Consider the following 97,912-nt stretch of genomic DNA (forward strand, 5'->3'; position numbering starts at 1 on the left):
GGCTGCGATCGACCGCGCAGCGGGCGCAGGGATCTCGAAACCGCAGGAGGACCTTCGGTCCTATCGCAGCCTCGCTAGGGCTCGGCAGCGGCTACAGGAGGAATAGGGGCGCCCCCGGTCGGTGCGGCAAGTCTGGTTCTGTGGAAGGTAATGGCAACACTTTGACGGTTGCCGCTGATTTTTTGCGAAGCCATAGTTGCCCGGTCGCCGACGCATCGGCGGTCGATCTTAGCCGGTCGGAAAGCATCTCTATGAATGCTTAAGCGCCATCCATTAACATGCTGGCGCTTTTTGCTGCATGGCACCTTCTATGGCAGCTGTGCGCGGGACACCTTCGGGTGTGCCGGGTTTCTCATAGGCTGCACCCGGTCGGCTAACCCTCGTACAGCTGCCACCCTTTTGTTTAGCCGCTCAGGGTGGTTGTTCTTCAGCAACCTATGGAGATATACCCGTGACGGATTTCATCCCCCTACAAAGCAATCTCACCCCCACCCCGATTTTCCACCTCGATCGCAATGCGCCCGCAGCCGATCTGCATGGCGGTGCGGTGCAGCGCATCAAGGCATCGCGAGATCTGATGCACAGCCTCAACTGCCTGAGCCTCAAAGGTGTGGGCGATCAGGATCTGATTCACTTCGTCAACGCCGCCCACCTGTTGCTACAAGACGGCTGCGACGCCCTGGATGCCTTGCAGTGGCAACTGCAGGCATAAAAAGTCCACCCCAGAAACAGCACAGGCTCACTGTCCCCAGTGAGCCTGCTCGTTCTTGCCGCTTAAAGCTTGAAGCTTGCCGCTGCCCCTAACCCAGGTACCCCTTGACCCCGGTAAAGATGATCTGCGCCGCCAGGGCGCAGACGAACAGGCCCATCAGTCGGCTGACGATCTGCAAGCCTTGCTCGCCGAGGATCCGCTCGATGCGGTTGGACAGGTACAGCACCACGCCGACGGTGAAGCTGGCCAGGGCGATGCTGAGAATCGCGGTGAGTTTGTCGTCCCAGTGCGGCTGGCCGACGCCCATCACCAGCAGAGCGCCGATGGTGCCGGGGCCGACGGTCAGGGGGATGGTCAAGGGCACTATGGTCACGTCCTGCTGCACGTTGTCGGTCTGGATCGCCGACTTGCCCTGGGCCATGCCCAGCGCCGAGATGAACAGCACGCTGCCCGCGCCGATGCGGAAGGCATCCACGGTGATACCGAACACGCTGAAGATCACCCGTCCGAACAGGTACAGCAGCACGCTGGAGGCCAGGGTCGCCAGGGCGACGTTCCACGCCAGGCGCCGACGTTCCTTGTTGGAGTAGCCACGAGTCAGGCTGATGAAGCAGGACAGGACGAAGAAGGGGCTGTAGAGCACCAGCATCTTCAGGTACACGCTGAACAGCACATGGAGCATGGCGCAAACTCACAGCGAGGGAGGGCGAGCGGAGTTTAACAGGCGTTTGCCGTGCTGTCGGCTCAGGACGGTTGCGCCGTGGTGCGGTTCTGCAGGTCGCGCTGCGCCACCCAGTGCTCGATCAGTTCGCGCAGTTGCGACAGCTCCACCGGCTTGGCCATGTGCCCGTCCATGCCGGCCTGCCGCGCGCGTTCCTTGTGTTCGGTGAGGATGTGCGCGGTCAGTGCCACCACGGGCGTGCGCACGCGCTGGTTGCCGACTTCCCAGGCCCGCAGCTGCTGGGTGGCGGAGAAGCCGTCGAGGATCGGCATTTCGCAATCCATCAGCACCAGGTCGTAGCGCTGGGCCTTCATCGCTTGCAGGGCTTCCTCGCCGTTGCTCGCGGTATCGGGCTGCAGGTTGAGCTTGCCGAGCATGCCGCGAATCACCTTGGTGGAAATGCTGTTGTCCTCGGCCACCAGGATGCGGAAGTCGCTCGGTACCTTGACCGGCACCGGAACCCCGCTCAGCGCATGAGGCTGATGCGGCACGAACTGGCCCTTGTTGCGCTGGGTCAGCTCGTCGGCCAGGGTGGTCTTGAGGGTATAGCCGGCCACCGGCTTGGCGAGGATGCGCTTGACCCCGGCGTTGCGCGCGATGACCTTGCTCGGCGCGTTGCTGATGCCGGTGAGCATGATCAGCAGGATGTCGTGGTTCAGGCTCGGGTCTTCCTTGATCTTGGCCGCCAGTTGCATGCCGGTCATGCCGGGCATGTTCTGGTCGAGCAGCACCACGTCGAAGTAGTCGCGCAGGTGCGCCTTGGTGCGCAGCAGGGCCAGGGCTTCCTTGCCCGAAGGCACGGCGCTGACGTTCAGGCCCCAGGCGCTGCATTGCTGCACCAGGACCTTGCGGCAGGTGTCGTTGTCGTCCACCACCAGCACCCGCGCCCCTTGCAGCGGGCCATCCAGGTCGGAGGTCGGGTGCTCCAGGCGTTCCGGGTCCAGCGGCAGGGTCAGCCACAGGGTGCTGCCCTGGTTGGCGCTGGTCTTGATCCCGAACTCGCCATGCATCAGCAGGATCAGCTGGCGGGCGATGACCAGGCCGAGATTGCCGCCCAGGCGGGTGCTGGCGAGGAAGTTCTTGCTGTGCAGTTCCGAGTGCAGCAGGGCATCGCGCTCTTCGGCTTCCATCGGCTGGCCGCTGTCCTGCACGGCGATGCGCAGGCGCGGTTTGCTGGTGCGCTCGTCCAGCGCGACCACCACCAGGACCTCGCCTTCGTCGGTCTTCTTCAGGGCGTTTTCCAGCAGGCTGAGCATGGCCTGGCGCAAGCGGGTCGGGTCGCCGCTGATCACGCGCGGCACCTGCGGCTGGATGAAGCTGATCAGCTCGACGTTCTGCTGCTCGGCCTTGGCGCGGAAAATACTCAGGCAGTCTTCGATCAGTGCATTGAGGTCGAATTGCACATCGTCCAGCTCGATCTGCCCGGACTCGAGCTTGGAGATGTCGAGGATCTCGTTGATCAGGGTCAGCAGCTCATTGCCGGCGCTGTGGATGGTCTGCACGTAGTCGCGCTGCTTGACCGACAGGGGCGTGCCCAGCAGCAGTTCGGTCATGCCCAGCACGCCGTTCATCGGTGTACGGATCTCGTGGCTGATCTTCGCCAGGAACTCGGCCTTGGCATTGACCTCGGCGTTGCTGGCGGCGAGGTCGCGGCTGACGCTGAACTCATCCTCGGTGATGCTGCGCTGGCGCTCGCCCAGGGCGATGCTCATCGCCCAACCGCTCAGGCACATGGTCACCAGCAGGGTGACGATCAGCCCCTGGGGCGCGACCATGGTCAGCCCCAGCAGCGCCGGCAGCACGATCAGCGCGCCGATGTTGAAGATGCCCATGCCGGCCACGAAGTAGCGCGCCGGGCGGTAGCCTTTGTGCCAGTGATAACCGGCGATGAACAGCATGCTCAGGCCGACCAGGGCCACCAGGCCGTAGGTGATGAGATTCAGCGGCAGCGAGTCGACGAACAGCAGCAACAGGCTGCACAGGCCGACCATCAGGATGTCGACCAGCAGCAGTTTGTTCAGCGGATGCGGGCCCAGCGGGGCGAAAAAGCGATAGACGAACATCAGCCCGCAAGGGGTGGTCAAGAGCAGCGCCAGGTAGGCACCAGGGGTCTGTATCGCATGCCAGTCCGGCAGCCAGGGGCCGAACAGGTTGAGCATCAGCGCCAGGCTGAGCATCACCAGGGCTTCGCAGGACGCCAGCCACAGGCTGCTGCGCGAACGGGTGTAGGCGTAGCGCACCAGGTTGTGCAGCATCAGCATGCCCATGCAGCCGAACAGCAGGCCGTAGAGCACGCTCTGGCCCTGATTGGCCGCGGTCATGACCGCCGGTTGCAGGGTGATGTAAGGGCGCAGCTGATGGTCGGAGACCAGGCGCAGATAGACATCGAGGGTCTTCTGCTCCTGTGGCAGCGGCAGCATGAAGTCGCTGCTGGGCAACGGCCGTTCGGCCTGGGGTTGTTGGGTGCCGGAGGTCAGCTGCTCGACCAGGTTGTCGCCGTCCAGCACATACATGTCCAGGCGTGACAGGTCGGGCGCGAAGATCCGCAGCAGTTGTTCGTGCTTGCCCGGTTGCAGTTTGAAACGCAGCCATAACGCGCCTCCGGGTTCGGCGGCGGTGATGCGTTCCAGTTCGATCGGGCTGAATTGATTGGTGTAGCGCGGGGAGCGGATATCGCTCAGTTGCAGGTCGGCCTGTTCATCGAGCAAAACGGCCCAGTTACTGCCTTGTGCGGCCTGGGCCGGGATCAAGCAGAGCAGGGTCAGCAGAGTGACGGTGAAACCTATGGCAGTCCTGAGCCAGCGCACGGCGAAATCCCTTCGTAGGTTGATGCCAGATTATAACTATGCGCGGCGCTGGAGCCGTCCGGCAAGGGCCTGGGGCGCCTGCCGGACGGGAAGACAGGATTACTCCTGATTTTCGCCACGCTCGCGGGCAATGGCCCGGTAACCGATGTCTTTGCGGTAGAAGCAGCCTTGCCAATCGATCTTAGCTGCCAGTTGGTAAGCCTGCTGCTGCGCGGCACTTACGCTGTCGCCCAGGGCGGTGGCGCAGAGCACGCGGCCGCCGGAGGTTACCACTTGACCGTCCTTGAGCGCGGTACCGGCGTGGAAGACTTTGCCTTCCAGTTTGGCGGCCGCGTCCAGGCCTTCGATCAGCGCGCCTTTGGCGTAGTCACCAGGGTAGCCGCCGGCGGCCAGGACGATGCCCAGGCTCGGACGTGGATCCCATTGCGCTTCGACCTTGTCCAGCGCCTGGGCCAGGGCGGCTTCGACCAGCAGCACCAGGCTCGACTGCAGGCGCAGCATCACCGGTTGGGTTTCCGGGTCGCCGAAGCGGCAGTTGAACTCGATGACCTTCGGGTTGCCGGCCTTGTCGATCATCAGGCCGGCGTACAGGAAGCCGGTGTAGACGTTGCCTTCGTCGGCCATGCCGCGCACGGTCGGCCAGATCACCTGGTCCATCACGCGCTGGTGCACGTCGGCGGTGACTACCGGAGCAGGGGAGTAAGCACCCATGCCGCCGGTGTTCGGGCCGCTGTCGCCGTCGCCGACACGTTTGTGGTCCTGGCTGGTGGCCATGGGCAGCACGTTCTTGCCGTCGACCATGACGATGAAGCTGGCTTCCTCGCCGTCGAGGAACTCTTCGATCACCACACGCGAACCGGCGTCGCCGAAGGCATTGCCGGCCAGCATGTCGCGCACGGCGTCTTCGGCCTCGCTCAGGGTCATGGCGACGATCACGCCCTTACCGGCGGCCAGGCCGTCGGCCTTGATCACGATCGGCGCGCCTTTTTCCCGCAGATAAGCCAGGGCTGGCTCGATCTCGGTGAAGTTCTGGTAATCGGCGGTCGGGATTTTGTGGCGAGCCAGGAAGTCCTTGGTGAAGGCTTTCGAACCTTCCAGCTGGGCCGCGCCAGCGGTCGGACCGAAGCAGTCCAGGCCGCGGGAGCGGAACAGATCGACCACGCCGGCGACCAGCGGGACTTCCGGACCGACGATGGTCAGGGAAACGTTCTTCTCGGCGAAGTCGGCCAGTTGCTCGAGGGCCAATACGTCGATGGCCACGTTCTCGCACTTGGCTTCGATGGCGGTGCCGGCGTTGCCCGGGGCAACGAAGACTTTCTCGACCCGTGGGTCTTGAGCGACTTTCCAGGCCAGGGCGTGTTCACGACCGCCGCTACCAATGATCAAAACGTTCAAGTCAGACTCCTTCGGAGGAAGCTATAAGCCGCAAGCTGCAAGTTAAGAGCAATCTGGATCGCTCTGAAGTGCTGCGTGCAGCTTTGAATTAGGAAGGCTGCAAGGGCAAGGCAAGAGCAACTGCGGTCGGCTCTGCCTTGTCGCTTGCAGCTTGAAGCTTGTGGCTGCTCTTAGTGGCGGAAGTGGCGCATACCGGTGAAGACCATGGCAATGCCAGCTTCATCGGCGGCGGCGATCACTTCATTGTCGCGCATCGAGCCGCCTGGCTGGATCACCGCGGTGATGCCGACCTTGGCCGCGTTGTCGATACCGTCGCGGAACGGGAAGAACGCATCGGATGCCATGACCGCGCCCTGCACTTGCAGGCCGGCGTGTTCAGCCTTGATCGCGGCGATACGGGCGGAGTTCACGCGGCTCATCTGGCCAGCGCCGACGCCGATGGTCTGACGGTTCTTGGCGTAGACGATGGCGTTGGACTTGACGAACTTGGCCACTTTCCAGGCGAAGATCAGGTCGTGGATTTCCTGTTCGGTCGGGGCGCGCTTGGTCACCACTTTCAGGTCGTCGGCGCCGATCATGCCGATGTCGCGGCTCTGCACCAGCAGGCCACCGTTGACGCGCTTGTAGTCCCAGGCCGGAACACGGTCCGCCGACCATTGGCCGCAGGCCAGCAGGCGCACGTTGGCCTTGGCGGCAACGATGGCGCGGGCTTCCTCGCTGACCGAAGGGGCGATGATCACCTCGACGAACTGACGCTCGACGATGGCCTTGGCGGTCTCGGCGTCCAGTTCGCGGTTGAAGGCGATGATGCCGCCGAAGGCCGATTCGGTGTCGGTGGCGTAAGCCAGCTCGTACGCCTGGCGGATACCGCCTTCAGCGTCCGGGCTCACGGCCACGCCGCACGGGTTGGCGTGCTTGACGATGACGCAGGCCGGCTTGACGAAGCTCTTCACGCATTCCAGCGCGGCGTCGGTGTCGGCCACGTTGTTGTACGACAGTTCCTTGCCTTGCAGCTGGGTAGCGGTGGCGATGCCGACTTCGGCAGGCTTGGCTTCCACGTAGAACGCCGCACTCTGGTGCGGGTTCTCGCCGTAGCGCATTTCCTGGGCCTTGATGAACTGGCTGTTGAAGGTGCGCGGGAATTCGCTGCGGCCTTCGGTGGTCAGGGTTTCAGCCGCCTGGTTCACGGTGCCCATGTAGTTGGCGATCATGCCGTCATAGGCCGCGGTGTGTTCGAAGGCCTTGAGCATCAGGTCGAAACGCTGGGCGTAGGTCAGGCCGCCGGCCTTCAGGCTTTCCAGCACCTGGCCGTAGTCGCTGGCGTTGACCACGATGGCCACGTCTTTGTGGTTCTTGGCCGCCGAGCGGACCATGGTCGGGCCGCCGATGTCGATGTTCTCGATGGCGGTCGGCAGGTCGCAGCCCGGCTTGGAGATGGTGGCTTCGAACGGGTAGAGGTTGACCGCTACCAGGTCGATCGGCTTGATGCCGTGCTCGTTCATGATGGCGTCGTCGATACCGCGACGACCGAGGATACCGCCGTGGATTTTCGGGTGCAGGGTCTTCACCCGGCCGTCCATCATTTCCGCGAAACCGGTGTAATCCGCGACTTCTACTGCGGCCACGCCGTTGTCCTGCAGCAGTTTGAAGGTCCCGCCGGTGGAGAGGATCTCCACGCCCAGGGCTTCCAGCTCCTTGGCGAATTCGAGGATCCCGGTCTTGTCGGAAACACTGATCAAGGCGCGGCGGATCGGCAGGCGGGTAGTCTGGTCGGTCATCTCAATTTCCATCAAAAGCAAAGGAGTCAGCAAAAAAGGCGACCGGTTTTACGCGGGCGCCTTTCTGGTTTGATTGAATGCTTACAGCAAATCGTACTGCTTGAGTTTCTTGCGCAGGGTGCCGCGGTTCAGACCGAGCAGCTCGCTGGCCTTGGTCTGGTTGCCCTTGACGTAGTTCATCACGCTTTCGAGCAACGGAGCCTCGACTTCGGAGAGCACCAGGTTGTACACGTCCGTGACGGCCGCGCCCTCAAGGTGGGCGAAATAATTGTGCAGCGCCTTCTCGACACTCCCGCGAAGGGTCTGGCCTTCTTCGCTCGGTGTATTGAGGTGCTGTTTCAAATTCACGTTGTCGCTCACGGGTGCTGTTCCACTCACTAAAGTCTCGGTCATCATCGTCATGCGGCCACCCCCTCTCCGTCCCCTGTCACCAGGCTCTTGTAACGCTCGGCAAAGAACTCACGAACGTTGGCGCACTGTGCTTCCGTATCTTCCAAACGATTGAAGTGGGCGCGAAACTCCCTGGCGCCCGGCAGGGTTGCGAGATACCAGCCCACATGCTTGCGAGCAATGCGTACGCCCATGACATCGCCATAGAAGGCATGCAGCGCGGCCAGATGCTCAAGCAGAATACGTTCCACCTCGAACAGCTCAGGTGCCGGCAGGGTTTGACCGGTACGCAGAAAATGCTCGATTTCACGAAAAATCCATGGCCGCCCCTGAGCGGTCCGGCCAATCAACAGCCCGTCGGCACCGGTAGCGTCGAGGACGTAGCGGGCCTTTTCGGGCGAGTCGATATCGCCGTTGGCGAAGACCGGGATCGACACCGCCTGCTTGATCGCAGCGATGGTGTCGTACTCGGCAACACCGGTGTACAGGTCGGCCCGGGTCCGGCCATGGACCGCCAATGCCGTGATACCTGCCTGTTCGGCGATCTTCGCCACCGTCAGGCCGTTCTTGTTCGCCCGGTCCCAGCCGGTACGGATCTTCAGGGTGACCGGCACATCGACTGCGGCCACCACGGCCTGCAGGATCTCGTTCACCAGATCTTCATCTTTCAGTAACGCGGAGCCGGCGGCCTTGTTGCAGACCTTCTTTGCCGGGCAACCCATGTTGATATCAATAATCTGTGCGCCCAACTCGACGTTGGCGCGGGCGGCATCCGCCAGCATCTGTGCATCGCCACCGGCGATCTGTACCGAGCGCGGCTCGGGATCACCCTCGTGGATCATGCGCAGACGCGATTTGCGACTGTTCCACAAACTCATGTCGCTGGTGACCATTTCCGAGACTACAAGGCCTGCACCCAACCGCTTGCAAAGCTGACGAAAGGGCTGGTCGGTGACTCCCGCCATGGGGGCGAGAATCAAGCCGTTGTGCAATGTATATGGGCCGATGCGTACCGCCGACATAGGACTTCCCTGTTGTGGGGCCGGATCATGAGACTTCGAAAAAGGGTTGGCATGATACCCGCTCTCGATGACCGGATAAAGGCTGAATTGGATAAAATCTGAACAGTTATTCTGTTATCGCCAACGGTTTGGTCCGCTGGGCAGCAGTCAGAAAACCGTCGTCAATCCAGCGCGGCCTTTGCTCGGATGGCCCGTCTTACTCGGGCGAGTGAAAGCTTAGGCTGTAGTTGACGGCCTTGGGGCCCGGATCGAGGATGTCCAGCGCGATGTGGATCGGCGTCTGCGGCGGCATCTCCGACACGCCTTCGAGTTCACCCTTGACGTATTCGCCGGGCTTGAAGCGACGACTGGCGATCAGATGGCCGTTGAGGTCGGCGAAACGCAGCTCCAGCAGCGGGAAGGGCTGGGAGAACGGCGCGCGGTTGTAGATGATCGCATCCACTACCAGGGCGCCGCTGAAGTCCGGGTGGCTGCGCACCACCAGGTTGCTGCTCTTGATGCGACCGATATCGACCTTCGAGGGCACGGTGCAACCCAGTTCCGGGCACAGTTGCTGGAACCAGGGGCGGTACTGGTCCTGGCGCGCCAGTTCGTCGAAGTGATAGGCAATGTACTGGCCCGCCAGGCCGGCGGCGGCCAGCAGGATCAACAAACTCCAGAGCAGGCGGCGGCCCCAGGGCGAGCGGCGCTTTTGCCAGTCCAGCTGGATCGGGTCGTCTTCCAGGTCCAGCAGCACGGGGTCCGGCGCCTCGGGCTCGGCGCGGCCACGCTTGTTGCGTCGTGGCGTCGGGCTGGCTGGCGGCTCGATCTCATCGGGCTCGTCGGCCTTCAGGGAGCTGTGCGCTGGCATGGGCTCCAGGTCGTCGTCCGGGAGCAGGGAGGGCGCCTTGGGTTCGTCTTCCAGATCGTCCAGGTTGAAGGACAGCGACGGTTCGGTACGCCCGGACCGGCCGGCATCGACGGCGGCCGGCTCGGTTTTTTCGTCGAGGTCGTCGCTGCTGCCGGGTGGCTGGCTGAACAGGCTGTCGGGCCAGTGTTCCTCTTCGGCTTCCGGCTGGTCGCGGCGGGCACTGAGGGTGTCTTCCCTGGCGGCGCGCTCCTGGCCAAAGGCCTTGGTCGGCTGGATTTCCCGCTGTTCGAGCTTGGCCAGCTCCTCGTCCAGATCGAGGCTGTCCAGGTCGAGTTCGGTGGCGCTCCACTGCTTCTGGCTGATGGCGCGCGGTGGCGGCGGGGTCAGCGGTTCGGCAGGGGTGGCCGGTGTGGAAAGTGCAGCGACAGCGTCCTTGCCAGCGCGTTGCTCAAGCAACTGCCGTGCGGCGTTGAACACCTGCAGGCACGAGCCGCAGCGCACCACGCCCCGGGCCACGCTCAACTGAGCGTGGCTGACGCGGAAGCTGGTCTGGCAATGCGGGCACTGGGTGACGAAACTGTCGGTCATGCGGCGATCCGGTTCATGCAGGCGGCCATTCTAGCGCCGACGGCCGGTGATGCGTACCCAGCCATCGAGGTTGGCGATAGGATCCAGGTCGAAGTCCTGGGCGTAGGCGGCCGCGACTTCTTCACCTTGTTCGGCGAGGATGCCCGACAGCGCCAGGCGTCCGCCGCTCTTGACCAGGCGGGACAGTTGCGGCGCCAGGGAAACCAGCGGGCCGGCGAGGATATTGGCGACCAGCACGTCCGCCTGGACCTGTGGCAGGTCTTCCGGCAGATAGAGCGGGAATAGTTCTTCGGCGATGTTGTTGCGCCCGGCGTTGTCGCGGGAGGCTTCCAGGGCCTGCACGTCGATGTCGGTGCCCACCGCCTGCTTGGCGCCCAGCAGCAGGGCGGCGATCGCCAGGATCCCCGAGCCGCAACCGAAGTCCAGCACGTTGCAGCCTTTCAGGTCCTGGCCGTCGAGCCATTCCAGGCACAGCGCGGTGGTCGGGTGCGTGCCGGTGCCGAAGGCCAGGCCCGGATCGAGCAGCAGGTTGACCGCGTCCGGCTCGGGAGCGGCGTGCCAGCTGGGGACGATCCACAGGCGCTGGCCGAAACGCATCGGCTGGAAGTTGTCCATCCAGCTGCGTTCCCAGTCCTGGTCTTCGATCACTTCGCTGTGGTGTTCAGGCAGCGGGCTGCCGGTCAGCAGCTCAAGGTGGGCCAGCACGCTGGCAGCCTCGGTGCCGCCTTCGAACAGGGCCAGCAGGTGAGTGTGATTCCACAGCGGGGTGGTGTTGAGTTCCGGTTCGAAGATCGGCTGATCCTCGGCGTCCATGAAGGTCACCGAAACGGCGCCGACTTCGAGAAAAGCGTCTTCGTAGGTTTCGGCTTGTTCTGGGCTGATGGCGAGACGGACTTGCAGCCAAGGCATGGCGGGCACCTTTGAAATATGTAATGTGCAGCCTAGCGGGCTGCGAGAAGCGCGCAAGTTTACGCGAGCGGGGCGCAGAAGACGACACGCCAGGCGCCATTTCCACTTGCCCACACCGCCTCTCTGTAGGAGCGAGCTTGCTCGCGATGCCTGCAGCGGCGCCGCGTAACATCAGGAAAATGCGCGTTGTCGCTGATGGCCCTATCGCGAGCAAGCTCGCTCCTGCTGGAGGGGCAGAAACGACAAGGCCGCTCGAAAGCGGCCTTGTCGGTCTGGTGCGGTGTCGATCAGTGTTGACCGGCCAGCTTGTGCTCCAGGTAGTGAATGTTCACACCACCTTTGCAGAAGCCTTCGTCACGAGTCAGGTCGCGGTGCAGCGGGATGTTGGTCTTGATCCCGTCGACCACGATTTCGTCCAGCGCATTGCGCATGCGCGCCATGGCTTCTTCACGGGTTGCCCCGTAAGTGATCAGCTTGCCGATCAACGAATCGTAGTTCGGTGGAACCGCGTAACCGCTGTACAGGTGCGAGTCGACGCGTACGCCATTGCCGCCCGGAGCATGGAAATGCTTGACCGTGCCTGGGCTTGGCATGAAGGTTTTCGGGTCTTCGGCGTTGATCCGGCATTCCAGGGCGTGGCCACGAATGACTACGTCCTTCTGGGAGATCGACAGCTTGTTGCCAGCGGCGATGCTCAGCATCTCCTTGACGATGTCGACGCCAGTGACCATTTCCGATACCGGGTGCTCTACCTGCACACGAGTGTTCATCTCGATGAAGTAGAAACGACCGTTCTCGTACAGGAACTCGAAGGTACCGGCACCGCGGTAGCCGATGTCGATGCACGCCTTGACGCAGCGCGCGAAGACTTCCTGGCGAGCGGTTTCGTCGATGCCCGGGGCCGGCGCTTCTTCAAGCACCTTCTGGTGACGACGCTGCAGGGAGCAGTCGCGGTCGCCCAGGTGGATCGCGTTGCCCTGGCCGTCGGACAGCACCTGGACTTCCACGTGACGTGGGTTGGTCAGGAACTTCTCCAGGTAGACCATCGGGTTGCCGAACGCCGCGCCCGCTTCGGAGCGGGTCAGCTTGGCCGAGGAGATCAGGTCTTCTTCTTTATGCACCACGCGCATGCCGCGACCACCGCCGCCGCCAGCGGCCTTGATGATCACCGGGTAGCCGACTTCACGGCCGATGCGCAACGCGGTTTCTTCGTCTTCCGGCAGCGGGCCGTCGGAACCGGGAACCGTAGGTACGCCGGCAGCGATCATCGCGTGCTTGGCCGATACCTTGTCGCCCATCAGGCGAATGGTCTCGGCTTTCGGGCCGATGAAGGCGAAGCCGGAGTTCTCGACCTGCTCGGCGAAGTCGGCGTTTTCCGCGAGGAAGCCGTAGCCTGGGTGAATGGCAGTGGCGCCAGTCACTTCGGCGGCCGCGATGATCGCCGGAATGTGCAGGTAGGAGTGCGCGGCGGAGGCCGGGCCGATGCAGACGGATTCGTCTGCCAGACCCAGGTGCATCAGTTCCTTGTCGGCCTTGGAGTAAACGGCGACGGTCTTGATACCCATCTCTTTGCAGGCACGCAGGATCCGCAGGGCGATTTCACCGCGGTTGGCGATCAGAACTTTTTCCAACTTCGCAGACATCGTTGGCTCTCCGCGGTTCAAACGATGGTGAACAGCGGTTGGTCGTACTCAACCGGCTGGCCGTCTTCGACGAGGATGGATTCGATCACACCGCTGGTTTCAGCTTCGATGTGGTTCATCATCTTCATGGCTTCGACGATGCACAGGGTGTCGCCTTTCTTCACGCTCTGGCCGACTTCAACGAAGGCTGGCGAGGTTGGCGAGGATTTGCGGTAGAAGGTGCCGACCATCGGCGAACGGGCAACGCTGCCGTTCAGCGCTGGGGCGGCTGGAGCTGCTGGTGCAGCGGCGGCGGCCGGAGCGGCAGCGGCAGGTGCGGCGGCCGGAGCAGCCATCGGTGCCGGTGCGTAGTACTGCTGGGCTGGAGTCTTGCTGTGGCGGCTGATGCGTACGGACTCTTCGCCTTCCTTGATCTCCAGCTCGTCGATGCCGGACTCTTCCAGCAGTTCGATCAGTTTCTTAACTTTACGGATATCCATGAATCATCAACTCCCAAGGGTCGGTCAGGGGCGTTTAGCTTGTTGTTCAAGCTGCTCTAGTGCGGCCTCCAGGGCCAGTCGGTAACCGCTGGCGCCAAGGCCGCAGATCACTCCCACCGCAACGTCGGAGAAGTAGGAGTGATGGCGGAAAGGTTCGCGTTTGTGCACGTTAGACAAATGCACTTCGATGAATGGGATGCTCACCGCCAGCAGCGCGTCACGTAATGCGACACTTGTATGCGTAAAAGCTGCTGGATTGATCAGAATGAAGTCCACGCCTTCATCGCGGGCAGCGTGGATACGGTCGATCAATTCATACTCGGCGTTGCTTTGCAGGTAGAGCAAATGGTGGCCGGCCTCGCGAGCCCGGCGTTCCAGGTCCTGGTTGATCTCAGCCAGGGTGACTGCGCCGTAGACCCCCGGTTCACGGGTGCCGAGCAGGTTCAGGTTGGGTCCGTGAAGCACCAGTAGGGTCGCCATCTGCCGTTCCTTATTTTATCGGTGGGCCATTATTCAGAACCCGGCGACTATGCCGCAAAGCCTTTGTGACTGTCCAGTTCTCTGCAATAGGCAGCACGATGACCGATGTTTACGCGAAATATGTGACCACCTGACTAAATCCGGTCATTCGCTGCGGCAATGCGTTCGGCGAAGTCCGCGGCGCTGATTTCGCCGATCACGCGCACATCGGCACGTTCGACGCCATCTTTGCCGAAGAACATCAGCGCCGGCGGGCCGAACAGGTGGTAGCGGTCCAGCAGGGCGCGCTGTTCGCGGTTGCTGGCGGTGATATCGAAGCGGACCAGGCGATAGCCCTGCAGGCGTTCGACCACCTGGCGGTCGCTGAGCACCTCGCGTTCGATGACTTTGCAACTGATGCACCAGTCGGCGTACCAGTCGAGGAGCAGTGGGGCGCCGGCATTTCGGGCGTCGGCCAGGGCCTGGTCCAACTCGCCCGGAGTGGTGACGGTCTGCCACTGGCCGGCGCTGGTTTTCTCAGGGCTGTTGCTGGTGGTCGCGACCGGTGCGCGGGCGAGCGGGCTGAACGGATCGGTCTGGCCGCTGAATGCGCCGTACCAGCAGGCCAGGGCATACACCAGCAGGAACAGCCCGCACAGCTGCGCCAGGCGCGCGCGCGGTGCCTTGTAGACAAATTCCAGGGCGCCGAGAAACAGGCCGACGCCGGCCGCCAGCGCACCAATCAGCAACAGGCTGACCTGGCCCGGCAAGACCCGGCTCAGCAGGCCGATCGCCAGGCCGAGCAGCAGCACGCCAATGGCGTTTTTCACATAGATCAGCCATGGCCCGCTTTTCGGCAGCCAGGCCGCGCCGCCGGTGGCCACCAGCAACAGCGGCGCGCCCATGCCCAGGCCCAGGGCGAACAGTTTCAGGGCGCCGCCCAGGGCGTCGCCGCTGGCGCTGATATACAGCAGGGCGCCTGCCAGCGGCGCCGAAACGCAGGGCGATACCAGCAGGCTGGACACCACGCCGAGAACCGCCGCGCCCCACAGCGAGCCGCCTTCGGTGCGCCCGGCGATGCGTTCCAGGCGTTGGCTGACAAAACGCGGCAGCTTGAGTTCGAAGACATCGAACATCGCCAGGGCGAACACGACGAAGAACAACGCAAAAGGCACCAGCACCCAGGCCGATTGCAGGCGCGCCTGCAAATTGAGCTGGGCGCCGAACAGCCCCATCAAGGCGCCGAGCAGGGCGAAACAGGCGGCCATCGGCAACACATAGGCTAGCGACAGATTGAAGCCGCGCCAGCCGCCGACTTGGCCCTTGAGGACCACGCCGGACAGAATCGGCAGCATCGGCAGGACGCAGGGAGTAAAGGTCAGGCCGATGCCGGCAAGGAAGAACAGCGCCAGTTCACGCCAGCTCCAGCCGGTTTTCCCACTGTCGGTAGCGGGGCTGCCGGCACTTGAGGGATTGGCAGAAGAGGCGGCGCCATCGATCTGCAAACGCTCGGTTTCCGGTGGATAACACAGGCCCTTGTCGGCGCAGCCCTGGTAGGTCACGACCAGGGTGAAGGCCCGTTGATCTGCGCCGGTACGCGGCAGTTCGACATCGACAATGCCGTGGTAGACCTCGACGTCGCCGAAAAACTCGTCGTGTTTCTGTTCGCCCTTGGGCAGTTGGGCGGCACCCAGGGCGATGTCGGCGGGCTCGGCGCGAAACTGGAAGCGGTGGCGATAGAGGTAATAACCCTCGGTGGCGACAAAACGCAGCTTGATCGATTGCGGCGTGCTTTGTAGCAGGCTCAGCTGGAACGCCTCGCGCACCGGCAGGAAGTCGGCGCTGTTGTTGATCGAACCCAGGGTCGAACTGGGGCGGCTGTCCAGCAGCCCGGCGGCGGTCGCCGGCAGGGCAAGCACGAACAGCATCAGGCAAAGCAGGCGACGCATGGCAATCTCGCGAATCGAAGGTGTGCGCATGATAGCGGAGAGCGGCGGGGTTCGCAGGCTGGCGGGTGGTCTGGGTTGCCCTTGATCGCGGGCAAGCCTCGCTCCTACAGGTTCGCGTCGTCTGTAGGCGCGAGGCTTGCCCGCGATAGGGCTCGGGTCAGACGCGGAACGCCTGCACCGCCGTGTGCAACTGGCCGCCCAGGGCCAGCAGGTTCTCGCCTTGTTCGCGGCCTTCGCCGATGCGTTGCAGGTTATCCCCACCCAATTGATGGATGCGCTCGCTGTGGTCGCGGATTTCGCTGACGGCGCCGCTTTGCTGGGCCGTGACATCGGCGATGCGGATGGCGGTGTCGGAGATGGTCTGGATCGCCCCGACGATTTCATCCAGCGCACCGTCGGCGGCCTGGGCCTGGCTGGCGGTGGCTTCGGCATGTTCGACCTGGGCGCGCATGCCCTCCACCGATTGCCGGGCAGCGGCCTGCAGGCCGGCGATCAGGGTCTGGATCTCGGCGGTGGCGCCAGCGGTGCGTTGCGCCAGGGAGCGCACTTCTTCGGCGACCACGGCAAAGCCGCGACCCATTTCCCCGGCCCGCGCGGCTTCGATGGCGGCGTTCAGGGCCAGCAGGTTGGTCTGGTCGGCAATGGAGCGGATCACTGTGAGCACGCCGCCGATGGTCGCCGATTCCTCGGCCAGCTGTTCGATCATCTGCGCGTTGCCCTGCACTTCGCCGACCAGGGCATGCAGCCCGGTCAGGCTCAGGCCGATCACTTTCTGCCCCTGTTCCACCGCCAGCCCGGCGCTGCGGCTGGCATCGGCGGCCTGGCTGGCATCGCCGGCGACTTGCTGGATGGTCGCTTCCAGCTCGCCCAGGGCGTCACGGATCTGCGCGGTATCCCCGGCCTGGCGCTCGGCGCCGCCGTGCAGGCCGCTGCTCAGGTCCGCCAGGGCGCGGCTGCTGCCGGCGACCTGTTCGGCGTTCTGCCGGATGGTGCCCACCAGGTCCACCAGGTAGGCACGCAGACGGTTCAGGGACTCTTCGATATCGTGCAGTTCGCGGTTGGTCCGGCCCAGCTGGATGTCGCGGCTGAAGTCGCCTTCGGCCCAGGTCGACAGGGCCGGCGCCAGGTTGGTCAGGACCCGCGCCAGCCGGCGCTGCAAGGTATCGATAAGCAGGGCGATCAGCAGGATCAGGCCGATCATCAGGCCCTGCATCAGCCGTACTTCGCCCTGGATCTGCCCATGTTGGGCGCGCACCACCGGCTCAAGCTCGGCGATGGCCTGCTGCACGGCGGTGATTTTCAGGTGGGTGGCGGCGCTGAGGTCAGCGCGTTTCTGGATCTGCTCGCGGGTGCGGTTCAGCTCGGCGGGGTAACGACCGAGCAGGCTGTTGAGTTCGCGCTTGAGGCCGATGCCGGCGTCTTCGGCGGCGGCTTTCTCGGTGTTCTCAAGGCCCATCATGGCGGCGAAGTCATCGGTATTCGACTCGTTGCTCGCCGCGACACCCAGCAAGGGCAGGGCGTCCAGCTGCTCGGCCTGGGTACGCATGTTGCTCACTTCGCGCTCGACGTCGGCGGCCAGCTCGCTGCGGCCGCTGCTCACCAGTTTTTCCCGGGCCAGGGACAGCTTGCCCAGGTGCTGGGAGGCGCTCAGCAGCAGCGGCAGGTAGGTCGCGGCGCTCGGGTTGCTGGCGGCTCCGGTGGCGTATTGGCTCAATTGTTCGAGGCTGGCCCCCAGCTCGCGCTCGGCCTGTAGCAGCAGCGCCTGTGGATCGCCGGCCAGTTTGCCGGCGGCCAGCAGGTCGGTCTTGCTGAATTCGGCCAGGCCCGAAAGGCTCGGGCGCAGGCTTTGCGCCAGTTCCGCGGGCAGTTCGCCGAGCTGGGCCTGCAGGGTTTCGATGGCCTGGCTGGCGCTGCTCAGGCGCAGGGCGTCGCCGCTGGCCAGGTAGTCCTCGATGTTGCGCGCCGCCTGGTTCTGGAACTGCTGGGACAAGCCCAGGTAGCGTTCCATCAATAGATAGGGGCGTTCGAGGGCGCGTTGCGACCACCAGAGCGTGGCGCCCAGGGCCAGGCAAACGGCAACTAATAGCAGGGTATTGAGATTGGTCAGCAGCTTCAGGCGCATCGCGTTCTACCAACGACTTGAATGGTAAGCGACTGAATTTATTGCGTTTGTATTACAGGGTTATGACCGAATCGGTGGATTCCGGTGAAAAAGTGGCGCTTTGATGGCGCGCCGCCTGGACGCGGTTTCGTCCGCTGTCCTTGGCGCGATAGAGCGCTTCGTCGGCCTGGCTGGCCATCATCAGGCTGTCGGAATCTTCCCGCAGTTCGACCACCCCGGCGCTGAAGGTGCACCACAGGTCCTGCGGCTGGGCCGGGTAGTGGATCTCGGCAAAGCGCTGGCGGATTTCATCCAGCACCTTGCAGGCGGCTTCCAGGTCGGTGTCGGGCATGACGATGGCGAACTCTTCGCCGCCGTAGCGGCCGATGAAGTCGGTCTTGCGCAGGCGCTGCTTGAGAAACAGCGCCAGGCTCTTGATCACCCGGTCGCCCATGGGGTGGCCGTGGCTGTCGTTGACCCGCTTGAAGTGGTCGATGTCGAGCATGGCGAAGCTCAGCGGCTTGTTCTCGCGGCGCGCGCGGAAGCTGCAATCTTCCAGCAGTTGCAGGATATGGGTGTGGTTGTACAGCCCGGTGAGGCTGTCGCGCACCATGCGCGCCTTGAGGTTGCGCGCGCGGGCGGCGCGGTTGCGCACGGTGGTGATCAGGTGGCGCGGCTTGATCGGCTTGGTCAGGAAGTCGTCGCCGCCCTCGCTCATGGCGTCCAGCTGCTTGTCCAGGTCGTCTTCGGCCGACAGGTAGATGATCGGCACGCTGACATAACGGTCGTTATGGCGGATTACCTTGGCCAGTTCGGTGCCGGTACAGGCTGGCATGTACATGTCGAGAATGATCAGGTCCGGCTGGAAGTCGGCCAGTTCGGCCATCGCCTGGATCGGCTCGATCAGGGTCCGGGTGATGATCCCGGCGCTGTTGAGCAGGCGTTCGGTGTGCAGGGCCTGGGCGCGGGAGTCGTCGATGATCAGCACTTTATAGGGTTCATACTGGGCGACGCAGGTGAGGATTTCGATCTTCTCCAGCAGGCTCGAAGCCTCCAGGGTACCGGTGAGGAACTCCTGGCCGCCGGCGCGCACGGCGGCCAGGCGGGTCGGGGTGTCGGTTTCGTGGAGGCTGAAGAACAGCAGGGGCAGCTTCTGCTCCAGGCCTTCCTGGGCTTCGGCGGCCAGTTGCAGGCCCATGCCGTTGCCGCAGAAATCGACGTCGATGACGATCGCCGCGGGCAGACGCTCGACCATCGAGGCGCGAAACGCGGCGATGCTGTCCAGGGACTGGGCGCTAAGGCCGAAGAATTCCAGCTGCTTGGCCAGGCGCTCGCCGCGATCGTGATCTTGCAGCATCACGTAGATCGGCTTGCGCAGGGGCGGCAGGAAGGTCTGTTCCAACTGGTCGCCATGGCGCAGGCCGGTGCGCGACAGGCGTTGCATCAGGCGGTTGAGGTCGGTGATCAGGCCGCTGCTCAGGCGCCCGCGGTTGGCGTCCACCGCTTCCAGCGAATCGCTGATGCTGCGCGCCAGTTGGGTATGTTCGGGTTGCTCGAAGCGTTCGGCGAAACGCAGCAGGCGCAGGTTGGCCTCGCTGAGTTCGGACATGTCGGCGGTCGACCATTCGCTGCGCTGCAGGCGCTGCCATATCTCGAGGATCTGACGAGCCTGGTGAATTACCCGCTGGGCAAAGTGGTGCTTGAGGCGCTCACGGCTGGGGTCTTCTGGCTCGGTCATATCCTGACTACTAGTTAGGGTGCATGCTGAGATCGACTGGTGGCTCTATGCTAGCACCTCTTATGGATTGTACGAGTGTCGTACGTCAACAATCTGCAAAGCGACCTTATTCAGTTCCCGACCGACTGGTCGCATAGGTTCTGAACTGTGCTTCATTTATAGTGGCCGCTCGATATGCACCCGGCATGTGGCGTCTTGCGCGGTGGATGATTTTTAATCCGCTCGGTTCGAGGCACGATGGAGCAGGGTTGTGGTCGAACCGATGAACCCAAGTGATTGAAAGGATATAGCCATGCTGGACTGGAAGAACCGCGCGGGCAGCGCGCCGGATCGTGCTGCCGAACCCAAGTCGGCGACACGCAGCTACTTTGGTGGCCTGCTGTTCAGCCGCGCCCTGGGCACCCTGCTGGCCCTGTACCTGCTGGTGGCCGGTGCCCTGGGCTGGTACTGGAGCCAGGAACCGTCGCTGTTCCCGGTCCAGCAAGGCGCGCAGGTTGCCGCCGAGAAGGAAGGCAAGCAGATGGTCGTGGGCTACACCACGGTGGAAACCCTCAAGACCGTGGCCGGCACCCTGCTGAACAAGCCGGGTGGCTATATCTCCAACGACCGTTTCCCGCCGGGCCTGTGGATGGACAACATGCCGAGCTGGGAATACGGCGTGCTGGTGCAGGTCCGCGACCTGACCCGCGCCTTGCGCAAGGACTTCGCCCGCTCCCAGTCGCAGTCCGCCGAGGACGCCGACCTGGCCAAGGCCGAGCCACGCTTCAACTTCGACAACAAGAGCTGGGTGCTGCCGTCCAGCGAGTCCGAGTACCAGGAAGGCATCAACTCCCTGAGCCGCTACCAGGCACGCCTGTCCGACCCGGAGCAGAAGAGCGCGCTGTTCTATGCCCGTGCCGACAACCTGAACAACTGGCTGGGTGACGTCGGGACCCGCCTGGGTTCGCTGTCCCAGCGCCTGTCGGCCAGCGTCGGCCGGGTCAAGCTCAACACCGCGCTGAAAACCGAAGTCCCGGCGCCGGGCCAGTCGCCGCAGGTCGACGAAGAGGTGGTGGAAACCCCTTGGATGCAGATCGACAACGTGTTCTACGAGGCTCGCGGCCAGGCCTGGGCCCTGTCGCACCTGCTGCGCGCCATCGAGGTCGACTTCGCCGACGTACTGGCCAAGAAGAACGCCACCGTCAGCGTGCGTCAGATCATCCGTGAACTGGAGGCGTCCCAGGAAACGCTGTGGAGCCCGATGATTCTCAACGGCAGCGGCTTTGGCGTGCTGGCTAACCACTCGCTGGTCATGGCCAACTATATTTCCCGGGCCAACGCGGCGGTCATCGACTTGCGTCAATTGCTCAACCAGGGTTGATTCATGGTGGTTACCTCCAATGAGGCCGCGCATCGCGCGGCCTCCGATGCCGAACAAGTCGCCTGGGTCGATGGCGAAGACCAGTTGCTGGGCGCGCTGGCCCGCTCGGAGTTGCGCGAGCGTGGCCTGATCGGGCGCGGCACCTATATCCTGCTGTTCAATTCCGCCGGTGAGCTGTGCGTGCATCGGCGCACCCTGAGCAAGGCCCTCTACCCCGGTTACTGGGACGTGGCCGCGGGCGGCATGGTGCTGGCCGTCGAAAGCTACGCCGAATCGGCGGCCCGTGAGCTGGAGGAAGAACTGGGGGTGAGCGGGGTGGAGTTGACCGCCCACGACCACTTCTTTTTCGAAGACACCGGCAATCGCCTCTGGTGTTCGGCCTTTTCGGCGGTCTGGGACGGGCCTTTGCGCCTGCAGCCGGAAGAGGTGCTGGAAGCGCGCTTCATTTCGATCGACGAAGTGATGCGGGAAATCGCCGAAAAGCCCTATTGCCCGGACTCCCTGGCGGCCTTGCAGCGCTATCTGGCGCGGCGTCGTTAAAGTTGTATAAATTGGCGCGCTTAGGCTCTTAGCAAGTCGGCTTTTTGCCGTTACACTGCGCGACCTTTTTCAAGCTGAGCCGGCGCTGCCTTTATAAGCACAGTCGGTCCAGTAGCGCTGCCCCTGCCTGAGTGGGGCTTCGCGGTCGATGGCACAGGCCATGTGCTTCGACCAGTCTTTGTCCTCCCAAGAGGATTGCCGGTGGCCAAAAAAGCCGCATCCTTCGCCGCCCTTGGTGGCCTGGTATTTTCCACCGACGCAGGTCGACATTGCCCGGACTGTAGCCAGCCGGTGGCAGCCTGCATCTGCAAACAAACCGTTATCCCTGCCGGCGACGGCATTGCTCGCGTGCGCCGCGAAAGCAAGGGCCGCGGCGGCAAGACGGTGACCACCATCACCGGCGTGCCGTTGGCCGAAGACGCGCTCAAGGAGCTGGCGACCACGTTGAAGAAACGTTGTGGCACAGGTGGCGCGTTGAAAGACGGCGTCATCGAGATCCAGGGCGATCATGTCGAGCTACTCTTGGCAGAGCTGATCAAGCACGGTTTCAAGGCGAAGAAGTCCGGCGGCTAGCAGCCTCTGTGAAAACCACCCCCGACTTGATGCAGCCCTGATCCGATTCAGGTTGCCGTCGTCTTCATGGTTTTCACAGAGCCTGTTCATGACCGGTTTCTAAACTCAGCGCTGTAACCGAGGTCTACGTCCTCGTTGCAGGCTAATCGTCATTTTCATTCTTTAGACTGCGCCAGCCCCGGACCGGGGTGGCGCTCTATGACTTCTTTATAGGGGACTTCGATGTCCGTACGACGCACACGCAAAGACGATGGCAGCCAATGGACAGTTGCGGACAGCCGCAGTGTTTATGGGATTCGCCATTGGGGGGCCGGGTATTTCGCGATCAATGACGCCGGTCGCGTCGAAGTTCGTCCGAACGGCCCGAACAGTTCGCCTATCGACCTGTTCGAACAAGTCGAGGAGCTGCGCAAGAGCGGCTTGTCCCTGCCGCTGCTGGTGCGCTTCCCGGATATCCTGCAGGACCGCGTGCGCCAGCTGACCGGTGCCTTCGACGCCAACATCGAGCGCCTGGAATACCAGAGCAAGTACACCGCGCTGTACCCGATCAAGGTCAACCAGCAGGAAGCGGTGATCGAGAACATCATCGCCACCCAGAACGTCTCCATCGGCCTGGAAGCCGGCTCCAAGCCCGAGTTGCTGGCGGTGCTGGCGCTGGCGCCGAAAGGCGGGACCATCGTCTGCAACGGCTACAAGGACCGTGAGTTCATCCGCCTGGCGCTGATGGGCCAGAAGCTGGGTCACAACGTGTTCATCGTGATCGAGAAGGAATCCGAAGTCGCCCTGGTGATCGAAGAGGCCGCCACGCTCAAGGTCAAGCCGCAGGTCGGCCTGCGTGTGCGCCTGTCGTCCCTGGCATCGAGCAAGTGGGCCGACACCGGCGGCGAGAAATCCAAGTTCGGCCTGTCGGCGGCGCAGCTGCTGTCGGTGGTCGAGCGTTTCCGCAGCGCCGGCCTGGACCAGGGCATCCGCCTGCTGCACTTCCACATGGGTTCGCAGATCGCCAACCTGGCGGACTACCAGCACGGCTTCAAGGAAGCCATCCGTTACTACGGCGAGCTGCGCAACCTCGGCCTGCCGGTGGATCACATCGACGTCGGCGGCGGCCTGGGCGTGGACTACGACGGTACCCACTCGCGCAACGCCAGTTCGATCAACTACGACATGGACGACTACGCCGGTGTCGTGGTCGGCATGCTCAAGGAATTCTGCGACGCGCAGAGCCTGCCGCATCCGCACATCTTCTCCGAGAGCGGTCGTTCGCTGACCGCGCACCACGCCATGCTGGTGGTGCAGGTGACCGACGTCGAGAAACACAACGACGACGTGCCGCTGATCGAGAACAAGGAAAGCCTGCCGGAAACCGTGCAATGGCTGGTGGACCTGCTGGGCCCGACCGACATCGAGATGGTCACCGAAACCTACTGGCGCGCCACCCACTACATGAGCGACGTGGCCGCCCAGTACGCCGACGGCAAGCTGACCCTGGCCGAAAAAGCCCTGGCCGAGCAGTGCTACTTCGCCGTGTGCCGACGCCTGCACAACTCGCTGAAGGCGCGCCAGCGCTCGCACCGCCAGGTGCTGGACGAACTCAACGACAAGCTGGCCGACAAGTACATCTGCAACTTCTCGGTGTTCCAGAGCCTGCCGGACACCTGGGCCATCGACCAGGTCCTGCCGATCATCCCGCTGCATCGCCTGGACGAAGAGCCGCTGCGCCGCGCCGTGCTGCAGGACCTGACCTGCGACTCCGACGGCAAGATCAACCAGTACGTCGACGAGCAGAGCATCGAGACCAGCCTGCCGGTGCATGGCCTGAAAGAGGGTGAGGACTATCTGCTGGGCGTGTTCCTGGTCGGTGCCTACCAGGAGATCCTCGGCGACATGCACAACCTGTTCGGCGATACCGACTCGGTGAACATCTACCAGAACCCGAACGGCACCGTGTACCACGCCGGCATCGAGACCCACGACACCATCGAAGACATGCTGCGCTACGTGCACTTGTCGCCGGAAGAGCTGATGACGCACTACCGCGACAAGGTGGCCAGCGCGAAGATCAGCGCCAGCGAGCGTACCCAGTTCCTCGACGCCCTGCGTCTGGGCCTGACCCGCTCGTCGTACCTGTCTTCCTGATAGGTCGACCGTTCGAAAAAAAACCACCGCTTGCGGTGGTTTTTTTATGCTCGCCGGAAGGCTCAGCGGGCCGGAGCGAACCAGCCGTCGTGCCGGCGCAGCCCCAGGGCGAAGGCCAGCAGGGTCAGGCTGCGCACCAGCATGAACAGCAGGAAGGTCAGCCACAGGCCGTGGTTGCCCAGGCCTTGCAAGGCCCAGGCGCAGGGCAGGGTGATGAGCACGCTGAGCAGCATGCCGTTGCGCATTTCCCGGGCGCGGGTGGCGCCGATGAACAGGCCGTCCAGCAGGTAGCTCCAGACCGCGATCAGCGGCAGGGCGGCGAGGTAAGGCAGGTAGATGAAGGCGGTCTGGCGCACTTCGGCGATATCGGTCTGCATCTCGATGAACAGGTGCCCGGCGCACAGGAACAGCACGGCAAAGCCGAGGCTGGCCAGCAGCGACCAGCCGCCGGCCACCACCAGCGAGCGGCGCAGGGCCAGGCGATCGCGGGCGCCGATGGCGTGGCCGCACAGGGCCTCCACCGCATGGGCCAGGCCGTCCAGAGCGTGGGCGGTCAGCAGCAGGCCGTTGAGCAACAGGGCGTTGGCGGCCACGGTGGCGTCCCCCAGGCGCGCGCCTTGCACGGTAATCAGGAAGAACACCGATTGCAGGGCCAGGCTGCGAATGAAGATGTCACGGTTGACCGCCAGCAGCGGTCGCCAGCTGGCCCAGCGCTGCAGCGCCGCCCAGGCAATCCGCCCCGGATAGGCGCGCAGGGCCGGGCGGGTCATGGCCAGGCCGATCAGCGCGCCGGTCCACTCGGCGATCACCGAGGCCCTGGCCGAGCCGGCCACGCCCCAGTCCAGGCCCAGCACGAACCACAGGTTGAGGGCGATGTTGATCAGGTTGGTGCTCAACAGGATCGCCAGCGGCGCGCGGGCGTTCTGCGTGCCGAGGAACCAGCCGACCAGGGCCATGCTGGCCAGCGCCGCCGGCAGCCCGAGCAGGCGGGTATGGAAGAAGGTCCGGGTCATTTCGTCCAGCTCGGCCGAAGGCTGCATCAACTGCAAGGCCGCGCCGCTCAGCGGCACGCCTATGGCGCCCAGCAGCAAGGCCAGCCCCATGGCCAGCAGCAGGCCTTGCACCAGGATCTGCCGCAGCGCCGCACCGTCGGCGCGCCCGGCGGCCTGGGCGGCAAAACCGGTGGCGCCCATGCGCAGAAAACCCATGGCCCAGGCCAGGAAGGTATAGAGGCTGGCGCCGACCGCCACCGCGCCGAGCTGGTGGGCGTGGGGCAGATGGCCGATGACGGTGCTGTCGACCAGCGCCACCAGCGGCACGGAAATATTGGAAAGAATCATCGGCGCGGCCAGCGCCCACACCCGACCATGGGTCGGACGGTGGCGCCAGGCAGAAATCAGGCTGGACATGCAGGCTCCTTGCGAGAGCCGGCATTGTAGCTGCTTGCCCGGCCGGCCATGCCACCCCAATCACGCCGCAAATCCTGTAGGAGCGAAGCTTGCTCGCGATTGGCGTCGGCATGTTCACTCATGTTCTTCCGGGTCTGCTCAGGCAGCGCAAGCGCCGCTTCGCGGCTGATCGCGAGCAAGCTTCGCTCCTACAAAGAAGCTGCGGGTGATGGGCCCTCTATCGATCAATGTGCGCTGCGCCACAGCCAGCCGGACGGCGGTGAGATATAGTTCAACCCTTCGATACTCCTGCCAATGAGTGCCCCATGCTTAACAAAGGATTGTTCCTGGCCTGTGCGCTGGCCTTGCTGAGCGCTTGCGATTCCTCGACCACCGACAAGGCGGCGACCACTTCGGCTCCGACAGCGGCGGTGCCCGCGGCCAAGGCCCGGCCCGTGCAGGATGTCGCTGTCCTCAAGCAGCGCTACGCCGGTCGCGAGTTGAGCGTGGTGGACGTGTCCGAGGTGCAGCTCGACGGGGCCAGCACCCTGTCGGTGAGTTTCTCGGTGCCCCTGGACCCGCAGCAGAAGTTCGCCGACAGGCTGCATCTGGTGGACAGCAAGAGCGGCAAGGTCGACGGCGCCTGGGAGCTGTCGGACAACTTCATGGAACTGCGCCTGCGCCACCTGGAGCCGCAGCGCAAACTGGTGCTGACCGTCGACGCCGGGCTGCGCGGAGTGAACGACGCGACCCTGGCCGCCGAATACGTCAGCCGCCTGGAAACCCGCGACCTGCAAGCCACGGTCGGTTTCGCCAGCCGCGGCACCCTGTTGCCGACCCGTCTCGCCGAGGGCCTGCCGGTGATCGCGCTGAACGTCGACAAGGTCGATGTCGAATTCTTCCGCATCAAGCCTGAGTCGCTGCCGGTGTTCCTCGCCCAGTGGGGGCGCAATAACAGCCTGCACAGTTACGAGTCCCGCGAACTGCTGCCGATGGCCGACCTGGTGTATGGCGGCCGCTTCGACCTCAACCCGGCGCGCAATACCCGGGAAACCCTGCTGCTGCCGATCGCCGGGCTCAAGCCGCTGCAACAGCCGGGCGTGTACCTGGCGGTGATGCGCGCCTCGGGCACCTACAACTATTCGCAACCGGCGACCCTGTTCACCCTCAGCGACATCGGCTTGTCGGTGCACCGTTACCAGAACCGCCTGGATGTCTTTACCCAGGCCCTGGAAGGCGGTAAGGCGCTGGACGGCGTCAGCCTGGAACTGCTGGACGGCGAAGGCCGCGTGCTCGGCCAAGGCAAGACCGAGAAGGGTGGCCATGCCGAGCTGCCGCTGCCGAAGAAAGCCGAAGTGCTGCTGGCCCACCAGGGCGAGCAGACCAGCCTGCTGCGCTTGAACGGCGCCGCCCTGGACCTGGCCGAATTCAATATCGGCGGCCCACAGCCCCATCCGTTGCAGTTCTTCGTGTTCGGCCCCCGCGACCTGTATCGCCCGGGCGAAACCGTGCTGCTCAACGCGCTGCTGCGGGACAAGGATGGCAATGCGGTCAAGCCGCAGCCGGTAAGCGTCGAAGTACGCCGGCCGGATGAGCAGGTCAGCCGCAAGTTCGTTTGGGACGCCGATGCCTCGGGGCTGTATCAGTACCAGCTGCAACTGGCCGGCGAAGCGCCGACCGGGCGCTGGCAGCTGGTGTTCGACCTCGGCGACGGCAAGCCGCAGCTCTACGAATTTCTCGTGGAAGATTTCCTGCCCGAGCGCCTGGCGCTGGAACTCAAGGGCAGCGACACACCGCTCAAGCCGGACGAGACCGTCGAGATCAGCGTCAACGGTCGTTACCTGTATGGCGCCCCGGCCGCCGGCAATCGCCTGAGCGGCCAGCTTTACGTGCGGCCGCTGCGCGAGGCGGTCAAGGCCTTGCCGGGCTACCAGTTCGGCTCGATCACCGAAGAAGAGCTGAGCCAGGACCTGGAGATCGAGGAGTCGACGCTGGATGAAAACGGCGAAGAAGTGATCGCCCTGGAAAGCAAATGGGCCGGGGCCCGTTCGCCGCTGCAACTGATCGTCCAGGGCAGCCTGCAGGAATCGGGCGGTCGCCCGATCACCCGGCGGGTGGTGCTGCCGGTGTGGCCGGCGGACCGGTTGCCGGGGCTGCGCGCGCTGTTCGACGGCACGGAAACCGACGGCGATGGCCCGGTCGAATTCGAACTGCTGGTGGCCAACAATGAAGGCCAGAAGCTGGCCGCGGACAACCTCAAGGTGCGCCTGGTGCGCGAGCGCCGCGACTACTACTGGAACTACTCGGAAAGCGACGGCTGGAGTTATCACTTCAACGAGAAATTCCTCACCCAGGACGAACAGACCCTGAGCATCAAGGCTGGCGATACCGCGAAGGTCAGCTTCCCGGTGGAGTGGGGCCCTTATCGCGTCGAGGTCGAGGATCCGCAGACCGGGCTGGTCAGCAGCCTGCGTTTCTGGGCCGGCTACCGTTCCCAGGACAACGCCGAAGGCGGCGCGGTGCGCCCCGACCAGGTCAAGCTGGCGCTGGACAAACCGCTGTATGGCGACGGCGACACCGCCAACGTCACGGTGACCCCGCCGGCCGCCGGCAAGGGTTACCTGCTGGTGGAGTCCAGTGACGGCCCGTTGTGGTGGCAGGAAATCGACGTGCCGGCCGAGGGCAAGAGCTTCGCGGTCAAGCTCGATCCGAAGTGGGCGCGCCACGACCTGTACGTCAGCGCGCTGGTCATCCGCCCCGGCGAGCGCAAGGCCAACATCACCCCGAAACGCGCGGTAGGTGTATTGCACCTGCCGCTGGATCGCACCCAGCGCAAGCTCGGCCTGACCCTGACGGCACCGGAAAAAATGCGCCCCAAGCAGCCGCTCAAGGTGAAGATCCAGGCGAAGAACGCCGATGGCAGCGTGCCGAAAGAGGCTCATGTGCTGCTGGCGGCGGTGGACGTGGGCATCCTCAACATCACCGAATACCCGACCCCGGACCCGTACTCCAGCCTGTTCGGGCGCAAGGCCTATGGCGCCGACCAGTTGGATATCTACGGGCAGTTGATCGAAGCCGGCCAGGGCCGCCTGGCCAGCCTGGCCTTCGGTGGTGACGCGGCATTGGCCAAGGGCGGCAAGCGTCCGGACACCAGCGTCACCATCGTCGCCCTGCAAAGCGCGCCGGTGACCCTCAACGAGCAGGGTGAAGGCGAAGTCAGCGTCGATATCCCCGACTTCAACGGCGAGCTGCGCCTGATGGCCCAGGCCTGGACCGACGAGCGCTACGGCATGGCCGAAGGCAAGACGGTGGTTGCCGCGCCGCTGATCGCCGAACTGTCGGCGCCGCGTTTCCTCGCCGGCGGCGACCAGACTACCCTGGCGCTGGACCTGTCCAACCTGTCGGGCAAGGCGCAGAAACTCGATGTGCAACTGAGCGCCGAAGGTCAGCTGGCGCTGGTCAACGAAACCCATCAGAGCGTGCAACTGACCCAGGGCCAGCGCACCACGCTGCGTATCCCGGTGCGGGCGCTGGGCGGCTTCGGCCAGGGCAAGGTCAAGGTGCTGGTCAATGGCCTGGATCTTCCCGGCGAGAGCCTGCCGCCGTTCAGCCGCGAATGGACCCTGGGGGTGCGACCGGCCTATCCGGCGTTGCTCAGGCATTACCGCGCGGTGCTCAAGGATCAGCCGTGGAGCCTGCCGGAAGGCGAGCTGGCGGCGTTCGAACCGGCCGGGCGCGAAGCGCTGCTGAGCCTGTCGAGCCGGCCGCCGCTGAACCTCGGCGAGCAGATCCGCGCACTCAAGGCCTACCCCTACGGTTGCCTGGAGCAGACCACCAGCGGCCTGTACCCGGCGCTGTACGCCGATGCCGTCAGCCTGAAACGCCTGGGCCTGGAAGGCGAGCCGGATGCCGAGCGCAAGCGCAAGATCGAGCTGGGCATCGAACGCCTGCTGGGCATGCAGCGCTACAACGGCAGCTTCGGCCTGTGGGGCGCGGACGGCGAAGAGGAATACTGGCTGACCGCCTACGTCACCGACTTCCTGCTGCGGGCCCGCGACCAGGGCTTCGCGGTGCCGGCCGAGGCGCTGAAGAAGGCCAACGAACGCCTGCTGCGTTACCTGCAGGAGCGCAACCTGATCGAGGTCAACTACAGCGAAAACGCCGAGCACACGCGCTTTGCCGTGCAGGCCTACGCCGGGCTGGTATTGGCGCGCAGTCAACAGGCGCCGCTGGGCGCGCTGCGCAGCCTGTTCGAACGGCGCACCGATGCGCGCTCCGGCCTGCCGCTGGTGCAACTGGCCATCGCCCTGCAGAAAATGGGCGACCAGCCACGGGCCGAGCAGGCCTTGACCGCCGGCCTTGCGGCCTCGCGTAACAGCAAGGATTGGCTGGCCGACTATGGCAGCCCGCTACGGGATCAGGCGCTGATCCTGGCGCTGCTGGAAGAGAACGACCTGGCCAAGGGCAAGCGCGAGGAGCGGCTGTTCGAGCTGTCCGACCAACTGGCGGCCAGCCCGTACCTGTCGACCCAGGAGCGCAACTCGCTGTTCCTCGCCGGTCGTGGCCTGCTGGGCAAGCCGGAAGCCAACTGGACCGCGCAACTGAGCAGCGGCGCCGAAAGCCGCGAGCTGAACAACAGCCAGCCGGGCCTGAAACTGCAAGGCGCATTGCTCGCGTCGCCGTTGTCGGTGCGTAATCAGGGCAGCGAGCCGGTGTACCAGCAACTGACCATTTCCGGTTATCCACAGCATGCGCCGCTGGCCGGTGGCGAGAACCTGAGCATTCGTCGCGAATACCTGGGAATGAACGGCCAGCCGCTGGACCTGCGGGCCCTGGGCAGCGGCGACCTGGTGCTGGTGCACTTGGCGGTCAGCGCCAAGCAGCGGGTGCCGGATGCGCTGGTAGTGGACCTGCTGCCGGCCGGCCTGGAGCTGGAAAACCAGAACCTGGCGCAGAGCGCCGCCAGCCTGGAAAACGCCAGCAGCCAGGTCAAGGAATGGCGTGAGTCGATGCAGAACGCCAGCCTCAAGCACCAGGAGTTCCGCGATGACCGCTACGTGGCGGCGCTGAACCTGGACGGCTACGACAGCGTCACGCACCTGCTGTACCTGGCACGGGCGGTCACGCCCGGCACCTACCGTGTGCCGCCGCCGCAAGTGGAGTCGATGTACCGGCCGAACTGGCAGGCCGTGGGTGAAACCCTGCCGGAGATGGTGATCAAGGGGCGTTGAGAAGGGGATTGCGGCAAGCTCGCCCCGCCAGGCGCGAGCTTGCCGGCGATCAACTGTCGGGCGGTCAGTGCACTACCCAGCTCAGCAGCCACAGCCCCAGCAGCAGCCAGATGATGCCCATGACGATCGAGGCGCGCATGAAGGCGCGGACCGCCGAGTACAGCAGCATCAGCCCGACGATCAGGGTGATGATGCTGATGATCGAAGTGTCCATGCCCAGCGCCCGCGACAGGCCGTCGATAAAGTTGCCGCCGGCGTTGGTCAGGGCGTTGAACAGACCGCTGAGGCCATCGACGATAAACCGTATGACCGAGCCCAGCGCCTGGCCGAGCCATTCAAAAAAGCTTTCTACCTGCATGCGTGCATCCTGATGAAAAAGTTGGCGTGCTTGCCAGACCCGAGCCTTTGGCCATCAATCGCGCTGGCGAGTTCCGTTCAAGCATAGAGGTTCGCGGGTTTGATTTTTCGATTAGTTGTATCGCGCCTGCGCAGTTTCGGGGGGCGAATATTCGGCCAGGCCCGGTCGCCCGGCTTGCCATCGGCGCAACCGGGCGGCCGCCGTGGCTGGCGAGTCCTGCGGATGGTGCTGGGCGGCCTGTTGCTGCTGTGGGCCGCGCTCTGGCTGGCCGATCGCATCTGGCCGCTGCCGCTGCCCAAGGATGACCTGGCGCGGGTGGTGCTGGCCGAGGATGGCACGCCGCTATGGCGCTTTGCCGATGCCAATGGCGTCTGGCGTTATCCGGTGCGCACCGACGAAGTCTCGCCCTATTACCTGGACGCGCTGCTGACCTATGAAGACCGCTGGTTCTACAGCCATCCCGGGGTCAACCCGATGGCGCTGGTGCGCGCTGCCTGGCAGAACCTCACGGGCGGGCGGGTGTTGTCCGGCGGCAGCACCCTGTCGATGCAGGTGGCGCGCTTGCTCGACCCGCATTCGCGAACCTGGCACGGCAAGCTGCGCCAGCTGTGGCGCACCGCGCAGCTGGAATGGCACCTGAGCAAGCAGCAGATCCTCACGCTCTACCTCAACCGCGCGCCGTTCGGCGGCACCTTGCAAGGGGTGGCCGCGGCCAGTTGGGCTTACCTGGGCAAGTCGCCGCAACACCTGACCCACGCCGAAGCCGCGCTGCTGGCGGTGCTGCCCCAGGCGCCGAGCCGGCTGCGCCCGGACCGGCATGCCGCGCGGGCACAGGCGGCCCGGGACAAGGTGCTGCAGCGCCTGGCGCAGTTCCAGGTCTGGCCGCAGTCGGCGGTGGACGAAGCGTTGCAGGAACCCCTGTTGCTGGCGCCGCGCCTGGAGCCGAGCCTGGCGCCCTTGCTGGCGCGGCGGCTGAACCGTCCGGACAGCCCGCCACTGATCCGCACCACCCTGGACGCCAACCTGCAACGCCGCCTGGAAGACCTGCTATTGGGCTGGCGCGCGCGCCTGCCGGAACACACCTCGGCGGCGATCCTGGTGGTCGAGGCGCAGAGCATGGCCGTGCGCGCCTACCTGGGTTCGGTGGATATCAACGATGCGCGGCGCTTCGGCCATGTGGACATGATCAGCGCCATGCGCTCGCCGGGTTCGACCCTCAAGCCCTTCCTCTATGGCATGGCGCTGGATGCCGGGTTGATCCATTCCGAATCGCTGCTGCAAGACGTGCCACGGCGTTATGGCGACTACCGGCCGGGCAATTTTTCCATGGGCTTCAGCGGCGCGGTGTCGGCCAGCTCCGCCCTGGCCACCTCGCTGAACCTGCCGGCGGTGCAACTGCTGGAGGCCTACGGACCGAAACGGTTTGCCGCCGAGATGCGCATCGGCGGCATGCCCCTGACCCTGCCGGCGCTGGCGGAACCGAACCTGGCGCTGATTCTCGGCGGCGCCGGCAGCCGCCTGGAGGACCTGGTCAGCGGCTACAGCGCCTTCGCCCGTGGCGGCAAGAGCGCCAGCCTCCGCCTGCAACCGGACGATGAGTTGCGCGAGCGGCCCTTGTTGTCCCCCGGTTCGGCGTGGATCGTGCGGCGCATTCTCAGCGGCCAGGCGCGCCCGGACCGCGACCCGCGGGCCGAACTGGTGCAGCGCCCGGTGCTGGCCTGGAAGACCGGCACCAGTTATGGCTTTCGCGACGCCTGGGCGATCGGCGTCGGGCCGCGCTACCTGATCGGCATCTGGATCGGCCGCCCGGACGGCACCCCGGTGCCGGGCCAGTTCGGCCTGGCCTCGGCGGCGCCCTTGATGCTGCAAGTGCACGATGTGCTGATCAACCGCGACAGCCAGCGCGGTATCGGCGCGCCGGTACAGCCGGTGCCGATGAATGTCGGTGTGGCGGCGATCTGTTGGCCGCTGGGCCAGCCCATGAGCCGCAGCGATCCGAACTGCCGCCGCCAGCGTTTCGCCTGGACCCTGGACGGCACCACACCGCCGACCTTGCAGGCGGCGGATCAACCCTTGGGGGTCGGCCTGCTGGAAAAAGTCTGGGTCAATGCCAAGGGCCTGCGGGTCGACGCCAAGTGCCCGGGGGCGCAGGCGCGGGATATCGCGCTGTGGCCGGCGCCGCTGGAGCCCTGGCTGCCGCGCATCGAACGGCGTGAAGCGCGCCTGCCGGCCAACGACCCGGATTGCCCGGGGCCAGCCCTGGCGGCAGCGGCGCCTTTGTCCATCGTCGGCGTGCGCGAGGGCGATCGGTTGCGTCGCCCGGCGGCCAGCCAGGAACTGCTGCGGCTCAAGCTGTCGGCCCTGGGCGGCAGCGGCCGGCGCTGGTGGTTCGTCAACGGCGAGCCGCTGGGCGAGAGTGCCAACCAGGACAGTATCAACGCCAGCTTCGAACGCTTGGGGCCTTATCAACTGAGCGTGCTGGACGAAGGCGGGCAGACGGCGCGGGTCGAGTTCAGCGTTATCGATTGAGAGGGGCGGTACGGGCCTTGCCTTCACTCGCCATCCCCCCGAAGCTATACGCCTTCAGGAGACCCCGATGAACCTAGACGAACTGACCCAACGCCTGCACGCCATTCGCGACCGCAATGACTGGCGGCAATTTCACAGCCCGAAGAACCTCGCCATGGCCGCCAGCGTGGAGATGGCCGAGCTGGTGGAAATCTTCCAGTGGCTGAGCGAAGACCAGTCGCGGCAACTGCCGGCCGACAAGCTGGCCCACGCCGGCCAGGAAGTCGGTGACATCGTGCTGTACCTGTTGCTGCTGTGCAGCGAGCTGGGCCTGGACCTGGAGCAGGTGGTGCGCAGCAAGCTGGCCGACAGCGAACGGCGGTTCAGCTGATGAGCGACCGTCATTTCGACCAGCTGGCGACCCGTTTCGCCCAAAAGATCTACGGCGGCGTCAAGGGCGCGATCCGCCTGGCGGTGCTCCAGGCGGACCTGGCCGAAGCCTTGCCGGACCGGCCGCTGCGGGTGCTGGATATCGGCGCCGGGCTGGGGCACATGTCGTTGTGGCTGGCCCAGCGTGGCCATCAGGTGACCCTGGCCGAGCCGGCCGAACCGATGCTCGAAGGCGCCCGCCAGCGCTTCGCCGAGGCCGGCCAGCAGGCGACCTTTATCCAGGCGCCCTGGCAGGACCTGCTGGGCCAGCTCACCGAACCCTACGACCTGGTGCTGTGCCATGCGGTGCTGGAATGGCTGGCCGAGCCCCACGCGATCCTGCCGGTGCTGCATCAACTGACCACTCAGGACGGCTGGCTGTCGCTGGCCTTCTACAACCGCGATGCGCTGATCTATCGCAACCTGCTCAAGGGCCACTTTCGCAAGATGCGCAAGAACGACATGGCCGGCGAGAAGCAGAGCCTGACCCCGCAACAGCCCCTCGATCCACGGGAGCTGGCGGCGCAACTCGACGGCTTGTGGCGGGTCGAAACCCAGAGCGGGGTACGGGTTTTCCACGACTACATGCCGGTGGAATTCCAGGCCCGCGCCGAGTTGCTGGATCTGTTGGAAATGGAATTGGCCTATCGTCGTCACCCAAGCTTTGCCGGGCTTGGGCGTTACCTGCACTGGATTTGCCGTCCGGTCTGAGCGGAGCCCGAAATGAAACGCCACGCTGGTTTGCTTGTGATGTCCCTGGGGCTGGCGGCCTGCCAGAGCCCCAATCCCTATGTCGCCAGTTCCAATCCGTTGCCGCCGGCGCCCCCGCAGGCGGCCGGCACCTTCGACCGCAGCGCCTATCCGGCGCCCCAGCGCGACTATGGCCGCTATCGCAGCTGGGCCTGGCGCGACGGGCGCCTGCCCAACGGCTCGGCCTGGGCCGATTCGGCGCAGGTCGCCGAGGCGGTCAGCAATGCCCTCGACCAGCGCGGCCTGCGCCCGCTGCACGACAACCGCCCGGCGGACCTGTGGGTCAGCGCCGACCTGCACCTGGAAAAGCGCCTGCGCCAGGTGCAGGACGACTACGGCTACGGTTACGGAGGTTATGGCTACAACCGCTACGGCCCCGGCTACGGCATGTACAACACAGTGCCGGTGGTGCGTACCTACGAGGTGGAAGTCGTGGTGGTGCGGGTCAACCTGTTCGACGGCGGCAGTGGCCAGCCGGTGTGGAGCGCCAGCGCGGAAACCTCGAGCCAGGGCAGCCTGAGCGAGCGCGCCGATGCGTTGCGCGAGGCTGTGGAAAAGGCCATGGCGGCGTATCCTCCTAGTTAGGCTCCGTACGAAGCTGCACGCTGGGCTGGGTTGAGAACAGGCTTGCTCTGACCTTCGCTCGCCGACTTTCGTACGGACCCTAGCGACATCCCTTCAGGTGCATTTGCTCTTCTGGAGACACATCATGTTCCGCCCTCTTGCTTCACTGGCCCTGGCCGCGCTGCTCAGCGCCTGCGCCGCCAACCAGGTCAACCATGACTTCGATGCCAGTCGCGACTTCGCTGCCTATCGCAGCTGGAGCTTCAAGGAACCCGCCCTGCAATACCGCCCCGACGATCCGCGGATCAAGAGCGACCTGACCGAACAGCGCATCCGCCAGGCGGTCAGCGACCAACTGGACCAGCGCGGCCTGCGCCCGGCCGCGGCGGGCAAAAAGGCTGATCTCAACGTCCAGACTTACCTGATCGTCGAGAACCGCCAGCAGCAGGTCACCACCAATTACGGCGGCGGCTGGGGTGGCCCGTGGAACGGCTACTGGGGCGCGCCGATGTACAACGAAACCCGCAACATCACCTACAAGGTCGCCACCATCCAGATCGACCTGCTCGATGGCAAGGACGGCAAGCTGGTGTGGCGCGGCAGCGACGAGCAGATACTCAGCAGCACGCCGAACCCCGCCGATCGCAGCACGGCGATCAGGGAGACCGTCGGCCGGATCCTGGCGAACTATCCGCCCAGGTAAGTTGCGGCATTCCTCCGCGGCCACTTCCCAAACACAGCGCTGGCAGGTCGCCAGCGTTGTGTTGCAGCCTTGACTACACTCCTTTCACCCAGCGGAGGTTGCGCCCGGCGGTGCGCCGGCAAAGGAGTGCTTCATGTTTCCCCGCACGCAGTTTTCCGGACCGGCTCGGCAGCGTGGCGCTATTGGTCTGATAGGGGCGTTGGCGTTGGGCACGGCGGTGTTGTGCACGCTGGTGGTGGTCGACAGCGGGCGCCTGTACCTGGATCAGCGCGAGTTGCAGCGAGTGGCCGATAACGCCGCCTTGGAGGCGGTGGCGCGGGGCGGTAATTGCCAGGCCGGACTCAGCGCGGCGGCATTCGCCAGAGAAAGCGCGACGCGCAACGGCTTTGCGGTGGGAGACGACAGGCCGCTGATAGCCACCTGCGGCTCGCTGCAGACCGGTGCCGACAACCTGCGCACCTTCAGCCCCAATGCCAGCCAGGCCAGCGCCATCCGGGTGGTGGTCAGTGAGAGGGTGCCCACCAGCATTGCCCTCGGTGTAACCAATCTGTTTTCCGACAATCCCGTTAGCGCCACGACTTCATTGAGTGCCACGGCGGTGGCGGCTCAGCCCAAGCCGCCGCTGGCGCAATTGACGATTCGCAGCACGCTGGTCGATCTCAACCTGTTGAACGGGGCCCTCGGTGGCCTGGCGGGTAGCGCGATCAATGTCAGCCTGCTCGGTTGGCAAGGCCTGGTCGATACCGACATCAGCCTGCTGAGTTACCTGAATCAGCTGGCCATCGACCTGAATGTGAGCGCCGGAAACTACAGTGAGCTGCTCGACGTCGATACCGACATTACCCAACTGCTCCAGACCGCCATCAGCGTGGCCGAGAGAAATGGCGCCACCCTCGAGGTGCTGACAGCCCTGGGCAGCATCAAGGCCGCTGCGATCAATACGGTCCCGGTGAAGCTGGGTGACCTGTTGAAGTTGCAGACCGGCACCGCGGACGCCGGGCTGGATGCCAACGTCCAGCTGCTGAGCCTGGTCGAGGCATTCCTGCAACTGGCCAGCAGCCAGAGCGCCGCGGCCGTCGAGCTGCCGGTGAGTGTGTTGGGGCTGGCGGGCGTCACCACCCGGGTCAAGATTGTGTCACCTCCCGAGTTCGCCATCGGCAACCCGGAACTGGCCGCCGCCGACCCGCTGGGGCCCAATCGCATCTATGTGCGTACCGCCCAGGTACGGGCGTTGCTAACGGTGGATCTCTCGCTGATCAATAACGTGCTGCAGGCGGTGAATGCTGTGCTGGCGCCGTTGGTGGGTACGCTCAATACAGCTCTCAGCCTCAATCTCAGCTGTGTGCTCGGCGTCTCCTGCGTAAAGACCGACCTGCTGATCCTGCCGGACGGCGCGAACCTGGATATCAGCCTTGAAGTGGCGGCTGGCGACAGTCATGTCACTGGCTATACCTGCGCCAGCGACAGCGACAACAGTCTTTCCGTCGACACCACCACCGCCGCGGTCAAGCTCAAGGTCGGTCGGGTGGACGCCAGCAACTGGGCGTCTTCGACCGCTCAGGTCAGCGTGAGCCCGTTGCCGCTGGTGGATATCGGCGCGAGGACCTGCCAGGGGCTGTCTGGTCCTTGCGGGGCACGTACCTCGTTTGCCGGCGGCGGCAGCGAGGTGATGATCGACACCTCGATCGCCGGCACCCACGAGCCGAATTTCACCTTCGTCAATCCACCGAAAATGAAGCAGGAGCTGGCGGACGACGATTGGCACAGCGTGACTGCGGCGAATGTGGTCAGCAGCCTGCGCGAGTCGCTGACCGGCATCTCGCTGATTCAGCATCCACCCACCATCGGCAGCCTGCTCGGGGTGGTGCTCAATACCCTGTTGTCAGCGTTGAACGGCGTGGTCAGCCTGCTGGCCACGGCGATCGGCTCCTTGCTCGGCCCGTTGCTGGACCCGCTGCTGAACAATGTCCTGGCGGTATTGGGCATCGATCTGGGCCGGGTCGACGTGGGCGCCAACCTCAGTTGCGGCCAGGCCGGCCGGGCTTACCTGGTGCTCTGATCGCTCTGTACCAGCGGCAGTTCGATGCAGAAACAGGCGCCTGCGTCGGTGTTGCTGACGCTCAGGCGCCCGCCCATGTTCTCGACTATGCCGTAGCTCACCGAGAGCCCGAGCCCGGTGCCCACGCCGACCGGCTTGGTGGTAAAGAAGGGTTCGAAGATGCGCCCCAGCAGGCGTGGGTCGATGCCGCCGGCATTGTCTTCGACCAGCAGCCGCACCCGCTGCGGGTCATGCTCGGCGCGTATCGCGATCCACGGCCGCAGGTCCGGATCCTGCTCGCGCCGGCTGAGCAGCGCATCCCGGGCATTGACCAGCAGGTTGATCAAGACTTGCTCAAGCTGATCGACGTGGCCGCGGACCTGCACCTTGAAGTCGATTGGCGCGATACGCAATTCCACGCCCTTGCCGCGCATGCCGTCGGCCAGCAGCGACAGGCAGCCTTCCACGGCCTGGGCCGGGTCGAAAGGTTGTTGCTCGATCTCCGAGCTGCGGCCAAACACCCGCATATGGTCCACCACCCGGCCGGCCCGCTGGACCTGGGCATCAATGCGCTTGAGCTTGTCCTGCAGGTAGTCGAGTTGCACGTCGCCGTTGTTCAGGCGCTTGAGCACGTTGACGATGGCCATGCGCATGACATTCAGCGGCTGGTTGATTTCATGGGCCAGCCCGGTGGCCATTTCACCCAGAGTGGCCATCTTCGCGCTTTGCATCAGTTGCAGCTGGGAGCGACGGACTTCGGTATTGTCGCGGCCGACGGCCTGGATCTCCCGCAGGCGCCCTTGCGCGTCGAATACCCCGCGGTCGGACCAGACCCACCAGGCGTGTTCGCGCCCCGGCAGTTGCAGGTTGATTTCCGCGGTGCTGACCGGAAATTCCGGGGTCAGCTGGCGGATGCGTTGCACGAAGGCGGCGTGTTGTTCGGCGGACAGCCAGTCACCCAGGTTGGCCCCGGCCAGTTGTTCGGGCGGGCATTCCAGGTAGGTCGCCAGGGGCCGGTTGCCGAAGGTCAGGGTCAGGTCGGGCAGGTAGCGGCAGATCATCGCCGGGGAGTCTTCCACCAGGATCCGATAGCGCTCCTCGCTGAGTCGGATCTGCTCGGCGGCCAGGGTGGCGTCGGTGACGTCCAGCCACAGGCCGACGGCCTCGACCGGCATGCCCAGGTCGTCGCGCAGCAGCCTGGCCTCGTCGAGCACCCAGTGGTACTCGCCACGGCTGTCGAGCAGGCGGTAGCGGCTGCGCACCGCGCCTTCGCGCAGCAGTTGCCGGTTGCGCTCGAAGTAGCGGTCGCGGTCGTCGGCATGCACCCGTTCCGCCAGGGCGCCGTCGTTGCAGTCGTTCAGGCTCCAGCCGAGCAGCGGTTGCAGGCTGTCGCTGAAAAATGTCGGCTGCAGCGCGCCCTCGACATAGCGCTGGACATAGATCACTGCCGGCGAATGGGCGATCAGGTTGTCCAGCCGGGCGTGTGCCGCGGCTGCCTGCTGTTCCTGGTTCTTGATGTCGCTGATGTCCAGCATGAAGCCGACAAAACGCTGGTTCTGGCCAATGCCCAGGGCTTGCCCCTGCAGGCGGTACCAGATGGCCGGCAACTGCGGGTCGGCCCGTTGCAAGCGTACGCAGAGCAGCAGGGGTTTACCCTGTCGCAACTCCTGCAGGCGGCTGCTCAGCTCCTGGCGATCGGCGGGGTGGATGAGGGCCAGCCAGGCCTGCAGCGACAGGCGCCGGGTCTGGGGTTCCAGTAGCAGGTTGAGGGCCAGCTGCGGTGCCAGCTGGATCTCGTTGTTTTGCGGGAACAGCTCCCACCAACCGGTGCCGAGCAAACCTTGCAGGGCCTCCAGGCGCTCCAGCTGGTGATGGTGCTGTTGTTCGCGCAAGCGTCCGAGCAGGGGCCCGGCCAGGGCGGCGCTCAATTGCAGCCAGTCCCGTTCGCTCAATTGCGGTGCCAGCTGGCGCGCCGGGTAGAAGCCGCAGAGCAGCCAGGCCGCGACGCCATGATCGTCGCGAAAGGGCACGACAAAGCCCTCGCTGTTGCCGAACGCACGTTGCAGGCGCGGATGGTCGCCGAGGCCTTGAGTGAAGGTCAGCGACTGCGGGGCATTGCCGTTCAGGCTGTCCAGCCCGGTACCCAGGACCTGGCCCTTGTGCCACAGCTGCGGTGCCTCGGCGGCCTGATACAGGCCATGGATGTACCAACCCTGTTCCTGGTCGTCGAGCAGCGCCAGGGCGAGGCAGGGGATATGCCAGTGCTGGGCCACGGCATGGAGTTGCTCATGCAGCACCTCGGGCAGGCGGAAGAGGCTGCACAAGCGCAGTTGCTCGCTGATCTGCGCCGCGAACTGCTGGCAGTCCTGGCGTTGCTGCGCCTGCTGGCGCTCCAGCAGCAGGTCGCCGATATCCAGCAGGTGCAGGAGCCAGCCTTGGGTGGACGGTTGCACCCAGCCGCGCAGGTGCAGGGTTTGCCCGCCAGCACCATGGAAGTCCAGGTCGAGCACGTGTCCCTGCCAGTCGCCAGGAGTGCCTTCGACGCTCAGCGCGCTGTGCGCCAGCAGGTAATCCAGCAGCGACGCCGGTCCCTCGGCGGCCGGCGGCTGGGCCAGGGCGTGGCGCAGCGGGCCGGTCATTTGCAGCACCTGGGCGTTGTGGTCCAGATGCACCAGCAGGCCGACCCCAGGCGTGGCCAGGGGCGGTGCGGGAGGAAGCGCCTGGGGCGTGGTGCGGCCGAGAAAACGCCCGAGGAGTTTGTCGCCCGAGCTCAAAATTGCAGACTCGACTGAGCGCTGAGGTTCGCCGGCAGGGCGGGCACGCTGCCCATGCCCGGCAGCACCAGGAAGGGGATGACCTGCCTGAGCTTGTCGGTGGAGTAGTGGACCCGCACCGTGAGCAGGCCGCCGGCGTAAGTCACGGTGGCATCGCTGGCGCTGTTGGCGTCGAAGTCGAAGGCCTCTGGAATCCAGGTCAGTTGCTCGCGCAAGGTGGTCTTCGCGCGTGCTATCAGGGCGGCGTCATAACCGGGCATGGTCGGGTCCAGGGCGACGCTGCGCCGCACCGCTTCGGCAGTCGCCTTGTTGAAGGACTGCACCATCAACAGCGGCACGCTGTAGCTGACCAGGCCATAAAACACGGCGAAAAAAATGATGAAGACCATGGCGAACTCGATGGCCACGGCACCTTTTTGTTTTCCCGGCAGGTTCACTTTCACGGCGGCGTCTACCCTGACTGCTAGTGGGTCATGTCAGCATAGGATCATTCAGCCAGAAGGGATGTTTTTTAACCGATGCAGAACTGGATTCTCTTGGCTTGGCTGGGGCTGTGTGCGGTGCAGGATATCCGCCAGCGTCATCTCGCCAACGGCTTGACCCTGGGGGTCGCGCTGCTGGCGCTGGGTTACTTGCTGTGGGCCGGCAACACCTGGCTGGGAGCCGATGCGGTGGACGGAGGCAAGGCGCTGTTGCTGGCGTTGCTGCTGACCGTGCCGGGCTATGTGCTGGGACGGATGGGCGGCGGTGACGTGAAGCTCCTGGCGGCCCTGGGGCTGGCGTCCGATCCCTTGCACCTGCTGGGTACCTTCATCGGTGCCGCGCTGGCCAGCGGCCTGTGGTGGCTGCTCGCGCCCCGGCTGTTGCCCGCTGCCGACCAACCGCTGGCGAGGTCGTTGCGCCACCTCGATCCGCGGCAGGGGCAAAAGTACGCCTTTGCCCCTTTTGTCCTTGTCGGCATGACCCTGACCCTGCTGTGGATCCGCTAGTCGTCATGCCATCTATCTCTATGTACATAGTCGGAAAGTAGTCTACGTTTATCCTGTACCTGCCCGAAGTGGACGCGGCAGGGCAGGAGCATTCGTCTTGGGCTTGCCAGGCATGGAGTTGCGCGTGAACAAGCTTATATCCGGCATCAAAGTACTCGTGGTCGACGACCAGTCGCTGATAGTCGAAGAGCTTTGCGAGTTTCTTGAAGGCAGCGGTTATCGCTGTGTCCCTTGTGAGTCCAGCCGTCAGGCGATCCAGCAGTTCAATGAAGATGCCGAAATCGGCCTGGTGCTGTGCGACCTGCACATGCCCGATCTCGATGGCATCCAGTTGGTGCAGGAACTGCAGCGCATCGCCGGCAAGCATCGGGTCTTCGAAGCCATCATGCTCACCGGCCAGGCCGACAAGCAGGATGTGATCAAGGCCTTGCGCGCCGGCATCGCCGATTACTACCAGAAACCCATCGACCTCGATGAACTGCTGGCCGGCCTGCAACGCCAGGAAGCGACCTTGCAGGAGCGGCAGAAAAACCTGCAGCTGGGGCATCTGAACCAGAAGCTGCAGTTCCTTTCCGAATCCATCGACGATCTTTACCAGGACCTGGACAAAGTGCGTCGCGCGCCACTCGCACCACCGACGACGCAGGCGTCGGACCAGGGCGGCGGCGAGGTGGAGCAGGTCGAAATTCCGGCGATCTTCAGCCAGCTGTCGCCCCGGCAACTGGATGTGGCCCGCCTGGTGGGCAAGGGGCAGACCAACTACCAGATCGCCTGTGAACTGGGGATCACGGAAAATACTGTGAAGCTCTATGTGTCCCAGGTACTGCGCCTGACCCATATGCACAACCGTACCCAATTGGCGTTGGCGTTGGCACCCAGCAACTCGGGGTTGCGCCAGCGCGTGACCGCGCACTAATCCCTCCCAACACGCAGCAAACCCCGGCAGCCCCGAGGGTTTGTTGCGTCCTGCATACCGGCTTTTGCCATTCAGTGTGAGCCGCTGCTTCCTTCTATCTATTGGGCGAAAGCCCGGGCAATGGCGCTGACGCCAGGTCCGGCCAGGACGATCAGTAACGCCGGGAAGAGAAACAGCATCATCACCACGGACATTTTCGCCGACATCTTCGAGATGTATTCCTGCAGGCGCGTCAGGCGCCGGTCATCGAGCAGCAGCTTGAGCGACTGCAACGACTTCATCGCCCCACCGCCCTGGTGGATCAGTTGTTGAAGGATCACGCAGGTGTCGGTGAACTCATCGACGGCCAGCAGTCGTGCGGACTTGTTCAGTTCTTCCCCCAGTTCCAGGCCGGAATCCACCCGGGCCAGCACCAGGCGCAACTCCTGGGTCAGGGCCGGCAGCAGTTTCTGCGCGTCCTTGCTCAACACCCGCAGGGCCTGTTCCACCGCCATGCCCGATTCGAACAGGATGCGCAGCAGGGGAATGAAGGTGGAGATATCGACCGCCAGTTGTTTCTGCCGCCTGCTGGCGGCCATGGCCAGCAGACGCTTGGGCAACAGGTAGCCGAGGCTCAGGGCGAACACCGGGGCGACCCAGTGGTTTTTCGCCGCCGGGAAAAACACTCCCTGGATCACCAGGGTCAGGCCCAGGGCGAGAATCGGTACGCCGATCTGGCAGGCGGCGAACAGCGAGCGTTGCCGCGCGCTGCGCCAGCCCAGGCGGTTGAGCAGCAACTGGGTTTCGTTGTCGAGCCTGACCGCATGCTGGCCGATCTTGCTGTCGCCCAGCACATGCAGCCAGTTGCCGAGTGGGTTGTCGCGCGCCAGGTGTCCCAGCAGGCGTTCGGTCACCTGGCGCGTGCGCCGGCGCTGCTCCAGCCAGCTGCTCAGCATCAGCAGCATGGCGGCGAGAAACAGCAGCGCACTGATCAGCAAGGCCGTCATGTCAAACACTCCGCAGCATGCGCCAGAGCAGCGCGCAACCGACGACCTGCAACCCGAAGGCGGCCAGCAGCATCATCTGGCCGCCACTCTGGTTCCACATGCTCATCAGGTAGGTCGGGTTGGCTATCAGGAAATAGCCGGCCAGTGACACCGGCAGGGCCGCGAGGACCATCGCCGTGATACGGGTTTCGCCGGTCATGGCGCGCAGTTGCCGGGCGGCCTGGTCGCGCTCGCGGATCAGCTTGATCAGGTTTTCCAGCAGCTCGCTGGCATTGCCGCCATAGCGGTGGTTGACCTTGAGCCCGAGGGCGAACAGGCGCAGTTCATCGCGCTCGTACAGTTCGGCGAAGTCGGCCACCGCATCCGGCAGGTTGACCCCCAGCAACACGTTGCGCTGGACCCGGCCCATGGCGTGCTGCAACGGATTGTCGGCGGCCGCGATGCCGCCCAGCACCGCGTCGGCCAGGGTGCGTCCCGACTTGAGGCTGCGCACGGCATGGTCGAGCAATGGCGGCAGTTGTTCGATCATGCGCTTGAGGCGCCGCCGGTACAGCCAGCTGATGTACAGGCGCAGCAACAGGGGCGGCGTGACGAGCAGGGCGAGCAACCCCGGCCACTTGCCCAGCCCATACCCGAGCATGCAGCCCGCGGCCCAGACCGCCAGCCATAGCCCCAGGCGCTCGGTGGGACGACCGAGGCCGGCGCGCAGAAAGGCCCTTTCAAGCCGGTTCCAGGAGGTCTTTTCCACGCTCGGTTGCGGTTGCCCCTGGGCCAGGCGGTCGAGCACCCGGGCGGTGCGGGCCTGGCGCAGGCCGCTGTAGAACATCCAGCCCGACAGCCCCAGCAGGGTCAGGCACAGGAGGGCAAGCAGCACGGGACCCAGCATGCGGTGGCGCTCCCTGGCTCAGTTGATGGGCAAGTCGGCGTCGCGTCGCAGCTTGTCGCCAGCGGGGTTGGCCGCTTCGCGCAGAAAGCCGAAACCGCTACGTCGGTTCAGACGGAACAGGGTGTTGGTGACGTAGATGTTCTCGCGCACGCCGACCACTTCCACCACCTCGCTGACGCAGCGCCGGCCATCGGGCAGGCGCGTCAGTTGAATCACCACGTCCAGGGCCGCGCAGATCATCTGCCGCAGGGTGCGTTCGGCCACCTGGCGCCCGGTCAGGCCCACCAGGGTTTCCAGGCGCAGCAGGGCATCCTGGGCATTGTTGGCGTGCACGGTGCTCATGGAACCGTCGTGGCCGGTGTTCATCGCCGTCAGCACATCGAGCACTTCGACGCCACGGATCTCGCCGAGGATGATCCGGTCCGGGCGCATGCGCAGGGCGTTGCGGATCAGGTCGCTGGCCTTGACCTCGCCGTGCCCTTCGGCGTTCGGCGGCCGGGTTTCCAGGCGCACCACATGGGGATGGCCCAGTTGCAGTTCGGCCACGTCCTCGATGGTCACCAGGCGTTCGTGAGGGTTGATCAACTGGCTGAGGATATTCAGCAGGGTGGTCTTGCCGGTGCCGGTGCCGCCGCTGATCAGGATGTTGCAACGCTTGCCCACGGCCTCCTGGACGAATTCGAAGATGGCCTGGTCGATGGTCTGCATGGCCATCAGGTCGCTGCTCTTGAGCATGTCCTTGCGGAATTTGCGGATCGACAGGCAAGGGCCGTCGAGGGCGATCGGCGGGATGATGGCGTTGACCCGGCTGCCGTCGGGCAGCCGGGCATCGACCATGGGCGAGGACTCGTCGAGGCGCCGGCCCAGGGGCGCGAGGATGCGTTGCATGACCCGCTCCACATGGTGCGCGTCGATGAAGCGCAGGTCGCTCTGGTGCAGCACGCCATCGCGCTCGACGAACACCCGGTGCGGGCCGTTGACCAGGATCTCGGTCACCGCCGGATCGCGCAGCAACACTTCCAGCGGGCCGAAACCGGTGAGTTCGTCCACCAGTTCTTCGGCCAGGCGCTCCATTTCATAGCGGGAAATCGCCAGGTGCAGGCGGGAGATGTACTCGGCCACCTTGTCGGTAATGAAGCGCGCCAGTGCCTGGCGCGAACCTTCCAGCAGGTTTTTTCCCGACTCCTCGATGGCGTCGATGACGTAGCGATGCAGCACCAGCTTCAGGCCTTCATGATCGGTGTTGCCGATGGGGCTGTGGGGCTGGGCGCCAAAAAGTTTTTCTGTGCTCATCGACTTCCCCTGAGGCGCTCGAACCAGCCGGGCCTTGCCGTGGGCAGCCCTTGGGAGCGCCTGGCCAGGCGCTCGCCGAGGGTCTTCAGGGCTTGGGTCAGGCCTTCGCGAGGGGCCAGTTCGAACAGGGTGACGCCCTGGTTTTTCGCGTTGAGTCGCACCTCGGGGCTGTAGGCCAGGACCGCGATCACTTCCAGGGCAAAGCTCTTGCCCAGGGTTTCCGCATCCGGCGCGACCCCGCGCAGGTAACGGTCGACCAGCAGGCGCGCGTGTTCCAGCTTCATGCCTTTTTCGCGCCAGAGGTTGAGCACCGCGAGGTTGCGGCGGCAGTCGAGCACGCTCTGGTCGGTGTACCAGAGCAACTTGTCGCAATGGCCGACGAAGGTGCGCAGGGCTTCGCTGTCCGGTTGCCCGGTGAGGTTCACCACGATGTGCTGGAAGTGCTGGCGCAGGGCGCTGAGCAGCATGTACAGCTCGGCGGCGCTGGTGCGCTCCAGTGGCTCGTCATGGCCGGCATAGGCCAGGATCCGCAGCCCGGCTTCGGTGCTGGTGAAGGCACTGTCGATCAGGGTCGCATCCAGGCGCCGCAGGTGGCGCAAGGCATCGCCGAAGTGGAACGAACTTTCCAGCCCCAGCAGCGCCAGGCTGTCGCCGCGCGGCAGGCCGAGGTCGAGCAACAGGGTCTGCTGGCCGCTCTTCTGCACCACCAGCGCCAGATGGCTGGCGAGCAGGGCGCCATCGGCATCGCTCTGGGTGCCGTAGAGCACGGTCAGGCCGCCGAGCTGGGTGCTCGGCGTGACCTGGGGCAGGCGTTTGCTCAGGCGCCGTACCAGGCCGGCCACCTCGCTGGAGCGCGAGCCGTAGGCCACGAAGTCGCGGGCCCCGGCGCGCATGGCGTTGAGTACCAGTTGGTTGTCCATGCCGTCGCCCAGGGCGACGATGGCCAGCATCGGCTTGGCCTCCAGCGCGCCCTCGATCAGCGCCGCCTGGGTGACCACATGCTCGCGATCGAGGCCGACGAAGACCAGGCTGGCGCACGTCACATCCACCAGCGCCAGCAACTCGTCGAGGCTGCCGTTGCCTGCGCTGACCACCTGCCCGAGTGGCGCCAGGGCGCCTTGCAGCCATTCCAGGTCGGTGCCATTGCGGGTGATCGCGAGGAAGGTCTGGCTCAGGTTCTGACTCATTGCGATAGCCCACTGCGTTGATTGAAGTTGCGGTTTTCCAGGGAATACGGCGAGTACCCGTTCGGATCGTGGTTGTGCAGCGGTACGCCGACCTCGACAGGCACACCGTTCGACATCAGAGCCCGGATCAGGCCTTTGCACAGGGGCTGGGAATCATTGGACATGAAGAAGTGTCCTTGCATGATCAGGGTGTTTGTTGGCTCGCTTCGATGCCGCGTATGACTTCTATCTGGGCGCGACGCGCTACGGCGTCGAAGGTTCTGGCGGTGGAGGGAGAGGGGGAGGACAGGGCCAGCTGGTTGAACTGGACCAGGGACCTGTCGACGTTTTGCAGATGCTTCGACGCGCTTTTTTCGCCCGCCCAGTAATGCGCCAGGCGTTTCTCGTCGGCGCTGCGTACCGCCAGGCGCAGCACGCCGGCTTGGGCCGCAAGCATCAAGCGGCTCAGCAAGGGTTCCGGGACGGCCAGCAACACGCTGCGCGCGTTCAGGCGACGCTGATCCTGCTTGAGTTTTTCCTCGGCACTGGCGGGCGGCGAGCCCGGCTTGCCATCGTTGGTCAGGCCCAATTGCTCGCCGATGCCAAGTACCCGCAGGGCCGGCACCACGACCTGGGCCGAGGGCAGCAGGTTGTTGCTGTCCTGGCGCAGGAACAGCAGCACATCGACGTAGTCGCCAGGGCTCAGTTGCCCGCTGGCGCCGATGACTTCGTCTACCGCGACCGCCAGGGCGCGCTCATCGGGACGGATCATGCGGGCCACGCTGCCACCGGCTTCGAAGCTTTCCTCGCTCAGCCAGGTCCCCGCCGACAGCGCCCGCCATGGGGTGCGTCCGATGACCTGGTCGAGACTTTTGAGGCTGCCGGCGGGGGCGGTACGCAGCCGCTCCAGCGTGACATCGCCGGCCTTGATGGGAACGAACGGAGGGATGTCGCGGACCAGCACCGCGACGGGCTGGCGGGTCGCATCTTCGGCGGAAGCGGTGACGGTTTGCACGGTGGTGGGGGAAGGCTGCGCTACAGGTTCCGCTGCGGGCCGACGACTCAATGCCACCCCCCAGTAACCGGCAATGAGGGCCCCCACCAGAAACACCCCAGCCAACCCCATAGTGATACGACTGTTCATGACGGCTCTCCCTTTCCCGCTGCATCACCGACTCGCAAATTCCAACGAGCCAATTTCGCAATCAGGCAGCTATGAACATGCAACTATTTCGCTATTTGAAGGTAGAACAGCTGCAACAAAACGCCATTACTGTTGAGAAAATAACTTGGCTCATCCGCGCTCTGTCCGGTGTCGCGTTTTTTTTGACGCCAAGGGAACGAACTAATACTTAATGATTAATCAGTTCTTACAGTTGTTGGCTGGAAGTTTGTTGACAATGCTGTGCTGGCACAGGGGAATCATGTTGCAACGCTGCAACACTCGGTGCATTGAGGAGAAACCAGATGTTCTTCATTCTCGCTACCCAATGGATCACCCTTCTGGCCTCTCGGCTCCTGCGGTTCCTCAAGAACAACGAGGGAGCGTCAGGGATCGAATACGCACTTATCGCCGGCATGGTGGCCGTGGCCATCTCGGCATTTGTACCTGGCATATCGGAGGCTATCACCGGCACCTTCACGACTCTGCAAGCGGCGCTGGAGGGCGACCCTGCCGCTGCCCCTGCTGCTCCTAGTGGTGGCTAGTAAAACCAGTCCTCAAGGCTTTATCGAGGCGTCGCTACCCTCAGTACGCAAGTCACTTTCCAGGTATTGCCCATGAGCTCCTCTTCGTTTCCACGCCAGCAGCTTCTTCTCGTGGACGATGAAGAGGACGCGCTGCTCGAGCTCGCCGAGTTGCTGGAAGGTGAAGGCTTCTGCTGTTTCACCGCGACCTCGGTTAAGCTCGCCCTGGCCCATCTCACTCAACACCCCGACATCGCGCTGGTCATCACCGACCTGCGCATGCCGGAGGAGAGTGGCCTGTCGCTGATCCGGCGACTGCGCGATCACACCTCCCGCCAGCACCTGCCGGTGATCGTCACCTCGGGTCATGCCGACATGGACGACGTCAGCGACCTGTTGCGCCTGCAAGTGCTGGACCTGTTCCGCAAACCCATCTACCACGTGCGCCTGCTGGAGACCCTGAATACGCTGTTCCCGCAGCCGCACATTCATCTGGTCAATCCCTGAACCTGCGTGATGATCGATTCGTACCGGGAAAAAGGCAGCTCGGTGGAATTGAATGTCGCCAGCCAGCGTTACGAAGTGGGCGAGCTGGGCATCGGCGCGCGCCTGGCCGCCGCGTTCGATCTAGGCCAGGACAGCCTGGAGCCGGAAGCCAGGGTCATGGCCTGGCACGACTTCATCGCTGACAAGGCCAACACCACCTCGACCTTTGTCCTGGGGGGCACGCCATTCACCACCAGCGGTGCCTCGCCGGTACGCGACAGTTATGAAACGAGCCTGGGCGCGACCTATCGCGTCGGTGCCTGGAGCCTGGGCGGTTCGTACAACTACCTGACCAAGACCGACTTCTCTGCCGACACCTTCACCGCCAAGGTGCGCTACGACTTCTGATGCTCGCCTGAACAAAACGACCCGCCTTCGAGCGGGTCGTGTTCGTTTGGCTTGAGGGGCTTTTTACAACTGGTAGCTGAAACTCAGGGTGTAGCGCGGGCGGCGGTTGTGGGTGTCCAGCGCTTCATCGGACATCGGCTTGGCCGCTTCGAGGGAGATGTTGTAGTACTTGGCGTCGCCAAAGCGCAGGCCGACGGCGGCCGATGACAGGTTGTTGCCCTTGACCGGCAGTTCGTTGAACCAGGTGCGCGAGCGATCCAGCACCACGTATGGCTGGAGGATTCGCAGCCAGCGGTCTTCGCGATTGAAGCTGTAGTTCACCTCGTAGGCCGCGCCCCAGCCCTTGTCGCCGGACGCCTGGTCGTCGGGGTAACCGCGGCCGAAGTTCTGCCCGCCGAACACCGCGCGCTCGCTGTCGGGCAGGTTGTCGCGGCTCCAGTACAGGGCCGCCGACAGCACCCCTTGCCAGTTGTCGAAGAACTTGTCGCTCTGCACGCCGGACAGGCGCACGCGGAAGAAGTCCAGGTCATACAGGTCGTCGTTGGTCTTCGCGCCCAGGGCGTCCAGCCCCTGGTACACCCCGGCACTGAGAATCCGCAGTTGGCGTGCGTTGGCCTTGCGCCAGTCACCCTCGAAGGCCAGGGCGCGAACGTTGGTTTTCAGTTCGACGCTCTGCGGATAACCCACCACTTGATAGCGGGTCTTGTCGTTGACCGCGTACAGGCGCGAACCCAGGATCAGCAGTTCGTTGGGCGATGCGATGACCGGGTGGCTCAAGCCTATGGAGTAGCGATCGTTTTCCCGATGGGGCTTGAGTTCGAGGCCATTGTCGAGCTGCACATTGGTCCCCGGGTCGGCGCGGTAGCGCGTGCCGTACAGGCTCAGCTGGGTGCCTTCGTCATTGAGAAACTGGTTGTAGTCCAGGCGGTAGTAATGCTCGTGATCGTCCCCCGGCGGGAACAGGCCGCTGAGGGTTACCTGCTCGCCCATGGCGGTCTGCGAGTTGCTGCTGACCGCCAGCAGGGCTTGCAGGCCATTGCGGTTGTCGTCGGTGGTGCTGAGGCTGCTGGTGAAGGGTTTGCGGCTGGCCTGGGCAATCAGGTAGGCCGCGCCGTCGGTGGTGCCCGGTGGCGGCACCTGGGCTTGCAGGGTAACCCCGGGAATACGGCTCATCAGGGTGGTGTAGTGCTCGAAGGTCTTGCGGGTCAGCGGCCGTTCAGCCTTGAGTTTTGCCACCAGTTTGTCGAGGTAGGCCGAGACCGGGCCGATATCGCCCTGCAGTTGATAGTCCTTGATGTAGCCCTCCACCAGGACCACGCGCACGGTGCCCTGGTCGAAGTTCTGTTGCGGCAGGAACGCGTAGGACAACAGGTAGCCGTCCTGCTGGTAGCGGCGGGTGATTTCCCGGGTGGCTTCGATCAGTTGCGCCAGGGTGCTTTCATGGCCGATCAGCGGCTTGTAGATCTCCGCCAGCTCGTTCAGCGGATAGAGGGTGCCGCCTTCGATCTGCACGGTGCTGACGTTGACGGTGGTGCCCATCATCAGGGGCTGGGCTTGGGGTTCCGTGGGTGGCGCCAGCTTGGGCGCCGGGGTCGTGGGGCGATAGGCGTCGGCCGGCAGGTTGGGCACCGGCAGGTTGCGGATGGTTTCGTTGCTATTGAGAAAGCTGGGAAGGTTTTCGGCGTGGACGTATGAGCAAAGCGAGACTAACAGCAAGGGAGCCAAAGCGCGCATAGGACACTCCATGGTCAAGTCGCAGCAACGCGAGAGGTACTTCAGTCGGCGGCGCTTGTCAGGGTCTTGGCCTTGATCAAGTACTGCAACCGTCATGCTCCAGACAAGAAAAAGACGAGAGACTCAATCGAATCCCTCGTCTCCAACCAAGCGTAGGCGCTGTAGGTAGGGCCGTCGAATCGGCCAGGTGCAAAACGCTTATCGGCTGCCGCCCAGGGTTCCGGTCAAGCCACCGAGCACACCGCCCAGCACGCCGGTGGTGCCCGTGGTCCCGCTGCCGCTGGTGGTGCCGCCGTTGACCAGGGTGCCGACCGTGGCGACGGTAGCGCCGACGGTGTTGACGGTCTGGCCGACGGTGCTCACCACAGGGTTGGGGGCGCTGGCGGTGATGCTGGTGCCTACCGTGCTGACGGCGCCGCCTACCTGGGTGAGCAGACCGGCGACGGGGGTGCCCACTCCGGTTGTGGCGCCGACTTGTTGGGTCAGGCTGGTGACGGTAGTGGTGACCGGGTTCAACGCTGCACCGACCGTGGCGCCGACACCGGCCAGTGGCGCAGTGGCGCCGACATTGGCGACACCGGTGCCGCCCAGGGCGCCACCCACCGAGGCCACCACGTTGCCGACCGAGGCACCGCTGACACCCGCGGCACTGACCAGGGTGTTGGTGTTGCCCGCATTCAAGCCGTTACCCAGGTTGACCACCGCACCGCCGACGGTTTCCAGCAGGCCTGCGCCGCCGATGCCGCCACCTGTGCCCGAGCCGCTGGTGGTAGCCAGGCCGCCGGCCGTGGTGGCGGTGGTACCGATGTTGTTCAGGGTGCCACCGAGGGTATTGGTCAGCGGGTTGCCGCCGCCGGTGGTGGTGATTTTGTTACCCAGGCTGTCGACCACGCTGCCGACCCGGCTGACCAGCCCGTCGACCGGGGTACCCAGGCCGGTCGCGCTGCCCACCTTGCCGGTCAGGCCTTCTGTCAGGGTGACGACCGGTACCAGCAGGTTGTTGCCCACCTTGTCTGTCACTGTCCCCAGGGGGCCGCCACTGGTCACGGTGGTGAGGGTGTCGCCGAGCATGCTGACCTTGCTGCCGACGCCGTCGAGTACCGGCGCCACCCGGGTGACCACGCCGCCCACCAGGGGAATGCTGCTGGTGCTGGTTGCCAGTTTGCCGCTGATGTCCGAGACGCCATCGCCGACGTCCGACACCACGTTGCCGACTATGGCCGTGGTCTTGCTCAAGGCCTGTGGATCGCTGCCCAGTTGGCCGAGGCCATTGGTCAGGCCATCGCCTACGGTGTCGACCACATTGCCGGAGGTGTTCACCGCGCTTTGCAGGACCCCACCGACTACCGGAAGTGGAGCCAGCGCGCTGCTGAGGGTGCTGACACCGTCGCCGACGCCGCTGATGGTGGTGCCGAGGTCGGACACCAGGGTCGAAGTGACCAACGGGGTGGTGGTGGGTGTCGTCGGATCGGTCGGATTCGTCGGGTTGGTCGGATTGGTGCCGCCGCCGCCACCGGTGCCGCCACCTGTGCCTCCGGTCCCGCCAGTGCCGCCTGTCCCTGCGGTGCCGCCGCCGGTCCCACCTGTGCCATCAGTACCACCGTCGATTCCGCCGGTCCCGCCTGTGCCTGCGGTGCCTCCACCGGTTCCGCCTGCGCCACCCGAACCGTCGCCGGAGCCGCCGGAACCACTGTCGGTACCTGCCGCGCTGTCAGGCGAGGAGCTGCCGGAGCTGCTCTTGTGGCCGCCACCGCCGCTGCTGCAGCCGGTCAGGCCGAGGGCCAGGATCAGGGCCAGTGCTGTGCTTGTTTTCAACCAGACTTGAGTTTTCATGAGTGAGATTCCTTGCACCTGTTACAACGTTTTGTTGTTTTCGATAACTCCCCAGTTCTGTTGCTGGAGATGTTTTCGTCCGTTGTCGCTATAAAAGGTCCAAGGGCTTTTTTTCACCATTCTCAACTTGGTATTAATAACTTATATATCGGCTGTTTTTGCTCCTGCGGAGGGACTAATACCAAAGGTGTGGCGAGCGGAAATGTTTTTAATAAAACATTATTAATCAGTATCTTGTGTTTTTTATTTGCGAAGTTTCAGAGCGCTAGAACGAAAGTTATATATATACAATTAATTGTCTGTCGGCGCCGTCACGGATTTGGCGTCAACTTGCCTTATAATCCGCAGCCTGGATTTTATTTGGAGAAACTTTATGCCTGCCCCTGTCTGGTGGCTGCTGTGCCTGCCGGTGATTGCCGGTGCTTTCCTACCCCTGCAAGCGGGAATCAACGGTCAATTGGCCAAGCAGGTTTCCAGCGTGCTGGCGGCGGCGCTGATCTCGTTTTTTGTCGGTACTGTGGCCTTGCTGGTCCTGGCCATGGCCCAGCGCGAAGTGCCCGGTCTGAGTGCCTTGAAAAGCCTGACCTGGTGGCACTGGTGCGGCGGTCTGCTGGGGGCGTTTTTCATTGCCACCGCGGCTTTCGCCGGCCCGCGGATCGGCGCCATGCTGTTCATGGCCCTGGTGCTCGCCGGGCAGTTGGGCATGGCCCTGGCGCTGGACCATTTCGGCTGGGCGGGTTTTCGCGAGGCGCCCATCAGCCTCGGCAAGATTGCCGGGCTGGTGCTGATCCTGGCGGGGGTGTTCCTGATTCGTCGCGGTTGAGGCGGGCTCAGGTCAACGGTTGCCAATGCCCGCTCATATGCTCCAGGTCGCCCGCGCCGGTCAGGCGCAGGTCACCGCTCGAACCCGCGGCGCTTGCCAGCAGGCACACCTCGCTGGGCAGGCGCACCGGCTTTCGGAAGTCCACGGCGATCTCGATATTGGCCGCCGGCAAATGCTCGCTCAACGCCGCCAGAGTCCGCGCCTTGTTCCACAGGCCGTGGGCGATGGCCTGGGGGAAGCCGAACATTCGGGCGCTCACCGTGCTCAGGTGAATCGGGTTGTAGTCGCCGGACACCCGGGCGTAACGCCGGCCGATATCGGCGGGGGCTTGCCAGCGCGTCAGCTCGCTGAGGCTGGCCTCGCTCGGCGGCTCTTCGGCCGCGGCTTCCCCCGGCAGTTGCACACCCCGGCAGAGCATCCGGCTTTGCGCTTCCCACAGGGGCCCGAGCGCGTCGTCGACGCTGGTCAGCAGATCGAAAACCGCGCCTTTGGCATGGGGCTGCAAGTTGTCCACACGCACGCCGATGCTCAAGTTGCCGACCCCACCCATGGGCCGCAGCACACGAATGCGGTTGGCCAGGTGGATCAACCCCAGCAGCGGAAAGGGAAAGTCCTTGGCGGTCAGTAGTTGCATCTGCAGGGCGAACGCCAGCACATGGGGATAGGTCGGCGGCAGCAGGCCGTTCTCGGTAAAACCGCAGACCTGGCGATAGGCCGCAAGCTTCGCCGGCTGCACGCTCACCGGGTGGCGCAGGCCATATTCAGGCAGCTCGGTGCCGGTGATCCTGCGGCGGGTCGCGGCCTTCCAGTACAGCTTGGGCAGGTTCGGCGGGGTATCCAGCTCATTCCATTGCAGGCTCATGTTCAGGCTCCCAATACGCTTTGCCCACAGACGCGCAGCGCTTGCCCGGTGACCGCGCCGGTGCCCGGCTGGCCGAGCCAGGCCACGGCTTCGGCAACGTCCTGCGGCAGCCCGCCTTGCCCCAGCGAACTCATGCGTCGCCCGGCTTCGCGCAGGGCGAACGGAATGTGCGCGGTCATCTGGGTCTCGATAAAACCCGGGGCCACGGCGTTGATGCTGATGCCGCGCTCCTGCAACAGCGGTGCCCAGGCCTGGGCCAGGCCGATCAGCCCGGCCTTGCTCGCCGCATAGTTGGTCTGCCCGCGATTGCCGGCGATGCCGCTGATGGACGCCAGCAGAATCACCCGGCCGTTGTCGCGCAGGGTGCCGCTGTCCAGCAGTGCCTGGGTCAGCACCTGCGGGGCGTTGAGGTTGACCGCCAGCACCGCGTCCCAGAACTCCGGGGTCATGTTGGCCAGGGTCTTGTCGCGGGTGATGCCGGCGTTATGCACCACGATATCGATGCCGTCCGGCAACTGTTCCACCAACCGGGTCGCGGCGTCTTCGGCGCAGATATCCAGGGTGATCGCGTGGCCGCCCAGGCGCGCGGCCAGGGCTTCGAGATCGGTCTTGGCGGCGGGCACGTCCAGCAGCACCACCTGGGCACCATCCCGGGCCAGGGTCTCGGCGATCGCCGCACCAATGCCGCGCGCCGCGCCGGTGACCAGGGCCCGCGCGCCGGCCAGGGGCCGGGTCCAGTCCTGGACCTGGGGCGCGCAGGGGTTCAGGCGGATCGCCTGGCCGGAGATGTAAGCGCTTTTCGGCGAGAGAAAGAACCGCAGCGCGCCTTCCAGCTGGCTTTCGGCGCCCTCACCGACGTACAGCAATTGCAGGGTGGCGCCGCTGCGCAGCTCCTTGGCCAGCGAACGGCTGAAGCCCTCCAGGGCGCGCTGGGCGCTGGCGGCGAACGGATCGCCGAGGGTTTCCGGGGCGCGGCCGAGAATCACCAGGTGCGCGCTGGGCTCGAGGTTCTTCATCAGCGGCTGGAAAAATTCGCGCAACTGCTTGAGCTGGTCGGTCTGCAGGATATCGCTGGCGTCGAATACCACGGCCTTGAGCCTGGGGCCGTGGCCGGGAATCCAGGCCGTGGCGAGGGTCGGATCGGTGCCGTAGCTGTAGATGCTCTCGGTCAGCCGCGGGGCGATGACGCCGACCTGCTGGGTGAGCGGGCCGCCGCCGATCAGCAGCGCCCCCTCGACCGGACGCATGCGGCCGGCCTGCCAGCGCTCCAGACGCACCGGCGACGGCAGGCCAAGGGCCCCGACCAGGCGGTGGCCGATGGACGAGTTGGCGAAGTCGATGTAGCGATCTGACATGGAACACTCTCCGTTCAGGCTGTCTGAAAACTACTGCGGGCTTCGCGCGCAATCCTGCGTTAAAAACAGGCTCGGAGTGCTCATTTAGGCCCCTAAAGTCGTCCGCGACCCCGGCCGTTCCTCGCCTGTTTTTGCCTTGTCTTGCCTTCGCTCGCTACGTTTTCAAACAGCCTGATTGCTGGGGTTCAAAGGTGTGGACCACGAAGGGCCTTCGGTCGTTCGATATACAACCTACGCTTGTCGGTTGTGCCACTCACAGAATAGGGAGCTTTCCATGACTCAGCTGCGTCGTGTTGCGATTATCGGCGGCAACCGCATCCCCTTTGCCCGTTCCAATGGTCCTTACGCCACTGCGAGCAACCAAGCCATGCTGACCGCGGCCCTGGAAGGCCTGATCGAACGCTACAACCTGCACGGCCTGCGCCTGGGCGAGGTGGCCGCTGGCGCGGTGCTCAAGCATTCCCGGGATTTCAACCTGACCCGCGAATGCGTGCTCGGCTCGCGGCTGTCGCCGACCACCCCGGCCTACGATATCCAGCAAGCCTGCGGCACCGGCCTGGAAGCGGCGTTGCTGGTGGCCAACAAGATCGCCCTGGGGCAGATCGACTGCGGCATTGCCGGCGGCGTCGATACCACCTCGGACGCACCGATCGGGGTCAACGAAGGGCTGCGCAAGATCCTGCTGCAGGCCAACCGCGGCAAGACCCTGGGCGACAAGCTCATGACCTTCCTGCAACTGCGCCCCCGACATCTCAAGCCGGAGCTGCCGCGCAATGGCGAGCCGCGTACCGGCTTGTCCATGGGCCAGCACTGCGAGCTGATGGCGCAAACCTGGAACATCCCCCGCGACGAGCAGGATCAACTGGCGCTGGAGAGCCATCAGAAAATGGCCGCCGCCTATGCCGAGGGCTGGCACGACGATCTGATGACCCCCTTCCTCGGCCTGACCCGCGACAACAATCTGCGCCCGGACCTGACCCTGGAAAAGCTGGCGTCGTTGAAGCCGGTGTTCGAGCGCGGCGACAAAGCCACCCTGACCGCGGGCAACTCCACGCCGTTGACCGATGGCGCGTCCCTGGTGCTTTTGGGCAGCGAGGAATGGGCGAAGGAACGTGGCTTGCCGATCCTGGCTTATTTGCGCGACGGCGAAGCGGCGGCGGTGGATTTCGTCCACGGCGCGGAAGGGCTGCTGATGGCTCCGGTCTACGCGGTGCCGCGCTTGCTGGCGCGCAACGGCCTGACGCTGCAGAACTTCGACTACTACGAAATCCATGAAGCCTTCGCCGCGCAGGTGCTGTGCACGCTCAAGGCCTGGGAGGATGGGGATTACTGCAAGACCCGCCTGGGGCTGGACGCGCCCTTGGGCTCCATCGACCGCAGCCGGCTGAATGTCAAAGGCAGTTCGCTGGCGGCCGGGCATCCGTTCGCCGCCACCGGCGGGAGGATTGTCGCCAACCTGGCGAAGCTGCTGGAGGTGGCGGGGAAGGGACGTGGCCTGATTTCGATCTGCGCCGCCGGTGGCCAGGGCGTGACGGCGATTGTCGAGCGCTGAGGGCCCGGGTTGGACAGCCCTTGTTCGCGATCGAGCGCGAAGCACTCGCGACGAGCAGTGGGCGAGCAGTGGGCTATGATCCTGGTCGGTCGAGGGTGTCGGCATGACGGGTTGACCTGGCACATTGAGTGCATTGGCACTGTCGCAGGTCGGTAACCTCTCCCCGTGGTGCGAGGATTGCCGTATAACGAGTGACATTCGCGTGTTTGGTAATAAAGGACCCCTGATAAAAGCTGATGAAGACTCCAAAACGCATTGAACCCCTGATCGAGGACGGTCTGGTCGACGAGGTGCTGCGCCCACTCATGAGTGGTAAAGAAGCAGCTGTTTATGTGGTGCGCTGCGGCAACGAATTACGTTGCGCCAAGGTTTACAAGGAGGCGAACAAACGAAGTTTTCGTCAGGCGGCCGAGTATCAGGAAGGCCGCAAGGTGCGCAACAGCCGTCAGGCTCGCGCGATGGCCAAGGGGTCCAAGTTCGGGCGCAAGGAGGCCGAAGACGCCTGGCAGAACGCCGAAGTGGCGGCGCTGTTCCGCCTGGCCAATGCCGGCGTGCGGGTGCCCAAGCCGTTCGACTTCCTCGAAGGCGTGCTGCTGATGGAGTTGGTGGCGGATGAATACGGCGATGCCGCGCCACGCCTGAACGACGTGGTGCTGGAGCCGGATCAGGCCCGCGAATATCACGCCTTCCTGATTTCCCAGATCGTGCTGATGCTGTGTACCGGCCTGGTGCACGGTGACCTGTCCGAGTTCAACGTGTTGCTGACTCCCGATGGCCCGGTGATCATCGACCTGCCCCAGGCGGTGGACGCGGCGGGCAACAACCACGCCTTCAGCATGCTGGAGCGGGATGTCGGCAACATGGCGTCCTACTTCGGGCGGTTTGCCCCGGAGCTCAAGCGCACCCGTTACGCCAAGGAGATGTGGGCACTGTACGAAGCCGGCACCCTGCACCCGGGCAGCGTCCTGACCGGCGAGTTCGACGATCCTGAAGAACTGGCGGATGTCGGCGGCGTGCTGCGGGAAATCGAGGCGGCGCGCCTGGACGAGGAGCGGCGCCAAGCCATGCGCATGGCCGACGACGCACCACCGACCAAGTCCGAGGAACCACCGCCTCCGCCCTGGATGCAGTGATTCACGGGCACAAAAAAATCCGGCAATAGCCGGATTTTTTTGTGCCCGTGAATCACGTAGCCGCTGCCGCAGGCTGCGATAAGGCTCGAAGAGCCTTCCAGCGATCTCGAAGAGCACGTCCTCTTCGTACGGAATGCCGCCCAGACCGATCACAGCCTGCAGCAGCGGCTACATCACGCGCAGCACCCGCCCGAAGCAAGGTCCTTGAGAATCGGACAATCCGGGCGGTGGTCGCCATGGCAGTGCTGCACCAGGTCCTGCAGGGTGTCGCGCAACCCGGCCAGTTCGGCGATTTTCCGGTTGAGCTCGTCGATGTGCTGGCGGGCCAGGGCTTTGACATCGGCGCTGGCGCGCTGGCGGTCCTGCCACAGGGTCAGCAGCTTGCCCACTTCCTCCAGGGAAAAGCCCAGGTCCCGCGAGCGCTTGATAAAGGCCAGGCTGTGCAGGTCGTCGTCACCGTACAGGCGGTAGCCGCTGTCGCTGCGATGGGCCGGCCTGAGCAGGCCGATGGACTCGTAGTAGCGGATCATCTTGGCGCTCAGGCCGCTCTTGCGGGCTGCTTGGCCGATGTTCATCGGGCGTCCTCCAGGTCTTTGGGTTTCCAGGTTTTCAACAGTAGCGCATTGCTCACCACGCTGACGCTGGACAGCGCCATGGCCGCCCCGGCCAGCACCGGGTTGAGCAGGCCGAACGCCGCCAGCGGAATGCCGATCAGGTTGTAGACGAAGGCCCAGAACAGGTTCTGGCGGATCTTCGCGTAGGTCTTGCGGCTGATCTCCAGGGCCGCCGGCACCAGGCGCGGGTCGCCGCGCATCAGGGTGATCCCCGCCGCGTGCATCGCCACATCGGTACCGCCGCCCATGGCAATGCCGATATCGGCGGCGGCCAGGGCCGGGGCGTCGTTGATGCCGTCGCCGACCATCGCCACCACGCCGGTCTTTTTCAGTTCGGCGACTGTGGCGGCCTTGTCGGCGGGCAGCACTTCGGCGTGCACGTTGGTGATGCCCAGGGCCTCGGCGACCACCTTGGCGCTGCCGCGGTTGTCGCCGGTCAGCAGGTGGCTGCCGATATGGCGCGCACCCAGTTGTCGTACCGCTTGCAGGGCGCCGGGCTTGAGGGTGTCGCCAAAGGCGAACAGGCCCAGTACGCGGGGTTGCGGCTGTTGTTCGATCAGCCAGGACAGGGTGCGGCCTTCGGTTTCCCAGGCCTGGGCCGAGGCCGCCAGGTCGCCGGCCTGCAGGCCGCTTTCTTCCAACAGGCGCCGGTTGCCCAGGGCCAGTTGGCGGCCGTCCAGGGTGCCGGCGATGCCGCGGCCGGTCAGGGACTGGCTGGCGCTGACGTCGGCCACCGCCAACTGGCGTTCGGCGCACAGGTCGAGAACGGCCTTGGCCAGCGGGTGCTCGCTGCCGCGTTGCAGGGCGCCAGCCAATTGCAGCAGGTGGTCTTCGTTGCCATCGACCGCATCCAGATGGGCGATGCGTGGCGTGCCGGAAGTCAGGGTGCCGGTCTTGTCGAAGACCACGGTGCTGACTTCATGGGCGCGCTCCAGGGCTTCGGCGTCCTTGATCAGGATCCCGTGGCGGGCGGCGACGCCGGTACCGGCCATGATCGCGGTCGGCGTGGCCAGCCCCAGCGCGCAGGGACAGGCGATGACCAGCACCGCGACCGCATTGATCAGCGCGGTTTCCAGCGGCGCGCCATACAGCCACCAGCCGATCAGCGTTGCCAGGGCCAGCACCAGTACCGTCGGCACGAACACCTGGCTGACCCGGTCCACCAGCTTCTGGATCGGCGCCTTGCCGGCCTGGGCGTCTTCCACCAGGCGGATGATGCGCGCCAGCACGGTTTCCGCGCCGAGGGCCAGGGTCCGCACCAGCAGCCGGCCTTCACCGTTGATGGCGCCGCCGGTGACCGGGTCGCCGGGCTGTTTCGGCACCGGCAGGCTTTCGCCGCTGATCAGGGCCTCGTCGGCATGGCTCTGGCCTTCGACCACTTCGCCGTCCACCGGGAAGCGCTCGCCGGGCTTGACCAGCACCAGGTCGTTCAGGCGCAGGGCGCTGATCGCCACGTCCCGCTCACGGCCATCGACGACCAGGATCGCCCGCTCCGGGCGCAAGGCTTCGAGGGCGCGGATGGCGCTGGCGGTCTGGCGCTTGGCGCGGCTTTCCAGGTACTTGCCCAGCAGCACCAGGGCGATCACCACGGCCGAGGCCTCGAAGTACAGGTGTGGCATGCCGCCGGCGGGGGTGATGGCCCATTGGTACAGGCTCAAACCGTAACCGGCGCTGGTGCCCAGGGCCACCAGCAAGTCCATGTTGCCGGCACCGGCGCGCACGGCCTTCCAGGCGGCGACATAAAAACGCGCACCGAAGATGAATTGCACCGGTGTGGCCAGGACGAACTGCGCCCAGGCCGGCAGCATCCAGTGCAGGCCAAAGGGTTGTACCACCATGGGCAGCACCAGCGGCAGGGCCAGGAGGATCGCCAGCACCAGGGACCAGCGTTCGCGCTGCAGGCGTTGCTGCTGATCGTCGCGCTCGGGGTGTTCGGCCTGCCACAGGGTGGCGGAGTAGCCGGCCTTGTCGACGGCGGCGATCAAGTCGGCGCTATCGACCTGGCCCAGCAGATCGACGTGCGCGCGTTCGTTGGCCAGGTTGACGCTGACCCGGGTGACCCCGGCCACCTTGCTCAGCGCGCGTTCCACGCGGCCGACGCAGGAGGCGCAGGTCATGCCGCCGATATTCAGTTCCAGGCTGTGGGCCGGCACGCTGTAGCCGGCATCCTGCACCGCGGCCATCAGCGCCGGCAGGCTGTCGCTGGGCGCCTGGACGCGGGCCTGTTCGGTGGCGAGGTTGACGCTGACAGCCATGGCGCCGGCGACCTTGCTCAAGGCACGCTCCACACGCCCGGCGCAGCTGGCGCAGGTCATGCCGGCAATCGGCAGGTCAAAAGTGGTTGATTCGGACATCACTGACACTCCCTGTAAACGGTGGTCTACAGGATCAACCTTGCCATGCTGGCAAGGTCAAGCGCCATGGTGCAGGGTGCTTCAATCTGTCTCGGGGTAACGCCAGGGTCGTCGCCTGTGCCGGTTCCGGGGAGGGACAGGGCGCAGGCGACGACCCGGTGCCTTAGTATCCCAGGCCGGTGCGCTGGAGCTGCAGGCCCGATGGGCTCATGGCGATGCGGAACTTCAGTACGTCGCCGGCCTTCAGGCTGATGTCCTGGGAGCTTGGCGCGAGCATGCCCGGGTTGCAGCCCGGCATCTGCCCCGGCAGCAGTTTCAGGCGCAGCGAGACTTTGCCCGGCGGCAGGTTGAAGGACGTGGCTTGTTCCTGGAACAGCCGGCCCGCCAACTGGTCCTCGATGTACAGGCCGATTTCGCAGGACGTGGCGACTTCCAGCCGTTCCCGGGAAATGATCAGGACGCTGTAGTCCTCGCCGGCGGCGTTGACCGAAGGGGTGGCCGCGATCAGGCCGAGGAGGCTGAACAGGCTGATAACCGACCAGCGCATGGCTGAATCTCCTAGTGTCGTGTCGTTGAGGGGTGAAGCTTGGCCGAGCGCGTGGACTATTGCCAGCCCGGCAGATGTATCCGGAACTTGACCTTGCCATGGTGGCAAGGCCAAGACTGGCGATAACCCTCACAACAGGAGAAGCGTCATGCAAGTGTTCAATGTCGAAGGTATGTCCTGCGGTCACTGCGTCCGGGCCATCACTCAGGCGGTGCAGAGCAAGGATCCGGCGGCCAGCGTCAAGGTCGATCTCGGGGCCAGGGAAGTGGGTGTGGAAAGCCGCTTGTCCGCCGACGAGGTGATCAGCCTGATCAGCGAAGAAGGCTATGCGGTCAAGCTGGCTTGAGCGGATTTAACCGGTCTTTTTAATAGTTAGCGACCTATCGGAATGTTCAAGGCCTCCAAGCGCGGATAAACTGTCGGGCTGCCGACCGACCCGCACCTGGATGCCTGATGAACCTTCGCACAATCCTGATTCTCGGCGCCCTGAGCGCCTTCGGTCCTCTGGCCATCGACTTCTATCTACCGGCGTTCCCGGCGATGGCGCTGGCCTTTGGCACCGATGAAAAACACGTCCAGCTGACCCTGGCAGCCTACTTCCTCGGCCTGTCCATCGGCCAGCTGGCCTACGGTCCCGTGGCCGACCGCTTTGGCCGGCGCATCCCGTTGCTGGCCGGGGTGGGGCTGTTCACCCTGGCGTCCCTGGCCTGCGCCTACGCGCCGAACCTGGAATGGCTGATCGGTGCGCGCTTCGTCCAGGCACTGGGCGGTTGTGCGGGTATGGTGATTTCCCGGGCGGTGGTCAGCGACAAGTGCGACGCAGTGGGTTCGGCCAAGGTGTTTTCCCAGCTGATGCTGGTCATGGGCCTGGCGCCGATCCTGGCGCCGATGCTCGGCGGCCTGCTGGTGAATCTCTACGGCTGGCAGTCGATCTTCATCATGCTGACCCTGTTCAGCGCCCTGGCCGGCCTGGCGGTAGCCCTGGGCTTGCCGGAAAGCCTGCCGGCCCATGTGCCGCGCCAACCCTTGTCCGGCGCCTTGCGCCAATACGGCCGGCTGCTGGCTGACCGGGTGTTTCTCGGCCATGCCCTGACCGGGGGCATCGCCATCGCCGGGATGTTCGCCTACATCGCCGGTTCGCCTTTCGTCTTCATCAAGCTCTACGGTGTGCCGGCCGAGCACTTCGGCTGGTTCTTCGGGATCAACGCCGGCGGTTTCATCCTGGTGGCGCAGATCAATGCGCGGTTGCTGGCCAAGCGCGGTCCGGCGTTCCTGCTGGCGCGCACGGTGTGGATCTACCTGTTGGGGGGCCTGGCGCTGCTTGCCGTCAGCTCGTTGCACCCGGCACAACTCTGGCCGCTGCTGCTGCCGCTGTTCATTTGCATCGCCAGCCTGGGTTGCATCCTTCCCAATGCCTCGGCCTGCGCCATGAACGGTCAGGGTGCACGGGCCGGCAGTGCCTCGGCGATGCTTGGCTGCCTGCAGTTCAGCGTGGCGGCCGGCGCCGCAGCGCTGGTGGGTGTGCTGCACGACGGCAGCGCCGTGCCGATGGCAACGGTCATCAGCCTGTGTGGGATTCTGGTGGTGACGCTGGCGATGGTCACCCGGAAATTGCAGAACGCCAGGGCGCTGCAAGCCGCCCGGCTGTAATCAGCCGGCGGCGCGCTGTTGGCTTTCGGGGAATCGATGGGGAGCGTGCAGACGCGTTTCCAGGGTATTGGCGAAGGCTCGGGCTTCGGCCTCGCTGCGGAAGGTCACCGCATGCTGGTCGAGTTGAACCTGCCATTGGGAGCCTTTGGATTTTGCCAATTCTTTTATCAGGATCTTCATTGCTGACCTCCTCGGGTAAAAGATTTGCACTGCAAGGGCCCCCAGTGTAGACCCGAATACGGTCACAAGTATGACAAGGATCAACTCTCGGACTGACGGCATCCTGCCCCTTTCCGGAGCCGGCAGGACTGCCGTCCGCTCCCTGCTTCAGAACCCTTCCAGCACGATCTTGCCCTTGGCCTTGCCGCTTTCCAGCAAGGCGTGAGCGCGCCGCAGGTTGGCCGCGTTGATCGCGCCGAAGTGTTCGCCGAGGGTGGTCTTCAGGGTGCCGGCGTCGATCAGCTCGGCGACGCGATTGAGCAGCTTGTGCTGCTCCTGCATGTCCGCGGTCTCGAACAGCGAGCGGGTGTACATGAACTCCCAGTGCAGCGACAGGCTCTTGCGCTTGAGCTTGGTCACGTCGAGGGTTTTCGGATCGTCGATCAGCGCCAGCCGGCCCTGGGGCGCGAGCGCCTCGACCAGTTCGTCCAGGTGCGCGTCGGTCTGGGTCAGGCTGGCGACATGGGTGACGCTGGCCTGGCCGGCTTTCTTCAGTTCCTGGCTCAGCGGCTGGCTGTGGTCGATCACCAGGTCGGCGCCCAGCTCGCGCACCCAGCCCTGGGTTTCAACGCGTGAGGCGGTGCCTATGACCTTGAGGCCGGTGAGCTGGCTGGCCAGTTGGGTGAGGATCGAACCCACACCGCCGGCCGCGCCGACGATCAACAGGCTCTGCTGCCGATCGGCCTGGCCTTCGGCGATCTGCAGGCGCTCGAACAGCAGTTCCCAGGCGGTGATCGCGGTCAGCGGCAGGGCGGCGGCTTCGGCGAAACCCAGGTTCTTGGGCATATGGCCGACGATGCGCTCGTCCACCACATGCAGTTCGCTGTTGCCGCCGGCGCGGGCGATCGAGCCGGCGTAGAACACCTTGTCGCCGGCCTTGAACAGGCTGACGTCGCTGCCCACCGCCTTGACCACCCCGGCCACGTCCCAGCCCAGCACCTTGGCGGCGCCGCCTTCAGGCTGGACGTTCTGGCGGACCTTGGTGTCCACCGGGTTGACCGAGATGGCTTTGACTTCCACCAGCAGGTCGCGCGGGCCGGCAACCGGTTCCGGCAGTTCGATGTCTTGCAGGGACAAAGGATCGTTGATCGGCAGGGAGGCGTAGTAGGCGATGGCTTTCATGGTGGGTTTTCCTGATGAAGATGAAGGTCGGGTCAGAGGATCAGCAGCAGGCGCTTGAGCTCGAAGTGTTCGATCGCTTCGCGGGTCTGGCTGAGAAAATGCTGGAAGTGCGCCGTGGCGTTGTGAAACTCCAGGGCCGCCTCATCGTCCCAGCGCTCCAGTACATAAAAGGTGCCTGGGGCTTCGGCGTCCTGGTGCAGGTTGTAGTACTGGCAGCCGGCTTCTTCACGGCTCGGTTGCACCAGGGCGGTGAGTTCGTGTTGGAGCAGGGCTTGCTGGCCGCTCTTCGCGACAAGGGTGGCAATGGCGGTAAAGGCTTGCGACATGGCGGTGTCCTTCAGGGCGGTTATGACGGGCTGGTGTGAGAGTGCGCAGATCATTGGTCATTTCCCCTGAAGATAAAACCGGCTAAAACAGCAGTCTCTTTCAATATTTTTTTGATAATGCCCGGTGAGCCAGATGCTGCGATTCGATGACCTGCAATTGTTCGTGCGCGCCGCCGACCTCGGCAGCCTGTCCGCCGCGGCGCGGGTCATGGACCTGTCGGCGGCGGTGGCCAGCGCCGCCCTCAAGCGCATCGAGCAGCAACTCGGCGTCCGGTTGCTGGCGCGTTCGACCCGCAGCCTGCGCCTGACCGCCGAGGGCGAAGGGTTTCTCGAATACGCCCGCGCGGCCCTGAGCAACCTGGAGGAGGGGCGGCGCTTGTTGGCCAGCGGGCAGGATCAGGTCAGCGGCGTTCTCCAGCTGTCCGCGCCCTCGGACTTCGGCCGCAACCTGTTGCTGCCCTGGCTCGACCAGTTCCAGCAGGAGCACCCCAAGCTCACGGTGCGCCTGCTGCTGGGCGATCGCATTGCCGATCTGTTTCGCCAGCCGGTGGACATTGCCCTGCGTTACGGCGAGCCGGAAGACTCCAGCCTGGTGGCCCTGCCGGTCGCGCCGCAGAACCGGCGGGTGCTGGTGGCCGCCCCCGAGTACCTGGTCCGCCACGGCGAGCCGCGCCAGCTGGAACAACTGGCCCAGCACAATTGCCTGCTCTACATGCTCGGCAGCCGGGTACACGATCACTGGAGTTTCCATGACGGCAAGCGCGAGGTCGGCCTGACGGTCAGCGGCGATCGTTTCAGCGACGATGCCGATGTGGTGCGCCTGTGGGCGGTGGCGGGGCGGGGCATCGCCTACAAGTCCTGGCTCGACGTGGCGGCCGATGTGCTGGCCGGGCGGCTCAAGGTGCTGATGCCGGAGCTGCGCTGCGAACGGGCACCGCTGAACCTGTTGTGCGCCCATCGGGCGCAGTTGAGCAAACCGGTGAACCTGCTGCGGGACATGTTGCAGGCGCGCTGCGCTGAAGTTTCCGCGCATTACCCCAGGCCAGCCCACGCCGATCACTGACCCTGGCCGGCGGCGTCGTTGCGGGGTGCGGGCAGGTCGCATCCAGCACTGAGCGGCGGCGTCGATCTTGCACACTCGATTGCAGACCATTCAATCGGGGGGACGGGGCATGGCAAGTCAGGGATACAGTGCGGCGGAGCGTCTGGAACGCTTGCCCATCAGCGGTTATCACCGAGTCATTTTCATCATCATCGCCCTGGCGTTTTTCTTCGACTCCATGGACCTGGCGATGATGACCTTCCTGCTCGGCTCGATCAAAGCCGAGTTCGGCCTAAGTACGGCCCAGGCCGGCTTGTTGGCCAGTTCGAGTTTCTTCGGCATGGTGGTCGGCGCATCGCTGTCGGGCATGCTCGCCGACCGCTTCGGGCGCAAGCCGGTGTTCCAGTGGAGCATCGTGCTCTGGGGCATCGCCAGTTACCTGTGCTCCACGGCGCAGACGGTGGACAGCCTGACCCTGTTCCGGGTGCTGCTGGGGATCGGCATGGGCATGGAGTTTCCCATCGCCCAGTCGATGCTGTCGGAGATGATCCCGGCCAAGCGGCGCGGACGCTATATCGCCTTGATGGACGGCTTCTGGCCGCTGGGTTTCGTCGCGGCGGGCGTGCTCTCGTATTTCCTGCTGCCGTTGATTGGCTGGCGCGACATCTTCCTGGTCCTGGCGATCCCGGCGGTGTTCGTGCTGGCGATCCGTTTCTTCATTCCCGAGTCGCCGCGCTGGCTGGAGCAGGCCGGACGGCACGCCGATGCCGACCAGGTGCTGCGACGGATCGAGGATAAGGTCCGGGCCTCGTTGCAGCGCGCGGATCTGCCCGAGCCGGTGCGCCTGCCGCGGGTGGAAAGCGTGCCGGGGCATTTCTTCTCGGCCTTGCGCGAGATCTGGTCGCCGCTCTATCGCCAACGCACCATGATGATCTGGAGCGTCTGGTTCTTTGCCCTGCTGGGTTTTTATGGCCTGACCTCGTGGCTCAGCGCCTTGTTGCAGCAGTCGGGGTTCGCCGTGACTCAGTCGGTGTACTACACGGTGCTGATTTCCCTCGGCGGGATTCCCGGCTTCCTCATGGCCGCCTGGCTGGTGGAGCGCTGGGGGCGCAAGCCGGTGTGCGTGATCACCCTGCTGGGCGGTGGGGTCATGGCGTTTTTCTACGGGCAGAGCGCGGTGTTCGGCGGCAACGTGGCGCTGTTGATCAGCTCCGGCCTGTTGATGCAGTTCTTCCTGTTCGGTATGTGGGCGGTGCTCTACACCTACACGCCCGAGTTGTATCCCACTTCGGCGCGGGCTACCGGTTCCGGCTTCGCCTCGGCGGTGGGGCGCATCGGTTCGCTGCTCGGGCCTTTGGTGACCGGCGTGGTGTTCCCGATGACCGGGCAGGGTGGGGTGTTCGCCCTGGGCGCGCTGTGTTTCGCGGTCGCCGCGGCGGTGGTCTGGCTGTTCGGGATGGAGACCCGGGGCAAGACGCTGGAAGAGTTGAGCGAAGTCGGCGCCTGAGCTGTAGCCGCTGCCGCAGGCTGCGATAGGTCCGCAGGACCTCCGGCGTCATTGAGATCGCCGCGACCGTTCCGGTCGATCGTAGCCTTCGGCAGCGGCTACAGGTGTATCGCGGTTACGGCTTGACCAAGCGCGCATCCAGGCTGTTCTGCGCCAGGCGCTTGGCCTGATCCTGGGTCATGCCCAGGTGGGTGTACAGGGCGTGGAAGTTCTCGGTGACGTAGCCGCCGAAGTAGGCCGGGTCATCGGAGTTCACGGTGACCTTCACCCCACGCTCGAGCATCTCGAGGATGTTGTGCTGCGACATGTGATCGAACACGCAGAGCTTGGTGTTCGACAGCGGGCAGACGGTCAGCGGGATCTGCTCGTCGATGATGCGCTGCATCAGCCGCTCGTCTTCGAAGGCGCGCACGCCGTGGTCGATACGCTGGATCTTCAGCAGGTCGAGGGCTTCCCAGATGTACTCGGGCGGGCCTTCTTCACCGGCGTGGGCGACGGTGAGGAAACCTTCGCTGCGGGCACGATCGAACACCCGCTGGAACTTGCTCGGCGGGTGACCCATTTCCGAACTGTCCAGGCCGACCGCGACAAAGGCTTCGCGGAACGGCAGCGCCTGGTCGAGGGTTTTCTGCGCTTCGTCTTCGCTCAGGTGACGCAGGAAGCTGAGGATCAGGCCGCTGGTGATGCCCAGTTGCTGCTCGCCATCCTTGAGCGCGCTGGCGATGCCGTTGAGCACCACTTCAAAGGGGATGCCGCGATCGGTGTGGGTCTGCGGATCGAAGAAGGGTTCGGTGTGGATGACGTTCTGCTCTTTGCAGCGCAGCAGGTAGGCCCAGGTCAGGTCGTAGAAATCCTGGGAGGTGCGCAGTACGTCCGCGCCCTGGTAGTACAGGTCGAGGAACTCTTGCAGGTTGTTGAAGGCATAAGCCTTGCGCAGGGTTTCCACATCGCTCCAGGGCAGGGCGATCTTGTTGCGTTCGGCCAGGGCGAACAGCAGCTCGGGCTCCAGGGAACCTTCGAGGTGCAGGTGCAGTTCGGCCTTGGGCAAGGCGTTCAGCCAGTCGTACATGGGTGTGATCTCATCAGGTGCAGTCGAGCGCTGCGTGAACGTGTTGCGCTCCATCATCCTGCGGCGAAAAGCCGACCGCAAGGTGCGATGACAGGCGCTGGCCCCGGATTTCCCCAGGGCTGCGCGGGCGCGTCAGGTTCCCATCGCGCCCATAAGGGCAGGCATTCTACAGGCGCACGCGGACGATTCGGCAAAACCTGACCAACCGGCCGATCAGGACGCTTGCAGTTCCCGGCGATAGGCATAGGTATCGGCGAACCGCGACAAGAGGAACTCGGCGCAGGTGGTGACCGGGTACTTCGGCGGATGCTCGGCATCCTGGCAGCCGGGCAGGCATTCGATGCGCGTATCCGGATGGGGCTCGGCGAAGAACGGCATCGAGTAGCGGTCCACCCCCAGCGGGCTGATCACCCGGTGCGGCGTCGACAGGTAACGGTCGTTGCTCCAGCGCGCCATCATGTCGCCGAGGTTGACCACGAAGGTGCCCGCGATGGGCGGGGCGTCGATCCACTGGCCCTGGACGTTGCGCACCTGCAGGCCGCCGGCGCTGTCCTGGTAGAGCAGGGTGATGCAGCCGTAGTCGGTGTGGGCGCCGGCGCCTTGCTGCTCGTCGCTGCTGGCGGTGTGCCGCGGCGGGTAATGGATCAGGCGCAGGACGCTGACCGGCTCCTTGAAGCGGCGGTCGAAGAAGTCACGCTCGATGCCCAGGGCCAGGGTCATGGCCCGCAGCAGGGTCTGGGCCAGGGCCTGCATGTCCAGGTAGTGCTGCTCCATCAGGGTTTCCCAGCCGGCGATATCCGGGTGCCGGTTGCTGCCGCGCAGCGGTTTTTCCGCGAGCACCTCGGGATGGTCGGCCGGCAGGTGCAGGCCCATGTCGAAGGTTTCCTTGAGGTCGCTGGGCTTGTCCGGGTCCAGCTGCTCAGTAGCGATCGCACCGTAGCCGCGATGGTGGCGGGTCTGGGTGATATCGATCTTGAGTTTCTCGGCGGCCGGCAGGGCGAAGAATTGCCGGGCGGCGTCGAGCAACTGGCCGATGCGCGCGGCGCTGATCGGGTGGCCCTTGATATAGAAGAAGCCCCACTCGCGGCAGGCGCGGTCGATCTGCTGGGCGACGCTGTTCCAGCCGTGGGCGTCGTCGCCGTAGAGCGGGCTGATGTCGATGATTGGAAGCTGGTTCATATAAATGCTCTCAAGGTAGCCGCTGCCCTGTAGCCGCTGCCGCAGGCTGCGATCGACCCCGAAGGGGGCGTGCTCTGGATATCGAGCCAAGGTCCTTCGGAACTTAGTGCAACTGCGGCTGCGGCTACAGGATTCGATGAGTCATTTCGGAATGTCGGCCTTCATGCCTTCCACGTAATAGTTCATCGACGCGAGCTCGGCATTGCTGGCGCTGACCCCGGCGGCGAGTTTTTCCACGCCGGCCTGATCCTTGATCGGCCCGGTGAACGGGTGGAAGGCGCCGCTCTTGATGTCGGCGATGATCTGCTCGGCCTCACGCTTGACGTCGGCGGGCACCAGGTCGCTGATCGGCAGTTCGACCGTGCCTTCCTTCAGGCCGCCCCAGTAGTCCTGGGATTTCCAGCTGTGGTCGAGCACGCCCTGGGTGGCCTGGATGTAGTGCGGGCCCCAGTTGTTGACGATGGAAGTCAGCACCGCTTTGGGCCCGAAGTGGGCCATGTCCGAGGCGTAGCCCACGGCATACACGCCACGGCGTTCGGCGGCCTGGATCGGCGCCGGGCTGTCGGTGTGCTGGAAGATCACGTCGGCGCCCTGGTCGATCAGGGCGTTGGCGGCGTCGGCTTCCTTGCCCGGGTCGAACCAGGAGTTGACCCACACCACCTTGATCTCGGTGCCCGGGTTGTATTTGTTCAGGGCCAGCTGGATGGCATTGATGTCGCGGATCACTTCCGGGATCGGGAAGGAGGCGATGTAGCCGACCTTCTTGCTCTTGGTCATCTTCGCCGCGAGGAAACCGCCGACGTAGCGACCTTCATAGGTGCGGGCCAGGTAGGTGCCGAGGTTCTTGTCCTGCTTGTAGCCGGTGGCGTGTTCGAAGGTGGTCTTGGGGAATTGCTTGGCGACTTTCAGGGTCGGGTTCATGTAGCCGAAGGAGGTGGTGAAGATCAGGTCGTACTGGTCCTTGGCCATGTTGCGGATCACCCGCTCGGCGTCGGCGCCTTCGGCGACGTTCTCCACGTAGTTGGTCTTGATCCGGTCGCCGAACTTCTCCACCAGCGCCTTGCGTCCCTGTTCATGCTGATAGGTCCAGCCGTGGTCGCCGATCGGGCCGATATAGACGAAGCCGACCTTCAATGGATCGGCGGCGCTGGCGCCCAGCGAGACGCTCAGGCCGATGGCCGCGGTGAGGGCGCACAGCAATTTTTGCAACGGACGTTTATGCATGAATCCGGACTCCATTTTGTTGTGGGGCGAGGCTGAGCCCTGAGGCTTGAATGGCTCAATGCAAATAGCTGACCAACAGGACAACAAAATTTCGGGGGGCAGGGTGAAGCCTTCGCGGGCAAGCCTCGCTCCTGCAGAATCGCGGCGATCACGGGATCCGGCATGGCGTAAATCCTGTAGGAGCGAGGCTTGCCCGCGATCAATCTCAAGGCCGCCCAAGAGCCAACCCGGTGCGCCATGCCCACTCCATGCCAACCCCTGGTGCACGAAGGTGTAACGAAACGTTAGTGACTCCATGCAGTCTTTAGCTCATCTCTACTGCTCGATTTATCCGGTCAAAGGACTGCAATGTTCACTTCACTCAAGCAAGAAAGTTTTCTGTTGCTGGCGCTGCTCGCGGCGCTGGTTGCCTATCCGTTGGAGCATGCGCTGCTCAACAGCGGCCAGGGCGTGGCGCTGATTTCCGGGCTGGTGCTGATCGGTTTCATCGTCGCCGCCTCGATGCGCGTCGCCCACCACGCCGAGCTGCTGGCGGAGAAGGTCGGCGACCCCTACGGCACCATGATCCTGACCCTCGCCGCGGTCCTGGTGGAAGTGGTGATCCTGGCGATCATGATGAGCAACGAGGCCTCGCCGACCCTGGTGCGCGATACCATCTATTCGGCGGTGATGCTCGACATCAACGGCATCCTCGGCCTGGCCGCGCTGATGGGCGGGATCAAGCATGGCGAGCAGGCCTACAACGACGACTCGGCGCGCTCCTACAGCGTGATGATCCTCACCGCCATGGGCGTGTCGATGGTGGTGCCGGAGTTCATCCCCGAAGCGAAATGGAAGCTCTACTCGGCCTTTACCATTGGCGCCATGGTGCTGTTGTACACCCTGTTCCTGCGCATGCAGGTCGGTGCCCACAGCTACTTCTTCAGCTACAGCTACCCGGAAAAACGCCGTAAGAAAGAACCGACGGAAGACCAGCCAGAGCCTGTCAGCCTGGCGTTCTCCATCGCCACCCTGGTGTTCGGCGTGGTGCTGATCGGCGCCTTGGCGGAGGTGATGTCCAAGACTCTCGACCTGGGGCTGGAAGGCACGGGCGCGCCGCCGGTGATCACGGCGATCCTGGTGGCGGCGATTTCCGCGGCGCCGGAGATCCTCACGGCCCTGCGCGCGGCGTTAGCCAATCGCATGCAGTCGGTGGTCAACATTGCGTTGGGCGCGTCGCTGTCGACGGTGATCCTGACGGTGCCGGTGATGGAGGCCATGGCGCTCTACACCGGCCAGCCGTTCCAGATGGCGATGACCCCGGTGCAGACGGTGATGATCTTCATCACCCTGATCGTCAGCGCGATCAACCTCAACGACGGTGAGACCAATGCCATCGAAGGCATGACCCACTTCGTGCTGTTCGCGACCTTTATCATGTTGTCGTTACTGGGTCTTTGAAGAGCATCGCGAGCAAGCTCGCTCCTACATCCGGCGTGATTCATTCTGGAAATGATCGGAACCGGTTCCCTGTAGGAGCGAGCTTGCTCGCGATAACACCGGATCAGGCGCCGCCGATCAACTCCCGGGCCGCCTGGCTGTGATCGGCAATCAACCCCTTCAGGTCCAACCCTTCGACCTGTCCGTCAATCACCCGCCACTGGCCGCCGACCATCACCCGGTCCGCGCGGTCCGCGCCGCACAGCAGCAACGCCGACAACGGATCATGGCTGCCGGAGAAGCGCAGCTCATCGAGCTTGAACAGCGCCAGGTCGGCCTGTTTGCCCACGGCCAGCTCGCCGATATCGCTGCGCCCCAGCAACCGTGCCGAACCCCGGGTGGCCCAGCCCAGCACCAACTCCGGGGTGATCTTCTCGGCGCCGTAACGCAGGCGCTGCAGGTACAGGGCCTGGCGGGTTTCGAGAATCATGTTCGAGGCGTCGTTCGAGGCTGAGCCATCCACGCCCAGGCCCACAGGCGCGCCGGCGTCGGTCAGTTCCAGGGTCGGGCAGATGCCCGAGGCCAGGCGCATGTTGGAACTCGGGCAGTGACAGATGCCGGTCCCGGCCGCGCCAAGGCGGGCGATTTCATCCGGGTTGAAATGGATGCCGTGGGCCAGCCAGGTCCGCGGGCCGAGCCAGCCGACGCTGTCCAGGTAGTCCACGGTGCGCAGGCCGAAACGTTGCAGGCAGAAGTCTTCCTCGTCGAGGGTTTCCGCCAGGTGGGTGTGCAGGCGCACGTCGAGTTTTTCCGCCAGCTCGGCACTGGCCGCCATGATCTCTGGGGTCACCGAGAACGGCGAGCAGGGCGCCAGGGCGATCTGGATCTGCGCGCCGGCGCCGCGTTGGTGGTACTCGGCGATCAGCCGCTGGCTGTCGGCGAGAATCACCTCGCCCTGCTGCACGGTCTGTTGCGGCGGCAGGCCGCCATCCGCTTCGCCGAGGCTCATGGAACCGCGGGTGAGCATGGCGCGCATGCCCAGTTCGCGCACGCTGGCCACCTGCACGTCGATGGCGTTTTCCAGGCCCTCGGGGAACAGGTAGTGGTGGTCGGCGGCGGTGGTGCAGCCTGACAGCAGCAGTTCGGCCAACGCCACTTTACTGGCCAGGGCGAGTTTCTCCGGGGTCAGCCGGGCCCAGACCGGGTACAGGGTTTTCAGCCAGGGAAACAGCGGCTGGTTGACCACCGGCGCCCAGGCGCGGGTCAGGGTCTGATAGAAGTGGTGATGGGTGTTGATCAGCCCCGGCAGCAGCACGTGCTCGCGGGCATCGAAGACCTGTCCACAGGGCTGGGCGGGTTGCTGCCCGGCGCCGAGCACTTCGACGATCAGGCCGTCTTGCAGCACCAGGCCGCCACGGGCGTCGAGGGCATTGCCAGTGAAAATGGCGAGGGGATTTTTTAACCAGGTACGGGTCGCAGGCATGGTGGCCGGCTCCTCTGAAAGTGGGTTCAGGTTAGCCAGCTCAGTGTTGCCCTGTCTGCTGATCCAGGGTCGCCGCGGGGGCGAGGTGCGCAGTTTACGGGGAGACCGCTGCGCGGTCTATCGCGGGCAAGCCTCGCTCCTACAGGCGGTCACTGTAGGCGCGAGGCTGGCCCGCGATAACGTCCTGTAGCCGCTACCGAAGGCTGCGCTCGACCACGAAGAGGGCGCTGCGATGTCGACAGCGGCTACAGGTGCAGGCTTACCAGGGAATGGTCTCGCCCTTGTAGTTGACGAAATGGTGCCCGCCCTTGCCGGTATAGGCATTGATCTGCTCGATCAGGCCGCGGGTGCTGGTCTCGACGTCGATGTCGGCGCCTTCGCCGCCCATATCGGTCTTCACCCAACCCGGGTGCAGCGACAGCACGGTGAGCTTCTGCTCGAGCTGGGTCACGAAGCTGTTGGTCATGGAATTCAGCGCCGCCTTGCTGGCCTTGTACAGCGCCAGCTCCGGCGCGTCGGGCATGGTCACGCTGCCCAGCACCGAACTCATGAACGCCAGCACGCCGCTGTCCGGGCGGATCTGCGGGGCGAAACGCTGGGCCAGGTTGATCGGCGCCACGGCGTTGGTGAAGAACAGCTGGCCGACTTCCGCCAGGGTCGCCTTGCCCGGCGTCTGGTCGTCCGGCCCCTTGACCCCGGCGTTGACGAACAGCAGGTCGAACACTTCGCCTTTGAGCTTCTGGTTCAGGGCGATCACCGCCTGCTGGTCGTCCATGTCCAGCTGTTCGATGCGGACCGGACCCAGGGCCTTGAGCGCCTCGGCTTTTTGCGGATTGCGCACGGTGGCGGTGACCTGCCAGCCAGCGTCCAGCAGGCGTTGCACCAGGCCCAGGCCCAGGCCTCTGGAGGCGCCGATGATCAGTGCGGTTTTTGGCGTAGACATGCAGGGATTCCTTGATGAGTGAAGATCATGGATTTAAGGGGCAACGCCGCTGCCGATCGCGCCGAGGCTGAAGCCCAGGCGTTGCGCGGTCTTGATGTAGAGCGCCAGCTGCACCCTGTCGCTGGGGTAATCACGATAGCCGTTGGCGGTGCGTTGCGCCGCAATCAATCCGCGCTGCTCGTAGAAGCGCAGGGTATCGCGGCTGACGGCGCAGGCCTGGGCACGTTCACCGATGCGCATGCAGGAGTCTCGGAAGGGCTTGACCCTGGAGCATACTCCAGGCTTTAGCCTGCGTGCTCCTTGAATATCCGGAGCGATCCTTTATGTGGAGCACAGCGCAATACCGTCAATTGGTGCGGGCCAGCGGTTGGTACGACCTGATCGTCACCGCCGCCTTTGTCACCCCCTGGAGCTTTCTCGCCCTGCACGGGCTGATGCAGCAGTGGAGCCAGGCCTTCAACCTGCCCGGCGACCTGCCGCCGTTCGCGCCCATGCATCTGCTGATGGTCAACCTGATGGGCTCGATCGTCTGCGTGTGGTCGGTGCTGCGCATCCGCGATCCGCAGCTGGCCTTCGGACGCTACGACGCCGCCGGCCGGCTGCTGTTCTCCACCTGGCAGATCTACGCCCTGGCCCACGGCGGCACGGCCTTGATCGGCGTGATCCTGTTTTTCGAACTGGCCTGGGCGGTGGCGCAGTTGTGGCCGGTTCGCGGGGAGCAGCGGGCGATTCCTGGCAGGGCCTGAAGCATGGTCGGACGGCCGGATCCCACGGGGGCAGGAGCCGGCAGCTCGGCGAGGGCGTCGCAGCGAACGCAGGGGATGAGCAAGGCCGTCCATAACCCGATCCACTGGACGTCTGCCGCGATCAGTCCTTTCCGGCGCTGGCTAATCGAACTGCAACGCATTGGTCAGGTCGCCCATGGGGGACTGTTCCCGGGCGGCCATGGCCTCGTCACGCAGTTTCAGGCCATCGAGCTTTTCCAGGTCGAAGACCCGGGTCACTAGGCGCAGGATCGATGCGGTGTCATACACCGTGTGATCCACCGTCCCCTTGCGGGCGAAGGGCGATACCACCAGGGCCGGAATACGGCTGCCCGGGCCCCAGCGATCGCCCTTGGGCGGAGCCACGTGATCCCACCAGCCGCCGTTCTCGTCGACCGTGACAATCAGCACCATGTTGTTCCACTGCGGACTGTCCTGCAGGGTCTTGATCGCGCGGACCAGATGCCGGTCGCCCGCGGCGACGTCTGTGTACCCGGCATGCATGTTGAGGTTGCCCTGGGGCTTGTAGAAGCTCACGCTCGGCAGCTTGCCGGCCAGGGCGTCGGCGAAGAACCGGTTCGTCGACGGGTCGTCGCCCAGGCCGCCATCGCGCAGGCGCCTGGCGCGTTCACCGGGGTGCTCCGGGCCTTGCTGCCGGAAGTAGTTGAAGGGCTGGTGGTGGTACTGGAAGTTGGGGATTTTCGGGATCGCGCCCGAGCCGCTGAACTCATCCAGGGTGGCCTGCCAGCCACCGGCGTACCAGGCCCAGTCGATGTTCCTTTTCGACAGCTTGTCGCCAATGTGCTCGTGGCTTTGCGGAACCAGCACGAAGGGCAGGTCCGGTCTGGAATAGTCCGGTCGTTGTGGGTCGCGTTGCCAGGTCGGCCAGTAGGGCGGCGCGAAGGTGTTGACCGCATAACCGTCCGGGGTGAGCGCGCAGGGGCCGAACTGGGCGGGGCCGTCCATGGCACTGGCGGGCGAGTCGGCCAGGGGCCTGAGCCGCGGGTCGCTGGGGTCGTCGCTGTGCAGGTTGGCGATCTTCACCTTGGCCACCGAGTTGCGGGCGTTCGGATAGTGCGGCACCGCCGCCGAGATCAGGTATTGGTGGTTCAGGTACGAACCGCCAAAGGCGCCCTGGAAGAAGTTGTCGCAGAGCACGAACTGCCGCGCGATATCCCACAGGCGAAGGGCATAGCGGCTTTGCCTGTAGTGCCCCATCGTCAGGCCGCCGGAGTCGGACCAGGCGGCGAACCGGTCATTCATGCCACCGTTGATCTGCATCTGGTTCTGGTAGAACTCGTGGGACAAATCGCGGGTCACCAGGCTCAGCGGGAGGTCCTCGGCATTCGGGCCTTTGAGGGCGAACGGCGCGTTCGGCAGGTCCTGCTGAAATGGCACGCCAGCGGGATAGGTCACGCCATCCGCGGTCTGCGGTCCCAGATGCAGGGTGCCGCCCCAGACCGGGGGCAGGATTTGCAGCAGGCTGCCGTCGCGGTCGCGCTGCTGGTAAGCGGCGGGCTTGAGGCTGGAAAGAGGCTGCTCGAGGCCGGGGAAATCGGCGAACAGGTTGTTGAAGCTGCGGTTCTCGGCATAGATCACCACCACCGTCTTGACGTGCTTGCGCAGTGACCTGTCCAGTTCGGCAGCGGACAGTGGGCGCTTGCCCGGTGTAGGGGGCGCATCGCTGTTGGGCGTGCAACCGTTGAGCGCGGCGCCGGCACCCAGTACCGCGGTACCGGCGAGAAAGTGGCGACGACTGGGATCGATCGGGGTGTCAGGGTTTTCAGGGTCGTTGTGGCTCATTACAGGTATTCCTCCGAAGTTGCAGGGCATCCTCATGGCTCGTTGAAACTCATGTCGCTAGCGCTGGGGGTGCGGCTGGCGCGCTTGTCATGAATGCAGCGCCGGCTATCGAGCGGACGCGTGGGGAGTGCGGCGCTGAGGTCTGCCATGAGCGAGTTGCCGAATGCTTGAAATCCATCAGCTATGAGGGAGGCCCCGGGCAGGGCCTCCCTGGTTAGCCAGCGAGGTCAGAATTTGTAAACGAAGCTGGCGGTGTAGGTACGCGGAGCGGAAGGGAACACCAGGGTCGAGTCGAACAGGTTGGCGGAAGTGAAGTACTTCTCGTTGAACAGGTTGTTGACGGTAAACAGCGCTTCCCAGGACTTCTCGGAATAGCCCACCGAGCCGTTCCATACGGTGTAGTCAGGCAGCTTGATCTGCTTCTGGTTGTCCGCCCATTGCTCGTCTACCCAGGTGAAGCCCAGGCTGGCGTTCACACGGCCACCCCAAGGGGTCGGCTGGGTGTAGTTGCCATACAGGCTGGTTACCCACTCCGGTACGCCGCCACGATCGTACTCGCCACCCAGTACCTGGCCGGTCGGGTCGAAGAAGCGGAAGCCATAGAGTTGCGACGGATCCAGGCCATAGGCTTGGGCGACAGCGGCGGTATTGAGCACGGTGAAAGGCTGCCCTTTCTCACGCACCTTCTGTTTGGTCGCCGAGGCCGTCATGGAGAAGTTCTGGTTGAGCATCCAGCGCAACTCACCTTCGTAACCCTTGCCGTTGACCAGCACAGTGCTGCCGTTTTGCGAGTCGCGGTAGGTCTTCTCCTGGTCGTAGTAGGCCAGCGCGGCGTAGACGTTGCCGTTCTCGCTGTTGTACTTGATGCCGTACTCGCGCAGTTTCGAGTCCTGCAGGTAGTTGCCGCTGGAGACGTCCGACGCTGTTACGCCGCCTGCCTGGTTGGACGACAGCGCGGTCGACTCGGCGTAGGTGAAGTAAGGGATGAACCCCCACGGCGTCTTGTACGAGAGGCTGGCACTGAACGAGTCAGTGGTGTTGTGGTTGGTGGCTTTGTCCGGACGCCCGTCGCCATTGGCATCGCGGACCAGATCGCCATTGGTGGCCTGGGCCTTCTCCTTGGCCTTGGCGTCGTAGTAGTCGAAGCGGTAGCCCAGCAGCAGGTTCCAGTTCTGCCAGTTCATGTCGGACAGCATGAACGCGCCGGTGTTTTTGGTGATGGATGCGCTCTGGGTGTTGAAGTTGCGTCGGTACATGCCGGGAGCGATCTCGACGTTGCCGGTATGACCGATGTCGAAGCTGTCGTCCGGTGTCGGCCCGACGTTCAGGTCGCGGCGGTCGAGGATTTCATCGAGGTAGGACTCACGGTCGATGGCGCTGTAGTAGCGATAGTTGACGCCGACGACGTTGGACGTGCTGACCTCCCCGATCTGCAGCGGGAAGCTCAGGCTGACTTTGTCTTCCCAGGTGTAGGCATCGTAGTCGGCGGTGAAGCCATAGCTGGTGTATTTGTTGTGGTCCAGGGAGTCGTAGAAGAACTGGTTCTTGAGCTCCATGTCATTGTCCAGCGACCAGATAAGGTCGAAGTACGCCGTGGCGGCCTTGCTTTCGCCCTTGTCCTTCTTGTCGGTGAACACCTTGTTGCGGTCGAGCTTGGTGGTCCCGGGGTTGCTCAGTGCCGCGTTCGGGTCTTTCGGGTCGAAGAAGCAGTTGCTGTAGTTCAGGCAGAAAACGTCCAGCTTGGAGTTGCCGCTGCCCGGTGGAAAACCGACGCCCGGGCTGATGTTGTTGCGTACATCGTCAGGGAACAGCACATCGCCCCTTGAGCTCATCTTGGACGGCGCGCCGGTGATGTAGGTGTCGTGGTCGATCAGGTCCTGGGTGACCCGGTTCCATCCGGGGTTCTGGATGCGCTTGGCCTTCAGGTACTGGCCGCCGAACTCGGTCCGCAGGTTGTCGGTGAGGTCCATGTCGAAGGCGATCTGGCCGATGGTCGACTTGGGTTCGACGTTGTCGAAGTAGCTTTTCGAGTCCTCCTGCTCGAAGAAACCATAGACACCGCCCTGGCGCCCCCCCAGCTCGAAGGGCGAGCCGCCTTCGGCGGTGGTGATGTACTGGTCATAGGAACCCACGGTCACACCGAATTGCCCGGTAGGTTTTTCGATGAACTTGGAGGTCGCCGACTTCGAGGATTTCGGGTTGAAGTTCATGTAGCCGCCGACCTTGCCGGCACCGTAGATGGGGGAAACCGGGCCACGCACGATATCGACCGAACTGGCGGCGCGGATCGGCGTTGCATAGTTGCCAGGGTTCTCTACCCGCTTGAACCCCCGGAAGTAGTTATCCGCGGCATCGCCACGCAGGCTCAGTGCCCCCGGCACCCCGAAGAAGGAGCTGGTGTAGGCTCCCGGGGCGAGGCGAACCAGGTCGTTGATGTCGCGCAAGCCGTAGTTTTCGATCAGGTCGGACGACACATCCGACACCGAGCGTGGGGTTTCGGCGATGGACTTGCCCAGGCCGAAAACGCTCTTCACCGGCTGGCTGGGCATGATGCCCATGGTGTCTTCGACACTCTCCTTGAGAATGTAGTCCTCAAGCTCGACCGTCTCTTTCTGATCTTCGGCCATGGCCTGTCCGCCGAGAATCTGCACAGCAGCCGCAACTGCCAGGGCCAGTTTTTGCGGGTGACGCCAGTTATATGTACCCATGGAACACTCCCCTACTACATTTGCTTTTATGTAAAAGTTGTTGAACAACAGGCGAGTGCGTACGGGCAGAAACACAAACTGTTCCTGCCGTACTTGCACAGCCTTCTAGAGCAAGTTGAAGTTCGCTTACTTCTTCTCTGAGGTCATTTCCGGATGAATACGCAAACTGTCGCCGACCCGCGGCTTATTGCCGATGGCGGCAATCTTCGGCAACGACTCCAGAACGATTTCCAGGCACACCGGATTAAGCCGTGGGTAAACTTCGCGAATGGTGTCCCATGTCCAGTTACCCAGGCCTTCGGCTGGATTGGAGATGGCGATCAGCGAGGCATAGTTGATCCCGGCCATGCGCGCATAGATCACTTCCGACCCCACGCTCATGGTCACCAGGTCGCCCCCCATCTTGGCCAGCATGCGCACTTCCGCAGCCGTTTCGAAACGCCCGCCGCGGGTTTGCATGATCACCCCGCTCTTGTGCAGGTTGATCCCGGCGACGGGAGCATCTCCACGATTCAGGCGTTTCTGCGTCTCATCGATCAGGATGTCGCGAAGAGTGGGATCCATGGCTGGCGTGTAGCGCGGAACCGGATGGTCGCCCTTGCGGTAGATGGCATCCGGCAGCGCCAGTGGCCGGTCGATGTTGAAGTCGATGACATCATCGGCCACCACCAGATCGTGGAGCTTCATTGCCGGGTTGATACCACCGGCTGTTGCCCCACCAATCGCATCTTTAACCCGTAGCTGGTAAAGGGCAGCCCAGGTTTCGACGATCTTTCCGTCGCCATGCATATTGATGTAATAGAACGGAACGTTTTTATAGTTGCCGCAATAGATAGTTGGGGAAGTTCCGGCTGGAGTTTCAAGGGTGAAGGACTCCTTGAGTTTTCCGGACTTCAACATGGCATCGTTGATGAATGTACCGCCAATCACCGCAATATCGGCTTTGCACGGAACCGCGGGGGTCGCGGCCCAGGCCGTTACCGATAAGCATCCAAGTAATAAACCCAGGAGGATTTTCATGAAACACCTCTTCACTTAGTTGTAAGTCCTGCCGTTTCTCAGGCAAGGCGTGGCCGTCATGCGGGTTGGTTGAATGTCAGCCAACGGGCATTGGTGTTAAGCATCAGCGCCGGCAACGCGCTGGCTGTATGGTTATTGTCCGAACCGGTAAACAGCGGCTTCAGTCGCCAGGAAGTGTTTTCAAGCAACGAGTGCGGTTATCAACGACATCCGCTTGTCAGTGCTCGATCGCGCTTCTTGGGTCATGGCTCAGTTTGTTGTATGGCGTTCACCAGGCCGGGTCATGAGTTCAGTGTCCCGGCAGGGTCTGCGAATACAGCTCCCAGTTTCCCGTCAGCGCGTTGATCACTGTGCTGCCCACTCGATAGGCCGCCTCGAGCGAGGGCTGCATACCGACGAAACCCGCCTGGTCATGAGCCATGCTTTGCGCGGCGCTCATGCCGGGTGGCTGCATGGTGTAGTTACTGGCGGTACGCAATACCAGCACGCGGTCCAGGTCCACCTTCGCCGCTTTGTTCAGGAAACTGAGGGACTGCAGGGTTCCGGTGTCCTCCATGGCGGAAGTCACGAATTGCCCTTTGCCGTCGGTCCAGTACTTGACCCAGTCACCGGCCCAGTCGTTGAGCCGCTTGCCGTGCCAGAACGTCGAGGAGGCGAGGTTGTCGCCTTTCATGACCCTGGCCGGCAGAACGGCTTGGGGGAAGCCCTTGAACTGTTGCCGAAACGCTGCCAGTTCCTTGTTTTCTACCAGTGGGACGTCCTTTGTCAGGTTGTAGGCCCAATCCACCAGTCGACCATTGAGCTTGTAGACTTCGCCGATGCTGTCCGAACGTGGCTGGGCATAAGGCGTTGCGCGAAAGAACGGGGTGTAGCCGGTTTTCCAGTCTTTGGGGATTTCCCGCGCATCGATCTCGTGCGCCAGGTCACCGTCCACCACATAGTTGGCCCATGCCGCCGAACCGATGGAGCCCTTGTGCGGATTGATGCCGGCAATGCCCGCGACCAGCCAGTACGCCTTGCTCAAGTCAAAGCGTGGATCCATGCCCAGGGCCATTACCGACGCTGCCGCACGGGCAGTGCCCATGCCGGTCACCGTTGCCAGGACGCCGGTTTCAGGGTTCAGGCATACGTCATGAAAACCCTGGGCGAGCGGCATGCACTGATTCAGGCCGGCGCGTTCACGCCAGAACTGAAACTCGCCAGGGTTGTCTCCCTGATCCTGGCCGACCTCGAACATGCTCAGAACTACAGCCTTGATCTGAATCGGCTGCTCGGCGGCCTGGGTTGCTCCGGCTGCGCCCAGGCAGCACAGCGCGGCAGCGAGTGCGCCACTGGTTGTACGTGTCGTCATCGTCTTGATTCCTTGGCAGAGGGCGTGCGCTCCGCGCGCACCCTCCACGGGCTTATTTCAGGTCGAACCTGACCGTCTGTTTAGCGCGCTGCTCAACTGCTGCGCCATTGACCATTCGCGGCTGGAACTTCCAGCGTTTCACCGCGCTGATCGCGGCCTCGTCGAACAGCTTGCGTGGTTTCGACTCGAGGACCTTGGCACTGGCAACCGTGCCGTCCGGGCGGATCGCAAGTTCCAGCACCACATAGCCCTCGATCTTGGCCTGTCGGGCATCACGCGGATAAACCGGTGCCTGCTGATCCAGGGCGACCGCGTCGGTGCTGCTCGACGGTGCGGGCGGTGGCGGCGGTGGAGTAACCGGTGGTGGCGGTGTCGGCGCGGGTGGCGGCGGCACTGGCTGTTGCGGTTTGGGCTCCGGTTTGGGTTTCGGCTTCTCCGGCGTGACCTTTTTCGCCGGCGCAGGCTTTTTCACCGGCGCAGGCGGCGGTGGAGGGGGAGGCGGCGGAGGCGGCGCAGGTGGTGGGGGCGGTGGCGGTGCAGGCGGTGGCGGAGGAGGGACTTGCACCATGGTCACCTTAGTCACCTTCGGAGGCTCCTCAACTACCGGCTGCTTGGCCTCGATCAGGCTCAGCAACGTGATACCCAATGCAACCGCCAGCACAGCCAGGCCGATAGCCGCCGGCATCGACAGGTGATGGTCGACATGATGGTCGTCAGAGGCCCACAAGGCCCCTCGCCGTACGTTGGGGGTCAGGTCGTTCATCAGTTTTGCGTCGCCAGGCCAATAGCACTGATACCGGCAGCGCGTACCAGATCCATTGTGTGCACGATGCTTTCATATTGGGTGCCACGATCGCCGGCGATCACTACATCCAGTTTTCCGCTGTTCTGCATCTCGGTGAGCCGGCTCGTCAGTTGCTCGTCGCTGATGGGCTGGCCATCGACAAACAAGCCACCGTCGTTGGCGACGCCGATATTGAGCGTTACCGACTCGATTGCTTCTTGCGAGGAAGACTGCGGCAACTCCAGGGTAATGCCCGTGCCCTGGATCATCTCGATCATGATGAGTACGAAGAACACCAACAGAAACATCATCACGTCGATCATCGGAATGATTTCGATGCGGGCTTTCTCTTCATGTCCGAGATAGTTTGATCTCTTGCTAGCCATGATTATTTCTCCGAGTGGCGTAGGTATTAATCAACCCTTGGCCAAGCGCCCAACCAGCATGGACTTGATCAGTTCCATCTGATTGACGACCAGGCGGATACGCTTGTTGAAGTGATTGAGAAAAATCACGCAGACGATGGCGATGCATAAACCGACAGCGGTGGCGACCAGTGCATGGGCAATAGGCCCGGTTACCGAACTGACTTTCTGCGATGTATTGGCCGCCAATACACTGAATACCTGGATCATGTGAATGATGGTGCCGAGCAGTCCAAGCAGCGGACCTAAAGTTACACAGGTATCCAGTACCCACAGATTGCGATCCAGTCGCGGAATCTGAATCATGATGGTTTCATCGATATCCCGCTCCAGTGCCTCTTCGGACTTGCCGTGAGACTCCACCGCGGCCAATACCAACTTGCCTTGGGCACTTTTACTGTAGTGATCTGCAACTTTCTTGACGTCGGCCAGGTTGTCCTGGTCTACCCGCTTCAAATCCAGATCAAGACTTTGTCCCAGTTTGATACTCGTACTGAAGAAGAAGTAGCGTTCGATGATCACGGCGATCCCGATGATGAATACCACCACCATCAGGGGAATGAGCCCCCAAGAGTCTTTGGAGTACTGAATGACATCTTCTAACATGTGAAATCCTTCATTAACGTTGAGATACATGCTCGGTAGCGGGTACTGGACCGGCGTTGCGAGGCCTTGGTGCAGGTGCTCGACACGCCTCTGTGGAGGGCCAGGTGGAACGAGCGAAGGGGTCTTTGCAAAAACCTGACCAACAGTTCAGCTTAAACCTTTCAGCATGTATAAAATCTTCGAAAACAGCTCTAAATCGGCAATTTTGGCTGAGAAAGAATGGTTTCTTCCTGACGAGCGGTTTTGGTCGGGACAAATGGCTTGAGATCGATTTTCAATACGTGGCCGCAGGGGCCTTTGTATCCGCCCCAACATGAAACGCCTCGCACCGTTTTGTGTCTGTTACTCGGCGTCAGGATTCGGATACAAGAGCTGGCCTGTCGCTGGAAGTGCTTGAAAACAGGCTCAATATCTCGAAATGAAACGGTCCTCGTCAGCCTGGATGACCGGGTGTTCGGCTGCCTGCAAGGTCGTACCGGTATGAAGGGATCGCCTGCTTGAAGCAGGGATCTGCGGTCTCTCCGATACAATGCGCAGGGGGAAAACCGGGCGAAACTTGATCGGGCCGTGGCTGAAGATTCCATAAGCCGTGGCCGGGGCCTTTCGCTGGTCCGGCTGTTCTGGGCAAAGGTCAATCTTGTTGATTGCATGCATACCCCTGGCTTTGGTTCTGATAAATAAAAAACCGGCGATGAATGACTTCGCCGGAAAAGACATCCTTGTCTGTGGAGGAAAACTCTTCACCTCTTTAGTAAGAAGTGAAATCGAATAAAAAAGTCGACAACAGTTACCCGTGTCGACATAAAGCACAGCCTGCTACTTCATCAATAGCCTGCAGTGCTAGGAGTCCGGCCACTTGGGAGATAAGCCGGAAATCGGTGGAGCCGATACTGGAATAAGTAGGCAGGACTCAGATCTTTCTATATGACCGATTTCTGCATTGGGAACAGATAACCTTGTAATAGATAATCCAGTCTTTCTTTAGCCTGAGTGCTCATGCGACGAGTGATAACCCGGGGCGGTGTAATGCACTTCTTCAATTGTAAGAAAACAAATGGTTCTGCCTGTGAATATCGTGTGCGGTTACTTCAGCTGAGGACAAACCTGTCTGTTCAAAGTGTTCGTCAGTCGTCGAAATTAAAATGGAACTCACGTCCAGAAAAGCTAACCCTTGGGTCAGCTTAATCGTTTAAGCAGGAAGCGGGCCAATTTCCCGGGAGGGGCCGGAGTAGAGGGTTTCCGGGCGAAAAGTAAATGACCTTGGCCGCGGATTCAGGGATAAGCGGTTGCTATTCGGCAGTCGAGTGGCTGTTTCCACTTGTGGCTGCGCACTCAAGCGGCGCCTGCTGCGCGGGTTTGGGGCGCCATTCATCCGTCCTTGTCAGGCAGAAGTCATGCACGTTGGGTGATAGGGACCGCTAGCCCTTTCTGATGGCAGTTGCCTGGGCCTAGGCCGGGGGCTGAGGGGAGGTGTTGCGAGGTGGGGGCATGGGCTGTCAGGCAGCCCATGCCGATAGTGAAAAGTCTTCGATCAGTGACCTGCCTGCCACGGCTGCCCCAGCGACACCGGCGCATACAGGCGGGTGCGCAGCGCATCACGGGACAGCAGCACCAGCACCAGGATGGTCGCGGCATACGGCAGCATCGCCAGCAGGTTCGAGGGAATCGCCAGGCCCAGGCCCTGCGCCACCAGATGCAGGATGCTGGCGAGGCCGAACAGGTAGGCGCCGAGCAGCAGGCGCCACACGCGCCAGCTGGCGAACACCACCAGCGCCAGGGCGATCCAGCCGCGACCGGCGCTCATGTTTTCCGCCCACATCGGTGTGTAGGCCAGGGACAGGTAAGCCCCGGCCAGGCCGGCCATGGCGCCGCCGAACAGCACCGCCAGGGTACGTACCCGCAGCACCGGCAGGCCCATGGCGCTGGCCGCGTCGGGGTTTTCGCCGACTGCCTGGATGATCAGGCCGACCCGGCTTTTCAGGATCACCCAGGCCACCCCGGCGAACAGGGCAAAGGACAGGTAGACCAGCAGGTCCTGGGCAAACAGCATGCGTCCGATCAGCGGGATCTCGCTCAGCAGCGGAATCGCCATGGGCTCGAATCCGGCCAGGGGTTTACCGACCCAGCTGGCGCCGACGAAACTCGACAGCCCGACACCAAAGATGGTCAGGGCCAGGCCGGTGGCCACCTGATTGGCGTTGAACACCAGCGCCACCAGGGCGAACAGCGATGACAGCAGCATCCCGGCGAGCATCGCCAGCAGTACGCCGAGCCACAGGTTGCCGCTGTTCAGGGCGACGATAAAACCGATCACCGCGCCAAACAGCATCATGCCTTCCTGGCCGAGGTTGAGGACGCCGCTCTTTTCGCAGATCAGTTCGCCCAGGGCCACCAGCAGCAGCGGCGTACCGCAGCGGATCATGGCGTAGAAAATATTGCTCAACAGATCGATATCCATCACAGCGCTCCTGCCTGTACGGAAGGGTTGGCGGCGCGACGTGCCCAACGCAGGTTCAGGCGTGGCCGATAGAGAATCAGCACGTCACTGGCCAGCAGGAAGAACAGCATCATGCCCTGGAACAACTGGGTGATGGCTTGCGGCAGGTTGAGGCTCATCTGCGCGTTCTCGCCACCGATGTACAGCAGCGCCATCAGCAGGCTGGAAAACAGAATGCCGATGGGGTGCAGGCGGCCGAGAAAGGCCACTGTGATCGCCGCATAGCCGTAGCCGGGCGACACCTGGGGCACCAGTTGGCCGATGGGGCCGGTGACTTCGCACACCCCGGCCAGACCGGCCAGCCCACCGCTGATCAGCAGCGCCAGCCAGATCAGGCGTTTCTCGCGAAAACCGACGAAGCCGGCGGCGCGTTTGTCCAGGCCCAGCACCTTGATCTGGAACCCGACGAAGCTCTTTTGCAGCAGCACCCACACCGCCACCAGGGCCAGCAGGGCGAAATACACCCCGGCATGCACCCGGCCATCTTCCAGGAGCAGCGGCAGGCGGCTGGCATCACCGAACATCGCCGACTCGGGGAAGTTGAACCCGGCCGGGTCTTTCAGCGGCCCGTGCACGCAATACAGCAGCAGGTTCAGGGCGATGTAGTTGAGCATGATGCTGGTGAGGATTTCATTGGCATTGAAGTGCGTGCGCAACCAGGCGGTGAGCCCGGCCCAGGCGGCACCGGCCAGGGTGCCGGTGAGCAGGATCAGCACCAGCGCCCAGCGGCTTTGCAGGTCGATGATGTTCACCGCCAGCGCGCTGCCGGCCAGGGCGCCGAGCAGCAATTGGCCTTCGGCGCCGATGTTCCAGATCCGCGCCTGATACGCCACGGCCAGGCCGAGGGCACAGAGCAGGATCGGCAGTGCCTTGACCAGCAGTTCGGAGACGCCATACAGGTCGCTGATCGGGGCGATCAGCAAGGTGTGCAAGGTTTCCAGCGGGTCGTGGCCCAGGGCGATGAACAGCAGCGAGCCGCAGCCCAGGGTCAGGACCGCGGCCAGCAGCGGCGAGCACCAGAGCATCAGGCGCGATTGCTGGCCGCGGGGTTCGAGAGAAAGCAGCATAAATAAAGAGCTCCGTTACGCGGGCTGAGCAGATAAGTGGACGGGGGGATCGAACTGGCCGGCCATCCAGCCGCCGACCTCGATCAGGCTGGTGTCCGCGGTGGCCTTGAGCGCCGACAGGCGACCGCTGCACAGGGCCGCCAGGCGATCGCTGATCTGGAACAGTTCATCGAGGTCTTCGGAGATCACCAGGATCGCCGCCCCCGCATCGCGCAGGGCCACCAGGGCCCGATGGATAGTCGCGGCGGCGCCGACGTCGACGCCCCAGGTCGGGTGCGCGGCGATCAGCAGCCTGGGGCGCTGGAGGATTTCCCGGCCGAGGATGAATTTCTGCAGGTTGCCTCCGGACAGGCTGCGGGCGGCGGTCTGGCTGTCCGGAGTTTTCACCGCAAAGCGGCGGATGATGTCTTCGGCCAGGGCCAGCACTTTGCCGCGCTGAATCAGGCCTTTGCTCACCAGCCCTTGCTGGAAGGCGGTCAGCAGGGCGTTGTCCGCCAGGCTCAGTTCCGGCACGGCGCCGTGGCCCAGGCGCTCGGCCGGGACGAACGCCAGGCCCAGCCCGCGGCGGGCGTCGGGGCGCAGGTGGGCGACGGCTTGCCCGGCGAAGCGCAGGGTGGCGCCTTGGGCGCGGCCAAGGCGCTGTTCGCCGCTGAGCAGGGCCAGCAGTTCGTCCTGGCCGTTGCCGGCGACCCCGGCGATGCCGACGATTTCCCCGCTGCGCACGTCCAGGTCGATGTCCTTGAGCGAGCAGCCGAACGGATCCGGGTTGGGCCAGGACAGCTTCTGGACTTGCAGGAAGGCGTCGCCGCCCTTGGCCTTCGGGTAATCGGTGATCAGGCCCGCGGCTTCGCCGACCATCAGCCGCGCCAGTTCCTGGTCCGAGCATTGCGCGGGTATGCAGTGCCCGGCCACCCGGCCGCCGCGCAGCACCGTGGCGCTGTGGCACAGGGCGCGGACTTCGCCGAGCTTGTGGCTGATGAACAGAATGCTGCAGCCTTCGCTGGCCAGGCGGCGCAGGGTGACGAACAGTTCGTCGGCCTCCTGGGGCGTCAGCACCGAGGTTGGTTCGTCGAGGATCAGCAGGCGGATGTCCTGCATCAGGCAGCGAATGATCTCCACCCGCTGGCGCTCGCCGATGGACAGGCTGTGCACCAGGCGTTCCGGCTCCAGGGCCATGCCGTAGCGCTGCGAAACCTGGCGGATCTTCGGCTCCAGCTGCTTCGGCGTGCCGGCTGCGGCGCCCATGGCCAGGGCGATGTTCTGCGCCACGCTCAGGGTCTCGAACAGCGAGAAATGCTGGAACACCATGCCGATCCCCAGGCTGCGCGCCTGGGCCGGATTGCGCATGAGCTGATGCTGCCCCTGCCAGATCAGCTCGCCCGAGTCGGCCTGGGTCACCCCGTAGATGATCTTCATCAGGGTGCTTTTGCCGGCGCCGTTTTCACCGAGCAGGGCATGGATCTCCCCGGGCTGGATACTCAGGTCGATCCCGTCGTTGGCCAGGCAACCGGGATAACGCTTGGTGATCCTGCGTAGTTGCAGGCGGGGTGTTGCATCGGGGATGGGTACAGGGTTTGGCATGACGGACTCGGGTTGCTGAACGTTATGCCGGTGGACAAAGCAATTTCCTGGCCAGGGAGTCAGGAAATTGCCAGGGCCCCGATGAACTGCGGCCTCGTGCCCCCTTTGCTCGTTCCCTGCACCTGCACTTGGCACCAGTTCAGGGCAAGGTGCTTGAAAAGGCTGCGGTTTACCCGAACGAGGCTGGTCGAAAAATGATCAGGTGCCTGCAAGCCTTGCCGTATCGGCGGCTGGCGCAGCCTTGCACGGGTTATCCACAGCTTGCTCCACAGTATTTGTGTGCAAGCCCAAAGGTCGGGCATAAGCACTGTGTGGCTTTCTTCTAAAAGCGATAAACCGAGCTAACTTGCTGTTTTAACTTGAAAAATATGTTTTTGACGAGCAATTGGACGAAAAGTGAGCAACCGCCGCAAAGCCACGTTGCAAAAGGGTTACAGGCGAGTGTGCTCAGGTTATCCACAGCCGGGTGCACAGCAGGTGTGGGCAAGTCGGCTATCCACCGGGCCATTGTGCACAGGATGATTTCCAGGCGTGGGTGCGTATTGGTGCACTCAGCGCTGCAAGAAGATGCGCCCGCGGCTCAGGTCGGCCAGCTGGCTTTGCAGGGTGGCGATCTGGCTTTCACCCAGGGCCAGTTGCAGTTCCACGCCGTTGGCCGTGAACTGCTCCTCGACCAGCAGCCCGCCGAGTTCGGCGAGCCGCAGCTTGACCAGGGCCAGCTCGCTGAAGCTGCAGGCGCAGCGCAGGGCTACGCGGCTGATCAGTTCGATGCGTTCGGCGCCTTGCAGGCACTTGTTGGCGCTGCCGCCATAGGCTCGGGCCAGGCCGCCGGTGCCCAGTTGAATGCCGCCGTACCAGCGAATCACCAGTACCGCGACCTGATCGCAATCCTGGGCCTCGATGGCCGCGAGGATCGGCCGGCCGGCAGTGCCGCCAGGCTCGCCGTCGTCACTGCTGCGGTATTGGTCGGCGAGTTTCCAGGCCCAGCAGTTGTGGGAGGCGTTGAGATCGCTGTGCTGTTCGATAAAGGCTTGAGCCTCGGCCGCGCTGTTGATCGGTGCGGCGAGGGCGATAAAGCGGCTTTTGCGAATCTCTTCGCGGTATTCGCAAAGGCCGGCGAGGGTAAAGGGCATGCGCTGTGTTCTTTATAAGGCAGGCTTGAGGCCGCAACCCTTGAGGATGATGCGGATCAGGTTGTTGCCGGCGTCTTCCATGTCCTGCTTGGTCAACTTGCTGCGACCGGTGACGCGGCAGATCTGGGTGGCGAAGTCGGCGTAATGCTGGGTGCTGCCCCACAGCAGGAAGATCAGGTGCACCGGGTCCACCGGGTCCATCTTGCCGGCGTCGATCCAGGCCTGGAACACCGCGGCGCGCCCTTGGAACCAGGCGCGGTAGTCCTGGCTGAAGTATTCGCTGAGGCATTCGCCGCCGCTGATGATCTCCATGGCGAAGATCCGCGAGGCCTGCGGCTGGCGCCGGGAGAACTCCATCTTGGCGCGGATGTAGCGGCTCAGCGCTTCGGCCGGATCGTCCTCGGCGGTCAGGGTGTTGAAGGTGCTGTCCCACAGCTCGAGGATGTTGCTCAGCACCGCGACATACAGCCCAAGCTTGTTGGTGAAGTAGTAGTGCAGGTTAGCCTTGGGCAGGCCGGCATTCTGCGCGATGGTGTTCATGCTGGTGCCTTTGAAACCGTGACGGGCGAACTCGTCTTCGGCGGCCTTGATGATCGCTTCTTCGTTTTTCTGGCGAATGCGGCTGGCGGGCTTGGCGGTTTGAGGGCCGGCGTGGGCTGGGACTTCAAGGGTCATAGGCGTTTCCGAGCTGTTCTGTGGGTGCAACCAGTGCGTTGATAGCGCACCCACAGGCCTCAGACAAGTCTTAATGGGCAGAAAACCCTCAAAGCGGTTCCAGGGTGTCGCTTTCGCGAGCCGGATTTGCGCTACGCAGCGCGGCCCGGTCTTCCGGCAGCAACAGGCACATGAGGATCGCGGTCAGGCCGCCGCTGGTGATCGCCGAGTCGAACAGGTTCTGCACCACCTTGGGCAACAGGTGCAGCAGGTTCGGTTGCGCCGCGATCCCCAGGCCGACGCCGAAGGAGGTGGCGATGATCAGCATGCTGCGCCGGTCCAGCGGCGCCTGGGCGAGGATGCGCACGCCGGCCGCGGCGACGCTGCCGAACATCACCAGGGTCGCGCCGCCCAGCACCGGCTTGGGGATTTGCTGCAGCACCGCGCCGATCAGTGGAAACAGGCCCAGGCAGAACAGCAGCAGGCCGATATACAGCCCGACATGACGGCTGGCCACGCCGGTCAGCTGAATCACCCCGTTGTTCTGGGCGAAGGTGGTGTTGGGGAAGGCGCTGAAGGTCGCGGCGATCATGCAACTGACGCCGTCGCCGAGGATGCCGCCCTTGAGCCGGCTTATATAAGAAGGGCCGCTGATGGGCTGGCGAGCAAGCATGCAGTTGGCGGTCAGGTCGCCGACGGTTTCGATGGTGCTGATCAGGTAGATCAATGCCACGGGCAGGAACGCCGTCCAGTCGAAGCTGAAGCCGAAGCGGAAGGGCGTCGGCAGGCTGACCAGCGGCAGGTCGGGCAATGCCTGGGGCACCAGCTTGCCGCTGAACCAGGCGGCGAGGCTGCCCAGGGTCAGGCCGATGATGATTGCCGATAGCCGTACCCAGGGCGTGTTCGAGCGGTTCAGCAGGATGATCGTCAACAGCACGAACAGCCCCAGCGCCAGATTGCCTGGGGCGCCGAAGTCCGCGGCATTGAAGCCGCCGCCCAGGTCGGTGATGCCGACCTTGATCAGGCTGACGCCGATCAGGGTGATCACGATGCCGGTGACCAGCGGCGTGATGACCCGACGCAATTGGCCGATGAAGCGGCTCAGGACGATCTGCACCGCCGCGCCGAAAAAACATACGCCGAAAATCATCGCCAGGATGTCTTCCGGGCTGCCGCCCCGTTGCTTGACCAGAAAGCCCGCGGACAGCACTGCGCCGAGGAAGGCGAAGCTGGTGCCTTGCAGGCAGATCATCCCTGCGCCGATCCCGAATGGCCGGCGCGCCTGGATGAAGGTGCCGACGCCGGAAACCATCAGCGCCATGCTGATCAGGTAGGGCAGGTGGGCGCCCAGGCCCAGGGCCGAGCCGATCACCAGCGGCGGGGTGATGATGCCGACGAAACTCGCCAGCACATGCTGCAGGGCGGCGAGTATCGCGGCGAGCGGTTTCGGGCGATCGTCGAGGCCGTAGATCAGATCGCTTTGGCGGGAGGTGTCTGGCTGCATGGACTGGAAACTCAGGGCTGACGGTTCAAGGTCTTCGTGCCCTGCAAAAAGCTGTCCATGTGCTCAGGTTATTGTGCGTTATCTCCGCTGTAAGCCAATGAATGTGAGGCTTTGATGGCGTCTTCTGTTTTTTTCAGCGGGTGGCCGCCAGGCTGTCCAGGAAGCTTTCCAGCACCAAATGGGGGCGACGGCCCTTGCGTGTGACCGATGCCAGGCTCAGGTCATAAAAACGTGAAGCGGGTTTGAGGGCGCGTAGTCGTCCCTGCTGGACCCAGAGGCTGGCGTAGTGGTCCGGCAGGTAACCGATGTAGCGTCCGGTCAGGATCAGGAACGCCATGCCTTCGCGGTCCGAAGCGCTGGCGGTGCAATTGAGCGCCTGGTAATGGGCCTGGATCTCGGCGGGCAGGCGGAAAGTCGGGGCGATGGCGTCCTGCTCGTTGAGGCGCCGATCGTCCAGTTGCTTGTCGTCGACATAAAACAGCGGATGGCCGACGGCGCAGTAAAGCAGCGAGCGTTCGCTGTACAGCGGCTGGTATTCCAGCCCGGACAAGGCGCTGGCCTGGGGCACCACGCCGACATGCAGGCGACCGTCGAGCACCCCTTGTTCGACTTCGTTGGGGGCGATCATGCGGATCTGGATCTGCACGTCCGGCCCGCGTTCCTTCAGTTGAGCCAGGGCATGGGTGATGCGCATGTGGGGCAGGGTGACCAGGTTGTCGGTCAGGCCGATGATCAGTTCGCCCCGCAGGTGACGGTGCAGGCCGTTGACCTCGGTGCGAAAACTTTCCAGGGCACTCAACAGTTGCAGGGCCGATTGATACACCTCGCGACCCTCTTCGGTCAGCGAGAAGCCGGCGCGCCCGCGTTGGCACAGGCGCAGGCCGAGGCGTTGCTCGAGGTCGCTCATCTGCTGGCTGATGGCCGAGCGACCGATGCCGAGCACGGTTTCCGCGGCGGAAAAGCCACCGCACTCGACCACGCTGCGAAAGATCCGCAGCAGGCGGATATCAAAGTCGCTGACTTGCGCCAGCGGGTCGGCGCGACGGCTGCTCATAGTTTAGTGAACCACTGACTGAAGGTTATAAAAGTTGGATTTCACCGACTTTATAGCCGTGGCAACTTAGCTGCAACAACGCTTTCCGATCCCTGCGCCGCTTATTGCCCTGCGAGGTTTTGCCCCATGAACATGCATGAAAACGCTCCAGCTTCCCTGGCCAGCCAGCTCAAGCTCGATGCTCACTGGATGCCCTACACCGCCAACCGCAACTTCCAGCGCGATCCACGTCTGATCGTCGCCGCCGAAGGCAGCTGGCTGGTCGACGACAAGGGGCGCAAGGTTTATGACTCGCTGTCCGGCCTGTGGACCTGTGGTGCCGGCCACACCCGCAAGGAAATCCAGGAAGCGGTGGCCAAGCAACTGGGCACCCTCGATTACTCGCCAGGCTTCCAGTACGGTCACCCGCTGTCGTTCCAGCTGGCCGAGAAAATCACCGCGCTGACCCCGGGCAACCTGAACCATGTGTTCTTCACCGACTCCGGCTCCGAATGCGCCGATACCGCGGTGAAAATGGTGCGCGCCTACTGGCGCCTGAAAGGCCAGTCGACCAAGACCAAGATGATCGGCCGTGCCCGTGGCTACCACGGCGTGAACATTGCCGGCACCAGCCTCGGCGGGGTCAACGGCAACCGTAAACTGTTCGGCCAGGCGATGATGGATGTCGACCACCTGCCGCACACCCTGCTGGCAAGCAACGCGTTCTCCCGTGGCATTCCGGAGCAGGGCGGTATCGCCCTGGCCGACGAGCTGCTCAAGCTGATCGAATTGCATGACGCCTCCAACATCGCTGCGGTGTTCGTCGAGCCGCTGGCCGGTTCCGCTGGCGTGCTGGTGCCGCCACAGGGTTACCTCAAGCGCCTGAGGGAAATCTGCGACCAGCACAACATCCTGCTGGTGTTCGACGAAGTAATCACCGGTTTCGGCCGTACCGGCAAGATGTTCGGTGCCGACAGCTTTGGCGTGACCCCGGACCTGATGTGCATCGCCAAGCAAGTCACCAACGGCGCGATTCCGATGGGCGCGGTGATTGCCAGCTCCGAGATCTACCAGACCTTCATGAACCAGCCGACCCCTGAGTACGCGGTGGAATTCCCCCACGGCTACACCTACTCGGCGCACCCGGTGGCCTGCGCGGCCGGCCTGGCGGCACTGGATCTGCTGCAGAAGGAAAACCTGGTGCAGAGCGTCGCTGAGGTGGCGCCGCATTTCGAGAAGGCGCTGCACGGCATCAAGGGTGCGAAGAATGTCATCGACATCCGTAACTTCGGCCTGGCCGGTGCCATCCAGATTGCGCCACGGGATGGCGATGCCATCGTGCGTCCGTTCGAAGCGGGCATGGCCCTGTGGAAAGCCGGTTTCTATGTACGCTTCGGCGGCGACACCCTGCAGTTCGGCCCGACCTTCAACAGCAAGCCGCAGGATCTGGACCGTCTGTTCGATGCCGTCGGCGAAGTGCTGAACAAGCTCGACTGATTCCCCAAAACTGTAGGAGCCGAGCTTGCTCGCGATGGCGTACTCATAGGCGCCATCGTGGTTTGGCTCATGTTCAAAGTCATCTATATAGAGCAGGCGCCCCTTGGCGGGTGCCTGTGGACAACTTCAGGAGTTCCCCGATGAGCGTTATCCCGCATTTGATCAATGGTGAACTGGTGACCGAGAGCGGTCGCGCGGTCGATGTGTTCAACCCGTCCACCGGTCAGGCGATCCACAAGCTACCGCTGGCCAGCCGCGAAACCATCCAGAACGCCATCGATGCAGCCAAGGCTGCCTTCCCGGCCTGGCGCAACACGCCGCCGGCCAAGCGTGCCCAGGTGATGTTCCGCTTCAAGCAACTGCTGGAGCAGAACGAATCGCGCATCGCCCAGTTGATCAGCGAAGAACACGGCAAGACCCTGGAAGACGCCGCCGGTGAGCTCAAGCGTGGTATCGAGAACGTCGAGTTCGCCTGTGCCGCTCCGGAAATCCTCAAGGGCGAGTACAGTCGCAACGTCGGCCCGAACATCGATGCCTGGTCCGACTTCCAGCCGCTGGGCGTGGTTGCCGGCATCACCCCGTTCAACTTCCCGGCGATGGTGCCGCTGTGGATGTATCCGCTGGCGATCGTCTGCGGCAACTGCTTCATCCTCAAGCCATCCGAGCGTGACCCGAGTTCGACCCTGCTGATCGCCCAGCTGCTGCTGGAAGCCGGCCTGCCGAAAGGGGTGCTGAGTGTGGTGCACGGCGACAAGGCTGCGGTGGACGCGCTGATCGAAGCGCCGGAGATCAAGGCACTGAGCTTCGTCGGTTCGACGCCGATTGCCGAATACATCTACGCCGAAGGCACCAAGCGCGGCAAGCGCGTGCAGGCACTGGGCGGGGCGAAGAACCACGCCGTGCTGATGCCGGATGCCGACCTGGATAACGCGGTCAGTGCCCTGATGGGCGCGGCCTACGGTTCCTGCGGCGAGCGCTGCATGGCGATCTCGGTTGCCGTGTGTGTCGGCGACCAGGTGGCCGATGCGTTGGTGGTCAAGCTGGTGCCGCAGATCAAGGCGCTGAAAATCGGTGCCGGCACTTCCTGTGGCCTGGACATGGGGCCGCTGGTCACAGGTCAGGCGCGGGACAAGGTCAGCGGTTATGTCGAGGATGGCGTGAAGGCGGGCGCGAAACTGGTGGTCGACGGTCGTGGCCTGAGCGTGCCGGGGCATGAAGAAGGCTTCTTCCTTGGTGGCTGCCTGTTCGACAACGTCACCCCGGAAATGCGCATCTATAAAGAAGAGATCTTCGGGCCGGTGCTGTGCGTCGTGCGAGTGAACAGCCTGGAGGAGGCCATGCAACTGATCAACGATCACGAGTACGGCAACGGTACCTGCATCTTTACCCGTGACGGTGAAGCGGCGCGTCTGTTCTGTGACGAGATCGAAGTCGGGATGGTGGGCGTCAACGTACCGCTGCCGGTGCCGGTGGCTTACCACAGCTTCGGCGGCTGGAAGCGTTCGCTGTTTGGCGACCTGCATGCCTACGGTCCAGACGGTGTGCGTTTCTATACCCGTCGCAAGGCGATCACTCAGCGTTGGCCACAGCGTGCCAGCCATGAAGCATCGCAGTTTGCCTTCCCTAGCTTGTAATAAGTAGAAGGGTATTAAAGGCCGCCCCCTTGGGGGCGGCCTTTGCTTTTAAGGGCGTTTTTGATCGATATGACAGATTTGTGAAAATAAGTGTTGACGGCAGATTCTGGAAGTCTATAATTCGCCCCACTTCCGGCGCAGTCGAAACGGAA

81 protein-coding genes and 2 pseudogenes are annotated in these 97,912 nt (G+C 64.0%); 28 read left to right on the forward strand and 55 right to left on the reverse strand.

Annotated elements, in window-relative coordinates:
• Positions 1 to 451 precede the first annotated feature (451 nt).
• On the forward strand, positions 452 to 712 hold the full coding sequence (locus PVZ80_RS07360) for a hypothetical protein (protein WP_273863609.1): 261 nt from the start codon (positions 452 to 454) through the stop codon (positions 710 to 712).
• 88 nt (positions 713 to 800) lie between these two features.
• Here the strand turns inward: PVZ80_RS07360 and PVZ80_RS07365 are convergent, their stop codons facing one another.
• The 14 genes from PVZ80_RS07365 to PVZ80_RS07430 form a co-directional block, all read right to left on the reverse strand.
• Entirely contained in the window at positions 801 to 1,394 is a 594-nt protein-coding gene (locus tag PVZ80_RS07365; protein ID WP_009046767.1) for a MarC family protein, read from the reverse strand.
• Positions 1,395 to 1,456: 62 nt separating this feature from the next.
• Positions 1,457 to 4,240, reverse strand: a complete 2,784-nt coding sequence (locus PVZ80_RS07370) for a hybrid sensor histidine kinase/response regulator (protein WP_016703771.1) — start codon at positions 4,238 to 4,240, stop codon at positions 1,457 to 1,459.
• A 99-nt stretch (positions 4,241 to 4,339) separates the two neighbouring features.
• The gene (gene purD, locus PVZ80_RS07375) at positions 4,340 to 5,635 is read right to left on the reverse strand and encodes a phosphoribosylamine--glycine ligase (RefSeq protein ID WP_198919694.1); all 1,296 of its coding nucleotides are present in this window, start codon (positions 5,633 to 5,635) and stop codon (positions 4,340 to 4,342) included.
• A 170-nt stretch (positions 5,636 to 5,805) separates the two neighbouring features.
• Complete coding sequence (gene purH, locus PVZ80_RS07380; protein ID WP_009046770.1) at positions 5,806 to 7,413, reverse strand: bifunctional phosphoribosylaminoimidazolecarboxamide formyltransferase/IMP cyclohydrolase; 1,608 nt, start codon at positions 7,411 to 7,413, stop codon at positions 5,806 to 5,808.
• Positions 7,414 to 7,494: 81 nt separating this feature from the next.
• Positions 7,495 to 7,815, reverse strand: coding sequence for a DNA-binding transcriptional regulator Fis (fis, locus tag PVZ80_RS07385; protein ID WP_007921650.1), 321 nt, complete (start codon positions 7,813 to 7,815; stop codon positions 7,495 to 7,497).
• A complete protein-coding gene (gene dusB / locus PVZ80_RS07390) occupies positions 7,812 to 8,825 on the reverse strand; it encodes a tRNA dihydrouridine synthase DusB (RefSeq protein WP_273863610.1) in 1,014 nt (337 codons plus the stop codon). The genes fis and dusB overlap by 4 nt, the downstream gene beginning before the upstream one ends.
• A gap of 196 nt (positions 8,826 to 9,021) precedes the next feature.
• Entirely contained in the window at positions 9,022 to 10,263 is a 1,242-nt protein-coding gene (locus PVZ80_RS07395) for a DUF3426 domain-containing protein (protein WP_124339546.1), read from the reverse strand.
• A 30-nt stretch (positions 10,264 to 10,293) separates the two neighbouring features.
• Positions 10,294 to 11,172 (reverse strand): 50S ribosomal protein L11 methyltransferase, encoded by an 879-nt coding sequence (gene prmA / locus PVZ80_RS07400; RefSeq protein ID WP_009046773.1) that lies wholly within the window; start codon positions 11,170 to 11,172, stop codon positions 10,294 to 10,296.
• A 287-nt stretch (positions 11,173 to 11,459) separates the two neighbouring features.
• A complete protein-coding gene (accC, locus tag PVZ80_RS07405; RefSeq protein WP_007921646.1) occupies positions 11,460 to 12,815 on the reverse strand; it encodes an acetyl-CoA carboxylase biotin carboxylase subunit in 1,356 nt (451 codons plus the stop codon).
• A 17-nt stretch (positions 12,816 to 12,832) separates the two neighbouring features.
• Positions 12,833 to 13,294 carry an acetyl-CoA carboxylase biotin carboxyl carrier protein gene (gene accB, locus PVZ80_RS07410; RefSeq protein ID WP_096372960.1) on the reverse strand — a complete coding sequence of 154 codons (462 nt, stop codon included), beginning with the start codon at positions 13,292 to 13,294 and terminating at the stop codon, positions 12,833 to 12,835.
• Between the two features lie 24 nt (positions 13,295 to 13,318).
• Complete coding sequence (gene aroQ, locus PVZ80_RS07415; protein ID WP_007921644.1) at positions 13,319 to 13,774, reverse strand: type II 3-dehydroquinate dehydratase; 456 nt, start codon at positions 13,772 to 13,774, stop codon at positions 13,319 to 13,321.
• Between the two features lie 134 nt (positions 13,775 to 13,908).
• A complete protein-coding gene (locus PVZ80_RS07420) occupies positions 13,909 to 15,702 on the reverse strand; it encodes a protein-disulfide reductase DsbD (protein ID WP_273863611.1) in 1,794 nt (597 codons plus the stop codon).
• 157 nt (positions 15,703 to 15,859) lie between these two features.
• On the reverse strand, positions 15,860 to 16,408 hold the full coding sequence (locus PVZ80_RS33925; RefSeq protein ID WP_404940395.1) for a methyl-accepting chemotaxis protein: 549 nt from the start codon (positions 16,406 to 16,408) through the stop codon (positions 15,860 to 15,862).
• Positions 16,409 to 17,876: 1,468 nt separating this feature from the next.
• On the reverse strand, positions 17,877 to 19,541 hold the full coding sequence (locus PVZ80_RS07430; protein WP_009041984.1) for a response regulator: 1,665 nt from the start codon (positions 19,539 to 19,541) through the stop codon (positions 17,877 to 17,879).
• A gap of 292 nt (positions 19,542 to 19,833) precedes the next feature.
• Between PVZ80_RS07430 and PVZ80_RS07435 the strand changes: the two genes are divergently transcribed.
• The 4 genes from PVZ80_RS07435 to speA all read left to right on the forward strand — a co-directional run bounded on the left by PVZ80_RS07435 (position 19,834) and on the right by speA (position 24,150).
• Positions 19,834 to 20,901: a DUF2333 family protein gene (locus PVZ80_RS07435; protein ID WP_009046777.1), complete on the forward strand. Its 1,068-nt coding sequence runs from the start codon at positions 19,834 to 19,836 to the stop codon at positions 20,899 to 20,901.
• A gap of 3 nt (positions 20,902 to 20,904) precedes the next feature.
• A complete protein-coding gene (locus PVZ80_RS07440; RefSeq protein WP_028681586.1) occupies positions 20,905 to 21,441 on the forward strand; it encodes an NUDIX hydrolase in 537 nt (178 codons plus the stop codon).
• A 201-nt stretch (positions 21,442 to 21,642) separates the two neighbouring features.
• Complete coding sequence (locus tag PVZ80_RS07445; protein ID WP_007921638.1) at positions 21,643 to 22,014, forward strand: translation initiation factor Sui1; 372 nt, start codon at positions 21,643 to 21,645, stop codon at positions 22,012 to 22,014.
• Between the two features lie 222 nt (positions 22,015 to 22,236).
• Positions 22,237 to 24,150, forward strand: coding sequence for an arginine decarboxylase (gene speA / locus PVZ80_RS07450; protein ID WP_009046779.1), 1,914 nt, complete (start codon positions 22,237 to 22,239; stop codon positions 24,148 to 24,150).
• 62 nt (positions 24,151 to 24,212) lie between these two features.
• On the opposite strand, the gene PVZ80_RS07455 is transcribed toward speA, so the two are convergent.
• Together PVZ80_RS07455 and PVZ80_RS07460 are read right to left on the reverse strand one after the other, a co-directional pair.
• Entirely contained in the window at positions 24,213 to 25,559 is a 1,347-nt protein-coding gene (locus PVZ80_RS07455; RefSeq protein WP_053268124.1) for an MATE family efflux transporter, read from the reverse strand.
• Positions 25,547 to 25,738 carry a hypothetical protein gene (locus PVZ80_RS07460; RefSeq protein WP_138984938.1) on the reverse strand — a complete coding sequence of 64 codons (192 nt, stop codon included), beginning with the start codon at positions 25,736 to 25,738 and terminating at the stop codon, positions 25,547 to 25,549. Before PVZ80_RS07460 ends, PVZ80_RS07455 begins: the two co-directional genes overlap by 13 nt.
• Before the next feature lie 126 nt (positions 25,739 to 25,864).
• Here PVZ80_RS07460 and PVZ80_RS07465 point away from each other — a divergent pair, with 126 nt between their 5' ends.
• Positions 25,865 to 30,769 carry an alpha-2-macroglobulin family protein gene (locus PVZ80_RS07465; RefSeq protein WP_273863612.1) on the forward strand — a complete coding sequence of 1,635 codons (4,905 nt, stop codon included), beginning with the start codon at positions 25,865 to 25,867 and terminating at the stop codon, positions 30,767 to 30,769.
• A gap of 64 nt (positions 30,770 to 30,833) precedes the next feature.
• Here the strand turns inward: PVZ80_RS07465 and PVZ80_RS07470 are convergent, their stop codons facing one another.
• Positions 30,834 to 31,127 carry a hypothetical protein gene (locus PVZ80_RS07470; RefSeq protein WP_007921634.1) on the reverse strand — a complete coding sequence of 98 codons (294 nt, stop codon included), beginning with the start codon at positions 31,125 to 31,127 and terminating at the stop codon, positions 30,834 to 30,836.
• A gap of 222 nt (positions 31,128 to 31,349) precedes the next feature.
• Between PVZ80_RS07470 and pbpC the strand changes: the two genes are divergently transcribed.
• The 6 genes from pbpC to PVZ80_RS07500 all read left to right on the forward strand — a co-directional run bounded on the left by pbpC (position 31,350) and on the right by PVZ80_RS07500 (position 38,140).
• The gene (gene pbpC, locus PVZ80_RS07475) at positions 31,350 to 33,656 is read left to right on the forward strand and encodes a peptidoglycan glycosyltransferase PbpC (protein ID WP_210532909.1); all 2,307 of its coding nucleotides are present in this window, start codon (positions 31,350 to 31,352) and stop codon (positions 33,654 to 33,656) included.
• 67 nt (positions 33,657 to 33,723) lie between these two features.
• Complete coding sequence (locus tag PVZ80_RS07480) at positions 33,724 to 34,026, forward strand: MazG-like family protein (RefSeq protein ID WP_009041990.1); 303 nt, start codon at positions 33,724 to 33,726, stop codon at positions 34,024 to 34,026.
• Positions 34,026 to 34,775 (forward strand): methyltransferase, encoded by a 750-nt coding sequence (locus PVZ80_RS07485; protein WP_273863613.1) that lies wholly within the window; start codon positions 34,026 to 34,028, stop codon positions 34,773 to 34,775. Before PVZ80_RS07480 ends, PVZ80_RS07485 begins: the two co-directional genes overlap by 1 nt.
• A 12-nt stretch (positions 34,776 to 34,787) precedes the next feature.
• Complete coding sequence (locus PVZ80_RS07490; RefSeq protein WP_009046784.1) at positions 34,788 to 35,399, forward strand: DUF4136 domain-containing protein; 612 nt, start codon at positions 34,788 to 34,790, stop codon at positions 35,397 to 35,399.
• A 124-nt stretch (positions 35,400 to 35,523) separates the two neighbouring features.
• Entirely contained in the window at positions 35,524 to 36,081 is a 558-nt protein-coding gene (locus PVZ80_RS07495; protein ID WP_009046785.1) for a DUF4136 domain-containing protein, read from the forward strand.
• 133 nt (positions 36,082 to 36,214) lie between these two features.
• Positions 36,215 to 38,140: a TadG family pilus assembly protein gene (locus PVZ80_RS07500; RefSeq protein ID WP_273863614.1), complete on the forward strand. Its 1,926-nt coding sequence runs from the start codon at positions 36,215 to 36,217 to the stop codon at positions 38,138 to 38,140.
• On the opposite strand, the gene PVZ80_RS07505 is transcribed toward PVZ80_RS07500, so the two are convergent.
• Positions 38,125 to 40,893 (reverse strand): PAS domain-containing sensor histidine kinase, encoded by a 2,769-nt coding sequence (locus PVZ80_RS07505; protein WP_273863615.1) that lies wholly within the window; start codon positions 40,891 to 40,893, stop codon positions 38,125 to 38,127. The genes PVZ80_RS07500 and PVZ80_RS07505 overlap by 16 nt on opposite strands.
• A complete protein-coding gene (locus PVZ80_RS07510; protein WP_009046788.1) occupies positions 40,890 to 41,336 on the reverse strand; it encodes a TadE/TadG family type IV pilus assembly protein in 447 nt (148 codons plus the stop codon). The genes PVZ80_RS07505 and PVZ80_RS07510 overlap by 4 nt, the downstream gene beginning before the upstream one ends.
• Positions 41,337 to 41,411: 75 nt before the next feature.
• Between PVZ80_RS07510 and PVZ80_RS07515 the strand changes: the two genes are divergently transcribed.
• Together PVZ80_RS07515 and PVZ80_RS07520 are read left to right on the forward strand one after the other, a co-directional pair.
• Positions 41,412 to 41,882, forward strand: coding sequence for a prepilin peptidase (locus PVZ80_RS07515; protein ID WP_273863616.1), 471 nt, complete (start codon positions 41,412 to 41,414; stop codon positions 41,880 to 41,882).
• Between the two features lie 124 nt (positions 41,883 to 42,006).
• Complete coding sequence (locus tag PVZ80_RS07520; RefSeq protein ID WP_009046790.1) at positions 42,007 to 42,798, forward strand: response regulator transcription factor; 792 nt, start codon at positions 42,007 to 42,009, stop codon at positions 42,796 to 42,798.
• A 98-nt stretch (positions 42,799 to 42,896) separates the two neighbouring features.
• On the opposite strand, the gene PVZ80_RS07525 is transcribed toward PVZ80_RS07520, so the two are convergent.
• Genes PVZ80_RS07525 through cpaB form a run of 6 tightly spaced genes read right to left on the reverse strand, consistent with a single transcriptional unit; the run spans position 42,897 to position 48,273 of the window.
• A complete protein-coding gene (locus PVZ80_RS07525) occupies positions 42,897 to 43,784 on the reverse strand; it encodes a type II secretion system F family protein (RefSeq protein WP_053268129.1) in 888 nt (295 codons plus the stop codon).
• Between the two features lies 1 nt (position 43,785).
• Positions 43,786 to 44,670, reverse strand: coding sequence for a type II secretion system F family protein (locus PVZ80_RS07530; protein WP_273828972.1), 885 nt, complete (start codon positions 44,668 to 44,670; stop codon positions 43,786 to 43,788).
• 18 nt (positions 44,671 to 44,688) lie between these two features.
• On the reverse strand, positions 44,689 to 45,963 hold the full coding sequence (locus tag PVZ80_RS07535) for a CpaF family protein (protein ID WP_009046793.1): 1,275 nt from the start codon (positions 45,961 to 45,963) through the stop codon (positions 44,689 to 44,691).
• Complete coding sequence (locus PVZ80_RS07540) at positions 45,960 to 47,150, reverse strand: AAA family ATPase (RefSeq protein ID WP_124298429.1); 1,191 nt, start codon at positions 47,148 to 47,150, stop codon at positions 45,960 to 45,962. The genes PVZ80_RS07535 and PVZ80_RS07540 overlap by 4 nt, the downstream gene beginning before the upstream one ends.
• Positions 47,147 to 47,314 carry a hypothetical protein gene (locus PVZ80_RS07545; protein WP_273863617.1) on the reverse strand — a complete coding sequence of 56 codons (168 nt, stop codon included), beginning with the start codon at positions 47,312 to 47,314 and terminating at the stop codon, positions 47,147 to 47,149. Before PVZ80_RS07545 ends, PVZ80_RS07540 begins: the two co-directional genes overlap by 4 nt.
• Before the next feature lie 20 nt (positions 47,315 to 47,334).
• The gene (gene cpaB / locus PVZ80_RS07550; RefSeq protein ID WP_081362783.1) at positions 47,335 to 48,273 is read right to left on the reverse strand and encodes a Flp pilus assembly protein CpaB; all 939 of its coding nucleotides are present in this window, start codon (positions 48,271 to 48,273) and stop codon (positions 47,335 to 47,337) included.
• A 323-nt stretch (positions 48,274 to 48,596) separates the two neighbouring features.
• Here cpaB and PVZ80_RS07555 point away from each other — a divergent pair, with 323 nt between their 5' ends.
• From PVZ80_RS07555 to PVZ80_RS07565, 3 genes and pseudogenes are all read left to right on the forward strand, one after another.
• A complete protein-coding gene (locus tag PVZ80_RS07555; RefSeq protein WP_273863618.1) occupies positions 48,597 to 48,836 on the forward strand; it encodes a Flp family type IVb pilin in 240 nt (79 codons plus the stop codon).
• 72 nt (positions 48,837 to 48,908) lie between these two features.
• Positions 48,909 to 49,322, forward strand: coding sequence for a response regulator (locus PVZ80_RS07560; RefSeq protein ID WP_028681576.1), 414 nt, complete (start codon positions 48,909 to 48,911; stop codon positions 49,320 to 49,322).
• A 6-nt stretch (positions 49,323 to 49,328) separates the two neighbouring features.
• Positions 49,329 to 49,709 (forward strand): annotated as a pseudogene (locus tag PVZ80_RS07565) (autotransporter outer membrane beta-barrel domain-containing protein); the annotation flags it as partial.
• A 63-nt stretch (positions 49,710 to 49,772) separates the two neighbouring features.
• Here PVZ80_RS07565 and PVZ80_RS07570 read toward each other — a convergent pair.
• Together PVZ80_RS07570 and PVZ80_RS07575 are read right to left on the reverse strand one after the other, a co-directional pair.
• On the reverse strand, positions 49,773 to 51,443 hold the full coding sequence (locus PVZ80_RS07570) for a ShlB/FhaC/HecB family hemolysin secretion/activation protein (protein ID WP_257375043.1): 1,671 nt from the start codon (positions 51,441 to 51,443) through the stop codon (positions 49,773 to 49,775).
• A gap of 198 nt (positions 51,444 to 51,641) precedes the next feature.
• Entirely contained in the window at positions 51,642 to 53,276 is a 1,635-nt protein-coding gene (locus tag PVZ80_RS07575; RefSeq protein WP_273863619.1) for a collagen-like triple helix repeat-containing protein, read from the reverse strand.
• A 373-nt stretch (positions 53,277 to 53,649) separates the two neighbouring features.
• Between PVZ80_RS07575 and PVZ80_RS07580 the strand changes: the two genes are divergently transcribed.
• On the forward strand, positions 53,650 to 54,099 hold the full coding sequence (locus tag PVZ80_RS07580) for a DMT family transporter (RefSeq protein WP_016703794.1): 450 nt from the start codon (positions 53,650 to 53,652) through the stop codon (positions 54,097 to 54,099).
• Between the two features lie 7 nt (positions 54,100 to 54,106).
• Here the strand turns inward: PVZ80_RS07580 and PVZ80_RS07585 are convergent, their stop codons facing one another.
• Together PVZ80_RS07585 and PVZ80_RS07590 are read right to left on the reverse strand one after the other, a co-directional pair.
• The gene (locus tag PVZ80_RS07585; RefSeq protein WP_028681572.1) at positions 54,107 to 54,961 is read right to left on the reverse strand and encodes a MaoC/PaaZ C-terminal domain-containing protein; all 855 of its coding nucleotides are present in this window, start codon (positions 54,959 to 54,961) and stop codon (positions 54,107 to 54,109) included.
• Positions 54,962 to 54,963: 2 nt separating this feature from the next.
• Positions 54,964 to 56,316: a 3-oxoacyl-ACP reductase gene (locus PVZ80_RS07590; protein ID WP_016703796.1), complete on the reverse strand. Its 1,353-nt coding sequence runs from the start codon at positions 56,314 to 56,316 to the stop codon at positions 54,964 to 54,966.
• Between the two features lie 274 nt (positions 56,317 to 56,590).
• Here PVZ80_RS07590 and PVZ80_RS07595 point away from each other — a divergent pair, with 274 nt between their 5' ends.
• Both PVZ80_RS07595 and PVZ80_RS07600 read left to right on the forward strand, forming a co-directional pair.
• Entirely contained in the window at positions 56,591 to 57,868 is a 1,278-nt protein-coding gene (locus tag PVZ80_RS07595; protein WP_273863620.1) for an acetyl-CoA C-acetyltransferase, read from the forward strand.
• A gap of 236 nt (positions 57,869 to 58,104) precedes the next feature.
• On the forward strand, positions 58,105 to 59,001 hold the full coding sequence (locus tag PVZ80_RS07600; protein ID WP_009046807.1) for a PA4780 family RIO1-like protein kinase: 897 nt from the start codon (positions 58,105 to 58,107) through the stop codon (positions 58,999 to 59,001).
• 173 nt (positions 59,002 to 59,174) lie between these two features.
• Here PVZ80_RS07600 and cueR read toward each other — a convergent pair whose 3' ends face one another.
• From cueR to PVZ80_RS07615, 3 genes are all read right to left on the reverse strand, one after another.
• Complete coding sequence (gene cueR, locus PVZ80_RS07605; protein WP_009046808.1) at positions 59,175 to 59,576, reverse strand: Cu(I)-responsive transcriptional regulator; 402 nt, start codon at positions 59,574 to 59,576, stop codon at positions 59,175 to 59,177.
• Positions 59,573 to 61,969: a heavy metal translocating P-type ATPase gene (locus PVZ80_RS07610; protein WP_110176085.1), complete on the reverse strand. Its 2,397-nt coding sequence runs from the start codon at positions 61,967 to 61,969 to the stop codon at positions 59,573 to 59,575. Before PVZ80_RS07610 ends, cueR begins: the two co-directional genes overlap by 4 nt.
• A 163-nt stretch (positions 61,970 to 62,132) precedes the next feature.
• Entirely contained in the window at positions 62,133 to 62,516 is a 384-nt protein-coding gene (locus PVZ80_RS07615) for a hypothetical protein (RefSeq protein WP_124303394.1), read from the reverse strand.
• 148 nt (positions 62,517 to 62,664) lie between these two features.
• Between PVZ80_RS07615 and PVZ80_RS07620 the strand changes: the two genes are divergently transcribed.
• Together PVZ80_RS07620 and PVZ80_RS07625 are read left to right on the forward strand one after the other, a co-directional pair.
• Positions 62,665 to 62,862: a heavy-metal-associated domain-containing protein gene (locus PVZ80_RS07620; protein ID WP_007923288.1), complete on the forward strand. Its 198-nt coding sequence runs from the start codon at positions 62,665 to 62,667 to the stop codon at positions 62,860 to 62,862.
• 107 nt (positions 62,863 to 62,969) lie between these two features.
• On the forward strand, positions 62,970 to 64,166 hold the full coding sequence (locus PVZ80_RS07625; protein WP_038630526.1) for a multidrug effflux MFS transporter: 1,197 nt from the start codon (positions 62,970 to 62,972) through the stop codon (positions 64,164 to 64,166).
• Here the strand turns inward: PVZ80_RS07625 and PVZ80_RS07630 are convergent, their stop codons facing one another.
• The 3 genes from PVZ80_RS07630 to PVZ80_RS07640 form a co-directional block, all read right to left on the reverse strand.
• Positions 64,167 to 64,346 carry a hypothetical protein gene (locus PVZ80_RS07630; protein ID WP_009046812.1) on the reverse strand — a complete coding sequence of 60 codons (180 nt, stop codon included), beginning with the start codon at positions 64,344 to 64,346 and terminating at the stop codon, positions 64,167 to 64,169.
• A gap of 147 nt (positions 64,347 to 64,493) precedes the next feature.
• Entirely contained in the window at positions 64,494 to 65,507 is a 1,014-nt protein-coding gene (locus tag PVZ80_RS07635; protein ID WP_273863622.1) for a zinc-binding alcohol dehydrogenase family protein, read from the reverse strand.
• A 32-nt stretch (positions 65,508 to 65,539) separates the two neighbouring features.
• Positions 65,540 to 65,833: a putative quinol monooxygenase gene (locus PVZ80_RS07640; protein ID WP_053268141.1), complete on the reverse strand. Its 294-nt coding sequence runs from the start codon at positions 65,831 to 65,833 to the stop codon at positions 65,540 to 65,542.
• A gap of 133 nt (positions 65,834 to 65,966) precedes the next feature.
• Between PVZ80_RS07640 and PVZ80_RS07645 the strand changes: the two genes are divergently transcribed.
• Positions 65,967 to 66,896 (forward strand): LysR family transcriptional regulator, encoded by a 930-nt coding sequence (locus tag PVZ80_RS07645; RefSeq protein WP_273863623.1) that lies wholly within the window; start codon positions 65,967 to 65,969, stop codon positions 66,894 to 66,896.
• Positions 66,897 to 67,005: 109 nt separating this feature from the next.
• Positions 67,006 to 68,382, forward strand: coding sequence for an MFS transporter (locus PVZ80_RS07650; protein ID WP_016703805.1), 1,377 nt, complete (start codon positions 67,006 to 67,008; stop codon positions 68,380 to 68,382).
• Between the two features lie 115 nt (positions 68,383 to 68,497).
• On the opposite strand, the gene PVZ80_RS07655 is transcribed toward PVZ80_RS07650, so the two are convergent.
• The 3 genes from PVZ80_RS07655 to PVZ80_RS07665 form a co-directional block, all read right to left on the reverse strand.
• Positions 68,498 to 69,451, reverse strand: coding sequence for an adenosine deaminase (locus tag PVZ80_RS07655; RefSeq protein WP_007923280.1), 954 nt, complete (start codon positions 69,449 to 69,451; stop codon positions 68,498 to 68,500).
• A gap of 213 nt (positions 69,452 to 69,664) precedes the next feature.
• Positions 69,665 to 70,630 (reverse strand): 2-oxoglutarate and iron-dependent oxygenase domain-containing protein, encoded by a 966-nt coding sequence (locus PVZ80_RS07660; protein WP_110176086.1) that lies wholly within the window; start codon positions 70,628 to 70,630, stop codon positions 69,665 to 69,667.
• Positions 70,631 to 70,771: 141 nt separating this feature from the next.
• On the reverse strand, positions 70,772 to 71,854 hold the full coding sequence (locus PVZ80_RS07665) for a BMP family ABC transporter substrate-binding protein (protein WP_038630529.1): 1,083 nt from the start codon (positions 71,852 to 71,854) through the stop codon (positions 70,772 to 70,774).
• 348 nt (positions 71,855 to 72,202) lie between these two features.
• Between PVZ80_RS07665 and PVZ80_RS07670 the strand changes: the two genes are divergently transcribed.
• A complete protein-coding gene (locus PVZ80_RS07670; protein ID WP_041988661.1) occupies positions 72,203 to 73,294 on the forward strand; it encodes a calcium:proton antiporter in 1,092 nt (363 codons plus the stop codon).
• A gap of 103 nt (positions 73,295 to 73,397) precedes the next feature.
• On the opposite strand, the gene PVZ80_RS07675 is transcribed toward PVZ80_RS07670, so the two are convergent.
• The 3 genes and pseudogenes from PVZ80_RS07675 to PVZ80_RS07685 form a co-directional block, all read right to left on the reverse strand.
• Positions 73,398 to 74,756 carry an 8-oxoguanine deaminase gene (locus PVZ80_RS07675; protein WP_041988663.1) on the reverse strand — a complete coding sequence of 453 codons (1,359 nt, stop codon included), beginning with the start codon at positions 74,754 to 74,756 and terminating at the stop codon, positions 73,398 to 73,400.
• Between the two features lie 259 nt (positions 74,757 to 75,015).
• Positions 75,016 to 75,699, reverse strand: a complete 684-nt coding sequence (locus PVZ80_RS07680; protein ID WP_009046821.1) for an SDR family oxidoreductase — start codon at positions 75,697 to 75,699, stop codon at positions 75,016 to 75,018.
• 39 nt (positions 75,700 to 75,738) lie between these two features.
• Positions 75,739 to 75,939 (reverse strand): annotated as a pseudogene (locus tag PVZ80_RS07685) (MerR family transcriptional regulator); the annotation flags it as partial.
• 83 nt (positions 75,940 to 76,022) lie between these two features.
• On the opposite strand from PVZ80_RS07685, the gene PVZ80_RS07690 reads away from it, so the two are divergent.
• Positions 76,023 to 76,445, forward strand: a complete 423-nt coding sequence (locus PVZ80_RS07690) for a hypothetical protein (RefSeq protein ID WP_273863624.1) — start codon at positions 76,023 to 76,025, stop codon at positions 76,443 to 76,445.
• Positions 76,446 to 76,586: 141 nt separating this feature from the next.
• On the opposite strand, the gene acpA is transcribed toward PVZ80_RS07690, so the two are convergent.
• The 14 genes from acpA to PVZ80_RS07760 all read right to left on the reverse strand — a co-directional run bounded on the left by acpA (position 76,587) and on the right by PVZ80_RS07760 (position 94,650).
• Positions 76,587 to 78,266, reverse strand: coding sequence for an acid phosphatase (gene acpA, locus PVZ80_RS07695; protein ID WP_273863625.1), 1,680 nt, complete (start codon positions 78,264 to 78,266; stop codon positions 76,587 to 76,589).
• A 227-nt stretch (positions 78,267 to 78,493) separates the two neighbouring features.
• Entirely contained in the window at positions 78,494 to 80,974 is a 2,481-nt protein-coding gene (locus PVZ80_RS07700) for a TonB-dependent siderophore receptor (RefSeq protein ID WP_016703810.1), read from the reverse strand.
• A gap of 126 nt (positions 80,975 to 81,100) precedes the next feature.
• Positions 81,101 to 81,994, reverse strand: a complete 894-nt coding sequence (locus PVZ80_RS07705; protein ID WP_041988672.1) for a phosphorylase family protein — start codon at positions 81,992 to 81,994, stop codon at positions 81,101 to 81,103.
• A 289-nt stretch (positions 81,995 to 82,283) separates the two neighbouring features.
• The gene (locus PVZ80_RS07710; RefSeq protein ID WP_009046827.1) at positions 82,284 to 83,345 is read right to left on the reverse strand and encodes a purine nucleoside permease; all 1,062 of its coding nucleotides are present in this window, start codon (positions 83,343 to 83,345) and stop codon (positions 82,284 to 82,286) included.
• Positions 83,346 to 83,397: 52 nt separating this feature from the next.
• On the reverse strand, positions 83,398 to 84,108 hold the full coding sequence (locus PVZ80_RS07715) for an energy transducer TonB (protein ID WP_037005633.1): 711 nt from the start codon (positions 84,106 to 84,108) through the stop codon (positions 83,398 to 83,400).
• The gene (locus PVZ80_RS07720) at positions 84,108 to 84,515 is read right to left on the reverse strand and encodes an ExbD/TolR family protein (protein WP_009046829.1); all 408 of its coding nucleotides are present in this window, start codon (positions 84,513 to 84,515) and stop codon (positions 84,108 to 84,110) included. The genes PVZ80_RS07715 and PVZ80_RS07720 overlap by 1 nt, the downstream gene beginning before the upstream one ends.
• A gap of 30 nt (positions 84,516 to 84,545) precedes the next feature.
• Positions 84,546 to 85,160 carry a MotA/TolQ/ExbB proton channel family protein gene (locus PVZ80_RS07725; protein WP_009046830.1) on the reverse strand — a complete coding sequence of 205 codons (615 nt, stop codon included), beginning with the start codon at positions 85,158 to 85,160 and terminating at the stop codon, positions 84,546 to 84,548.
• A 1,531-nt stretch (positions 85,161 to 86,691) separates the two neighbouring features.
• Positions 86,692 to 87,618, reverse strand: a complete 927-nt coding sequence (locus PVZ80_RS07730; protein ID WP_016703814.1) for an ABC transporter permease — start codon at positions 87,616 to 87,618, stop codon at positions 86,692 to 86,694.
• Complete coding sequence (locus PVZ80_RS07735) at positions 87,618 to 88,724, reverse strand: ABC transporter permease (protein WP_016703815.1); 1,107 nt, start codon at positions 88,722 to 88,724, stop codon at positions 87,618 to 87,620. Before PVZ80_RS07735 ends, PVZ80_RS07730 begins: the two co-directional genes overlap by 1 nt.
• Before the next feature lie 15 nt (positions 88,725 to 88,739).
• Positions 88,740 to 90,305: an ABC transporter ATP-binding protein gene (locus PVZ80_RS07740; RefSeq protein ID WP_028681565.1), complete on the reverse strand. Its 1,566-nt coding sequence runs from the start codon at positions 90,303 to 90,305 to the stop codon at positions 88,740 to 88,742.
• 551 nt (positions 90,306 to 90,856) lie between these two features.
• Positions 90,857 to 91,438, reverse strand: coding sequence for an IMPACT family protein (locus PVZ80_RS07745; RefSeq protein ID WP_009046834.1), 582 nt, complete (start codon positions 91,436 to 91,438; stop codon positions 90,857 to 90,859).
• A 12-nt stretch (positions 91,439 to 91,450) separates the two neighbouring features.
• Positions 91,451 to 92,113, reverse strand: a complete 663-nt coding sequence (locus PVZ80_RS07750) for a TetR/AcrR family transcriptional regulator (RefSeq protein ID WP_009046835.1) — start codon at positions 92,111 to 92,113, stop codon at positions 91,451 to 91,453.
• 88 nt (positions 92,114 to 92,201) lie between these two features.
• A complete protein-coding gene (locus tag PVZ80_RS07755; RefSeq protein ID WP_273863626.1) occupies positions 92,202 to 93,596 on the reverse strand; it encodes a uracil-xanthine permease family protein in 1,395 nt (464 codons plus the stop codon).
• 133 nt (positions 93,597 to 93,729) lie between these two features.
• Positions 93,730 to 94,650, reverse strand: a complete 921-nt coding sequence (locus PVZ80_RS07760) for a LysR family transcriptional regulator (RefSeq protein WP_009046837.1) — start codon at positions 94,648 to 94,650, stop codon at positions 93,730 to 93,732.
• Positions 94,651 to 94,776: 126 nt separating this feature from the next.
• On the opposite strand from PVZ80_RS07760, the gene PVZ80_RS07765 reads away from it, so the two are divergent.
• Complete coding sequence (locus PVZ80_RS07765) at positions 94,777 to 96,126, forward strand: aspartate aminotransferase family protein (RefSeq protein WP_009046838.1); 1,350 nt, start codon at positions 94,777 to 94,779, stop codon at positions 96,124 to 96,126.
• Between the two features lie 140 nt (positions 96,127 to 96,266).
• Complete coding sequence (locus PVZ80_RS07770) at positions 96,267 to 97,760, forward strand: CoA-acylating methylmalonate-semialdehyde dehydrogenase (protein WP_273863627.1); 1,494 nt, start codon at positions 96,267 to 96,269, stop codon at positions 97,758 to 97,760.
• Positions 97,761 to 97,912: the final 152 nt, after the last annotated feature.

The sequence above is a fragment of the Pseudomonas sp. B3G-3 genome (assembly GCF_028640915.1).
Taxonomy (GTDB): domain Bacteria; phylum Pseudomonadota; class Gammaproteobacteria; order Pseudomonadales; family Pseudomonadaceae; genus Aquipseudomonas; species Aquipseudomonas chlororaphis_I.

What these genes read in the sequence shown, in the direction of transcription:
- PVZ80_RS07595 (WP_273863620.1), top strand. Translation starts at nt 56,591, where the DNA reads ATGACTCAGCTGCGTCGTGTTGCGATTATCGGCGGCAACCGCATCCCC.
- PVZ80_RS07530 (WP_273828972.1), bottom strand. Translation starts at nt 44,670, where the DNA reads ATGCTGGGTCCCGTGCTGCTTGCCCTCCTGTGCCTGACCCTGCTGGGG.
- PVZ80_RS07615 (WP_124303394.1), bottom strand. Translation starts at nt 62,516, where the DNA reads ATGCGCTGGTCGGTTATCAGCCTGTTCAGCCTCCTCGGCCTGATCGCG.
- PVZ80_RS07560 (WP_028681576.1), top strand. Translation starts at nt 48,909, where the DNA reads ATGAGCTCCTCTTCGTTTCCACGCCAGCAGCTTCTTCTCGTGGACGAT.
- cpaB (WP_081362783.1), bottom strand. Translation starts at nt 48,273, where the DNA reads ATGAACAGTCGTATCACTATGGGGTTGGCTGGGGTGTTTCTGGTGGGG.
- pbpC (WP_210532909.1), top strand. Translation starts at nt 31,350, where the DNA reads ATGGTGCTGGGCGGCCTGTTGCTGCTGTGGGCCGCGCTCTGGCTGGCC.
- PVZ80_RS07665 (WP_038630529.1), bottom strand. Translation starts at nt 71,854, where the DNA reads ATGCATAAACGTCCGTTGCAAAAATTGCTGTGCGCCCTCACCGCGGCC.
- PVZ80_RS07610 (WP_110176085.1), bottom strand. Translation starts at nt 61,969, where the DNA reads ATGTCCGAATCAACCACTTTTGACCTGCCGATTGCCGGCATGACCTGC.
- PVZ80_RS07710 (WP_009046827.1), bottom strand. Translation starts at nt 83,345, where the DNA reads ATGACGACACGTACAACCAGTGGCGCACTCGCTGCCGCGCTGTGCTGC.
- PVZ80_RS07435 (WP_009046777.1), top strand. Translation starts at nt 19,834, where the DNA reads ATGCTGGACTGGAAGAACCGCGCGGGCAGCGCGCCGGATCGTGCTGCC.
- fis (WP_007921650.1), bottom strand. Translation starts at nt 7,815, where the DNA reads ATGACGATGATGACCGAGACTTTAGTGAGTGGAACAGCACCCGTGAGC.
- PVZ80_RS07750 (WP_009046835.1), bottom strand. Translation starts at nt 92,113, where the DNA reads ATGACCCTTGAAGTCCCAGCCCACGCCGGCCCTCAAACCGCCAAGCCC.
- PVZ80_RS07715 (WP_037005633.1), bottom strand. Translation starts at nt 84,108, where the DNA reads ATGAACGACCTGACCCCCAACGTACGGCGAGGGGCCTTGTGGGCCTCT.
- PVZ80_RS07585 (WP_028681572.1), bottom strand. Translation starts at nt 54,961, where the DNA reads ATGAGCCTGCAATGGAATGAGCTGGATACCCCGCCGAACCTGCCCAAG.
- PVZ80_RS07545 (WP_273863617.1), bottom strand. Translation starts at nt 47,314, where the DNA reads ATGTCCAATGATTCCCAGCCCCTGTGCAAAGGCCTGATCCGGGCTCTG.
- PVZ80_RS07455 (WP_053268124.1), bottom strand. Translation starts at nt 25,559, where the DNA reads ATGTCCAGCCTGATTTCTGCCTGGCGCCACCGTCCGACCCATGGTCGG.
- PVZ80_RS07515 (WP_273863616.1), top strand. Translation starts at nt 41,412, where the DNA reads ATGCAGAACTGGATTCTCTTGGCTTGGCTGGGGCTGTGTGCGGTGCAG.
- PVZ80_RS07495 (WP_009046785.1), top strand. Translation starts at nt 35,524, where the DNA reads ATGTTCCGCCCTCTTGCTTCACTGGCCCTGGCCGCGCTGCTCAGCGCC.
- PVZ80_RS07765 (WP_009046838.1), top strand. Translation starts at nt 94,777, where the DNA reads ATGAACATGCATGAAAACGCTCCAGCTTCCCTGGCCAGCCAGCTCAAG.
- prmA (WP_009046773.1), bottom strand. Translation starts at nt 11,172, where the DNA reads ATGCCTTGGCTGCAAGTCCGTCTCGCCATCAGCCCAGAACAAGCCGAA.
- PVZ80_RS07465 (WP_273863612.1), top strand. Translation starts at nt 25,865, where the DNA reads ATGCTTAACAAAGGATTGTTCCTGGCCTGTGCGCTGGCCTTGCTGAGC.
- PVZ80_RS07470 (WP_007921634.1), bottom strand. Translation starts at nt 31,127, where the DNA reads ATGCAGGTAGAAAGCTTTTTTGAATGGCTCGGCCAGGCGCTGGGCTCG.
- PVZ80_RS07365 (WP_009046767.1), bottom strand. Translation starts at nt 1,394, where the DNA reads ATGCTCCATGTGCTGTTCAGCGTGTACCTGAAGATGCTGGTGCTCTAC.
- accC (WP_007921646.1), bottom strand. Translation starts at nt 12,815, where the DNA reads ATGTCTGCGAAGTTGGAAAAAGTTCTGATCGCCAACCGCGGTGAAATC.
- PVZ80_RS07490 (WP_009046784.1), top strand. Translation starts at nt 34,788, where the DNA reads ATGAAACGCCACGCTGGTTTGCTTGTGATGTCCCTGGGGCTGGCGGCC.
- PVZ80_RS07760 (WP_009046837.1), bottom strand. Translation starts at nt 94,650, where the DNA reads ATGAGCAGCCGTCGCGCCGACCCGCTGGCGCAAGTCAGCGACTTTGAT.
- PVZ80_RS07540 (WP_124298429.1), bottom strand. Translation starts at nt 47,150, where the DNA reads ATGAGTCAGAACCTGAGCCAGACCTTCCTCGCGATCACCCGCAATGGC.
- PVZ80_RS07625 (WP_038630526.1), top strand. Translation starts at nt 62,970, where the DNA reads ATGAACCTTCGCACAATCCTGATTCTCGGCGCCCTGAGCGCCTTCGGT.
- PVZ80_RS07580 (WP_016703794.1), top strand. Translation starts at nt 53,650, where the DNA reads ATGCCTGCCCCTGTCTGGTGGCTGCTGTGCCTGCCGGTGATTGCCGGT.
- PVZ80_RS07660 (WP_110176086.1), bottom strand. Translation starts at nt 70,630, where the DNA reads ATGAACCAGCTTCCAATCATCGACATCAGCCCGCTCTACGGCGACGAC.
- PVZ80_RS07770 (WP_273863627.1), top strand. Translation starts at nt 96,267, where the DNA reads ATGAGCGTTATCCCGCATTTGATCAATGGTGAACTGGTGACCGAGAGC.
- PVZ80_RS07555 (WP_273863618.1), top strand. Translation starts at nt 48,597, where the DNA reads ATGTTCTTCATTCTCGCTACCCAATGGATCACCCTTCTGGCCTCTCGG.
- PVZ80_RS07720 (WP_009046829.1), bottom strand. Translation starts at nt 84,515, where the DNA reads ATGGCTAGCAAGAGATCAAACTATCTCGGACATGAAGAGAAAGCCCGC.
- dusB (WP_273863610.1), bottom strand. Translation starts at nt 8,825, where the DNA reads ATGTCGGCGGTACGCATCGGCCCATATACATTGCACAACGGCTTGATT.
- PVZ80_RS07420 (WP_273863611.1), bottom strand. Translation starts at nt 15,702, where the DNA reads ATGCGTCGCCTGCTTTGCCTGATGCTGTTCGTGCTTGCCCTGCCGGCG.
- PVZ80_RS07690 (WP_273863624.1), top strand. Translation starts at nt 76,023, where the DNA reads ATGTGGAGCACAGCGCAATACCGTCAATTGGTGCGGGCCAGCGGTTGG.
- PVZ80_RS07590 (WP_016703796.1), bottom strand. Translation starts at nt 56,316, where the DNA reads ATGTCAGATCGCTACATCGACTTCGCCAACTCGTCCATCGGCCACCGC.
- PVZ80_RS07735 (WP_016703815.1), bottom strand. Translation starts at nt 88,724, where the DNA reads ATGCTGCTTTCTCTCGAACCCCGCGGCCAGCAATCGCGCCTGATGCTC.
- PVZ80_RS07755 (WP_273863626.1), bottom strand. Translation starts at nt 93,596, where the DNA reads ATGCAGCCAGACACCTCCCGCCAAAGCGATCTGATCTACGGCCTCGAC.
- PVZ80_RS07485 (WP_273863613.1), top strand. Translation starts at nt 34,026, where the DNA reads ATGAGCGACCGTCATTTCGACCAGCTGGCGACCCGTTTCGCCCAAAAG.
- PVZ80_RS07645 (WP_273863623.1), top strand. Translation starts at nt 65,967, where the DNA reads ATGCTGCGATTCGATGACCTGCAATTGTTCGTGCGCGCCGCCGACCTC.
- PVZ80_RS07575 (WP_273863619.1), bottom strand. Translation starts at nt 53,276, where the DNA reads ATGAAAACTCAAGTCTGGTTGAAAACAAGCACAGCACTGGCCCTGATC.
- PVZ80_RS07600 (WP_009046807.1), top strand. Translation starts at nt 58,105, where the DNA reads ATGAAGACTCCAAAACGCATTGAACCCCTGATCGAGGACGGTCTGGTC.
- PVZ80_RS07670 (WP_041988661.1), top strand. Translation starts at nt 72,203, where the DNA reads ATGTTCACTTCACTCAAGCAAGAAAGTTTTCTGTTGCTGGCGCTGCTC.
- PVZ80_RS07630 (WP_009046812.1), bottom strand. Translation starts at nt 64,346, where the DNA reads ATGAAGATCCTGATAAAAGAATTGGCAAAATCCAAAGGCTCCCAATGG.
- PVZ80_RS07705 (WP_041988672.1), bottom strand. Translation starts at nt 81,994, where the DNA reads ATGAAAATCCTCCTGGGTTTATTACTTGGATGCTTATCGGTAACGGCC.
- aroQ (WP_007921644.1), bottom strand. Translation starts at nt 13,774, where the DNA reads ATGGCGACCCTACTGGTGCTTCACGGACCCAACCTGAACCTGCTCGGC.
- PVZ80_RS07620 (WP_007923288.1), top strand. Translation starts at nt 62,665, where the DNA reads ATGCAAGTGTTCAATGTCGAAGGTATGTCCTGCGGTCACTGCGTCCGG.
- PVZ80_RS07635 (WP_273863622.1), bottom strand. Translation starts at nt 65,507, where the DNA reads ATGAAAGCCATCGCCTACTACGCCTCCCTGCCGATCAACGATCCTTTG.
- PVZ80_RS07650 (WP_016703805.1), top strand. Translation starts at nt 67,006, where the DNA reads ATGGCAAGTCAGGGATACAGTGCGGCGGAGCGTCTGGAACGCTTGCCC.
- PVZ80_RS07500 (WP_273863614.1), top strand. Translation starts at nt 36,215, where the DNA reads ATGTTTCCCCGCACGCAGTTTTCCGGACCGGCTCGGCAGCGTGGCGCT.
- purH (WP_009046770.1), bottom strand. Translation starts at nt 7,413, where the DNA reads ATGACCGACCAGACTACCCGCCTGCCGATCCGCCGCGCCTTGATCAGT.
- PVZ80_RS07745 (WP_009046834.1), bottom strand. Translation starts at nt 91,438, where the DNA reads ATGCCCTTTACCCTCGCCGGCCTTTGCGAATACCGCGAAGAGATTCGC.
- speA (WP_009046779.1), top strand. Translation starts at nt 22,237, where the DNA reads ATGTCCGTACGACGCACACGCAAAGACGATGGCAGCCAATGGACAGTT.
- PVZ80_RS07675 (WP_041988663.1), bottom strand. Translation starts at nt 74,756, where the DNA reads ATGCCTGCGACCCGTACCTGGTTAAAAAATCCCCTCGCCATTTTCACT.
- accB (WP_096372960.1), bottom strand. Translation starts at nt 13,294, where the DNA reads ATGGATATCCGTAAAGTTAAGAAACTGATCGAACTGCTGGAAGAGTCC.
- PVZ80_RS07440 (WP_028681586.1), top strand. Translation starts at nt 20,905, where the DNA reads ATGGTGGTTACCTCCAATGAGGCCGCGCATCGCGCGGCCTCCGATGCC.
- PVZ80_RS07535 (WP_009046793.1), bottom strand. Translation starts at nt 45,963, where the DNA reads ATGAGCACAGAAAAACTTTTTGGCGCCCAGCCCCACAGCCCCATCGGC.
- PVZ80_RS07740 (WP_028681565.1), bottom strand. Translation starts at nt 90,305, where the DNA reads ATGCCAAACCCTGTACCCATCCCCGATGCAACACCCCGCCTGCAACTA.
- PVZ80_RS07525 (WP_053268129.1), bottom strand. Translation starts at nt 43,784, where the DNA reads ATGACGGCCTTGCTGATCAGTGCGCTGCTGTTTCTCGCCGCCATGCTG.
- PVZ80_RS07430 (WP_009041984.1), bottom strand. Translation starts at nt 19,541, where the DNA reads ATGACCGAGCCAGAAGACCCCAGCCGTGAGCGCCTCAAGCACCACTTT.
- PVZ80_RS07680 (WP_009046821.1), bottom strand. Translation starts at nt 75,699, where the DNA reads ATGTCTACGCCAAAAACCGCACTGATCATCGGCGCCTCCAGAGGCCTG.
- PVZ80_RS07640 (WP_053268141.1), bottom strand. Translation starts at nt 65,833, where the DNA reads ATGTCGCAAGCCTTTACCGCCATTGCCACCCTTGTCGCGAAGAGCGGC.
- PVZ80_RS07725 (WP_009046830.1), bottom strand. Translation starts at nt 85,160, where the DNA reads ATGTTAGAAGATGTCATTCAGTACTCCAAAGACTCTTGGGGGCTCATT.
- PVZ80_RS07570 (WP_257375043.1), bottom strand. Translation starts at nt 51,443, where the DNA reads ATGCGCGCTTTGGCTCCCTTGCTGTTAGTCTCGCTTTGCTCATACGTC.
- cueR (WP_009046808.1), bottom strand. Translation starts at nt 59,576, where the DNA reads ATGAACATCGGCCAAGCAGCCCGCAAGAGCGGCCTGAGCGCCAAGATG.
- PVZ80_RS07700 (WP_016703810.1), bottom strand. Translation starts at nt 80,974, where the DNA reads ATGGGTACATATAACTGGCGTCACCCGCAAAAACTGGCCCTGGCAGTT.
- PVZ80_RS07655 (WP_007923280.1), bottom strand. Translation starts at nt 69,451, where the DNA reads ATGTACGACTGGCTGAACGCCTTGCCCAAGGCCGAACTGCACCTGCAC.
- PVZ80_RS33925 (WP_404940395.1), bottom strand. Translation starts at nt 16,408, where the DNA reads ATGATCGAACAGCTGGCCGAGGAATCGGCGACCATCGGCGGCGTGCTC.
- PVZ80_RS07480 (WP_009041990.1), top strand. Translation starts at nt 33,724, where the DNA reads ATGAACCTAGACGAACTGACCCAACGCCTGCACGCCATTCGCGACCGC.
- PVZ80_RS07730 (WP_016703814.1), bottom strand. Translation starts at nt 87,618, where the DNA reads ATGGATATCGATCTGTTGAGCAATATTTTCTACGCCATGATCCGCTGC.
- PVZ80_RS07395 (WP_124339546.1), bottom strand. Translation starts at nt 10,263, where the DNA reads ATGACCGACAGTTTCGTCACCCAGTGCCCGCATTGCCAGACCAGCTTC.
- acpA (WP_273863625.1), bottom strand. Translation starts at nt 78,266, where the DNA reads ATGAGCCACAACGACCCTGAAAACCCTGACACCCCGATCGATCCCAGT.